Source organism: Streptomyces sp. TG1A-8 (assembly GCF_030499535.1).
GTDB lineage: Bacteria > Actinomycetota > Actinomycetes > Streptomycetales > Streptomycetaceae > Streptomyces.
On sequence record NZ_JASTLB010000001.1, the window covers coordinates 5,043,226 to 5,158,298 of the forward strand.

The 115,073-nt window shown below is 73.3% G+C and carries 96 protein-coding genes and 1 riboswitch (2 of these 97 only partly in view); of the genes, 43 read left to right on the plus strand and 53 right to left on the minus strand.

The window, feature by feature from the left end:
• A protein-coding gene (locus QQY24_RS22150) for a BTAD domain-containing putative transcriptional regulator (protein ID WP_301974444.1) crosses the window boundary here: on the plus strand, positions 1–3,181 show its 3' portion. 83 nt of this gene lie to the left of the window's left edge; only the last 3,181 of its 3,264 coding nucleotides appear in the window; the start codon falls outside the window, past its left edge; its stop codon occupies positions 3,179–3,181.
• Positions 3,182–3,191: 10 nt separating this feature from the next.
• Here QQY24_RS22150 and QQY24_RS22155 read toward each other — a convergent pair whose 3' ends face one another.
• The 3 genes from QQY24_RS22155 to panB all read right to left on the minus strand — a co-directional run bounded on the left by QQY24_RS22155 (position 3,192) and on the right by panB (position 6,099).
• Positions 3,192–4,001: an ABC transporter permease gene (locus QQY24_RS22155; RefSeq protein ID WP_301974445.1), complete on the minus strand. Its 810-nt coding sequence runs from the start codon at positions 3,999–4,001 to the stop codon at positions 3,192–3,194.
• Positions 3,998–5,020 carry an ATP-binding cassette domain-containing protein gene (locus QQY24_RS22160; RefSeq protein WP_301974446.1) on the minus strand — a complete coding sequence of 341 codons (1,023 nt, stop codon included), beginning with the start codon at positions 5,018–5,020 and terminating at the stop codon, positions 3,998–4,000. Before QQY24_RS22160 ends, QQY24_RS22155 begins: the two co-directional genes overlap by 4 nt.
• A 212-nt stretch (positions 5,021–5,232) precedes the next feature.
• Positions 5,233–6,099 carry a 3-methyl-2-oxobutanoate hydroxymethyltransferase gene (gene panB / locus QQY24_RS22165; protein WP_301974447.1) on the minus strand — a complete coding sequence of 289 codons (867 nt, stop codon included), beginning with the start codon at positions 6,097–6,099 and terminating at the stop codon, positions 5,233–5,235.
• Positions 6,100–6,309: 210 nt separating this feature from the next.
• Between panB and QQY24_RS22170 the strand changes: the two genes are divergently transcribed.
• The 4 genes from QQY24_RS22170 (at position 6,310) to QQY24_RS22185 (ending at position 11,174) form a co-directional block, all read left to right on the plus strand.
• Positions 6,310–7,896 (plus strand): MFS transporter, encoded by a 1,587-nt coding sequence (locus QQY24_RS22170; RefSeq protein WP_301974448.1) that lies wholly within the window; start codon positions 6,310–6,312, stop codon positions 7,894–7,896.
• A 75-nt stretch (positions 7,897–7,971) separates the two neighbouring features.
• On the plus strand, positions 7,972–8,601 hold the full coding sequence (locus tag QQY24_RS22175; protein ID WP_301974449.1) for a TetR/AcrR family transcriptional regulator: 630 nt from the start codon (positions 7,972–7,974) through the stop codon (positions 8,599–8,601).
• Between the two features lie 186 nt (positions 8,602–8,787).
• The gene (locus tag QQY24_RS22180; protein WP_301974450.1) at positions 8,788–9,858 is read left to right on the plus strand and encodes an endonuclease/exonuclease/phosphatase family protein; all 1,071 of its coding nucleotides are present in this window, start codon (positions 8,788–8,790) and stop codon (positions 9,856–9,858) included.
• Between the two features lie 101 nt (positions 9,859–9,959).
• Complete coding sequence (locus tag QQY24_RS22185; RefSeq protein WP_301974451.1) at positions 9,960–11,174, plus strand: MFS transporter; 1,215 nt, start codon at positions 9,960–9,962, stop codon at positions 11,172–11,174.
• Positions 11,175–11,229: 55 nt separating this feature from the next.
• Here QQY24_RS22185 and QQY24_RS22190 read toward each other — a convergent pair whose 3' ends face one another.
• The 3 genes from QQY24_RS22190 to QQY24_RS22200 form a co-directional block, all read right to left on the minus strand.
• Positions 11,230–13,290, minus strand: coding sequence for a glycosyltransferase (locus QQY24_RS22190; protein ID WP_367658011.1), 2,061 nt, complete (start codon positions 13,288–13,290; stop codon positions 11,230–11,232).
• 159 nt (positions 13,291–13,449) lie between these two features.
• Complete coding sequence (locus tag QQY24_RS22195) at positions 13,450–13,929, minus strand: ATP-binding protein (protein WP_367658012.1); 480 nt, start codon at positions 13,927–13,929, stop codon at positions 13,450–13,452.
• Positions 13,926–14,147: a hypothetical protein gene (locus tag QQY24_RS22200; RefSeq protein ID WP_301974453.1), complete on the minus strand. Its 222-nt coding sequence runs from the start codon at positions 14,145–14,147 to the stop codon at positions 13,926–13,928. The genes QQY24_RS22195 and QQY24_RS22200 overlap by 4 nt, the downstream gene beginning before the upstream one ends.
• Before the next feature lie 133 nt (positions 14,148–14,280).
• Here QQY24_RS22200 and QQY24_RS22205 point away from each other — a divergent pair, with 133 nt between their 5' ends.
• Positions 14,281–15,144 (plus strand): helix-turn-helix transcriptional regulator, encoded by an 864-nt coding sequence (locus tag QQY24_RS22205; protein WP_301974454.1) that lies wholly within the window; start codon positions 14,281–14,283, stop codon positions 15,142–15,144.
• On the plus strand, positions 15,116–15,331 hold the full coding sequence (locus QQY24_RS22210) for a DUF397 domain-containing protein (RefSeq protein ID WP_301974455.1): 216 nt from the start codon (positions 15,116–15,118) through the stop codon (positions 15,329–15,331). Before QQY24_RS22205 ends, QQY24_RS22210 begins: the two co-directional genes overlap by 29 nt.
• A gap of 78 nt (positions 15,332–15,409) precedes the next feature.
• Here QQY24_RS22210 and QQY24_RS22215 read toward each other — a convergent pair whose 3' ends face one another.
• The 4 genes from QQY24_RS22215 to QQY24_RS22230 form a co-directional block, all read right to left on the minus strand.
• On the minus strand, positions 15,410–17,164 hold the full coding sequence (locus tag QQY24_RS22215) for an NAD+ synthase (RefSeq protein ID WP_301974456.1): 1,755 nt from the start codon (positions 17,162–17,164) through the stop codon (positions 15,410–15,412).
• An 81-nt stretch (positions 17,165–17,245) separates the two neighbouring features.
• The gene (locus QQY24_RS22220) at positions 17,246–19,189 is read right to left on the minus strand and encodes a protease pro-enzyme activation domain-containing protein (protein ID WP_301974457.1); all 1,944 of its coding nucleotides are present in this window, start codon (positions 19,187–19,189) and stop codon (positions 17,246–17,248) included.
• Between the two features lie 210 nt (positions 19,190–19,399).
• Positions 19,400–20,029 (minus strand): DUF305 domain-containing protein, encoded by a 630-nt coding sequence (locus QQY24_RS22225; protein ID WP_301974458.1) that lies wholly within the window; start codon positions 20,027–20,029, stop codon positions 19,400–19,402.
• Entirely contained in the window at positions 20,026–20,706 is a 681-nt protein-coding gene (locus tag QQY24_RS22230; protein WP_301974459.1) for a DUF3105 domain-containing protein, read from the minus strand. Before QQY24_RS22230 ends, QQY24_RS22225 begins: the two co-directional genes overlap by 4 nt.
• A 472-nt stretch (positions 20,707–21,178) precedes the next feature.
• On the opposite strand from QQY24_RS22230, the gene glnA (QQY24_RS22235) reads away from it, so the two are divergent.
• A complete protein-coding gene (gene glnA, locus QQY24_RS22235) occupies positions 21,179–22,540 on the plus strand; it encodes a type I glutamate--ammonia ligase (protein ID WP_301974460.1) in 1,362 nt (453 codons plus the stop codon).
• Between the two features lie 150 nt (positions 22,541–22,690).
• On the opposite strand, the gene QQY24_RS22240 is transcribed toward glnA (QQY24_RS22235), so the two are convergent.
• From QQY24_RS22240 to QQY24_RS22250, 3 genes are read right to left on the minus strand one after another with little or no spacing between them, the layout of a single operon-like run.
• Positions 22,691–23,776 (minus strand): TolB-like translocation protein, encoded by a 1,086-nt coding sequence (locus tag QQY24_RS22240; RefSeq protein WP_301974461.1) that lies wholly within the window; start codon positions 23,774–23,776, stop codon positions 22,691–22,693.
• Entirely contained in the window at positions 23,773–25,035 is a 1,263-nt protein-coding gene (locus tag QQY24_RS22245) for an MFS transporter (protein ID WP_301974462.1), read from the minus strand. The genes QQY24_RS22240 and QQY24_RS22245 overlap by 4 nt, the downstream gene beginning before the upstream one ends.
• Before the next feature lies 1 nt (position 25,036).
• Positions 25,037–25,924: an alkaline phosphatase family protein gene (locus tag QQY24_RS22250; protein ID WP_301974463.1), complete on the minus strand. Its 888-nt coding sequence runs from the start codon at positions 25,922–25,924 to the stop codon at positions 25,037–25,039.
• A 149-nt stretch (positions 25,925–26,073) separates the two neighbouring features.
• Between QQY24_RS22250 and QQY24_RS22255 the strand changes: the two genes are divergently transcribed.
• Positions 26,074–26,967 (plus strand): DUF72 domain-containing protein, encoded by an 894-nt coding sequence (locus QQY24_RS22255; RefSeq protein WP_301974464.1) that lies wholly within the window; start codon positions 26,074–26,076, stop codon positions 26,965–26,967.
• Between the two features lie 135 nt (positions 26,968–27,102).
• Positions 27,103–30,117 carry a bifunctional [glutamine synthetase] adenylyltransferase/[glutamine synthetase]-adenylyl-L-tyrosine phosphorylase gene (locus QQY24_RS22260; protein WP_301974465.1) on the plus strand — a complete coding sequence of 1,005 codons (3,015 nt, stop codon included), beginning with the start codon at positions 27,103–27,105 and terminating at the stop codon, positions 30,115–30,117.
• Here QQY24_RS22260 and QQY24_RS22265 read toward each other — a convergent pair.
• A complete protein-coding gene (locus tag QQY24_RS22265) occupies positions 30,099–30,968 on the minus strand; it encodes a phosphatase PAP2 family protein (protein ID WP_301974466.1) in 870 nt (289 codons plus the stop codon). The two genes, QQY24_RS22260 and QQY24_RS22265, sit on opposite strands and share 19 nt — an antisense overlap.
• Positions 30,969–31,071: 103 nt before the next feature.
• Positions 31,072–32,106: a LacI family DNA-binding transcriptional regulator gene (locus QQY24_RS22270; RefSeq protein WP_301974467.1), complete on the minus strand. Its 1,035-nt coding sequence runs from the start codon at positions 32,104–32,106 to the stop codon at positions 31,072–31,074.
• A gap of 417 nt (positions 32,107–32,523) precedes the next feature.
• Here QQY24_RS22270 and QQY24_RS22275 point away from each other — a divergent pair, with 417 nt between their 5' ends.
• The 7 genes from QQY24_RS22275 (at position 32,524) to QQY24_RS22305 (ending at position 45,235) form a co-directional block, all read left to right on the plus strand.
• Positions 32,524–33,795, plus strand: a complete 1,272-nt coding sequence (locus QQY24_RS22275) for an extracellular solute-binding protein (RefSeq protein ID WP_301974468.1) — start codon at positions 32,524–32,526, stop codon at positions 33,793–33,795.
• A gap of 97 nt (positions 33,796–33,892) precedes the next feature.
• Positions 33,893–34,897 (plus strand): carbohydrate ABC transporter permease, encoded by a 1,005-nt coding sequence (locus tag QQY24_RS22280; RefSeq protein ID WP_301974469.1) that lies wholly within the window; start codon positions 33,893–33,895, stop codon positions 34,895–34,897.
• Positions 34,898–34,916: 19 nt separating this feature from the next.
• The gene (locus QQY24_RS22285) at positions 34,917–35,828 is read left to right on the plus strand and encodes a sugar ABC transporter permease (protein ID WP_301974470.1); all 912 of its coding nucleotides are present in this window, start codon (positions 34,917–34,919) and stop codon (positions 35,826–35,828) included.
• A 181-nt stretch (positions 35,829–36,009) separates the two neighbouring features.
• Positions 36,010–37,695: a glycoside hydrolase family 13 protein gene (locus QQY24_RS22290; protein ID WP_301974471.1), complete on the plus strand. Its 1,686-nt coding sequence runs from the start codon at positions 36,010–36,012 to the stop codon at positions 37,693–37,695.
• Positions 37,696–37,880: 185 nt separating this feature from the next.
• Entirely contained in the window at positions 37,881–39,257 is a 1,377-nt protein-coding gene (locus QQY24_RS22295) for an alpha-amylase family protein (protein WP_301974472.1), read from the plus strand.
• Between the two features lie 189 nt (positions 39,258–39,446).
• Positions 39,447–44,852, plus strand: coding sequence for a pullulanase-type alpha-1,6-glucosidase (gene pulA, locus QQY24_RS22300; protein WP_301974473.1), 5,406 nt, complete (start codon positions 39,447–39,449; stop codon positions 44,850–44,852).
• Positions 44,853–44,884: 32 nt separating this feature from the next.
• On the plus strand, positions 44,885–45,235 hold the full coding sequence (locus tag QQY24_RS22305) for an isomerase (protein WP_301974474.1): 351 nt from the start codon (positions 44,885–44,887) through the stop codon (positions 45,233–45,235).
• A 7-nt stretch (positions 45,236–45,242) separates the two neighbouring features.
• Here QQY24_RS22305 and QQY24_RS22310 read toward each other — a convergent pair whose 3' ends face one another.
• Both QQY24_RS22310 and QQY24_RS22315 read right to left on the minus strand, forming a co-directional pair.
• The gene (locus QQY24_RS22310; protein ID WP_301974475.1) at positions 45,243–45,932 is read right to left on the minus strand and encodes a TetR/AcrR family transcriptional regulator; all 690 of its coding nucleotides are present in this window, start codon (positions 45,930–45,932) and stop codon (positions 45,243–45,245) included.
• Positions 45,933–45,994: 62 nt separating this feature from the next.
• Entirely contained in the window at positions 45,995–47,917 is a 1,923-nt protein-coding gene (locus QQY24_RS22315) for a hypothetical protein (RefSeq protein WP_301974476.1), read from the minus strand.
• 305 nt (positions 47,918–48,222) lie between these two features.
• Here QQY24_RS22315 and QQY24_RS22320 point away from each other — a divergent pair, with 305 nt between their 5' ends.
• The gene (locus QQY24_RS22320) at positions 48,223–48,624 is read left to right on the plus strand and encodes a hypothetical protein (protein WP_301974477.1); all 402 of its coding nucleotides are present in this window, start codon (positions 48,223–48,225) and stop codon (positions 48,622–48,624) included.
• A 92-nt stretch (positions 48,625–48,716) separates the two neighbouring features.
• Here QQY24_RS22320 and QQY24_RS22325 read toward each other — a convergent pair whose 3' ends face one another.
• The 3 genes from QQY24_RS22325 to QQY24_RS22340 all read right to left on the minus strand — a co-directional run bounded on the left by QQY24_RS22325 (position 48,717) and on the right by QQY24_RS22340 (position 52,278).
• A complete protein-coding gene (locus QQY24_RS22325) occupies positions 48,717–50,231 on the minus strand; it encodes a DUF1996 domain-containing protein (RefSeq protein WP_301976325.1) in 1,515 nt (504 codons plus the stop codon).
• Between the two features lie 430 nt (positions 50,232–50,661).
• Positions 50,662–51,243 (minus strand): winged helix-turn-helix domain-containing protein, encoded by a 582-nt coding sequence (locus tag QQY24_RS22335; protein ID WP_301974478.1) that lies wholly within the window; start codon positions 51,241–51,243, stop codon positions 50,662–50,664.
• A 666-nt stretch (positions 51,244–51,909) separates the two neighbouring features.
• Positions 51,910–52,278, minus strand: a complete 369-nt coding sequence (locus QQY24_RS22340) for an ArsC/Spx/MgsR family protein (protein WP_301974479.1) — start codon at positions 52,276–52,278, stop codon at positions 51,910–51,912.
• 165 nt (positions 52,279–52,443) lie between these two features.
• Here QQY24_RS22340 and QQY24_RS22345 point away from each other — a divergent pair, with 165 nt between their 5' ends.
• Entirely contained in the window at positions 52,444–52,758 is a 315-nt protein-coding gene (locus QQY24_RS22345) for a hypothetical protein (protein WP_301976326.1), read from the plus strand.
• 132 nt (positions 52,759–52,890) lie between these two features.
• Here the strand turns inward: QQY24_RS22345 and QQY24_RS22350 are convergent, their stop codons facing one another.
• The 5 genes from QQY24_RS22350 to glnA (QQY24_RS22370) form a co-directional block, all read right to left on the minus strand.
• Positions 52,891–53,475, minus strand: coding sequence for a hypothetical protein (locus QQY24_RS22350; protein WP_301974480.1), 585 nt, complete (start codon positions 53,473–53,475; stop codon positions 52,891–52,893).
• A 47-nt stretch (positions 53,476–53,522) separates the two neighbouring features.
• The gene (htpX, locus tag QQY24_RS22355) at positions 53,523–54,443 is read right to left on the minus strand and encodes a zinc metalloprotease HtpX (protein ID WP_301974481.1); all 921 of its coding nucleotides are present in this window, start codon (positions 54,441–54,443) and stop codon (positions 53,523–53,525) included.
• 176 nt (positions 54,444–54,619) lie between these two features.
• Positions 54,620–54,877, minus strand: a complete 258-nt coding sequence (locus tag QQY24_RS22360; RefSeq protein WP_301974482.1) for a hypothetical protein — start codon at positions 54,875–54,877, stop codon at positions 54,620–54,622.
• 115 nt (positions 54,878–54,992) lie between these two features.
• Entirely contained in the window at positions 54,993–55,316 is a 324-nt protein-coding gene (gene cutA / locus QQY24_RS22365; RefSeq protein WP_301974483.1) for a divalent-cation tolerance protein CutA, read from the minus strand.
• Between the two features lie 147 nt (positions 55,317–55,463).
• Positions 55,464–56,873, minus strand: coding sequence for a type I glutamate--ammonia ligase (gene glnA, locus QQY24_RS22370; RefSeq protein ID WP_301974484.1), 1,410 nt, complete (start codon positions 56,871–56,873; stop codon positions 55,464–55,466).
• A gap of 197 nt (positions 56,874–57,070) precedes the next feature.
• On the opposite strand from glnA (QQY24_RS22370), the gene QQY24_RS22375 reads away from it, so the two are divergent.
• On the plus strand, positions 57,071–57,538 hold the full coding sequence (locus tag QQY24_RS22375; protein WP_301974485.1) for an RDD family protein: 468 nt from the start codon (positions 57,071–57,073) through the stop codon (positions 57,536–57,538).
• Between the two features lie 101 nt (positions 57,539–57,639).
• Here QQY24_RS22375 and QQY24_RS22380 read toward each other — a convergent pair whose 3' ends face one another.
• From QQY24_RS22380 to lipB, 4 genes are all read right to left on the minus strand, one after another.
• Entirely contained in the window at positions 57,640–58,341 is a 702-nt protein-coding gene (locus QQY24_RS22380; RefSeq protein WP_301974486.1) for a DUF4191 domain-containing protein, read from the minus strand.
• 60 nt (positions 58,342–58,401) lie between these two features.
• The gene (locus QQY24_RS22385; protein WP_301974487.1) at positions 58,402–58,599 is read right to left on the minus strand and encodes a hypothetical protein; all 198 of its coding nucleotides are present in this window, start codon (positions 58,597–58,599) and stop codon (positions 58,402–58,404) included.
• Between the two features lie 236 nt (positions 58,600–58,835).
• The gene (gene lipA, locus QQY24_RS22390; RefSeq protein WP_301974488.1) at positions 58,836–59,801 is read right to left on the minus strand and encodes a lipoyl synthase; all 966 of its coding nucleotides are present in this window, start codon (positions 59,799–59,801) and stop codon (positions 58,836–58,838) included.
• Positions 59,802–59,912: 111 nt separating this feature from the next.
• On the minus strand, positions 59,913–60,731 hold the full coding sequence (gene lipB / locus QQY24_RS22395) for a lipoyl(octanoyl) transferase LipB (protein WP_301974489.1): 819 nt from the start codon (positions 60,729–60,731) through the stop codon (positions 59,913–59,915).
• 238 nt (positions 60,732–60,969) lie between these two features.
• Here lipB and QQY24_RS22400 point away from each other — a divergent pair, with 238 nt between their 5' ends.
• The gene (locus tag QQY24_RS22400) at positions 60,970–62,439 is read left to right on the plus strand and encodes a regulator (RefSeq protein WP_301974490.1); all 1,470 of its coding nucleotides are present in this window, start codon (positions 60,970–60,972) and stop codon (positions 62,437–62,439) included.
• A gap of 23 nt (positions 62,440–62,462) precedes the next feature.
• Here the strand turns inward: QQY24_RS22400 and QQY24_RS22405 are convergent, their stop codons facing one another.
• Both QQY24_RS22405 and QQY24_RS22410 read right to left on the minus strand, forming a co-directional pair.
• Positions 62,463–63,827, minus strand: coding sequence for an NAD(P)/FAD-dependent oxidoreductase (locus QQY24_RS22405; RefSeq protein WP_301974491.1), 1,365 nt, complete (start codon positions 63,825–63,827; stop codon positions 62,463–62,465).
• A 194-nt stretch (positions 63,828–64,021) separates the two neighbouring features.
• Positions 64,022–64,915: a TIGR01777 family oxidoreductase gene (locus QQY24_RS22410; protein ID WP_301974492.1), complete on the minus strand. Its 894-nt coding sequence runs from the start codon at positions 64,913–64,915 to the stop codon at positions 64,022–64,024.
• Between the two features lie 38 nt (positions 64,916–64,953).
• Here QQY24_RS22410 and QQY24_RS22415 point away from each other — a divergent pair, with 38 nt between their 5' ends.
• A complete protein-coding gene (locus QQY24_RS22415; protein ID WP_301974493.1) occupies positions 64,954–65,442 on the plus strand; it encodes a GNAT family N-acetyltransferase in 489 nt (162 codons plus the stop codon).
• Positions 65,443–65,487: 45 nt separating this feature from the next.
• Here QQY24_RS22415 and QQY24_RS22420 read toward each other — a convergent pair whose 3' ends face one another.
• Positions 65,488–66,681 carry a MarP family serine protease gene (locus tag QQY24_RS22420; RefSeq protein WP_301974494.1) on the minus strand — a complete coding sequence of 398 codons (1,194 nt, stop codon included), beginning with the start codon at positions 66,679–66,681 and terminating at the stop codon, positions 65,488–65,490.
• Between the two features lie 211 nt (positions 66,682–66,892).
• Here QQY24_RS22420 and QQY24_RS22425 point away from each other — a divergent pair, with 211 nt between their 5' ends.
• Positions 66,893–67,765 carry a peptidoglycan recognition protein gene (locus QQY24_RS22425; protein ID WP_301974495.1) on the plus strand — a complete coding sequence of 291 codons (873 nt, stop codon included), beginning with the start codon at positions 66,893–66,895 and terminating at the stop codon, positions 67,763–67,765.
• Positions 67,766–67,939: 174 nt separating this feature from the next.
• Here the strand turns inward: QQY24_RS22425 and QQY24_RS22430 are convergent, their stop codons facing one another.
• The 8 genes from QQY24_RS22430 to QQY24_RS22465 all read right to left on the minus strand — a co-directional run bounded on the left by QQY24_RS22430 (position 67,940) and on the right by QQY24_RS22465 (position 80,176).
• A complete protein-coding gene (locus QQY24_RS22430) occupies positions 67,940–68,458 on the minus strand; it encodes a DUF4240 domain-containing protein (protein ID WP_301974496.1) in 519 nt (172 codons plus the stop codon).
• Between the two features lie 79 nt (positions 68,459–68,537).
• Entirely contained in the window at positions 68,538–69,605 is a 1,068-nt protein-coding gene (locus QQY24_RS22435) for a YafY family protein (protein ID WP_301974497.1), read from the minus strand.
• A gap of 114 nt (positions 69,606–69,719) precedes the next feature.
• Positions 69,720–72,422 carry a pyruvate dehydrogenase (acetyl-transferring), homodimeric type gene (gene aceE / locus QQY24_RS22440; protein ID WP_301974498.1) on the minus strand — a complete coding sequence of 901 codons (2,703 nt, stop codon included), beginning with the start codon at positions 72,420–72,422 and terminating at the stop codon, positions 69,720–69,722.
• A gap of 310 nt (positions 72,423–72,732) precedes the next feature.
• A complete protein-coding gene (locus QQY24_RS22445; protein WP_301974499.1) occupies positions 72,733–73,356 on the minus strand; it encodes a GntR family transcriptional regulator in 624 nt (207 codons plus the stop codon).
• Between the two features lie 309 nt (positions 73,357–73,665).
• Entirely contained in the window at positions 73,666–75,606 is a 1,941-nt protein-coding gene (gene sucB, locus QQY24_RS22450) for a 2-oxoglutarate dehydrogenase, E2 component, dihydrolipoamide succinyltransferase (protein ID WP_301974500.1), read from the minus strand.
• Positions 75,607–75,668: 62 nt separating this feature from the next.
• Positions 75,669–77,057 (minus strand): dihydrolipoyl dehydrogenase, encoded by a 1,389-nt coding sequence (lpdA, locus tag QQY24_RS22455; protein ID WP_301974501.1) that lies wholly within the window; start codon positions 77,055–77,057, stop codon positions 75,669–75,671.
• A 280-nt stretch (positions 77,058–77,337) separates the two neighbouring features.
• Entirely contained in the window at positions 77,338–78,864 is a 1,527-nt protein-coding gene (locus QQY24_RS22460) for a leucyl aminopeptidase (RefSeq protein WP_301974502.1), read from the minus strand.
• Between the two features lie 529 nt (positions 78,865–79,393).
• Complete coding sequence (locus QQY24_RS22465) at positions 79,394–80,176, minus strand: adenosylcobinamide-GDP ribazoletransferase (protein WP_301974503.1); 783 nt, start codon at positions 80,174–80,176, stop codon at positions 79,394–79,396.
• 60 nt (positions 80,177–80,236) lie between these two features.
• Here QQY24_RS22465 and QQY24_RS22470 point away from each other — a divergent pair, with 60 nt between their 5' ends.
• Complete coding sequence (locus QQY24_RS22470) at positions 80,237–81,001, plus strand: hypothetical protein (RefSeq protein ID WP_301974504.1); 765 nt, start codon at positions 80,237–80,239, stop codon at positions 80,999–81,001.
• Here the strand turns inward: QQY24_RS22470 and QQY24_RS22475 are convergent.
• From QQY24_RS22475 to cobT, 3 genes are all read right to left on the minus strand, one after another.
• On the minus strand, positions 80,899–81,672 hold the full coding sequence (locus QQY24_RS22475) for a hypothetical protein (protein WP_301974505.1): 774 nt from the start codon (positions 81,670–81,672) through the stop codon (positions 80,899–80,901). The two genes, QQY24_RS22470 and QQY24_RS22475, sit on opposite strands and share 103 nt — an antisense overlap.
• A gap of 58 nt (positions 81,673–81,730) precedes the next feature.
• Complete coding sequence (locus QQY24_RS22480; protein ID WP_301974506.1) at positions 81,731–83,518, minus strand: phosphatidylglycerol lysyltransferase domain-containing protein; 1,788 nt, start codon at positions 83,516–83,518, stop codon at positions 81,731–81,733.
• Positions 83,519–83,600: 82 nt separating this feature from the next.
• Positions 83,601–84,692 (minus strand): nicotinate-nucleotide--dimethylbenzimidazole phosphoribosyltransferase, encoded by a 1,092-nt coding sequence (cobT, locus tag QQY24_RS22485; RefSeq protein WP_301974507.1) that lies wholly within the window; start codon positions 84,690–84,692, stop codon positions 83,601–83,603.
• A gap of 133 nt (positions 84,693–84,825) precedes the next feature.
• Between cobT and QQY24_RS22490 the strand changes: the two genes are divergently transcribed.
• Positions 84,826–85,740 carry a class I SAM-dependent methyltransferase gene (locus QQY24_RS22490; protein ID WP_301974508.1) on the plus strand — a complete coding sequence of 305 codons (915 nt, stop codon included), beginning with the start codon at positions 84,826–84,828 and terminating at the stop codon, positions 85,738–85,740.
• A 29-nt stretch (positions 85,741–85,769) separates the two neighbouring features.
• Here the strand turns inward: QQY24_RS22490 and QQY24_RS22495 are convergent, their stop codons facing one another.
• Entirely contained in the window at positions 85,770–86,972 is a 1,203-nt protein-coding gene (locus tag QQY24_RS22495) for a bifunctional adenosylcobinamide kinase/adenosylcobinamide-phosphate guanylyltransferase (RefSeq protein WP_301974509.1), read from the minus strand.
• A gap of 80 nt (positions 86,973–87,052) precedes the next feature.
• On the opposite strand from QQY24_RS22495, the gene QQY24_RS22500 reads away from it, so the two are divergent.
• Positions 87,053–87,262: a hypothetical protein gene (locus QQY24_RS22500; protein ID WP_301974510.1), complete on the plus strand. Its 210-nt coding sequence runs from the start codon at positions 87,053–87,055 to the stop codon at positions 87,260–87,262.
• Between the two features lie 39 nt (positions 87,263–87,301).
• Here QQY24_RS22500 and QQY24_RS22505 read toward each other — a convergent pair whose 3' ends face one another.
• The 3 genes from QQY24_RS22505 to QQY24_RS22515 form a co-directional block, all read right to left on the minus strand.
• Entirely contained in the window at positions 87,302–88,369 is a 1,068-nt protein-coding gene (locus QQY24_RS22505) for a S1C family serine protease (RefSeq protein ID WP_301974511.1), read from the minus strand.
• A gap of 56 nt (positions 88,370–88,425) precedes the next feature.
• Positions 88,426–89,127: a bifunctional 2-polyprenyl-6-hydroxyphenol methylase/3-demethylubiquinol 3-O-methyltransferase UbiG gene (locus QQY24_RS22510; RefSeq protein ID WP_301976327.1), complete on the minus strand. Its 702-nt coding sequence runs from the start codon at positions 89,125–89,127 to the stop codon at positions 88,426–88,428.
• A gap of 83 nt (positions 89,128–89,210) precedes the next feature.
• Complete coding sequence (locus QQY24_RS22515) at positions 89,211–89,807, minus strand: DUF3043 domain-containing protein (RefSeq protein WP_367658013.1); 597 nt, start codon at positions 89,805–89,807, stop codon at positions 89,211–89,213.
• A 312-nt stretch (positions 89,808–90,119) separates the two neighbouring features.
• On the opposite strand from QQY24_RS22515, the gene QQY24_RS22520 reads away from it, so the two are divergent.
• Together QQY24_RS22520 and QQY24_RS22525 are read left to right on the plus strand one after the other, a co-directional pair.
• Positions 90,120–90,911 (plus strand): PspA/IM30 family protein, encoded by a 792-nt coding sequence (locus tag QQY24_RS22520; protein WP_301974512.1) that lies wholly within the window; start codon positions 90,120–90,122, stop codon positions 90,909–90,911.
• A 33-nt stretch (positions 90,912–90,944) separates the two neighbouring features.
• Complete coding sequence (locus tag QQY24_RS22525) at positions 90,945–91,223, plus strand: hypothetical protein (RefSeq protein WP_301974513.1); 279 nt, start codon at positions 90,945–90,947, stop codon at positions 91,221–91,223.
• A 13-nt stretch (positions 91,224–91,236) separates the two neighbouring features.
• Here the strand turns inward: QQY24_RS22525 and QQY24_RS22530 are convergent, their stop codons facing one another.
• On the minus strand, positions 91,237–92,622 hold the full coding sequence (locus QQY24_RS22530; protein ID WP_301974514.1) for a hypothetical protein: 1,386 nt from the start codon (positions 92,620–92,622) through the stop codon (positions 91,237–91,239).
• A gap of 244 nt (positions 92,623–92,866) precedes the next feature.
• On the opposite strand from QQY24_RS22530, the gene QQY24_RS22535 reads away from it, so the two are divergent.
• The 3 genes from QQY24_RS22535 to QQY24_RS22545 all read left to right on the plus strand — a co-directional run bounded on the left by QQY24_RS22535 (position 92,867) and on the right by QQY24_RS22545 (position 98,025).
• Positions 92,867–94,087, plus strand: coding sequence for a sensor histidine kinase (locus QQY24_RS22535; protein ID WP_301974515.1), 1,221 nt, complete (start codon positions 92,867–92,869; stop codon positions 94,085–94,087).
• Positions 94,084–94,764: a response regulator transcription factor gene (locus tag QQY24_RS22540; RefSeq protein ID WP_301974516.1), complete on the plus strand. Its 681-nt coding sequence runs from the start codon at positions 94,084–94,086 to the stop codon at positions 94,762–94,764. The genes QQY24_RS22535 and QQY24_RS22540 overlap by 4 nt, the downstream gene beginning before the upstream one ends.
• A gap of 159 nt (positions 94,765–94,923) precedes the next feature.
• On the plus strand, positions 94,924–98,025 hold the full coding sequence (locus tag QQY24_RS22545) for an efflux RND transporter permease subunit (protein ID WP_301974517.1): 3,102 nt from the start codon (positions 94,924–94,926) through the stop codon (positions 98,023–98,025).
• A 90-nt stretch (positions 98,026–98,115) separates the two neighbouring features.
• Here QQY24_RS22545 and nadA read toward each other — a convergent pair whose 3' ends face one another.
• A complete protein-coding gene (gene nadA, locus QQY24_RS22550; RefSeq protein WP_301974518.1) occupies positions 98,116–99,300 on the minus strand; it encodes a quinolinate synthase NadA in 1,185 nt (394 codons plus the stop codon).
• A gap of 279 nt (positions 99,301–99,579) precedes the next feature.
• Here nadA and QQY24_RS22555 point away from each other — a divergent pair, with 279 nt between their 5' ends.
• A complete protein-coding gene (locus QQY24_RS22555) occupies positions 99,580–99,936 on the plus strand; it encodes an iron-sulfur cluster assembly accessory protein (protein ID WP_301974519.1) in 357 nt (118 codons plus the stop codon).
• A gap of 249 nt (positions 99,937–100,185) precedes the next feature.
• Here the strand turns inward: QQY24_RS22555 and QQY24_RS22560 are convergent, their stop codons facing one another.
• Complete coding sequence (locus QQY24_RS22560; protein ID WP_301974520.1) at positions 100,186–100,587, minus strand: hypothetical protein; 402 nt, start codon at positions 100,585–100,587, stop codon at positions 100,186–100,188.
• A gap of 101 nt (positions 100,588–100,688) precedes the next feature.
• Positions 100,689–100,898 (minus strand): hypothetical protein, encoded by a 210-nt coding sequence (locus QQY24_RS22565; protein WP_301974521.1) that lies wholly within the window; start codon positions 100,896–100,898, stop codon positions 100,689–100,691.
• Between the two features lie 131 nt (positions 100,899–101,029).
• On the opposite strand from QQY24_RS22565, the gene QQY24_RS22570 reads away from it, so the two are divergent.
• Entirely contained in the window at positions 101,030–102,004 is a 975-nt protein-coding gene (locus QQY24_RS22570) for a carbohydrate kinase family protein (RefSeq protein WP_301974522.1), read from the plus strand.
• Between the two features lie 9 nt (positions 102,005–102,013).
• Here the strand turns inward: QQY24_RS22570 and QQY24_RS22575 are convergent, their stop codons facing one another.
• Entirely contained in the window at positions 102,014–103,408 is a 1,395-nt protein-coding gene (locus QQY24_RS22575) for a cysteine desulfurase/sulfurtransferase TusA family protein (protein ID WP_301974523.1), read from the minus strand.
• 287 nt (positions 103,409–103,695) lie between these two features.
• On the opposite strand from QQY24_RS22575, the gene coxB reads away from it, so the two are divergent.
• From coxB to QQY24_RS22595, 4 genes are all read left to right on the plus strand, one after another.
• Positions 103,696–104,655 (plus strand): cytochrome c oxidase subunit II, encoded by a 960-nt coding sequence (gene coxB, locus QQY24_RS22580; RefSeq protein ID WP_301974524.1) that lies wholly within the window; start codon positions 103,696–103,698, stop codon positions 104,653–104,655.
• Positions 104,652–106,385, plus strand: a complete 1,734-nt coding sequence (gene ctaD, locus QQY24_RS22585) for a cytochrome c oxidase subunit I (protein WP_301974525.1) — start codon at positions 104,652–104,654, stop codon at positions 106,383–106,385. The genes coxB and ctaD overlap by 4 nt, the downstream gene beginning before the upstream one ends.
• Complete coding sequence (locus QQY24_RS22590; protein ID WP_301974526.1) at positions 106,382–106,780, plus strand: cytochrome c oxidase subunit 4; 399 nt, start codon at positions 106,382–106,384, stop codon at positions 106,778–106,780. The genes ctaD and QQY24_RS22590 overlap by 4 nt, the downstream gene beginning before the upstream one ends.
• A gap of 130 nt (positions 106,781–106,910) precedes the next feature.
• Positions 106,911–108,173, plus strand: a complete 1,263-nt coding sequence (locus QQY24_RS22595; RefSeq protein WP_301974527.1) for an Ig-like domain-containing protein — start codon at positions 106,911–106,913, stop codon at positions 108,171–108,173.
• A gap of 81 nt (positions 108,174–108,254) precedes the next feature.
• On the opposite strand, the gene QQY24_RS22600 is transcribed toward QQY24_RS22595, so the two are convergent.
• On the minus strand, positions 108,255–108,656 hold the full coding sequence (locus QQY24_RS22600; RefSeq protein WP_301974528.1) for a hypothetical protein: 402 nt from the start codon (positions 108,654–108,656) through the stop codon (positions 108,255–108,257).
• A 145-nt stretch (positions 108,657–108,801) separates the two neighbouring features.
• Here QQY24_RS22600 and QQY24_RS22605 point away from each other — a divergent pair, with 145 nt between their 5' ends.
• The 6 genes from QQY24_RS22605 to QQY24_RS22630 all read left to right on the plus strand — a co-directional run.
• Positions 108,802–109,422: a heme-copper oxidase subunit III gene (locus QQY24_RS22605; RefSeq protein WP_301974529.1), complete on the plus strand. Its 621-nt coding sequence runs from the start codon at positions 108,802–108,804 to the stop codon at positions 109,420–109,422.
• 62 nt (positions 109,423–109,484) lie between these two features.
• Positions 109,485–110,297 carry a c-type cytochrome gene (locus tag QQY24_RS22610; protein ID WP_301974530.1) on the plus strand — a complete coding sequence of 271 codons (813 nt, stop codon included), beginning with the start codon at positions 109,485–109,487 and terminating at the stop codon, positions 110,295–110,297.
• Complete coding sequence (locus QQY24_RS22615; protein ID WP_301974531.1) at positions 110,294–111,352, plus strand: ubiquinol-cytochrome c reductase iron-sulfur subunit; 1,059 nt, start codon at positions 110,294–110,296, stop codon at positions 111,350–111,352. The genes QQY24_RS22610 and QQY24_RS22615 overlap by 4 nt, the downstream gene beginning before the upstream one ends.
• Positions 111,349–112,986 (plus strand): cytochrome bc complex cytochrome b subunit, encoded by a 1,638-nt coding sequence (locus QQY24_RS22620; RefSeq protein ID WP_301974532.1) that lies wholly within the window; start codon positions 111,349–111,351, stop codon positions 112,984–112,986. Before QQY24_RS22615 ends, QQY24_RS22620 begins: the two co-directional genes overlap by 4 nt.
• A 140-nt stretch (positions 112,987–113,126) precedes the next feature.
• Entirely contained in the window at positions 113,127–114,191 is a 1,065-nt protein-coding gene (trpD, locus tag QQY24_RS22625) for an anthranilate phosphoribosyltransferase (RefSeq protein WP_301974533.1), read from the plus strand.
• A gap of 160 nt (positions 114,192–114,351) precedes the next feature.
• A riboswitch (SAM riboswitch) is annotated at positions 114,352–114,468 on the plus strand.
• Positions 114,469–114,651: 183 nt separating this feature from the next.
• On the plus strand, positions 114,652–115,073 hold the 5' end (the start) of the coding sequence (locus QQY24_RS22630; protein WP_301974534.1) for an aminotransferase class V-fold PLP-dependent enzyme. Its footprint extends 943 nt past the window's final position; only the first 422 of its 1,365 coding nucleotides appear in the window; its start codon is at positions 114,652–114,654; its stop codon lies off the right edge, out of view.

Consider the following 115,073-nt stretch of genomic DNA (forward strand, 5'->3'; position numbering starts at 1 on the left):
GCTGCGTGCCCTGCTGACCGTGCTCGCGCTGCGGGCCGGCCGGACCGTGCCGGCCGGCGTGCTCGTCGACGAGGTGTGGGGCGCCGAGCCGCCCGCCGACGCGGCCGGCGCCCTGCAGGCGCTGGTCGGCCGGCTGCGCCGGGCGCTCGGCGCGGACGCCGTCGCCTCCGCGGACGGCGGCTACCGCCTCGCCGCCGCCCCCGACGACGTCGACCTCACCCGTTTCGACCGGCTCACCGGCGAGGGGCTGCGCGCCCTGGCCGACGGCGACCCGGCCAAGGCCGCCGCCGTCCTGGACGACGCCCTCGCCCTGTGGCGCGGACCCGCCCTGGCCGACCTGCCCGGCCACACCGCCGACGCGGCCCGCTGGGAGACCCGCCGCCTGGACGCCCTGCGCGCCCGGCACACCGCCGCCCTCGCCCTCGGCCAGGCCGAGCAGTCCCTGCCGGAGCTGGCCGCGCTGTGCGACGGCCACCCCCTGGACGAGCCCCTGCAGGCCCTGCGCCTGCGCGCCCTGCGCGACGCCGGCCGCCCCGCCCAGGCCCTGGCCGCCTACGAGGACGTGCGGCGGCTGCTCGCCGACCGGCTCGGCTCCGACCCCGGCCCCGAATTGCGCGCCCTGCACGCCGAGCTGCTGACCGGCGCGGACCGGCAGCCGCCGTCCGCGCCGTCCGCCGCCCCCGGCAACCTGCCCGCCCGGCTCACCTCCTTCGTCGGCCGGGAGCCCGACATCGCCGCCATCGGCGCCGACCTGGCCGCGGCCCGCCTGGTCACCCTGCTCGGACCCGGCGGGGCCGGCAAGACCCGGCTGTCCCAGGAGGCCGCCGAGGCGGTGCGGCCCACCGCCCGGGACGGGGTGTGGCTGGCCGAACTGGCACCGGTGGACGACCCGGACGCCGTACCGCAGGCCGTGCTGACCGCGATCGGCGCCCGCGAGACCGTGCTGCACGGCGCCGGCGTCGAGGGCATGCGCGCGGTCGCCGACCGGTACGGCGACCCCGTCGCCCGGCTCGTGGAGCACTGCGCCCGGCGCCGGATGCTGCTCGTCCTGGACAACTGCGAGCACGTGGTCGACGCGGCCGCCCGCCTGGTGGAACGCCTGCTGGCCGGCTGTCCGGAGCTGACCGTGCTCGCCACCAGCCGTGAACCCCTCGGCGTGCCGGGGGAACTGGTGCGGCCCGTGGAGCCGCTGCCCGAGCCGGTGGCACTGCGGCTGCTCGCCGACCGGGGCGCGGCGGCCCGGCCCGGATTCCGGGTGCAGGACGATCCGGAGGCGTGCGCCGAGATCTGCCGCCGCCTCGACGGCCTGCCCCTGGCCATCGAGCTGGCGGCGGCCCGCCTGCGCGTGCTGGCCCCGCGCCAGATAGCCGACCGGCTGGACGACCGGTTCCGGCTGCTCACCTCCGGCAGCCGCACCGTACTGCCCCGCCAGCAGACCCTGCGGGCCGTGGTCGACTGGTCGTGGGACCTGCTCGACGCGGACGAGCGCGACGTCCTCGGCCGCCTGTCGGTCTTCGCGGGCGGCTGCGACCTCGCCGCCGCCGAAGCGGTCTGCGGTCCCGCCGCGCTGGACGCGCTGGGCTCCCTGGTCGACAAGTCCCTGGTGGTGGCGGCCCCGTCGGCCGAGGGCGGCATGCGCTACCGGCTCCTGGAGACCGTCGCCGAGTACGCGGCCGAACGGCTGGACGAGAGCGGGCACCGGACCGGGGCCGAACGCGCCCACCTGACGTACTACCGCGAACTGGCCCGCACCACCGACCCGTTGCTGCGCGGCCCCGGGCAGCGTGCCGCCATCGACCGGCTCCAGCTGGAGTACGAGAACCTGCGCACCGCCCTGCGGCACGCCGTCGCCGCCGGCGACGAGCAGGAGGGGCTCTGCCTGGTGCTGTCGCTGGTCTGGTACTGGCAGATGCGCGACCTGCGCCTCGACTGCCGCACCTGGTGCGAGGAGGTCATGGCGCTCGGCCCCGACCCCTTCGCCGAGCCGGTCCGCCCCGCCCGCCCGGTGTGGCAGCGCTGCACCGACACCCCGCCCCCGCTCACCGGCGAGGTCCTGCAGGAGGCCCGGCGCGGCGTGCACCTCGCCCACCTCGCCTGCATGGACACCGAGCTGGACTGCTGGCAGACCCCCGACGCCCAGGCCAAGCTGCGCGCCGTCACCCGGGTCTACCGGCCCGGTCTGCCGCAGACCTGCCGGGTCCCGGGCAGCCTGTGGTTCTTCGCCGAGATGTTCACCGGCGGCGCGGACCGGCTGCGCGCCATCATGGACGCCACCGTCCGCACCTGCCGGGAGGTCCCCGGCTACGAGTGGGAGCTGGCCGGTGCCCTGCAACTGCGCGCCAACGTGCTCGCCAACCGCACCGAGTGGGCGGGCGACGCCGCCCGCGACGCCGACGAGGCCCTGGAGATCTTCCGCCGCCTCGGCGACGCCTGGGGCACCGCCGAGGCGCTGTCCGCCCGCGGCGAGGCCCACGAACGCAGGGGCGCCTACCGGGAGGCCGCCGCCGACTACGGGGCGGCCGTCGAGCACGCCGGACGGCTCGGCGCCCACGTCCAGATGGCGGTGCTCGGCGCCCGGCTGGGCAGCGTGCTCATGGAGGCGGGCGAGACGGAACGCGGCGAGCGCATGCTGCGCGACGTCATCGCCCGCTCGGACGGCGCCACCGACGAGGCCATGCCCATCGCCCGGATCTTCCTCGCCTGCTGGCTCGGCCTGACCGGCCGCACCGCCGAGGCGCGCGAACAGCTGCGCGCCCTGCGGGAGGAGTACCGCATCGCGCACTTCGTCGTCTTCGACGCCCTGATCCGCTGTCAGGAGGCCTGGGTGGACGCCCTCGACGGCCGGTGCGAGCAGGCGCTGACCCGGATCCGCGGGACGCTGCGGCTCGCCGGGGACCCGCTGTCGCAGACCCTCACCCCGCACCTGCACTCCGTCTGCCTGCACGTGGCGGGGATGGCCCTGGCCGGCCTGGACGGCGGCTCCCGCGCCGCGGACGGCGCCCGCTGCCTGGGCGCCGCCGACACCCTCATGCCGCCCGGCCACACCTTTTCGGGCGTGGAGCGCCGGGCGTACGAGCTCACCGAGGCGCGGCTGCGCGCGGCCCTCGACCCGGCCGCCTACGACGCCGCGTACGCCGAGGGCGGCGGCCTCTCCCTCGCGGAGGCCACCGCCCTGCTGTGAGCGCGGGCCCTCAGGCCTTGGTGCGGAACTTGTGGATCGCCACCGGTGCCATCACGGCGCTGATCGCGACGGACCAGCCCACGGTCACCCACAGGTCGTGCGCGACCGGTCCGCCCACCATCAGCCCGCGGGCCGCGTCCGCGAGCGCGGAGAGCGGGTTGTAGTCGGTGAAGTGCCGCAGCCAGTCGGGCATCGACTGGGTCGGCGCGAAGATCGACGAGCCGAACTGGAGCGGGAACAGCACCAGGAAGCCCATCGCCTGCACGGACTGCGCGTTCTTCAGGATCACGCCGAGCGTGAGGAAGACCCACATGACGGACGAGGCGAACAGCGCGGACAGGCCCATGGCGGCGAGCAGACCGGGCCAGCTCGTGATGTCGAAGCCGACCAGGACGGCGACGGCCATGAGGACCACGGTCGCGAACAGCATCCGCGCCAGCTCCACCGCGATCTTCGCGAACAGCACCGAGCCGCGCCCGATCGGCAGGGACCGGAAGCGGTCCATGACACCGCTGTTGAAGTCCTGGCTGAAGCCGGTGCCCACGCCCTGCGACATCGTCATGCTCATCATCGCCAGCATGCCGGGGATGACGTACTGCACGTACCTGTGCTGGCCGCCGCCCAGCGCGAGGCCGATCGAGCCGCCGAAGACGTACACGAACAGCAGCGTGAACACGATCGGCATCAGCAGGGCGTCGAACATCGACTCCGGGTCCTGCCGGATCCACAGCAGGTTGCGGCGGATGAGCGCGCCGGTGTGCCGCAGGTGCCCGCGCAGCGGGATGCGGACGTCGGTGTCGGTCAGGGTGCCGGCGCTCATGCGACGACCTCCTCGCGGGGTTCGGCGGGCGTGGTGTCCTGGGGGGCGGTGGCGCGGTGGCCGGTGAGGGACAGGAACACCTCGTCCAGGCTGGGCAGTTCGGTGGTGATGGCGGAGAGGGTGATGCCCCGCGCGGTGACCGCGCCGACCGCGGCGGTCAGCTGCTCGTCGCTGAGGATGGGCACCAGCAGGGTGCCGGACTCGGTGTCCACGGTGGTGGTGGCGAGCCCGGTGATGCCCAGCTCGTCCAGCATCGCGGCGAGCGGCCGCAGCTGCCGCGGGTCCACCGGCCGGACGCGCAGGGTGCGCCCGCCGACCCGGGCCTTCAGCTCCTCGACGCCGCCGTTCGCGATGACCTTGCCGCGGTCCACGACGGTCAGCTCGGAGGCGAGCTGCTCGGCCTCCTCCATGTACTGGGTGGTCAGCAGGACGGTGACCCCGTCGCCGACCATCGCCCCGACCTCGTCCCACACCTCGTTGCGGGTACGGGGGTCGAGGCCGGTCGTCGGCTCGTCGAGGTACAGGACCGCGGGACGCCCGATCATCGAGGCGGCCAGGTCCAGCCTGCGCCGCATGCCGCCGGAGTAGGTGCTCGCCGGGCGCCGGGCGGCCTCCGTCAGCGAGAACCGCTCCAGCAGCTCGTCGGCGCGGGCGCGGGCGTCCTTGCGGGACAGGTCGAGCAGCCGCCCGATCAGGTACAGGTTCTCCCAGCCCGGGAGCTTCTCGTCCACCGAGGCGTACTGGCCGGTGAGGCCGATCACCCGGCGCAGCTGGCGGGGCTGGCGCACGACGTCGTAGCCGGCCACGGTGGCCTGCCCGGCGTCCGGGGTGATCAGGGTGGACAGGATCCGCACGAGGGTGGTCTTGCCGGCGCCGTTGGGGCCGAGCACGCCCATCACGGTGCCCTCGCGCACGTCCAGGTCGACACCGTCCAGTGCCCTGGTCGTGCCGTAGTGCTTGACCAGCCCCCGTACGGTCACGGCGGGGCGTCCGCCGGCGGGGTCGTCGATTCGCGTCATGGGGGAGACGATGCCAGGGCCCGCCGACAAACGGCCGACACCTTGCCTACACCCGGCCTGCGGCCCCCGACGGCTTCCCGGCACGACGGCGGACGGCCGCGCCCGGGCCGGCCGCCGGCCCGGGCGCGGACGGGGGACAGCCCGCCGACGGGGGACGGTCGGCGGGCTGTCCGGGGGTGGTGCGGCAGTGGCCGGGCCGGCGCCCGGGGCGCTCAGTGGACGGAGTGCTCCTCCAGCGGGAACGTCCCGCCGACGACGTCCTCGGCGAACTCCTTCACCGCGCTGTCCATGGCCTCGCGCAGAGCGGCGTACTTCTTCACGAACTTCGGCACCCGGCCGGACGTCAGCCCGAGCATGTCGGTCCACACCAGCACCTGCGCGTCCGTCTGCGGCCCGGCCCCGATGCCCACGGTGGGGATGTGCAGCACCCGCGTCACCTCGGCCGCCAGCTCGGCCGGCACCAGCTCCAGGACCACCGCGAAGGCGCCCGCGTCCTGCACGGACTTCGCGTCCCGCAGCAGTTGCTGGGCCGCCTCCTCGCCCCGCCCCTGCACGCGGTACCCCATGGCGTTGACCGACTGCGGGGTGAGCCCGATGTGGGCCATCACGGGGATGCCGGACTCCACCAGCAGCCGGATCTGCTCGTGCGAGCGCTCGCCGCCCTCCAGTTTGACGGCGCCGACCCCGGCCTCCTTCACCAGCCGGGTCGCCGAACGCAGCGCCTGCACCGGGCCCTCCTGGTAGGAGCCGAAGGGCAGGTCGCCGACGACGAGGGCGCGGCTGGTGCCCCGGACGACGGCCGCGGACAGCATGGTCATCTCGTCGAGGGTGACGGGCACGGTCGTGTCGTACCCCAGGTGGCAGTTGCCCGCCGAGTCGCCGACGAGGAGCACCGGGATCCCGGCCTCGTCGAAGACGGACGCGGTCATCGCGTCGTAGGCGGTGAGCATGGGCCACTTCTCGCCCCGCTCCTTGGCGAGGGCGATGTCGCGGACGGTGATGCGGCGGGTGCCCTTCCCCCCGTACAGCGCCTTGCTGCCGTCGGAGGGCTTGTTCCGGGCAGCCGAAAGCTGCGTCATGGCAACGGCTCCTTCATCATCTCGAGGCGCCCTGACGGCGTCCCCGGACCGTCTCCATGGTGGCACCTCGCGCCGAAGGGGACCAGAGGACCCCGGTGTGATCCCCGCGGTGGTGGTCACCCGGCGGGGGAAGACCGCGGCGTGCAAGGCCTCGGTAAAGAATTCAAATACGATACGGTTCCGTATTGGAACGACCGTAGGGTTGACCACATGACTACGTCCGTCCCCGCCTCCCGGATACCGGAGGCCGTCCACCGGCGACGCTGGGCGATCCTCGGCGTGCTGATGCTGAGCCTGCTGATCGTCGTCCTGGACAACTCGATCCTGAACGTCGCCATCAAGACCATCGCCACCCCGGCGCCCACCGGCCTCGGTGCCACGCAGAGCCAGATCGAGTGGGCGATCAACTCCTACACCCTCGTCTTCGCCGGCCTGCTGTTCACCGCCGGCCTGGTCGGCGACCGCCTCGGCCGCAAGAAGGTGCTGCTCGGCGGCCTCGTCGTGTTCGGCATCGGCTCGGCCCTGGCCGCCGAGTCCGGCTCCCCGGGGCAGCTGATCACCTACCGCGCCGTGATGGCCCTCGGCGCCGCCTTCGTGATGCCCGCCACCCTCGCCGTGCTGATGAACGTCTTCGAGCGCGAGGAACAGCCCAAGGCCATCGGCATCTGGGCCGGCGGCGTCGGCCTCGCCATCGCCATCGGTCCGATCACCGGCGGCGCGCTCCTCGACCACTTCTGGTGGGGCTCCGTCTTCCTCGTCAACGTGCCCATCGTGATCGTCGCCCTGGCCCTGATGCTCTGGCTGGTGCCCGACTCGCGCGACCCGCACCCCGGCCGCCTCGACCCCATCGGCGTGGTCCTGTCCGTCGTCGGCCTGGTCCTGCTCGTCTACGGCATCATCAAGGGCGGTGAGCTGGCCGACTTCACCGACGTCAAGGTGCTGGTGCCCGTCGTCGCCGGACTGGCCGTCCTGGTCGCCTTCGTCGCCTTCGAGGCGCGCACCGACCACCCGTCCCTGGACGTCACCTACTTCAGGAACAAGGCCTTCTCGGCCGCCATGAGCGCCATCGCGCTGGTCTTCTTCGCGCTGATGGGCGTCACGTTCTTCGGTGTCTTCTACACCCAGAGCGTGCGCGGCTACTCGCCGCTGGAGTCCGGCGTGCTGATGCTGCCGCTGGCCGCCGCCCAGATGATCTTCGCCCCGCGGGCCCGGCTGGTGGTCCAGCGGTTCGGCAACAAGGCCACGACCACCACGGGCCTGGTGCTGATCGCGGCGATGCTGGCCGCCTTCGCCACCTTCGAGGCCGACACGCCGATCTGGTTGCTGGAGGTCGTCTTCTTCCTCATGGGCACCGGCATGGCGCACATCATGACGCCGACCTCCGTCGTCATCATGCAGGCCCTGCCGCGCGAGAAGGCCGGCTCCGCCTCCGCGCTCAGCAACACCTTCCGCCAGGTCGGCGGCGCCCTCGGCATCGCCGTCCTCGGCTCGGTGCTCGCGACGGCCTACCGCAACGGCATCGAGGGCAAGCTCGGCCCGGTGCCGCCGGCCCTGCGCGACACGGCCGGCGAGTCCATCGAGGCCACCCTCGGCATCGCCGGGAAGCTCGGCCCGCAGGGCAGGGCCCTGATCGGCCCGGCCAACGACGCCTTCCTGCACGCCATGCACGTCACCGCCCTGTGCGGTACGGGCGTCGCGCTCATCGGCGCCGTGGTGGTGGCCCTGTTCCTGCCGGGCAGGCCGCCGGCCGGCCCGCGGGACGAACGGAGGACGGAACTGGTCACCACGGCGGACTGACCGCTGCCTGCGCCACCACGGGGGAAGGAGGCGTGCTGCGGGACAATGCCCGCAGCACAGTGAGAGGACGGACACGTGAGCCTTGCCGACAGCCGGCCGCGACCCGGCGCCCCCGCACGGGGCCGCCCCCGCAGCGAGGCCGTGGAACGCGCCATCCTGGAAGGCGTGATGAAGCTCCTGGAGGAGGGCGTTCCCCTCGCGGAGCTCTCCATCGAGCGCGTCGCGCGCACGGCGGGCGTCGGCAAGGCCACCATCTACCGCCGCTGGAGAGGCAAGGAGGAGCTCTTCGTCGACGTGGTGCGCGCCGCCGAGCCCCCCGACCCCGAACTCCCCGGCACCTCCATGCGCGACGACCTCGTCGTCCTGCTGGAGTCCCTGCGCCGGCGCGGCCTGGTCACCCGCTCCTCGGCGATCCTGCACAACGTGTACGCGCAGATGAAGAGCAGCCCCAGGCTGTGGGCCGCCTACCACACCGGCGTGATAGCGCCCCGCCGCGCCCTCGCCCTCGACGTGCTGCGCCGGGGGCGGCGCAACGGCGAACTCAGGCCGGACATCGACCTGGAACTGGCCAACGACCTGTTCGTCGGCCCCATGCTCGCCCGCGCCGCCATGCGCCCCGACGCCGACCTGCCCGAGGGCCTGTCCGAGCGGATCGTCGACACGGTCCTGGCCGGCCTACGGCCCGTCAGCCCGCCCGCCCGGTGACCCGAGTGTGCGCGTTTGGTCACAGTGCACCCCTGTCCGCGGGGCGATCGGAACTCCTGGCGCCGCCCCGTTCGTCCTCGTCTTCCGTACGGCCGTCACGGGACGGCGGAACGGAACCGATCATCCCCTAGGGTCGGAGGGACGCGGGGGGCGACGGTGCGCACGGCAGGCAGTGAGGCAGACGGTATGACGCAGCAGGCGTACAGGACGGGGACGGACAACGGAGACTCGGGGCCCGGGCGACCGGGATCCCGGCTTCGGCGCCTGACACACCGGCTGACGCACCGTCTCCTGACCGGCTGGCGCGGCGACCCGCGCATCTGGCGGCGCGGCACCGTCGTCGCCGCCCTCGCGCTGCTGCTCGCCCTGGTGATGCTGGCCCATTCGCGCATCCCCAACCGGATCGGCAACCTCGGCAGCCTCACGGACACCTTCCTGCCCTGGCTGGGCCTGGCCGTCCCGGTCCTGCTGGTGCTCGGCCTGGTCCGCCGGTCGGCGACCGCGCTGATCGCGGTGCTGTTGCCGGCGATCGTGTGGCTGAACCTCTTCGGCGGGCTGCTCACCGACAAGTCGGCCGGCGGCGGCGACCTCATGGTGGCCACCCACAACGTCAACGCCGACAACCCCGATCCGGCGGCCACGGCCCGCGACGTCGCCTCCTCCGGCGCGGACCTGCTGGCCCTGGAGGAACTGCCCGCCTCCCAGGTGCCGGTGTACGAGAGGGCGCTGGCGCCGACGTACGGGTACCACGCGATCGTCGGCACGGTCGGCCTGTGGAGCAGGTACCCGATGAGCGGCGTTCGGGCCGTCGACATCAAGCTCGGCTGGAAGCGCGCGATGCGCGCCACCGTCGCCACCCCCGCGGGCCCGCTCGCGGTGTACGTCGCCCACCTGCCCTCGGTGCGGGTGAAGATGAGGGCCGGGTTCACCGCCCGCCAGCGCGACAAGAGCGCCGACGCGCTCGGCGAGGCGATCGCCGGCGAGTCCCTGGGGCGGGTCGTCCTGCTCGGCGACCTGAACGGCACGATGAACGACCGCGCGCTCAACGCCGTCACCTCCCAGATGCGCTCCACGCAGGGCGCGGCGGGCAGCGGCTTCGGGTTCAGCTGGCCGGCGTCCTTCCCGATGGCCCGGATCGATCAGATCATGGTCAAGGGCGTCGAGCCGGAGAGCTCCTGGACCCTGCCGCGCACCGGCAGCGACCACCTGCCGGTGGCGGCGCGGGTGAAGCTGGAGGAGACGGACACGTCCTCTTAACCCGCCGTGAACCCGGGGAATACCGCGCCGGGGGAGTTTTGTTCCGTAACTGAACATAGACTGGCCGGAACTCCACTCCCCCGAAAGGCACAGGTCCTCCCATGCCCCTGGCCCTGCTCGCCCTGGCCGTCGGCGCCTTCGGCATCGGCACGACCGAGTTCGTGATGATGGGGCTCCTGCCCGACGTCGCCGACGACCTGCACATCTCGATCCCCGCCGCCGGGCACCTCGTCTCGGCGTACGCGCTGGGCGTCGTCATCGGTGCCCCGCTGCTGGCCGCGCTCACCGCGCGGATGCCCCGCCGCACGGTCCTGATCGCCCTGATGGTCCTGTTCGTCGCGGGCAACGCCCTGTCCGCGTTCGCCCCCGGCGACACCTCCCTGCTGGCCGCCCGCTTCCTCAGCGGCCTGCCGCACGGCGCCTTCTTCGGCGTGGGAGCCGTGGTCGCCACGAACATGGTCGCGCCGGAGCGCCGGGCCCGCTCGGTGTCCCTGATGTTCCTCGGCCTGACCGTCGCCAACATCGCGGGCGTCCCGGTCGCCACCCTGACGGGCCAGCACCTCGGCTGGCGGGCGACCTTCCTGGGCGTCAGCGCGATCGGCCTGGCGGCGATAGCCGCACTGGCCCTGCTGATCCCGCACGACCACGCCCCCGCCCCCGCGAACGGCCTGCGCGGTGAACTGGCCGCACTGCGCTCCCTCCCGGTCTGGCTGGCCCTCGGCACGACGGTGGCGGGCTTCGGCGCGCTCTTCGCGGCCTACAGCTACATCAGCCCGATGCTGACGGACGCGGCCGGCTTCGCCGAGACCAACGTGACGCTGCTGCTGGCCCTGTTCGGCGTGGGCGCCACGGCCGGCAACCTCCTCGGCGGACGCCTCGCGGACCACTCCCTGCGCGGCACCCTCTTCGGCGGCCTGGCCTCGCTGGTGGCCGTGCTGCTGCTCTTCCCGCCGCTGATGCGGACGCAGGGCACCGCGGCCCTGGCCGTGGTCCTCCTCGGCACGGCGGCCTTCGTCACCGGCTCGCCCCTCCAGATGATGGTCATGGAGAAGGCCTCCGCGGCCCCCTCCCTGGCCTCCTCCGCCAACCAGGCGGCCTTCAACCTGGCCAACGCCGGCGGCGCCTGGATCGGCGGCCTGGCCCTGGCGGCGGGCTTCGGGGTGACGTCCCCGGCCCTCGCCGGAGCGGCCCTGGCCGTCCTCGGCCTGGGCGTGGCGGGCGTGGCGCACGCGGTGGACCGGCGCCGCGAGCCGGTCCCGCCGGGCCGGGTCGTCGTCTCCCACGTGCCGGACCGGTCGGAGGCCCTGCACCGCTGACACGACCGGCCCCGGCCCCCCGCACCGCTCCGCGGCGGGGGGCCGGGGCCGCCGGTCACCCGAGGCGCCGGACGAGTGCCCGGACGAGGCCGGTCCTGGCCACCCGCAGCCCGAACCGCCCGCCCCTGCCGGGGACCGGCTTGGCGTACCGGGGCAGCCCGCAGCGCAGCCACTTCGCCGGGGGTAGGGTCGCGGGCAGGGGCGGCAGGGGCCACTGCCAGGCCCCGAGCCGGAGGTGACCGCTCCACCGGCCCGCCGGGAGGCGGGTGACGGGGACGCGCACGACGAAGCGGCCGTCCGCGCCCGGCGCGCGGCGGACCGGGTGGGTGGTGACGTCGCCCCGGTCGCTCGTCAGGACGGCCCTCAACTCGCCCTCGGGGTACGAGGCGAGCGTGCAGCGCCCGGTGAACTCCAGCTCGGTGGGCGCGTCGGCGGCCCAGCGGCCGCCCCCGTCGAGGATGACGCGGGACGCCACCCGGTGCTTCGCCTCGCCGAGGTCGACGGTGAAGTTGCCGTGCGGCTCGGTGGTGTAGAGGGTGACGGCCCGCAGTCCCTCCCCGGTGGCGACGACCCGGGTGCTGGCCCTGCCGAAGACGCCGTCGGCCCGCCTGCCGCCGATCCGGACCTCCTTGGACACCCCCTGGGCGCCGACGGCGAGCGAGACGTCCCAGAGCCCGTCGCCCAGCGGCCCGCCGCCGGCGGCGGTCGTCACGTCGAAGACGGCCTCGAACCCGGCCAGTTCGTAGGCGAAGCGGCCCTCGTCCTGCGCCGCCCCGAGTCCCGGCGTCGGGGTGTGGGTGACGGGCAGGCGGTACTCGGCACCGCTGCCGCGTTCGCGCAGGACCAGTTCCGTGCTGACGTCACGGGTTTCCACGCGGTGGAGGTAGGCGTGCCCGGCCAGGTGCACCACGGTGCCCCGCAGCTCGGCCCGGCCGACGTGGTGGCGGCAGCCGAGCTGGGCGGTGACGTCGTAGCAGGAGTCGGGGACCGAACGGGCCGGATCGCGCAGGAAGGGGTAGCGCGCGAGGGCGCGGCCCCCGTCGAGGAGGACGGGGGTGGCCGCCTTCGTCCGGGCGAGCTCCTTCTCGAACCGGACGAGCTCCAGGACCTCGTCCAGCATGCGGTGGCGGACGAGGTGCAGTCGCAGCCGGGCCATCGCCGAGAGCCGGTCGTCCATCCCCTCGTGCCACAGGGGCTCGACGGCTTCGGCCAGCCGGGCGAGCGTCTTCTCCTGCATGTGGCGGGGCTCGAAGACGAGCTGGCCGGCGAGCAGGTGCTTGACCTCGACGGTCAGGTGCCGGTGGGCCAGGTGGTCGCGGCCGGGACCGGGCGGCACGTTGTCCAGGATGAGGGCGGCCATGCGCGGCAGGAGCCGCAGCCGGCGCTCGGACCCGGTCAGCCGCTGGGTGATGTTGCCCTCGTCCTCGCGCAGCACCCAGTAGAGGCAGTCGTAGTCGGCGACCACGGAGATGCCGGAGGCGTGCAGGTAGGCGGCGCCGACGAAGAGCTGGTCCTCGCCGATGGCCAGGTCCGTGGGGAACCGCAGGTGGTGGCGTTCCAGGAGTTCCCGGCGGAACAGCTTCATGGGGTTGAGCGTCCAGTACACGCGCGAGGAGAACACGTCCGTGCGCGGCTGGTTGCGCTTGAACATGGACGTGGGCGCGCTACGGCCGCCGACGCCCACCATCTTGCCCAGCACGATGTCGGTGCCGTTGTCCTCGGCCATCGCGACCATGCGCTCCAGGGCCTCGGGACCGAGGTGGTCGTCGGCGTCCAGGAAGAAGACGAACTCGCCCGTGGCGCGGTCGAGTCCGGCGTTGCGCGGTGCGGACGGGCCGCCGGAGTTCGCCTGGCGGAAGACGCGCAGCAGCCCGGGGTGGAGCCTGTCCAGACGGTCCAGCTCCGCCGCCGTGCCGTCGGTGGACCCGTCGTCGACGACGATGACCTCCAGTCGGTCACGGCCGATGGTCTGCTCGGCGACCGAGGCGATGCAGCGCGTCAGATAAGGCATCGCATTGTAGGCGGCGATAATCACCGAAACGGTGGGGCCGGACATGACTGAGTGCTCCAAATTACCGGACAACTCCATTTCGTGGAGTATTCCGACGTTTTCCATGGAAGCTTTTTTTGTATGGAGGAATGGTTCCCGAAGGTCTGCGAAGGTACCATGAACCGGGGGTCCCGTGCGAGCGGAGAAGTAGTGAAGTGCCTGCTCAGGGCGGGTTTTGGTCATGTGGCCGATTCGACACCCCGTTTCCCGTTCAAAGCCGGTCGCTCACTCCGTTTCGCCTTCTCCGGCGTACGGGGAACGGCCGTCCCGCCCGCTATGTGTGGCACGCCTGGAAAGCGCCGTGACGGGATTGGCGATCCCCGCCCGCTCCTCCTCCCGGGGGAGCGGGCGCACTTCGCACCACACCGTCTTGCGGCCGGCCCCCGGGTCCACGCCCCAGCGCCGCGACAGGGCGCCGACCAGGGTCAGGCCCCGGCCGGACTCGGCGGTCCCGGCGGCCGGCGCCAGGACGGGCAGGGCGCGCGGGTCGGTGTCGGTGACCTCGACGCGGGTGTGGCCGTCGTCCGTGCCGGTGACCCGGACCGTCACGGGCGTGCCCTCCCCGAGGTAGTCGATGACGTTCGTCAGCAACTCCGTCGCGCACAGGCGGACGTCGAAGCCGTGCCCGCGCAGGTGGTGGCGCAGTTCCGGCACCGCCTCGGGGAAGGCGAGCAGGCTCATCTCGAAGGGTTCCGGGGCCGTCATTCGCCCGCCGTCCTGCGGAGGGCGGCGGCGAGCGCCCGGGCCGTGGCGGTGTTGCAGTTGCCGAGCGCGACGAGGCCGGCGGGGGGCTCGTAACTCCCCGCGAAGCTCGGCAGGTCGACCCGGAGCGAGGGGAGCTTGATGCCGTGCAGGGCGAGGGCGGTGCGCAGTTCCTCCACGCACAGGGTCGTGTCGTGGGCGGTGGGGGAGTGGTCGGGCATGGGAGTGGTGTCCTCTTGTGCGGTGTGTGACGAACTCATCACAGATTGTCCCCAGGACCGCTAGCGTGGAAGCCGATTCGCGTCCGCGGCGCGAACGGCGGAAAACGGCGGTGCGAGTGACGGTGGTGAGCGCGTGGCACGGCGCAAGGACATCGACGGGTCGATCAGCGTCCCCGACTTCTACGGCAAGGAGTTGCGGTGGAAGCGGGAGGCCGCCGGGCTGTCCCTGGAGCGGCTGGTCGAGGGCAGCTTCTACGGCAAGTCCCACCTGAGCGACATCGAGCACGGCAAGCGGCGGATGCCGGTGGAGCTGGCCCGGCACGTGGACCGGGTGCTGGGGACGGACGGGTACTTCGAACGGCACTGCGAGGACGTGCGGCGGGCGCGGAGGGGGCCGCACGCCGCGTACTTCGAGAAGGCCCTGGAGGCCGAGAGGTACGCGGAATCCATCGAGCTGTGGTCCCCGAGCACTCTGCCGGGGTTGCTTCAAACGGCCCCGTACGCGCGAACGCTGGTCAGGTCCGCGCATCCGGCGGCCTCCGACGAGTGGGTCGAGGAGAAGGTGCGGGCCCGGATCGACCGCGCGTGCCTTTTCGACCACGACCCCTTCGTCCCGGATTACTGGGCGATCCTGCACGAGTCGTTGCTCACCGATTCGATCGTGTCGCCGGGGGAGATGGCCGGCCAGCTCGACCGGATCGTGGAGCTGACCGAGCGGCGGCGGATCGTTCCGCAGATCGTTCCGCGGAAGTGCGGGGCGTATCCGCTGATGGCGGCCTCCGTCATGATCATGACCTTCCCCGACGCCCCGCCGCTGGTCTACACGGAGGCGTCCTACAGTGGGGACACCATTGATGATCCGGCCCTCGTGAAGCAGTACCGCAAGGCATACGATCGGCTCAGGGCGGTCGCACTGTCACCGGACACGTCCCTGGCCATGATCGAGTCAGCGGCAGAGGGATACCGAAATGGCGAGCAACCGGGTCGACTTGAGTGACGCGCTCTGGTTCAGGAGCAGTTACAGCAACGGCGACGGCGGAGAGTGCGTCGAGGTTGCGGGCAACCTCCCCGGTATCGTCCCCGTACGGGACTCCAAGGCTCCGGACGGGCCGGTGCTGACCCTCCGCGCCGCCGCCTGGGCGCCCTTCGTCGCCGCGCTCAAGGAGCGGCACGGCGTGCGCTGAGCGGGCGACCCGCGGGGCACCGGGGGCGGTGCCCCGGTGCCCCGGTTTCCCGGGCCGGACGGACGGGCGGGACCGGCGTCACGCCGTCTCGCGCCAGCCGTTCGTGATCGGCAGCCGGCGGTCCTTGCCGAAGCCCTTGGCCGAGATCTTCGTGCCCGGCGGGTACTGGCGGCGCTTGTACTCCGCGGTGTCGACCATGCGGAGCGTCTTCGTGACCAGGGCGCGGTCGAAGCCCGCCGCCACGATCTCGTCGGCGCCCTGGTCCCGGTCGACGTACCGCTCCAGGATCGCGTCCAGGACGGGGTAGTCCGGCAGCGAGTCCGTGTCGACCTGGCCGGGGCGCAGCTCCGCGCTCGGCGGCTTGCTGATCGAGTTCTCCGGGATCGGCGGGGTCTCGCCCCGCTGCCGTGCCGCCCGGTTGCGCCACTTCGCCAGCCGGAAGACCGACGTCTTGTACACGTCCTTGATGGGGCCGTACGCGCCCACCGAGTCGCCGTAGAGGGTCGAGTAGCCCACCGCCAGCTCCGACTTGTTGCCGGGAGCCAGGACGATGTGGCCCTCCTGGTTGGAGATCGCCATCAGCAGCGTGCCGCGCAGCCGTGACTGGAGGTTCTCCTCGGCCAGGCCCGTCAGGCCCACCGCCCCCATGTACGCGTCGAACATGGGCTCGATCTCCACGGTGCGGTAGTTCAGCCCCGTGCGCCGGGCCAGTTCCGCCGCGTCGCCCCTGGAGTGGTCCGAGGAGTACTTCGACGGCATCGAGACGCCGTACACGTTCCGCGCTCCCACCGCGTCGCAGGCGATGGCGGCGACCAGCGCCGAGTCGATGCCGCCGGACAGGCCGATCAGGACGGACGTGAAGCCGTTCTTCGTGACGTAGGCGCGCAGGCCGGTCACCAGCGCCGAGTAGACCTCCTCGTCGTCCTCCAGGCGCTCGGCGTACCCACCCGTCAGGGTGGGCTCGTACGCCGGCAGCGGCTCCTCGGACAGGACCACCCGCTCGATGCGCAGACCGTCGTCCACCACGCCCGTGGGCGCCCCGGGCCGGGCCGCCGGCAGGTCCAGGTCCAGGACCGTGCAGCACTCGGCGAACTGCGGCGCCCGGGCGATCACCTCGCCGTCCGCGCCGACCACGATCGAGTCGCCGTCGAAGACCAGTTCGTCCTGCCCGCCCATCATGGCGAGGTAGGCGGTGGTGCAGCCGGCCTGCTGCGCCCGCTTGCGGACCAGCTCCAGGCGGGTGTCGTCCTTGTCGCGCTCGTAGGGGGAGGCGTTGACCGAGATCAGCAGGCCCGCCTGCGCCGAGCGGGCGGCCGGCACCCGGCCGCCGTCCTGCCACAGGTCCTCGCAGATCGCGAGCGCCACGTCGACGCCGTGCACGCGGACCACGGGCATGGTGTCACCGGGCACGAAGTAGCGGAACTCGTCGAAGACGCCGTAGTTCGGCAGGTGGTGCTTGGCGAAGGTCAGGACCACCTCGCCGCGGTGCAGGACCGCCGCCGCGTTCTGCGGGGCGCCGGCCGGCTGGCCGTACTTCGGCTGCGCGGTCTCGCAGCGGTCCAGGTAGCCGACGATCACCGGCAGCTCGCCGTGGCCCTCCTCGGCCAGCCGGGCGGCCAGGGAGCGCAGGGCGGCGCGGGAGGCTTCCACGAAGGACGAGCGGAGCGCCAGGTCCTCGACGGGGTACCCGGTCAGCGCCATCTCCGGGAACGCCACCAGGTGCGCTCCCTGCTCGGCGGAGTGCCGGGTCCAGCGGACGATCGACTCGGCGTTCGCGGCGATGTCACCGACGCGGGCGTCGATCTGATTCAGGGCGAGACGAAGTTGAGGCACGCGCCCAGTGTAATCGTCAAAGAGACGCGATGGGGGGCGCGGGGTGTCTGACACCCCACGCCCCCCGGCCGTGCCGCTGGATCAGTGGCGACGGTAGGACTGCACGTAGCCGTTCGCGGGCGTGCCCACACCGGTCACGTCGTCGTAGCCCTTCACCGCGGACAGCGAGCTGTCCTTGCCGAGGCTGCGGACCGAGGTCAGCAGGCCGTCGGTGGCGTCGTAGCCGTTGGCGAAGTCCACGCGGGCCACCGCCAGGCCGGAGCCGGTCGGGTCGTCCGTGACGTCGTGGAAGACGCCCTTCTTGCCGTACTTGGCGTAGATCGACGGGTTGGCGAAGCCGATGGCCTTGCCGCCGCGCGCCTCCTGGGACAGGGCCTGGACCGCCGCGATCACCGGCGCGGCCAGCGAGGTGCCGCCGATGCGGTACTCGCTGTACTTCTCCGTGCCGTCGGGGAAGGTCTGGGTCTGGCCGACGAGGAAGCCGGTGTTCGGGTCGGCGATGGCCGAGATGTCCGGGACGACGCGGTTGCCGGCGGCGTTGTTGGCCTGGGCGAGCGAGTCCGGGACGACACCCTTCTGGTAGTACGGCTCGGCGACGGTCGCGCTGGTGCCGCCGCCCGCGCCCGAGGTGAAGGCGCCGGGGAAGTTCGTCCAGCTCTTGCCGTCGGCCGACAGCGAGGCCTTCTCGGTGCCCCAGCCGGTCTCCCACAGGTACGTGTCGCCCTTGCCGACGGCCAGCGAGGTGCCGCCGACCGCGGTCACCCACGCCGAGTTGGCCGGGGTGTCGACCTGCTTGGTCCCGGTGTTGGCGACCTCGTCGCCGTTGTCGCCGGAGGAGAAGTAGAAGCCGATGCCCTGGACCGCGCCCAGCTGGAAGACCTGGTCGTAGGCGGCCGCGAGGTCCGGCGTCTGGTTGGCCTCGATGTCGCCCCAGGAGTTGGAGACGATGTCGGCCAGGTGGCTGTCGACGACCTTGCTGAGCGAGTCGAGCAGGTCGTCGTCGTAGCAGGACGCGGCGCCCACGTAGGTGACGTCGGCGTTCGGCGCGACCGCGTGCACGGCCTCGACGTCGAGGGTCTCCTCGCCGTACCAGCCGGCCGCCCCGCACTCCTCGGTCTTCGTGTAGTTCTTCGGCAGCACCTGGTGCAACTGGCCGGTCTTCCAGGCCGCGTCGCCGTTCTTGTGCGCGTAGGTGCCCGCGTCGTAGGCGATGGTCGGCGAGGCGTACGCGTCGGTGATGGCGATGCGCACCTTCTCGCCGGTGTAGCCGCCCGCCCCGTAGGCGGCGCGGAGCTGCTTGCCGGTGTAGCCCTTGACCGCGTACGGGATCTGCTTGCCGTACGCGCTCGGCAGCGTGCTCGCGACGTCGGAGCCGTAGTACGAGGAGAACGGCCCGGCGTTCTTGAACACGGCGTCCGGCGGCGGAAGCTGGTCGTCGTGGTCCGACTTGTGCGGCGCGTTGTCCAGGCCGGTGACGGTGAGGACGGCGCCCTTCAGGTCCGCCGGCGCCGTCGCGTTCTGCGCGGGGGCGCGGTAGGTCTTCGAACCCTTGGCGAAGTTGTGCAGCTGGGTGCCGAACGCCTTCTCGGCGGCGGCCACGTCACCGGAGACGGCGACGTAGTGCGAGGTGACCCCGGTGACCGTCAGACCGGCCGACGTCAGCCAGGACTTGACGGCGGCCACCTGGGCCTTGGTGGCCCCGAAGCGGGCCTGCGCCTTCTTGGCGCTCAGGTACTTGCCGTACAGCGGCGAGCTGGGGTCGGACACGGCCTTGGCGTAGGCGGCGAGGCCGGACGCGTCCCGGCCGGCCAGGTACACCCGGGCCTTGACCTGGGCGCTGTCCGCGGTGGCGCCCTTGTCCGCCTTGGCCGTGGCCCAGGCGGGCTTGGTGCCCTTGAGCGCGTTGCGGGCCGGGCCGTCCGCGGCGTGCGCCGCGGGTATGCCGAGCGCCAGCGCGCCGACGACCATGGGCAGTGTCGCTGCCATGCTCACGCCGGCACGCATCTTGGCGCGGTTGGATCTCATAGAACCCCCTGCGATGCGTTTCGCATGCATGTAGTGGTTGGTACGTCGCGGATGCGGGCGCCGGTCTGCGGCGGCGTGGGCCGGCGAGTGGATCACACGATGGGGGCCACTCTGACGATGAACCGTTCATGCCAGGGGAACGCGAAGGTCAAGAGAAACCCAAGGAATCACCGGCTTGGGTGATTTGGGTCTTTCGTCCTTACGGCGGTGTTACGAACGGGCTTGTGCTCCGCGCTCCTTGAGCATGCCGGCCATCAACTCGATCTCCGACCGCTGGGATTCGACCATGCCCTGCGCGAGCCTCTTCTCCACGGCCACCGTGCACTTGGCGGCACAGCCCTCGGCCATGTGGACGCCGCCCTGGTGATGGGCCGTCATCAACTGGAGGTAGAGCACCTCCGCCGGCCGGCCGCTGAGCGACCGGAGCTTGTCCAGCTCGGTGTTGGTCGCCATGCCCGGCATCAGCGCGCCGTCCTTGCCGGAGGCCATGTCGCCCATGCCCATCCAGGTCATCGGCGGCTCGGCCGACACCTTCGGCAGCCCCCACAGGTCCAGCCAGCCCAGCAGCATGCCGCGCTGGTTGGCCTGCGTCTGCGCGATGTCGTAGGCGAGCCTGCGCACTTCCTCGTCCTTCGTGCGGTCCCGCACGATGTACGACATCTCCACGGCCTGCTGGTGGTGGACCGCCATGTCCCGCGCGAACCCGGCGTCCGCCGACGCGGCGTCCGGCGTCCGCGGCCCCGGCCCGCCGTCCTCGGCGACCGCGTAGGTGATCGCGCCGGCCGCGATGAGGGCCGCCGCCGCGGCCCCCGCGGCCCAGCCGACGTGCCGCCGCCTCACTTCATCGCCCCACCGGTGCACGAGGCGCCCGGCTCGGGCGTCTGGTCGCCCTGGACGTAGGTGGCGAAGAACTTGTCCACCTCCGGGTTGCTCGCGCTCCCGACGGTCACCTGGTGGCCCCACGCCGACAGGATCAGCGGGGCGGCCTGGTTCTCGTACGGGCTCATCAGCGAGTACGGCGTCTTCCTCACCTTCGCCGCGAGCGCGTCCACGTCCGCCTTCGCCGCCTTGCCGGTGTACGTCACCCACACCGCGCCGTGCTCCAGCGCGTGCACGGCGTTCTCGTCCTGCACCGGCTTGGTGTAGACGTCCCCGTTGCAGTTCAGCCACACCGGGTTGTGGTTGCCGCCGACCGGCGGGTGCATCGGGTACGACACCTTGGTCGAGACGTGCGTCCGCGACAGCTTCCCGGACCACGTCCGCACCCCGTCCCTGCCGGTGACGAAGTGCCCGGAGTCCCCGGAGGAGCCGCCCTTGGAGTCGCTCGCCGCCGTGTCCTTCGAGTCCGACTGCTTGTTCACGAGCACCACGCCGCCGACGGCGAGACCGGCGACGACCACCACGCTCGCGACGACGACGAGCACCCGGTTGCGCCGCTCGCGGGCACGCTCGGCACGCCGCATCTCCTCGATGCGCGCCTTGCGCGCCTCGGTGCTGCTGTTCTTCGCGGAACCCATGGGGGGAGTCCTTCGGAGGAAAGGGGACAGGGACGGTGGGGCCCGCTGATCGTAGTGGGGAAGCGGCCTCCTTCCGTAGGGAGACCGCGGGAACCGGGCGATTCGCACCGTGTATCACCCGGCGGGCCCCACCACCGCGCATCCGGCGCGGCACGCTCGGTGAGCGCCGTGGCCGCGCCGGCGGCGGACGGGGCGGCGGACGGGGAGGTGACCGGGGCCGGGGGCGCACCGGGCGGGCGCGGAGCGGCCCACACGGGGAGAGGAGGGCCATGACGGATGCCGGTGCGAGCAGGCAAGATGGGTTCAGGAGCGGTACACCTGCCGTGGAGAGGCGTTCAGGCCGCGGACGCCCGGGCGATCGAGGTCCGCAACGCGCACGAAATGGTGTTGTGGTGGGATGCTCAGGTGCCCGGCCGCCTCCGCGTCGCACCGGGGACAGGCGGCCTGACCAGCAAGGATGGGGAAGCGGAAGATGGACAAGCAGCAGGAGTTCGTGCTCCGGACGTTGGAGGAGCGCGACATCCGGTTCGTACGCCTGTGGTTCACGGACGTGCTGGGCTTCCTCAAGTCCGTCGCCGTGGCCCCGGCCGAGCTGGAACAGGCCTTCGACGAGGGCATCGGCTTCGACGGCTCCGCCATCGAGGGCTTCGCCCGGGTCTACGAGTCCGACATGATCGCCAAGCCGGACCCGTCGACCTTCCAGGTCCTGCCCTGGCGCGCGGAGGCCCCCGGCACCGCCCGCATGTTCTGCGACATCCTCATGCCGGACGGCTCGCCGTCCTTCGCCGACCCGCGCTACGTCCTCAAGCGCGCCCTGGCCCGCACCTCCGACCTGGGCTTCACCTTCTACACCCACCCGGAGATCGAGTTCTTCCTGCTGAAGGACCGCCCGATGGACGGCTCGCGGCCCACCCCCGCCGACAACTCGGGCTACTTCGACCACACCCCGACCAACGTCGGCATGGACTTCCGCCGCCAGGCGATCACCATGCTGGAGTCCATGGGCATCTCGGTGGAGTTCTCCCACCACGAGGGTGCCCCCGGCCAGCAGGAGATCGACCTGCGCTACGCCGACGCGCTCTCCACGGCCGACAACATCATGACGTTCCGCCTGGTCATGAAGCAGGTCGCGCTGGAGCAGGGGGTCCAGGCCACCTTCATGCCGAAGCCGTTCTCCGAGCACCCCGGTAGCGGCATGCACACCCACCTCTCCCTCTTCGAGGGCGACCGCAACGCCTTCTACGAGTCCGGTGCCGAGTACCAGCTCTCCAAGGTCGGCCGCTCCTTCATCGCCGGCCTGCTCAAGCACGCGGCCGAGATCTCCGCGGTCACCAACCAGTGGGTGAACTCCTACAAGCGCATCTGGGGCGGCTCCGAGCGCACCGCAGGCGCCGGCGGCGAGGCCCCCTCCTACATCTGCTGGGGCCACAACAACCGCTCCGCCCTGGTCCGCGTCCCCATGTACAAGCCCGGCAAGACCGGCTCCGCGCGCGTCGAGGTCCGCTCCCTGGACTCCGGCGCCAACCCGTACCTGGCCTACGCCCTCCTCCTCGCCGCCGGCCTGAAGGGCATCGAGGAGGGCTACGAACTCCCGCCGGGCGCCGAGGACGACGTCTGGGCCCTGTCCAACGCCGAGCGCCGCGCGATGGGCATCGAACCCCTCCCGCAGAACCTCGGCGAGGCCCTGACCCTCATGGAGACGAGCGACCTGGTCGCCGAGACCCTGGGCGAGCACGTCTTCGACTTCTTCCTGCGCAACAAGAAGCAGGAGTGGGAGGAGTACCGCTCCGAGGTCACCGCCTTCGAGCTGCGCAAGAACCTGCCGGTGCTGTAGGGCGGTTCTCCGTCGGCGCGGCTCCGTCGGCACGGCGGGCGGCGCGGGCGCCGGGTGCGGGGGGTGAGGCGGTGCGGGGGCGGGGCGGTGCCGTGCGGCACCGGCGCCCCGCCGGGCCCTCCCGCACCCGCCGGCGGCGCGAACGGCGGATCAGCGTGGTGACGCGGTTCCCGGCGCCCCGGTGGACGCGGGGCGCGGCTGTCCGGGGTAGGCGGGCGACACGGCCGCCGTGCTGATGCGCCGCGGCCGGCCCGAGCCGTCCGCCGGTACCCGGTACAGGTCGGCGCCGTAGTCCCCGGGCAGGGCGTAGACGAGGGTGCGGGCGTCCTCCCACACCGCCTGGTCGTCCACGCTCCTCGGCTCGGCCAGCGGGGTCTCCCGCCAGGTGCGCAGGTCGAGGACGTACAGGCGCCAGGGGGCGTCCGCGGGCAGGCCCCCCACGCGCTTCTTGTAGGCGACGCGGGTACCGTCGGGGGACAGGGACGGGCACTCCACGTTGGCGTGCAGGGTGGTGACGGTGCGGGTGCGCAGGTCGCCGCGGACCAGGTAGGTGCGGCCCCCGGTGGCCAGGGTGGCGTAGAAGGTGCGGTCGTCGGCGGCGAAGGTCACCCCCCAGAAGTTGGCGTCCGCCGCCCGATGGGGGTGTCCGTCACGGATGATGCGGAAGGCCTCCAGGGACGGGATCAGCCCGCCCGTGCGGGTGTCCACGATCGCGGTGCGGGTGGAGAAGTCCGTGCCCGCGTACGAGTCGCCGCCCACGAACGCCGTCCAGGCGGCGAAGTGCCCGGTGGGGGAGACCCGGGCGCGCGAGGGGACGCCCGGGACGCCGTAGTGGTGCTCGGTGCGCAGGCCGGCGTCCAGGACCAGGGCGCGGTAGGTGTCCGAGACCGGTCCGTGCACCGCCTGCAGGCACACCCCGGTGCCCGCGGCGGCGTGGAAGCGCAGGCACCGGACACCGGAGGCGGTGCGCGGGCCGGAGGGGTCGGCGGCGGGGACCGCGGTCAGCTCGTCCCGGTGCGGGCCCCACGCCGTGTTCCGGAACACCATGGTGCCGTGCCCGGTCAGGGTCACCGTGCCCGGCGTGACGCGCGGGCCGCCCGCCCGGACGTGGTCGCGGCGCTCGGCGCGCGCCGAGGCGTGCAGCACGGCCGCCAGCCCGGTCGCCGCCAGCACGGCGAGGGCCGACAGCAGGATCAGGACGCGGGTGCGTGCGGTCGTGCGGGTGGGTGCGGTCATGCGGTGACGGTGCCTTCCGGGCGCAGGGTCAGGGAGAGGACCGCGCAGGCGGCCAGGGCCACCGTCGCCCCCGCCAGCGCCGCGCGGTCGCCCCACACCGTCCAGGCCGCGCCGAACAGCAGCGAGCAGGCGAACCGGGCCAGCGCCTGCCCGGTCTGCACGACGGCCAGCCCGGACGAGCGCAGGGCCTCCGGCACGCCCGTCGAGGCCGCGGCCATCAGCACCCCGTCGGTGGCCGCGTAGAAGCAGCCGTGCAGGGCCAGGACGAGGTACGGCAGCGGTGTGCCGTGCCAGGAGGTGAGCAGCAGGGCGTACACCAGCAGCAGGGCGCCGTGACCGGCCAGGAACACGCTCCACCGGCCCACCCGGTCCGCGAGCCGGCCCAGCACCACCGCCAGCAGCAGGAACGCGGCGGCCGTGCCCAGCGGCAGCAGCGCGAACCAGCGGTCGGGGACGCCCAGGCGGCGCTGCAGCAGCAGGTAGACGAACGAGTCGCCGACCGTGGCGAGGCCCAGCAGCAGCGCGCACGCGGCGACGCGGCGCAGGTCGCGGTGGCGCAGCAGGCCGAGCGCGGCGCGCAGGGTGGGGCGGGCGGCGGCCGGGGCCGCCGCCTTCGCGCCTCCCGGCACGAACAGCACCAGCACCAGCACGCCGAGCACGGCCACGCAGAAGCTGACGGTGAACACCGCGTCGTAGCCGTCCACCGTGGCGCGCAGGATCCAGAACGCCGCCAGCGGGCCCAGCAGGGCGCCCGCGGTGTCCATCGCGCGGTGCACGCCGAAGGCCCGGCCGCGGTCCCCGGGCGTGCTGGACAGGGAGATCAACGCGTCCCGCGGGGCCGTGCGCAGCCCCTTGCCGGTGCGGTCGGCGGCCAGGACCAGCCCGATCGGGGTGAGCGTGTGCGCCACCAGCAACAGGGGTTTGCACAGCGCCGAGACGGCGTACCCGAGCCCGGCCACCCACTTGTGCCGGCCCCCGCCCCGGTCGGCGAGGTGCCCGCCGGCCAGCCGGACCAGCGCCGAGAAGCCGTTGTGGACGCCGTCGAGCAGGCCGAAGCCCAGCGGGGACAGGCCGAGGCCGGTCACCAGGTACAGCGGGAGCACCGCCGTGACCATCTCCGAGGAGACGTCGGTGACCAGGCTGACGGTCCCGAGGGCGAGCACGGTCGGGGCGAGCGCGGCCCGGCGCCGTCCGGCCCCGGGCCGGACGGCGCCGTCCGCGGACGCCGGCGTGGACGCGCGACTGTCCGCTACGTACACGTCAGGACGCCCAGATCCCGGTGATGTCCCTGGCCGAGGCCGCGTTGCCCGCGTGCGCGGTCAGGCCCTGGCTGTCCTCCAGGGTGCGCAGCAGGTCGTAGTGGTTGTACGTGGTCGAGGACGACGCCCCCGCCGTGACCGGCTGGCCGTACAGGACCGTCGGGATGCGGTTGCCGCTGAGCCGGTCGTCCTCGTCGAAGGTGACGACCAGGAGGCTGTTGTGGGTCCTGGCCCAGGTGGCGTAGGCGCCGAGGTTGTTCTTCAGCCAGGTGTCACCGGTGGACACCGGGCAGTCGTGCATGTCGCTGCACAGGTTGGGGATCACGAAGGACACCCTGGGCAGCGTCGAGTGGTCCGCCGGGAACTGGGCGAACGTCTTCGCGGTCGACGTCGGCACGTTGCCGAAGCCGAACCAGGGGTTGTGCTTGCGGGCGTAGCTCCCGCTGCTGCACGTGGTCGAGCCCTGGCCGGGCAGGGTCTCGTTGTAGCTGGCCCAGCTGCGGCCGGCGGCGATCAGCTCGGAGGCCAGGTTGGGGGCGGAGGAGAAGGCCGGGGTGTAGCAGCTGTCGTCCGTGACGCCCTGGGTGGAGCCGGAGAACAGGGCGAAGTAGTTCGGCTGGCTCGGGTGGGTCTCGGCGTAGGACTGGGTCAGGCTGGCGCCGCCGGACCTCAGGGAGTTGAGGTACGGGGCGCTGGAGGAGCCGACGACCTGGCCGTAGGCGTGGTTCTCGAAGACCACGACGACCACGTGGTCCGGGCTCGGCACGGCGCCCGCCGCGTGCGCGGACTCACCGCCCAGCCCGGTCCACAGGCCGATCGCGGCCGCGGCCAGGGCGGTTGCCGAGGCCACGAGGGCACGGGCGCGGCGGTACGCGGAACTGCCGGACACTTCGACCTCCGGAGGGGGAGCGGGGGCTGACGGTGCGGTCAGAGCATGCACACGCCAACATTCGGGTGGTCCACGGGAGGCGGCCCTGCGGATGAAGAACGGGTGAACCGCCGGGTGCCGGGCCCGCCCGCCGCGGGTACAAGCGGCCCATGACGGAGATCCTCGTGGGCACGTGCGGCTGGACCGACCGGGAACTCGTCGCGAGCGGCTGGTACCCGCCGGGGCGGCGCGACGCCGAGGGACGGCTGCGGCACTACGCCGCGTGCTTCCCCGTGGTGGAGGCGGACTCCGCCTACTACGCACTGCCGAACCCGGACACCGCCCGCCGGTGGGCGGAGCGCACGCCCGAGGGCTTCCGCTTCGACATCAAGGCCTTCTCCCTGCTCACCGGCCACCCCACCCGGCCGGCCGCCCTGCCCGCCGACCTGCGGGGCCGCGCCCGCGACCGGGGCCTGCTGGACGAGGTCTGGGCCCGCTACGCCGAGGCGGTCGCCCCGCTGCGCGACGCCGGCCGGCTCGGCACCCTGCTCTTCCAGTACCCGCCGTCCCTCACCCCGGGGCCCGGGGCGGAGGAGTTCGTCCGCGCGGCCCGGGAGCGGGCCCGCGACTGGCCCTTCGCCGTGGAGTTCCGCGATCCCGCCTGGTGGCGCGACGACCGCGCGCGCTCCACCACGGCCCTGCTCCGCGACCTGGACGCCACCGCCGTGGCCGTCGACACGGTCCAGGGCCTGCCCACCTCCGTGCCGCCGCTCGCGCCGGTCACGACCCCCCGCCTCTCGGTCGTCCGCTTCCACGGCCGCAGCCCGCACTGGGGCACGGGCAGCAAGGAGGACCGGTTCCGCCACGCCTACACCGAGCCGGAACTGACGCAGTGGCTGCCCCGCATCCGGTCGCTGGCCGAACGCACGGACGAGGTGCACGTGCTGTTCAACAACTGCTGCGCGGACGCGGCGGTGAACTCCGCACACCTGATGCGCACCCTGCTGGCCCCGTCCCCGCCGCACCGCCGCGAAACGGCGCACGCCCCCGGCACCCCCCGCTGACCCGGCACGTCGCGGACCCGCGTCCCGGCGTCCGCCGCACCGGGCGCGGAGGCACCGCGGACCTGCGCGCCGCAGGCCAGGGGGCCCGCGGGTAGGCTCTGGCCGGGAGCACCTTGACGCGAGGGGAGGCCGCGGATGACGCCGGGGCGCAGGAGCAGTACCTTCACGCGGCTGCTTCGGCACGGCTTCACCGACCCCTCCGCCGCCGAGCGCCTGCTGGACAGCGCCGAGCTGGCACCGGTGCGCAACGACCCGGTGCTGCTGGAGGCCCTGGGCGCCACCGCCGACCCCGACCTCGCCCTGCACGGCCTGATGCGCCTGCTGGAGGCCCAGCCCGACCCCACCGCCCACCGCGAACTGCTGGACACCCTGATCGCGGCCAAGCCGCTGCGCGACCGCCTGCTGGGCGTGCTGGGCGCCTCCGCCGCCCTCGCCGACCACCTGTCCCGGCACCCGCGCGACTGGCAGGCCCTGGTCACCTACGAACCGAGGGACCTGCACCCGGGGGTGGAGGAGTTCGAGCGCGGCCTGGCCGGTGCGGCGGACCCCGTCTCGCTGCGCGTCGCCTACCGCCGCTGCCTGCTGTCCATCGCCGCCCGCGACGTGTGCGGCACCACCGACGTCGCCGAGACCGCCGCCGAACTGGCCGACCTCGCCACCGCCACCCTGCGCGCCGCCCTGGCGGTGGCGGGCGCCGCCGCGCCCGAGGACGCGGCGGCCTGCCGCCTCGCGGTGATCGCGATGGGCAAGTGCGGCGGCCACGAGCTGAACTACGTCTCCGACGTGGACGTGATCTTCGTCGGCGAGGCGGCCGAGGGCGCCGACGAGGCCAAGGCGCTCAGGGCCGCCACCAAGCTCGCCTCGCACATGATGCGGATCTGCTCGGAGACCACCGTCGAGGGCTCCATCTGGCCCGTCGACGCCAACCTCCGCCCCGAGGGCCGCAACGGCCCCCTCGTGCGCACCCTCAGCAGCCACCTCGCCTACTACCAGCGCTGGGCCAAGACCTGGGAGTTCCAGGCCCTGCTCAAGGCCCGCCCGGTGGCCGGCGACGCCGAACTGGGGCAGGCCTACCTCGACGCGCTCGCCCCCCTCGTCTGGCAGGCGGCCGAGCGGGAGAACTTCGTCCCCGACGTGCAGAAGATGCGCCGCCGGGTGGTGGAGAACATCCCCGTCGCCGAGGTCGAGCGCGAGCTGAAGCTCGGCCCGGGCGGCCTGCGGGACGTGGAGTTCGCCGTCCAACTGCTGCAACTGGTGCACGGCCGCACCGACGCCTCCCTGCGCAGCGGCACCACCCTCGACGCCCTCCGGGCCCTCGCCGCCGGCGGCTACGTCGGCCGCGAGGACGCCGCCCGCCTCGACGAGGCCTACCGCTTCCTGCGCTCCATGGAGCACCGCATCCAGCTCCACCGGCTGCGCCGCACCCACCTCGTCCCCGAGGCCGAGGCCGACCTGCGCCGCCTCGGCCGCTCGCTCGGCCTGCGCGCCGACCCGGTGGCCGGGCTGCGGCGCGAGTGGAAGCGGCACACCGGGGTCGTGCGCCGGCTGCACGAGAAGCTCTTCTACCGCCCGCTGCTCGACGCCGTCGCCCAGCTCGCCCCCGGAGAGGCGAGGCTGAGGCCCGAGGCGGCCCGCGAGCGGCTGGTCGCCCTCGGCTACGCCGACCCGGCGGCCGCCCTGCGCCACCTGGAGGCCCTGGCCTCCGGCGTGAGCCGCAAGGCCGCCATCCAGCGCACCCTGCTGCCCGTCCTGCTCGGCTGGTTCGCCGAATCCGCCGACCCGGACGCCGGCCTGCTCAACTTCCGCAAGGTCTCCGACGCCCTCGGCAAGACCCCCTGGTACCTGCGGCTGCTGCGCGACGAGGGCGCCGCGGCCGAGAACCTGGCCCGCGTCCTGTCGGCGGGCCGCCTCGCCCCCGACCTGCTCATGCGCGCCCCCGAGGCGGTGGCCCTGCTCGGCGAGGGCGACGGCGCCGGCACCGGCGGCAGCGGCCTGCGGCCGCGCGGCCGCGGCCCGCTGGAACAGGAGATCCTGGCCGCCGTGGGCCGCGCCGGCAGCGCCCAGCAGGGCGTCACCGCGGCCCGCGGCGTGCGCCGCCGCGAACTGTTCCGTACGGCCGCCGCCGACATCATAGGCTCCCACGGCACCGAGAACAGCCCCGCCGAGGCCGACCCGGGCGCCCTGGTGGACCGGGTCGGCGCCGCCGTCTCCGACATCACCGCCGCCACCCTCGCCGGCACCCTGCGCGCGGTGGTCCGCGAGGGCTGGGACGGCAACCTGCCCACCCGGTTCACGATCGTGGGGATGGGCCGCTTCGGCGGCCACGAGCTGGGCTACGGTTCCGACGCCGACGTACTGTTCGTGCACGAACCGCACGACGGCGTCGACGAGCAGGAGGCCGCCGCGGCGGCCAACAAGGTGGTCGCCGAGATGCGCCGCCTGCTGCAGCTGCCCAGCACCGACCCGCCGCTGCTCATCGACGCCGACCTGCGCCCGGAGGGCAAGTCCGGGCCGCTGGTGCGCACCCTGAAGTCGTACGAGGCGTACTACCGCCGCTGGTCCCTGGGCTGGGAGTCGCAGGCGCTGCTGCGGGCCGAGCCGGTCGCCGGGGACGCGGACCTGGCCCGTCGCTTCACCGAGCTGATCGACCCGCTGCGCTACCCGGAGCACGGGCTCACGGAGGACGCGGTCCGCGAGATCCGCCGGCTCAAGGCCCGCATGGAGGCCGAGCGCCTGCCCCGCGGTGCCGACCCGAAGCTGCACACCAAGCTCGGCCCCGGCGGCCTGTCCGACGTCGAGTGGACCGTGCAGCTGCTCCAGCTGCGCCACGGCCGGCGCGAGGCGGGCCTGCGCACCACCCGCACCCGCGAGGCCCTGACCGCCGCCCGGGACGCCGGGCTGCTGTCCGCGCAGGACGCGGCCGTCCTGGACGAGGCCTGGGTGCTGGCCACCCGGGTGCGCAACGCGGTCATGCTGGTGCGCGGCCGGGCCGGCGACACCTTCCCCACCGAGCCGCGCGAGCTGGCCGCCGTCGGCCGCCACCTGGGCTACGGCTCGGGGCACGCCGGCGACATGCTGGACACCTACCGCCGTACCGCCCGCCGGGCGCGCACGGTCGTGGAGGAGCTGTTCTACGGGGACGGCGCCTGAGCGGTCCGGCCCGCCCGGACCGGGGCCGGCCGCGGCAGGGCGTGCGGCAGGCTGCCGTACCAGAGCCGGGCCACCGCCAGGCCGAAGGCCAGGCACAGCACGCCGCCCACCGCGTCCAGCCAGAAGTGGTTGGCCGTGGCGACGATCACCAGCAGGGTCGCCGCCGGGTACAGCAGGCCCAGCACCCGCGCCCACGGCACCGAGGCCAGCGCGCACACCGTCAGCCCGCACCACAGCGACCAGCCGATGTGCATGGACGGCATGGCCGCGTACTGGTTCGACACGTGCTTCAGGTCGCCGGAGGCCATCGAGCCCCACGTCCGGTGCACCGCGACCGTGTCCACGAAGTGCCCGCCGCGCATCAGCCGGGGCGGGGCGAGCGGGAACAGGTGGTAACCGGCCAGGGCCACGCCCGTCGTCGCGAACAGCGCCAGCCGGGTCGCCGCGTAGCGGCCCGGATGCCAGTGGTACAACCACACCAGGACGCCGAGCGTGATCACGAAGTGCAGGGTGGCGTAGTAGTAGTTCATGCCGACGACCAGCCACCCCGCGGTGTTGACGGCGTGGTTGACGGACTGCTCGACGGCGATGCCCAGTCCGTGCTCGGCCCGCCAGATCCAGTCGGCGTTGCGCAGGGCCTCGCCCCGCTGCTCGGGCACGGCGTTGCGGATCAGTGAGTACGTCCAGTAACCCATCGCGACCAGCAGGACCTCGAACCACAGCCGGGGCGCCCGGGGCCGGCGCAGGCGGGCCGCGGCACCCCGCGCACCCCGTGCGCCCCCGCGCGTGACGGTCCGCGGAACGGCCACCTCCTCGTGACCTTCCGGCTCCGTCACGGTCGAGTCACCCATGAGCACGCAGTCTGTCGGAAGGGGCTTCTCCGACAGATCATCCCAAGTCCGGGTCCGTTCCGCACGTCCTGCGCCGCGCGCCGTTCCCGGCCGGACCCGGAGGTCACCCGCGGTGGCGGTCCCCCGGCGCGGAGGCGGTCGAACCGCGCACCACCAGCTCCGGCATGAACACGAACTCGCTGTGCGGCGCGGGCGTTCCGCCGATCTCCTCCAGCAGCGTGCGCACCGCCGCCTGCCCCATCGCCGGGACCGGCTTGCGCACCGTGGTCAGCGGCGGGTCGGTGAAGGCGATCAGCGGGGAGTCGTCGAAACCCACCACCGACACGTCCCGCGGCACCTCCAGGCCCCGCTGCCGGGCCGCCCGTATCGCGCCGAGGGCCATCATGTCGCTCGCGCACACGACCGCCGTGCACTTCCGGTCGATCAGCGCGCTCGCCGCCGCCTGGCCGCCCTCCAGCGTGTACAGCGAGTGCTGGACCAGTTCGGTCTCGACCGTCTCGGCGCTCAGGCCGAGCTGGTCCTGCATGCCGCGCACGAAGCCCTCGATCTTGCGCTGCACCGGCACGAACCGCTTGGGCCCGAGCGCCAGCCCGATCCGGGTGTGGCCGAGGGAGACCAGATGGGTGACCGCCAGCGTCATCGCGGCGCGGTCGTCGGGGGAGATGAACGGCGCCTGCACCTTCGGCGAGAACCCGTCCACCAGCACGTACGGGACGCCCCGCGCCCGCAGCCGCTCGTAGCGCTGCATGTCGGCGGTGGTGTCCGCGTGCAGCCCGGAGACGTAGATGATCCCGGCCACCCCCCGGTCCACGAGCATCTCGGTCAGCTCGTCCTCCGTGGACCCGCCCGGGGTCTGGGTGGCGAGCACCGGGGTGTAGCCCTGCCGGGTCAGCGCCTGGCCGATGACCTGCGCCAGGGCGGGGAATATCGGGTTCTCCAGCTCCGGGGTGATCAGGCCCACCAGGCCCTCGCTGCGCTGGCGCAGCCGCACCGGACGCTCGTAGCCGAGCACGTCCAGCGCGGCGAGCACGGACTGGCGGGTGGTGGCGGCGACGCCGGGCTTCCCGTTGAGGACGCGGCTGACGGTCGCTTCGCTCACCCCCGCCTGCGCGGCGATGTCCGCGAGCCGTGTGGTCACGGCACCGGACTGTACCGGCCGCCCCCCGCCCTGCACACCGACCGGACGCCGTGCACGGCCGGCCGGCCGGCCCGCCGTCGAATGCTGCGTCATCGCGCTCCTCGTCCTTCTCGGTGTCTGCAACCGGATGATCCCGGCGGTCGAAACGTCTGGCAAGAGCTTGCAGAGTCTTGCACACGTGTCCGTCAACGCGCCGACCGGCGCCACAACGGGGTTTCAACGGGATCTACCGCAGGTCACGGCACGGTAACCCCCGCATCGCCTTGCATTTTTTTTCTGCAAGGTCTTTCGCGCCGCTTGCATCGCTGTTACGTTCCTGGTCGCCCGGCCGCCGCAACGGCGCAGTCGGCACGACGGCAGGGGCGGCGGACGGGGCCGCCCCCTGCATTCCACGGGCTCAACACTCAAGGAGAACTCATGCGGCGTGGCATAGCGGCCTCCGCGCTGGTGGCGTCCCTCGCCCTCACGGCGACGGCGTGCGGCGGGAGCGACGGCGACGGCAAGTCGGACGGCCCGGTCACCATCACCTGGTGGGACACCTCCAACGCCACCAATGAGGCACCGACGTACAAGACCCTGGTGCGGCAGTTCGAGGCCGCCAACAAGGACGTCAGGGTCAAGTACGTCAACGTCCCCTTCGACCAGGCGCAGAACAAGTTCGACACCGCCGCCGGCTCCAAGGGCGCCCCGGACGTCCTGCGCTCCGAGGTCGGCTGGACCCCCGCCTTCGCCAAGAAGGGTTACTTCCTGCCGCTGGACGGCACCGAAGCGCTCGCCGAGCAAGGTGACTTCGAGCCCAACCTGATCAAGCAGGCCCAGTACGAGGGCAAGACCTACGGCGTGCCGCTGGTCACCGACACCCTCGCCCTGGTCTACAACAAGGCCCTGTTCAAGAAGGCCGGCATCACCGGGGCGCCCACGACCTGGGACGAGCTGAAGTCGGCCGCCGCCGAGGTCAAGGCCAGGACCGGCGCCGACGGCTACTGGGGCTCCACCCAGGCCTACTACGCGCAGCCCTTCCTGTACGGCGAGGGCACCGACACCGTCGACGCCGCCGGCAAGAAGATCACCGTGGACTCGGCCGCCGCCGAGAAGGCCTACGGCACCTGGCTGGGCCTGTTCTCCGGCAAGGGCCTGCACAAGGCGGACACCACCGCCGACGCCTACGCCCACATCCAGGACGCGTTCGTCAACGGCAAGGTCGCCGCGATCATCCAGGGCCCCTGGGAGATCACGAACTTCTACAAGGGCTCCGCCTTCAAGGACCGGGACAACCTCGGCATCGCCACCGTCCCGGCCGGCACCGCCGGCAAGGCGGGCGCCCCGACCGGCGGCCACAACCTCTCGGTCTACGCCGGCTCCGACGAGGCCCACCAGACCGCGGCGCTGAAGTTCGTCAAGTTCATGACCTCGGCGAAGGCCCAGGAGACCATCGCCCTGAAGAACTCCACCCTGCCCACCCGGACCGACGCCTACACCGCCCGGGTCAAGACCGACCCCGGCATCGCCGGCTACCAGGGCGTCCTGGCCGCCGCCCAGCCCCGTCCGGCCCTGCCCGAGTACAGCTCCCTGTGGGGCCCGCTCGACACCGAGCTGCCGAAGATCGCCGGCGGCAAGGAGTCCCTGGACAAGGGTCTGGGCAACGCCGAACTGGCCATCGCCAAGCTCGTGCCCGACTTCAGCAAGTGAGCCCGCGTGGCCGCCGGGTCCCGCTCTCCGCAGGAGCGGGCCCGACGGCCGCCGGCTGCGCCCGGCCCAACTCCTTGATCCTCGAAGGTGTCGAACCATGACAGTCGCCATCGACCGCGCGACCGGCAGGCGCCGCGGTGACCGCGCGCCCCGGCCCGGGCTGGGGCAGCGCATGAAGAACGGCTACCAGAAGCACTGGTACGCCTACGCGATGATCGCCCCGGTGGTCGTCGTCCTCGGCGTCATCGTCGGCTACCCGCTGGTGCGGGGCGTCTACCTGACCCTCACCGACGCCAACAGCCTGAACTCGGCGCGCACGATCGGCGTCAACCACATCGCCGCCACCTACCGGTTCGTCGGCATCGACAACTACGCCGACATCCTGTGGGGCCCGACCGCCTACGACCGGTTCTGGTCGCACTTCCTGTGGACCGTCCTGTGGACCGCCGCCTGCGTCGCCCTGCACTACGCCGTCGGCCTCGGCCTCGCGCTCATGCTGAACCAGAAGCTGCGCGGACGCACCTTCTACCGGCTGCTGCTGGTCCTGCCCTGGGCCGTGCCGACCTTCGTCACCGTCTTCTCCTGGCGGATCATGCTCGCCGACTCCGGCGTGCTCAACCAGGTCCTCGGCGCCCTCCACCTGCCCCGGCCGCAGTGGCTGGAGGACACCTTCTGGCAGCGGTTCGCCGCGATCATGGTGAACACCTGGTGCGGTGTGCCGTTCATGATGCTCTCGCTGCTCGGCGGACTGCAGTCCATCGACCCCTCGCTCCACGAGGCCGCCGAGATGGACGGCGCCAGCGCCTGGCAGCGGTTCCGCCACGTCACCCTGCCCGGCCTGCGCTCGGTCAGCTCCACCGTCGTCCTGCTCGGCGTCATCTGGACCTTCAACCAGTTCGCCATCATCTTCCTGCTGTTCGGGCCCACCGGCGCCCCCGACGCCCAGATCCTGGTGACCTGGGCCTACTTCCTCGGCTTCGGCCAGCAGCCGCGCGACTTCGCCCAGTCCGCCGCGTACGGCGTGCTGCTGCTGTCGATCCTCGCCGTCTTCACCTCCTTCTACTTCCGCTGGCTGAAGCGCAATGACCAGCTCGCCGTCTGACGCCGCAGGAGCCGCCGCCATGAGTACCACGACCCCGGAGAAGACGCAGGCCGGGCCGGCCCCCGCCCCGCGGCCCCCGCGCCGCCCCGCGGCACGGCGGCGCGGCGAGCGCGGCCCGTTCGGCACCGCCCTGCTGCACGGCGGCCTCGCCGTGGCGAGCCTGATCGCGCTGGCCCCGGTGGCCTGGCTGTTCTTCCTGTCCCTCGGGCCGGACAAGGACGACTACCTGCACCCCGGCAGGATCGCCGGCAAGCTCACCTTCTCCAACTACGGCTTCGTGTTCCGGCACACGGCCTTCTTCGACTGGTTCAGGTCGACGATGATCGTGGCCCTCGGCACCACCCTGATCGGCGTCTTCGTCGCCGCCACCACCGGCTACGCGGTCTCCCGGATGCGCTTTCCCGGCTACCGGTCGCTGATGTGGGTGCTGCTGCTCACCCAGGCCTTCCCGATCGCCATCCTGATCGTGCCGATGTACGAGATCTTCAGCGAGCTCGGCCTCATCGACACCTACTGGGCCCTGATCGTCATCAACTGCACCACGGCCGTGCCCTACAGCGCCTGGCTGCTCAAGGGGTACTTCGACACGATCCCCTTCGAGATCGACGAGGCCGGACGCGTGGACGGGCTGAGCCCCTTCGGCACCTTCTTCCGGCTGGTCCTGCCGCTGGCCCGCCCCGGACTGGCCGTCGCCGCCTTCTACAACTTCATCACCGCCGTCGGGGAGGTCGCCTTCGCGACCACCTTCCTGCTCGACGACTCCAAGTACACCTTCGCCGTCGGACTGCAGACGTTCGTCAGCGAGCACGACGCCCAGTGGAACTACATGGCCGCCACCGCGGTGCTGATCGCGATACCGGTGACCGTGTTCTTCTACCTCGTGCAGAGGAACCTCGTCACCGGCCTCACCGCCGGCGGCACCAAGGGCTGACGCCCACCGGGAAGAGGCTCCCGCGCGCCCGAGCGCGCGGGTGGACGGCCGCGGTGTCCTCCCCGCGCACTCCGCGCAGGGGAGACCCATCCAGCCCCGCCGGCACCGCGGCCGTCCCGTTCCCCGGTCCGCGCGTCCGCCGCCCGCCCATGACCCGAACTCCGTCACGCACAAGGACGCCATGAGCCAGCAGCACCCCGCCGCCCCGGCCCACCACTCCACCGCCGCCACCGTCGCGGGCCACCGCGACTGGTGGCGGGACGCGGTCATCTACCAGGTGTACCCGCGCAGTTTCGCCGACAGCGACGGCGACGGCATGGGCGACCTGCAGGGCGTCCGCTCCCGCCTGCCGTACCTGCGCGACCTCGGCGTCGACGCCGTGTGGCTCAGCCCCTTCTACGCCTCCCCGCAGGCCGACGCCGGCTACGACGTCGCCGACTACCGCGCCGTCGACCCCATGTTCGGCACCCTGCTGGACGCCGACGCGCTCATCCGCGACGCCCACGGACTGGGCCTGCGGATCATCGTCGACCTCGTGCCCAACCACTCCTCCGACCAGTACGAGTGGTTCAAGCGCGCCCTCGCCGAGGGCCCGGGCTCCCCGCTGCGCGAGCGCTACCACTTCCGCCCCGGCAAGGGCGAGGACGGCGAACTGCCGCCCAACGACTGGGAGTCCATCTTCGGCGGCCCGGCCTGGACCCGGGTGACCGAGCCGGACGGCAGCCCCGGCGAGTGGTACCTGCACCTCTTCGCCCCCGAGCAGCCCGACTTCAACTGGGACCACCCGGCCGTCGGGGACGAGTTCCGCTCCATCCTGCGCTTCTGGCTGGACATGGGCGTGGACGGCTTCCGCATCGACGTCGCCCACGGGCTGGTGAAGGCCCAGGGCCTGCCGGACCTCGGCTCCCACGACCAGCTCAAGCTGCTGGGCAACGATGTCATGCCGTTCTTCGACCAGGACGGCGTGCACGAGATCTACCGGCAGTGGCGCAAGGTCCTCGACGAGTACGCGGGCGAACGCATCTTCGTGGCCGAGGCCTGGACCCCGACCGTCGAGCGCACGGCCAACTACGTCCGCCCCGACGAACTGCACCAGGCCTTCAACTTCCAGTACCTGGCCACGGAGTGGGACGCGGACGAACTGCGCGGGGTCATCGACCGCACCCTGGAGGCCATGCGCCCGGTCGGCGCCCCGGCCACGTGGGTCCTGTCCAACCACGACGTCACCCGGCACGCCACCCGCTTCGCCAACCCACCCGGGCTCGGCACCCAGATCCGCACGGCCGGCGACCGCGGGCTGGGCCTGCGCCGCGCCCGCGCGGCCACCCTGCTCATGCTGGCGCTGCCCGGCTCGGCGTACGTCTACCAGGGCGAGGAACTGGGCCTGCCGGACGTGGTCGACCTCCCCGACGAGGTCCGCCAGGACCCGGCGTACTTCCGGGGCGCCGGTCAGGACGGCTTCCGCGACGGCTGCCGGGTGCCGATCCCGTGGACCCGCCGGGGCCCCTCCCACGGTTTCGGCGACGGCGGCAGCTGGCTGCCCCAGCCCGAGGGCTGGGCGGAGCTGAGCGTGGAGGCGCAGACCGGCGTGCCCGGCTCCACCCTGGAGCTGTACCGGGCCGCGCTCGCCGCCCGCCGCGCGCACCCCGCGCTGGGCGCGGGCGACGCGGTGGAGTGGCTGCCCGCGCCGCGGGGCGTCCTGGCCTTCCGCCGCGGTGACTTCGTGTGCGTCGCGAACACCACGGGGGAGCCGGTCACGGTTCCGGCGTACGGCCGCGTGCTGCTGAGCAGCGACGAGGTCGCCGGGAGCGCGGACGGGTCGAAGGTCCCGGCCGACACCACCGTGTGGTGGACGACGGCCGGCTGACCGCGCGCCGACAAGTTCTCGCACCAACTTCGTCCGGCCCGCTGCCTTTTCAGGCAGCGGGCCCTTACCATCTGGGTCACCGCAAGATTGCTGAAAGATTGCAGCAAGCGCCTTCAGCGGTCCCGCGGTGCCCCGCACCGGCCTCCACCGGCCCCCACCAGCCTTCGATGACGAAGGAACCCCACATGGCACGCAGAACCCTTCCCGCCGCGCTGGCCCTCACGGCCGCCGCCGCGATTGGCATGTACCCGACTACTGCTGAGGCCTCCCCGCCCGGCACCAAGGACGTCACCGCCGTCCTCTTCGAATGGAACTACGCCTCCGTGGCCCGCGAGTGCACCAGCACCCTCGGCCCGGCCGGCTACGGCTACGTGCAGGTCTCCCCGCCCGCCGAGCACATACAGGGATCGCAGTGGTGGACGTCGTACCAGCCGGTGTCCTACCGGATCGCCGGCCGCCTCGGTGACCGCACCGCCTTCAGGAACATGGTCGCCACCTGCCACACCGCCGGCGTCAAGGTCGTCGTCGACACGGTCGTCAACCACATGTCGGCCGGCAGCGGCACCGGCACGGGCGGCTCGTCGTACACCAAGTACGACTACCCGGGCCTGTACTCCTCCCACGACTTCGACGACTGCACGGCCCAGGTCTCCAACTACACCGACCGCTGGAACGTCCAGCACTGCGAACTGGTCGGCCTGGCCGACCTGGACACCGGCGAGGAGTACGTCCGCAAGGCGATCGCCGGCTACCTGAACGACCTGCTCTCCCTGGGCGTCGACGGCTTCCGCATCGACGCGGCCAAGCACATCGACACCGCCGACCTGGCCAACATCAAGAGCCGCCTGACGAACCCCGGCGCCTACTGGAAGCAGGAGGTCATCTACGGCGCGGGCGAGGCCGTCCAGCCCACCGAGTACACGAACAACGGCGACGTGCAGGAGTTCCGCTACGCCTACGACCTCAAGCGCGTCTTCGGCAACGAGAACCTCGCCTACCTGAAGAACTACGGCGAGGGCTGGGGCTACCTGAGCAGCTCGGCCGCGGGCGTCTTCGTCGACAACCACGACACCGAGCGCAACGGCAGCACCCTCAACTACAAGGACGGCGCCACCTACACCCTGGCCAACGTCTTCATGCTGGCCTGGCCCTACGGGGCCCCGGACATCAACTCCGGTTACGAATGGTCGGACGCGGACGCGGGACCGCCCGGCAACGGCGCCGTGACCGCCTGCTGGCAGAACGGCTGGAAGTGCCAGCACGCCTGGCCCGAGATCAAGTCCATGGTGGCCTTCCGCAACGCCACCAGGGGCCAGGCGGTCACCAACTGGTGGGACGACGGCAACGACGCCATCGCCTTCGGCCGGGGCGGCAAGGGCTATGTGGCCGTCAACCACGAGTCCGGCTCGCTGACGCGCACCTACCAGACGTCGCTGCCGGCCGGGACGTACTGCAACGTGCAGAACAACACCACGGTGACGGTGAACGGTTCCGGCCAGCTCACCGCGACCCTGGCGGGCAACACGGCCCTGGCGGTCTACGCCGGCAAGTCGGGCTGCTGACCGGGCGTCCGCACACGTGCCCCGGGCAACGGTCCCGGGGCCGTGGATGAAATTTCTTTCTGTTTGTTTCAAGCCTCTTGCTGCAAGTCTTTCGGCGGCGGTACGGTCTCGCGGGCGCCCGGCGGCGAAACCGCGCCGCAGCGCCGGGGCCGGACCCGAGAGAGCCGCATCCGCAAGGAGTTACCGCCTGTGACACCGAGATGGCCGGCGCCCGGCGGGCGCCGAACCCCGCAGCGCGGAAGGGTCGCGGCCGTCACGGTCGCCGCCCTCGCCGCCGCCCTTGTGCAACCCCTCGCGGCCCGTGCCGCCACCCCGCCCGCGCCCCCCTCGGACGCCGCCCTCGCGTCGCAGCCCGCCCGGCACGACGACACGCGCGAGCAGTTCTACTTCGTCATGCCGGACCGGTTCGCCAACGGGGACGCCTCCAACGACCGGGGCGGTCTGACCGGCTCGCGCACGAGCACCGGCTACGACCCCACCGACAAGGGCTTCTACCAGGGCGGCGACCTCAAGGGCCTGACCCGGCGGCTCGACTACATCAAGGGCCTGGGCACCACCGCCATCTGGCTGGCCCCCCTCTTCAAGAACCGCCCCGTGCAGGGCACCGGCGGCAACGCCTCCGCCGGCTACCACGGCTACTGGATCACCGACTTCACCCGGGTCGACCCGCACTTCGGCACCGACGGGGACCTGAAGACCCTCATCTCCAAGGCGCACGCCAAGGGCATGAAGGTCTTCTTCGACGTCATCACCAACCACACCGCCGACGTCGTCGACTACGAGGAGAAGTCCTACGACTACCTCTCCAAGGGTGCCTTCCCCTACCTGACCGAGGACGGTGAACCCTTCGACGACGCCGACCACGCGGACGGCACCGGGGCGTTCCCGGCCGTGGACGCCGCCTCCTTCCCGCGCACGCCGCAGGTCACGAGCGACGCCAAGGTGCCGTCCTGGCTCAACGACCCGACGATGTACCACAACCGCGGCGACTCGACCTACGCCGGCGAGTCCGCGACCCACGGCGACTTCTCCGGCCTGGACGACCTGTGGACCGAGCGTCCCGAGGTCGTCCACGGCATGGAGCAGATCTACGAGCGCTGGGTGCGGGACTTCCGCGTCGACGGGTTCCGGATCGACACCGTCAAACACGTGAACATGGAGTTCTGGACCCAGTGGGCGACCGCGCTGGACGCGTACGCGGCGGCGCACGGGCGCAAGGACTTCTTCATGTTCGGCGAGGTCTACTCGGCGGACACCTCGGTCACCGCCCCCTACGTCACCCAGGGCCGCCTCGACGCCACCCTCGACTTCCCCTTCCAGGACGCCGCCCGCGCCTACGCCTCCCAGGGCGGCAGCGCGCGGAAGCTCGCGGGCGTCTTCGGTGACGACTACAAGTACACCACCGGCAAGGCCAACGCCTACGAACAGGTCACCTTCCTCGGCAACCACGACATGGGGCGCATCGGGTACTTCCTGAAGCAGGACAACCCGCAGGCCGCCGACGCCGAGCTGCTGAAGAAGGACGAGCTGGCCAACGAGCTGATGTTCCTCAGCCGCGGCAACCCGGTCGTCTACTACGGCGACGAGCAGGGCTTCACCGGCGCCGGCGGCGACAAGGACGCCCGCCAGACGATGTTCGCCTCCCAGGTCGCCGACTACCTCGACGACGACGAGATCGGCACCGGCCGCACCCACGCAAGCGACGCCTACGACACCGGCGCGCCGCTGTACCGGCAGATCGCCGCCCTCGCCGAGCTCCGCAGGGACAACCCGGCCCTCACGGACGGCGTCCAGACCGAGCGGTACGCGGCCGACGGCGCCGGCGTCTACGCCTTCACCCGGACGGACGCCGGTACCGGCACCGAGTACGTGGTCGCGCTCAACAACGCCGGCGAGGCGAGGACGGCCACCTTCGCGACCGGCTCGGCGGACAGGGCCTACCGGGGCATCCACGGTGCCGACGGCACGCTGCGGACCGACGCGGACCGCAGGATCACGGTCACCGTCCCGGCCGGCTCCGCCGTCGTCTACAAGGCGTCCGGCACCCCCGCCGGACCCGCCGCCAAGCCGACGATCACCCTCGCGCCCCCGGCCGCCGGAGCCACCGGCACCGTGGACGTCACCGCCGGGGTCGGCGGCGGCCGGCTGAACCGGGTCGTGTTCGCCGCGCAGGTCGGCAACGGCCCGTGGCAGACGCTCGGCTCCGCCGACCACGCCCCCTACAAGGTCACCCACACCCCCGGCAAGGACGTGCCCGCCGGGACCGCCCTGCGCTACAAGGCCGTCGTCGTCGACTCGGCCGGGCACACCGCGAGCGCCACGGCGAGCAGCACCACCGGCACCCCGCCCGCCCCGCGGGTCCCCACGGCCGGCTCCCGGGACTACGCGATCGTCCACTACCACCGCACCGGCGGCGACTACGCCGACTGGGGCCTGTACGCCTGGGGCGACCTCGCCGACGGCGAGGCCACGGACTGGCCCGCGAGCCACCCCTTCATCGGCCGCGACGCCTACGGCGCCTTCGCCTACGTCAGGCTCAGGCCCGGCGCCTCGGACGTCGGCTTCCTCGTCGTCGACAAGGACGGCGACAAGGACGTCCCCGCCGACCGGTCCATCGACGTCACCCGGACGGGCGAGGTCTGGATCGAGCAGGGCGACGCCGGGGTGCGCACGCAACGGCCCGCCTACCCGGCCCAGGACACCGGCAGGGCCGTCCTCCACTACCACCGCGCCGACGGCGACTACGACGGCTGGGGCCTGCACGTGTGGACGGGCGCCGCCACCCCCACCGACTGGTCGGACCCCCTGGAGCCGGTGGACACCGATGCCTATGGCGCGGTCTTCGAGGTGCCCCTCGCCCCGGGTGCCACCCACCTCGGCTACATCCTCCACAAGGGCGACGACAAGGACCTCCCCACCAACCGGTCACTGGACCTCACGGCCGACGGCCACGAGGTGTGGTTGTTGAACGGCCGGGACGAACACCTGCTGCCGCAGCCCGCCGGCGGCGCGGCGGCCCTCGACCTCACCACCTCCAAGGCGGTCTGGATCGACCGGGACACCGTTGCCCTCGACGGCGTCGAGGGCGCCGCCTCCACCCAGCTGCTCTACTCCCACGACGGTTCGATCGCCGTCGAGGACGGGACGCTGACCAGCGACGACGAGCGCTGGCTGCGACTGGCGAAGACCACGCTCACCGACGCCCAGAAGGCGCGGTTCCCGCACCTGGAGGACTACACCGCCTGGTCCGTCGACCCGCGCGACCGGGACCGGGTGCGCGAGGCGCTGACCGGACAGGTCGTGGCCTCGCAGCGCGCCGCGAACGGCGCCGTGCTGGCGGCGACCGGCGTGCAGGTCGCCGGCGTCCTGGACGACCTGTACGCCGGCGCGACCAGGGCCGCGCTCGGACCGGTCTTCCACGACGGCAGGCCGACGCTGTCCGTGTGGGCGCCGACGGCCCGGTCCGTCCGCCTCGACCTCGACGGCCGCGCCGTCCCGATGCGCCGCGACGCGGCGACCGGCGTCTGGTCGGTCACCGGACCGGCGTCCTGGCGGAACAGGCCGTACCGGTACGTGGTGCGGGTGTGGGCGCCCAGCGTCCGCAAGGTGGTCACCAACGAGGTCACCGACCCCTACTCGGTCGCGCTGACCGCCGACTCCGAACGCAGCGTCCTGGCCGACCTGGACGACGGGTCGCTCGCCCCGGCCGGCTGGGCCGGCCTGCGCAAGCCCGCGGCGGTCCCGCTGAAGGACGCCCGGATCCAGGAGCTGCACATCCGGGACTTCTCGGTCGCCGACCCGACCGTCCCGGCCGGGGACCGGGGCACCTACCTGGCCTTCACCGACCGGGACGGCGACGGCTCCCGGCACCTGCGCGAGCTGGCGAGGTCGGGCACCTCCCACGTCCACCTGCTGCCCGCCTTCGACATCGCCACCATCCCCGAGAAGCGGGCCGGCCAGGCGGTCCCGGACTGCGACCCGGCCTCCTACCCGGCCGACTCCGAGCGGCAGCAGGAGTGCGTGGCCAGGACGGCCGCGCAGGACGCCTACAACTGGGGCTACGACCCGTACCACTACACGGTCCCCGAGGGGTCGTACGCCACCGACCCCGACGGCACGGCCCGCACCGTCCAGTTCCGCAGGATGGTGCAGGCGCTCAACGGGGACGGCCTCCGGGTCGTGATGGACGTCGTCTACAACCACACGGCGGCCGCCGGCCAGGCGGACACCTCCGTCCTCGACAGGATCGTGCCCGGCTACTACCAGCGCCTGCTCGCCGACGGCTCGGTGGCCGACAGCACCTGCTGCGCCAACACCGCGCCCGAGAACGCGATGATGGGCAAGCTGGTCGTGGACTCGATCGTCACCTGGGCCAGGCAGTACAAGGTCGACGGCTTCCGCTTCGACCTCATGGGCCACCACCCCAGGGCGAACATCCTCGCCGTCCGCAAGGCCCTGGACGCGCTGACCGTGGCCGAGGACGGCGTCGACGGCAAGAAGATCGTCCTCTACGGCGAGGGCTGGAACTTCGGGGAGGTCGCCGACGACGCCCGGTTCGTGCAGGCCACCCAGAAGAACATGGCCGGCACCGGCGTCGCCACCTTCTCCGACCGCGCCCGGGACGCGGTGCGCGGCGGCGGCCCCTTCGACGCCGACCCCGGCGTCCAGGGCTTCGCGTCCGGCCTCTACACCGACCCCAACTCCTCGGCGGCCAACGGCACCGAGGCGGAACAGAAGGCCCGGCTGCTGCACTACCAGGACCTGATCAAGGTCGGGCTGACCGGCAACCTCGCCCGGTACCGCTTCACCGGCACCGACGGCGAGGAGGTCACCGGCGCCGGGATCGACTACAACGGCGCTCCCGCCGGCTACGCGGACGCCCCCGGCGACGCCCTCGCCTACGTGGACGCGCACGACAACGAGACGCTGTTCGACGCCCTGGCCTACAAGCTGCCCGCCTCCACGAGCGCCGCCGACCGGGCCCGGATGCAGGTCCTCGCGATGGCCACGGCCGCCCTCTCGCAGGGGCCGGCCCTCTCCCAGGCGGGCACCGACCTGCTGCGCTCGAAGTCGCTGGACCGCAACTCCTTCGACAGCGGCGACTGGTTCAACGCCATCCACTGGAACTGCGCCGACGGCAACGGCTTCGGCCGCGGGCTGCCCATGGGGGCCGACAACAGGGCCAAGTGGCCGTACGCCAAGCCGCTGCTCACCACCGTCACGGTGGGCTGCCCCCAGATCACCGGCGCCTCGGCCGCCTACCGGGACCTGCTGAGGATCCGTACGACCGAGCCGGCGTTCTTTCTGGACACGGCCGCGCAGGTGCAGGACCGGCTCTCCTTCCCGCTGTCCGGCAGGGACGAGACACCTGGTGTGGTCACGATGCGGCTCGGTGACCTGGTCGTCGTCCTCAACGCGACCCCGCACCGGCAGGAGCAGCGGATCGGCGCCCTCGCCGGCACGCGCTACCTGCTGCACCCGGTGCAGGCGGCGGGCGCGGACGCGGTGGTGAGGACGTCCGCCTACGCGGCCGGCACGGGCACCTTCACCGTCCCGGCGCGGACCGTCGCGGTGTTCACCCGGGCGGCGAACTAGGGTGAGGGCGTTTCCGTAGAACAGGAGTGGCCGTGCCGCAGATCACCGTCGGCTGCTCCTCCGTGCTGGAGGACTCCTTCGCCCGGGCCGTGCACGAGGCGGCCGTCGGGATCGCGGCGGCCGCGCCGGAGGCCTGCAGGACGCTGTCGCGGCGCGGCGACCGCACCGCGTACGGGTACGAGGAGCCGGGGCAGGAGCGGCACGCCGTCGTGCACGTGACCCCCGGCCTCCTCGCCGGACGCAGCGAGGAGACGAAGGAACGGCTGACGCAGGCCGTGCTGGACCTGCTGCGCACGCACGTGGCGGCCCAGGACGGGCTCACCCTGCACGCCTCCGCCGAGACCCGCGAACTGGACCCCTCCTACCGGAGGTTTCAGCGGTAGCCGCCCGTCAGGGCGCCAGGGGCACGAGCCGGCCGGCCAGCTCCGCGAAGGGGCCGTCGGCCGGCTCCTGCCCGACCATCACGCGCAGCAGCGCGGCCATGTCCGGGTCATAGGCGGCGCTCACGGCGGCCAGGGCGGCGAAGTCCTGCACGAGCTGCCGCTCCAGCTCGGCGCGCGGGACGCGCCTGCCGTCCAGCCAGATCAGCGCCGTCGACTCGGCGAGCGAGATCCAGGAGCGGACGACCAGCTCCAGCCGCGGGGAGGGCTCGCCGACCCCCAGATGCGCGAGGATCTGGTCGTGGGCGGCCTGACGGACGGAGTCGATGAGCGCGTTGGTCGCCGACGAGCCGACCGCCGGACCGCCCCGCAGCAGCGCCGAGAAACCGGGGCCGTGCTCGTCCACGAAGTCGAAGAACCGGCCCATCATCCGCAGCAGCCGTGCCCCGAGCGGGCCCTCGCGCGGCTCCTCGAAGCGGCCCGCGAGGTCCTGCGCCGCCCGCTTCAACGCGGCTTCGTAGAGGCTGAGTTTGCCGGGGAAGTAGTGGTAGACCAGCGGACGCGAGATACCCGCCGCGGACGCTATCTCGTCGATGGAGACCTCGTCGGGCGAACGGCGGCTGAACAGGTCGAGGGCGACGCCGATCAGCTGCTGCCGTCGTTCCTCGACGCCCATCCTGCGGCGAACCCCGGTATTCATGCGAACACCTTACCGAGCGGAATCGGCCGCGAACGGTAGCGTCCCGCACGGCCGTTCATCCCTCACCGCAGTCCGCTGACCTTCCGTCCGTCCGCCAGTGTCCCCTCCAGGACGGCGCGGGCCCCCCGGCCGGCCCGGACCGCCAGCAGCGGCCCCCGGCCCACCGCGGTGACCCCGCCGCTCGCCCGGACCGCCGCGGTGTCCGGACCGCCCGCGGCCAGCAGGTACCAGCTCCCGGTCCGGGACTTCCACAGCACGCCGGCGAGCACGTGCGGATCGCGCGGACCGCACGCCGGCCCGTCGGTCCCCCGGGCCACGACCGCCCCGACCGACCCGCCCGGCATCCGGAACTGGGCCAGCACGGCCGTACCGGCCCCGCGCCAGGTCTCGGCCCGGGTGCACGCCCAGGTACCGGTGCCGCCCGCGTCCGGCAGCGGCTGGTCGGCGTACGCCCACGCGTTCACGCTGCGCACGCCCGCGGAGCGCTCCGCGGCCAGCGAGCAGGCGAACGGCGCCCAGGCGCGCAGTCCCCCGGCGCTCGTGGCCTCACCGGCGGCCCCCGGCCGCCCGGCGGTGAGGCGGGCCGGGACCAGCTCGCCCAGATCGGTGGCCAGGCGGGTGCCGGAGGCGTCGGTCAGCTGGAGCACGTTCCACGAGGTGCAGCCGCCGGGCCGCAGCGCCGGGCTGGCCAGCGGTGCCGTGACGCCGCCGGTGACGGCGAGGTCCGTCGCCGGTGCGTCCGGCTTCATCAGGTCCCGCTCGGCGGCCCGGGTCACCCACGGCGCGGTCAGGTAGCGGACGTTGCCGTCGGCGCGGCCCAGCACCAGCGCGACCGCCTCGGCACCGCTCGCCCCGTCGACGCGGGCGAAGTCGAGGGCGACGCCCGCGGTGCCGTCCCTCGGCTCGGCGTAGCGGGTGACGCGCAGGCCGTCGTAGAGGAGCACCACGCGCGAGGCGTCCACCTCGCCCGCGAACAGCAACTGGGGCGGTCCGGCCGGGCCGCCGGTCTGGGTGCCCGGCGTCGCCGAGACGCGGACCGCCGGTCCGGGGCGGGCCCAGACGGCGAGGGCCCGGCGCAGCAGGGCGGTGTCCCCGGTGAGCGGGCCGCGCGCCGGCCAGACGGAGAAGTCGGTGCGGGCGGCGGACCGCCAGGCGGCGGGGGCGACCCGGGTCAGCCTGCCGGGGTCGAGGGCCGCCTCGGCGGCCGGGTTGCGCGCGTAGGGGGGTGCGGCGGCGCCGTCCGGGCCCCAGCCGCCGCCCGGCAGGGCGACCAGCGCGCCGCACACCGCGAGCGCCCCGGCGGCGAGGACCGACCTGGTGCGCCGGCGGCGGCGCGCCAGGTCGGTGGGCCGGGCCTGCAGCCAGCAGGGGTCGAACTCGGGGGAGGACAGCAGCCGGTGCTGCGCGGGCACGCCGTTGGCCTCCGTCAGCGCGGACTCCGCGCGGGTCACCCCGGCGGCCTTGAGGATCCCGCGCAGGTCGGCGTCGGACAGGTGCTCCAGGCCGCGCAGCGCGTACACGGCGCGGGCCGGACCGGACAGGTCCGACAGCCGCTTCTCCAAGGCGAGTTCGTCGGCACCGCCGGAGCGCGGGAACAGCCGCAGCCCCCACACCCGGGGCAGCAGCGGCAGCAGGTGCGAACGCCTGGTCAGCCGCTTGCGCGGGCCGGTCGCCTCCAGCGCCGCCCGCAGCACCCGGAGGCGGACGAACGCGTACCCCGCGTCGCCGTCCCGGCCCGGGGACTGGGCGGGGATCACGGCGGTCCGCCCGCGGCCCCGGGGCAGGGCGCGCTGCACGAGGCCGTGGGCCGCCAGCACCCGGCGGCCCCGGCCGAGGTCCGACGGCAGCATCAGGTAGGCGAGCCGTACCAGGCGGGGATAGTGCTCGACGAGCGCGGCCTCGGCCCGGGCGACGTCGACGGCCGGGCCGACGGCGGCATCGGCGGGGGCGGGTGCGTGACGCTGGTCTACATCCTGTGGCTGCACGTCCGGGAGAACGAGCGAGCCGTTGGTTGGTCACCGTCAAGCGCGCGGCCCGGGCGGGGGACGGGGCGGCCCGGGCCCTCGGACCGAGCAGCACGCACGCGTGGTCGGCCATCGGCCGGCCCCCGGCGGCGCGGCGGCCGGGGGCCACCGGGCCGGGGTGCCGGCCGGGACCGCGAGCGGCACCCCCCCGCGGTCCCGGCCGGCACCGCGTTTGAGCGCACCGCCCCCGCCGCCCGTATCCGGGGGAGGGGTCCCGCGCCGGGGCTCCGCGCGGCATGCTTGGCCCACCGGGACCGGAGGAACAGATGAGGTTGACAAGGGCGCTGCTCACCGTGACGGCCGCGCTGGCGCTGGCGGGCTGCGGCTCGGGCGGCTCCGGCGGCGGCACGGACGACGTGCCGCCCACCGCCACCGGCAGTCTGGAGAGCCTGGCCGCCGAGGTGAAGTGCACGCCGGACCTGCAGACCGACGCCGACGAGATCCGCCAGGCCGTCTGCGAGAACACCGACGGCAGGTTCGTCCTCGCCACCTTCGCCACCGACCGCGGCCAGCGCGAGTGGATCAACGACGCGAAGGACTACGGGGGCCACTACCTCGTCGGCCGCAAGTGGGTCGCCGTCGGCGACGACGGCGTGGTGCGGGCGTTGCGCGGCACGCTCGGCGGCGACGTCGAGGTGGGCGCGGACCACCACGCCCACGGCGGCTGACCCGCCCCCGGGCGCGATGAAGGCCGGTGCCGGGGAGGGGCCCGCCACCGGCCTTCCGCCGTGATCCCCCGGTGGGGGGATTCCTCAGGGGATCACGAGCACTGCTGACCGCGGTTGATGCACTTGGCGATTCTGTTCGCCAGGCCGCCGGTCGTGATGCTGATGAAGTCGTCGTGGTCGGTGGCCGGTTTGTGCAGCTGCTCCGGGAAGCCGTCCACCGCGTAGGCGTTCTTCACCTGGCCGTTCCGGAGGGTCGGCGGGGTGGTGTCGTACACCAGCCGCATCGTCAGCTGCGGGATCGCCTTGAACCCGTTTTGGCAGTTGCCGCCCGCGTCGGCGAAGGCCACGTGCGTGCGGTGGTTGGCGCTGTCGGTGTTCCGGCCGTCCCAGCAGCTCTGGAAGGCGAACGTGCGCACCACCTTGCTGCCCCGCGGGCAGATGGGGTACTGCGCGGTCAGCTGGACCTTGTTCTCGAAACCGGTGCAGCTCCAGTGCGCGTTGGCGTTGGCCAGGCCGTTGGTGGTGGTCTTGGCGTCACCGGTGATGATCCGCAGGAACTGCGGCATCGCCACGACCTTGCCGGTGGGGCTGCCCACGTACTTGATCTGGGCCTGCACCGGGGTCAGGATCCTGCCGACGTTGCCCTCCTTGCCGCCGCCGTCGGCGTCCTGGTCGAAGTCCTGCGAGCCGTCCTGGACGCGGACCACCGGCCAGTAGTAGGACGACAGGTCGTTCCTGTTCTGGCAGCTGGTGCCGCCCTGCAGGAACGTGTCGTTGCCGGCGAAGGCGTTGATCTTCTGGTTGCCGACGTAGTCGTGCAGGTGGTGCGCGCCGTTGGCCACACCGGGCGCGACGATCACGTTGTCGGTGTTGTGGTTCTTGTTGGTGTTGACCCCGCAGCGCGTGGTGAAGGTGCCGGTGGAGGCGCTGCGCGTCCTGCGCGGCTTGGCCGGGACGTTCGGCTGGACCTTGGTGATGTCGACGAAGTCGGCCGCGGCCGGGCCGTTGCCGGCCTGTCCGCCGGTGCCGCCCTGCTGCCCGGTGCCGCCCTGCTGGCCGCCGGTGCTGGCCTGGCCGCCGCCCTGCTGCTGCCCGCCGCCGTCCTGCCCGCCGCCGGTCGTCCGGTCGGCCGCGCTTCCGGTGCAGGTGGCGAGGGCGCTCAGACCGGTGGGCACGGTACCGCCGACGCGCGTGACCTCCAGCCCGATCCGGTCCAGGACCGCCGCCCGCCGGTCCTGGAGCGGCTGAAGGATGGAGTTCTGCACGAAGCCCGCGTCCCTGGCCTGCGCGTCCCGCGTGGTCGCCAGACGCCGGTAGGCGTCGGTGATCTGGCGGTCGAGGCCGGCCAGTTCCCCGGCGACCTCGGTACGGGCCCGGGCCGGCACGTCGGTCAGCTTCTGGCCGACGTCCGGGCAGGAGATCGTCACGACCTGGGCCGTCGAGGCCTTGGTCCGGTTGCCTCCCCACGCGACGTCGTGGTGCGACTCGTGCGCCGAGGCGTGGAAGTTCGCCCAGAGCAGCCCGCCCCCACCGAGCGCTAGGGCCGCCGATGCGGCCAGGGCCTTGGCGGCCAGCGGCGTGCGGCGTTTTCGTGTGTTGCGTCCCATGGAACTCCTCTGACGTCCTTGCGGGGCAGCATCGAGGCGCCCGACAGGAGTGAAGCGGCCCCCTTCCATACGGACGCCGCCCCGCAGGTGTTCACCGCGCTGCGCAATCGTGCGGGGACCGCCGCGCACGTGCGCGTCCACGGCCCCCGCCGCCGGCGGCGGCGCGGTGGCGCACCCCGCCGTCCTGTCCACCGGCAGCCACCGCAGGTCCCGCCGCACCTGCGGGTCGCGGAGCACCTCCACGGGCCGGCGCCCGCCGGCACCGGCCGGCAGGCCGACGGGATCCGCACCCCGCACCACTCGGCCGCCAGCCGCCGCCGCACGTCCGCGAACTCCGTACCGCCCAGCACGAGAAGTCTCGTGCCGGTGATGAGCCTGCCCGGTACGGGAGCGGCGGGGAAGGGCGCTCTGCCGGGGGCAGAGCCCGCGGTCAGCGGCCGGCCGGCGGGGCGTACTTGTAGCCGACCCGGCGCACCGTCTGGATGGTCCGGCGGTGCCGGGTGCCCAGCTTGCGGCGCAGCCGGGCGATGTGGACGTCGACGGTGCGGCCGTCACCGACGTGGCCGTACCCCCACACCGTGGTGACCAGCTGGTCGCGGGTGTGCACCCGGTGCGGGTGTGCCACCAGGTGCGCGAGCAGCTCGAACTCCAGGTAGGTCAGGTCGAGTTCGATGCCGTCGACGCTGGCGGTGCGGCGCTCGGGGTCGATCCGCACCAGCGGTTCGGCGGCCTCCGGGACCGTCGGCGCGGGCTCGTGGGGGACCGCGACCGGCAGGAAGGGGGGCTGCTGGTCGGCCGGGACCAGCACCAGGTAGCCGACCATCGGCGGCCGGCCGGGGAGCACGGGCAGGGTGTGCTGCGGCGCGGGCAGCCAGGTGGCGCCCGGCGGCAGGAAGTCGGCGACGTCGACCACCTCGTCCCGGTCCACGGCACGCAGCCGGTGCCGGGTGCCGTGCGGGGTGGTGGCGGGGGCGGTCAGGGCGGAGGCGGGGTGAGGACGCGTGGACGCCATGGCGGATCAGCTCTTTCGCGCGAGGAGTTCGTCGGACGGGGCGACGGCCGCGATTCGTGGTCGGGCGCGCCGGAGGACGTACGTCGTTCGCGCCGGCCGAAGGCCGGGGTGTACGGCTTTAGAGGGCCGGCGCGTTCGTCGCGCGGCAACACACCCGGTCGAAGTCGTGGTGCTGACGGGAGGGCCAGAAGGGCTCGAGGTCGTGACGACCCGTCGCGGTGCACTTCTGGTAGCCGGCCATGTGCCCATTGAAGCAGACACGGGCGCGGAGCAGGAGCCTTCTTCCACTCTTCGGACAGGCCGCGTCCGCCCGCCGTATCGGCGGGTGCCCCCCGGGGTGCGAGCGGGCGGATCAGACCTGGCCGGCCTTCTCCAGCGCGGGGCAGCAGGTGTCCATCAGCAGGCGGGGGTGCGGGGCCGCTCCGGACGGGCGGGGCGGCCCCGCCCGCCCCGGCTGCGCACGACGGGGAGCCGGCGGAACGGCCCGCCGCCCGAGCGGCGCCCGGCCTGCCGGCTCCCCGGCCTGCCCGACGGGCGCGTCCCGGCGGACCTGCCGGACGGCACCGGTTTGCCGGCCGGCCGCCGTGCGGGGCCGCGCCCGGCGCGGGCCGGGTCCCGGGGGAGCGCAGGCCCGCTGGGCGCCCGCTGCGGACGCCCTCGCGTGCCTCACCCCCTGCTGCGGGCCAGCGCCTCCTGCACGGCGTCCTCGGAGCGGGCCACCAGCGCGGTGCCGTCGTCGGCCGTGATGATCGGGCGCTGGATCAGCCGGGGGTGCTCGGCGAGCGCCGTGATCCACCGGTCCCGCGCGCTTTCGTCCCGCGCCCACTCCGAGAGCCCCAGTTCCCCGGCGACCGCCTCCTGGGTCCGCGTGATGTCCCACGGCTCCAGCCCCAGCCGGTCGAGCACGGCCCTGAGCTCGTCCTCGCCCGGCACGTCCTCCAGATAGCGGCGGACGGTGTACTCGGCTCCCTCGGCGTCGAGCAGGCCGAGCGCGCTGCGGCACTTGGAGCAGGCCGGATTGATCCAGATTTCCATGGGGCCAACGGTAACGCGAAAACCCGTCCGCCACCGGCGTCACGGCAGTCCCCGAACCCCTGTGGCCAGGGGCTTTTGTCAGTGGTGGACCGTAGAATAGAAGCAGTGTTCGAGGGGCTCGCCGGGATCTCCGGCGGGTGCCCTGATCGCGACAGGAGGATGCCTGTGCCCGCCGCCGCCCTGAAGTCCGCTCCGTTGCCGACCCAGTCCACCGCCCAGCGCCCCGTCCTGCTCGACTCGCCCTACGCCCCCGTGACGAAGCGTCCGCTGCCGGCCGGGCGGCCGCGCGAGTGGTACGTCACGCACAACCGGCGCCTGAAGGCCATGCGCCTGGCCATCGCCCTGCTCGACTCGGGGATCTACCTGCCGGGTCAGGCCCGCGACGAGACGATCCGCGACACGGCGGAGAAGATCGGCGTGCACCCGCCGTCGGACACGACCTGCCGCATGGTGCGGGCGCTCCTGCACCACTCGCGCTGAACCCCGGTGCCGGGCGCCCCGTGTCCCGGGGCACCCGGCACCGCCGTGCGCGTCCCGGGGGTGCGCCGCCCGGCCGGGCCCGTGCGGCCGGTTCCCGCTCCGGCGGCCCGCCGGGGCCGGCACCGGGCCCGTTCAGAGGCCGGGCGCGCCCCACACCGGGAACCAGCGGCCCAGGTCCGGCTCGATCCGCAGGTCGTCCCCGAGCGCCGCCCTCACCCGCAGCTCCAGGGCGCCGTCCCGGCGCTGGGCGGGACCGGGCAGCGGGGCGAAGGGGTAGAAGGTGCCGCGCTTGTAGAGGTAGACGAGCGCCAGCCGCCGGCCGCCCGCGCCGGCGAACCCGGCCAGGGAGCACAGCAGCTGCGGGCCGAAGCCGCCGGCCTCCAGGGCGCTGTTCACCGCGTGCAGGTCGTTGACCAGCTCCGGGAGTCCGTCCGGCGCCCGCCGGGACAGCAGCCAGGAGTAGCCGTAGTCGTCCTGCCGCAGCTCCACCGGCGGACCGGTGCGGTCGGCGTCGGCGTCCAGCAGGGCCTGCGCCTCCTGGCGGGTCTGCTCGAACACCGCGCCCTCGACCGTGGCGAAGCACACCGCGCCGGTGCCGGTCGGCGTGAACCCGGTCGCCGCCTCGAGCGTGACGGCCGCCGAGGGCAGCGCGAACAACCGGTCGAGGTCGGGCGCCACGGGCCTGGTCCGCCCGAGCAGGATGTCCAGCAGCCCCACCGCTCAGTCCGCCTTCCGCAGTCCCGCGGCCCGCCGGGGCCCCGTGCTCAGCCCGTCTTCCCGGGCGCGGCCGCCTCGCCCAGCTCGGCGGAGATCCGCCCCAGTTGGTCCAGCCGCTGCTCCAGGCTCGGATGGGTGGAGAAGAAGCGCTCGATGCCCGGCTCCCTGCCGGCCGCCGGGGCGAAGTAGAACGCGTTGAAGGCCTGGGCGGTGCGCAGGTCCCTGGTCGGGATGCGGGTGATGTCCCCGGAGACCTTGGTGAGCGCCGACGCCAGCGCCGAGGGCCGGCCGGTCAGGTGCGCCGCCGCCCGGTCGGCCGCCAGCTCCCGGTACCGGGACAGGGCCCGGATCAGCAGGAAGCTGAGCGCGTACACGGCGGCCGAGACACCGAGGACGGCGGCGAGGACCGCGGCGGTGTTCTGGTCCCGGCGGCCCCCGCCGAAGAGCTGCGAGTACAGGGCGAACCGCACGACCAGCCCGGCGATCACCCCGAGGAACGACGCGACCGTGATCACCGCGACGTCCTTGTGCGCCACGTGCGACAGTTCGTGGGCGAGGACGCCCTCCAGCTCCGCCGGCTCCAGCCGCCGCAGCAGCCCCGTGGTCACGCACACCACGGCGTGGTCGGCGCTGCGTCCGGTCGCGAACGCGTTCGGCATGTTCATCTCGGACACGGCGACCACCGGCTTCGGCATGTCCGCGATCGCGCACAGCCGGTCGACCACCGCGTGCAGCTCGGGATGCTCCTCCCGCCGCACGACCCGCCCGCGCATGGCGAACACGGCGATCCGGTCGGAGAACCAGAACTGCGCCACGAACATCGCGCCCATCAGGACGGCGACCAGCACCCAGGACTTCAGCAGCACGATCAGCGCGGCGACGAAGGCCACGTACAGCAGCCCGAGCAGGAACAGCGTGACCGTCATCCGCACGGTCAGCCGCCGGTCGCTCCGGAAGCGGCTCCGCATCCGTCTCACCCCGCAGTCAGGCACTCGTCCTGCTGTCCAGTGTGCACCCGCCGTCCCCCATGAAACGGTCCCGGACGGCCCCGGGAGCGGCAAAGAGTCCGCGCGCCCCGGCCCCCGGGGCCGTTCGTCCGGGCCGGGCCACCCCGCGAGCCCGGCAGGATCCGGACGGCGGGCCCCTAGTAGGGGGCGCGCACCTGCGCGTACCCGAGCAGGACGATCACGGCGGCCACGCAGCCGAGCACCACGGCCGTCGACAGCCACGACGACCGGCGCGGCGCCACCGGGTCCGGGTCGGCACGGAACGGCGCCGGCTCCGGCGGGTTCTCCTTCCAGCGGGCGGCCAGCATCCGGGCCCGCGCGGAGGGCTCCTTGTGTTCGGCCGAGTTCGCCCATCTGTGGTCGAACTCCCGCTCCCAGTCGTCCTGTTCAGTCATCCCCGTGCTACCTCTCTCGTCCGGCGGGTCCAGGAAGGATGATCTCCCGACAATAGGAAGCCCGGGAAGCGGAAAAGGTTGCCCGCCCGCTCGGGCGCCGCGGCGGCGCAGCCGTTCAGCTCCCCGTCTCGTCCGTGATCCACGTCAGGTACTCGGGACTGCCGGAGAGGACGGGCACGGCGACGATTTCCGGCGTGTCGTAGTCGTGCCTCTCCCTGATCAGCGCCGTCAGCTCGGCCACGAGGTCCCCGCGGGTCTTGAAGTCCACCCGCCACTCCCGCCCGCCCGCCACCCGGCCCCGCCACCGGTAGACGGAGGTGACCGGGTAGATCTGGGCACAGGCGGCAAGGCGGCCCTCGATCACGGCGGCCGCCAGGGCGTGGGCCTTGTCCTCGGCGTCGTGGGTCGTGGTCACCACGGCGTACTCGCACGTCGTCATGGCCGCGAGCGTACCGACCGCGAACAGCGCACGACCGAGGCCCCGCCCCTCACCGTGGTGAGGGGCGGGGCCTCGGTCCGGACCGGGGGGAGGGGCGGTTCCGCGGTCACCGGCACGGGGCCGGGTCCCGCCGGACCGCCCCACCTGTCACACGTCGAAGTACAGCTCGAACTCGTGCGGGTGCGGACGCAGCTGGAGCGGGGCGATCTCGTTGGTGCGCTTGAAGTCGATCCACGTCTCGATCAGGTCGGACGTGAACACGTCGCCCTGGAGAAGGAACTCGTGGTCGGCCTCCAGCGCGTCGAGGACGGCGTTCAGCGAGGTCGGGACCTGGGCCACGTTGGCGTGCTCCTCGGGAGCCAGCTCGTAGAGGTCCTTGTCGATCGGCTCGGCCGGCTCGATCTTGTTCTTGATGCCGTCCAGACCCGCGAGCAGCAGGGCCGAGAAGGCCAGGTAGGGGTTGCCGGAGGAGTCGGGCGCGCGGAACTCGACGCGCTTGGCCTTCGGGTTGGAGCCCGTGATCGGGATGCGCATGGCCGCGGAGCGGTTGCGCTGCGAGTACACCAGGTTGATCGGCGCCTCGAAGCCCGGCACCAGGCGGTGGTAGGAGTTCACCGTCGGGTTGGTGAAGGCCAGCAGCGACGGGGCGTGCCTGAGGATGCCGCCGATGTAGTAGCGCGCGGTGTCCGACAGGCCCGCGTAGCCGGCCTCGTCGTAGAACAGCGGGTCGCCGTTGCTCCACAGCGACTGGTGGACGTGCATGCCCGAGCCGTTGTCACCGAAGATCGGCTTCGGCATGAAGGTCGCCGTCTTGCCGTTGCGCCACGCGACGTTCTTCACGATGTACTTGAACAGCTGCAGGTCGTCGGCGGCGGCGAGCAGCGTGTTGAACCTGTAGTTGATCTCGGCCTGGCCGGCGGTGCCCACCTCGTGGTGCTGGCGCTCGACCTTCAGGCCGGACTTCTCCAGCTCCAGGGAGATCTCGGCGCGCAGGTCGGCGAAGTGGTCGACCGGCGCCACCGGGAAGTAGCCGCCCTTGTAGCGGACCTTGTAACCGCGGTTGTTCTCCACGGCGCCGGTGTTCCAGGCGCCCGCCTCGGAGTCGATGTGGTAGAAGGACTCGTTCGCGCTGGTGGCGAAGCGGACGGAGTCGAAGACGTAGAACTCGGCCTCGGGACCGAAGTACGCGGTGTCCGCGATACCGGTCGACGCGAGGTACGCCTCGGCCTTCTTCGCCACGTTGCGCGGGTCGCGGGAGTACTGCTCGCCCGTGATCGGGTCGTGGATGAAGAAGTTGATGTTGAGGGTCTTGTCGCGGCGGAACGGGTCCACGCGGGCCGTCGACAGGTCGGCGCGCAGGGCCATGTCGGACTCGTGGATGGCCTGGAAGCCGCGGATCGACGATCCGTCGAAGGCCAGCTCCTCGTCCGGGTCGAACGCCTCGACGGGCACCGTGAAGTGCTGCATGACGCCCGGCAGGTCGCAGAACCGGACGTCGACGAACTTGACGTCCTCGTCCGCGATAAACTTCTTGGCCTCGTCGGCGTTCTGGAACATCCAGCTCCTCCTACTCCCGACCGTCCCGCCGGGGTGGTAGATCGTTCGTGCGGCCGGTGCGGTGGCACACGCTGTTCCCGACCCTAGGGACGGGTGGTTTCTCGGGCGTGACCCGTTTGTTTCACAGAAGTTAACCAGCCGTGCCGCCGTCCCGGCCCCGGCACCCCGCCCGAAACCGGGCGCAGTACCGTGGACGGGTGGACAACAGGCAAGCAATCGGGTCGTGGCTCTCCGGGCCGCGCGCGGCCATGGAAGAAGCCGGTGCCGACTTCGGATACCGGGGCGAGCAGCTCGGTCTGCCGGAGCGGGGACCGGGCTCGATCGCCCGGCCCGGCAGGCGGGTCGGCGCCCTCGCCGTGGACTGGGGCCTGTGCGTCCTGATCGCATACGGCCTGATCACGCACGGCAACACCCCGGCCACCAGCAACTGGGCCCTGCTCGTCTTCCTCGTGATGAGCGTCCTGACCGTGGGCACGATCGGTTTCACCCCGGGCAAGCGCCTCTTCGGCGTCCGGGTCGTCGCCCTCGCGACCGGCACGGTCAGCCCGCCGCGCGCCCTGCTGCGCACCGTCCTGCTCTGCCTGGCGATCCCCGCACTGGTCTGGGACCGCGACGGCCGCGGCCTGCACGACCGGGTCGCGAAGACGGTCGAGGTCCGCGCCTGACACCGGTCGGTTCCGGCGGGGCGCGGTGGCGCACGGCGCAGGGGGCGGCCCCGGAGTGATCCGGGGCCGCCCCCTGCGCCGTGCGAGGAGGTCGGCCGCCGTCAGCGGCCCCTCGGGCCGCCCTTCGGCAGCTTCATGCCCTTGGGCATCGGCCCCTTCGGCAGCGGCATGTTGCTCATCAGGTCGCCCAGGGCGCGCAGCCGGTCGTTGGTGGCGGTCACCTGGGGGCCGGTCAGCACGCGCGGGTACTTCAGCATGGTCGTGCGCAGCTTCTTCAGCTCGACCCGGCCCTCGCCGTCGCCCACGATCACGTCGTGCACCGGCACGTCGGCCACGATGCGGTTCATCTTCTTCTTCTCGGCCGCCAGCAGGCTCTTCACCCGGTTCGGGTTGCCCTCGGCGACCAGTACGATGCCGGCCTTGCCGACCGCCCGGTGCACCACGTCCTGGCTGCGGTTCATCGCCACCGCCGGGGTGGTCGTCCAGCCCCGGCCGATGTTGTCCAGGACGGCCGCGGCGGCGCCCGGCTGGCCCTCCATCTGCCCGAAGGCGGCCCGCTCGGCCCGCCGGCCGAACACGATCGCCGTCGCGAGCAGGGCGAGCAGCAGGCCCAGGATGCCCAGGTAGACCGGGTGGCCGATCAGGAAGCCGATCGCGAGAAGGACACCGAGGGTGCCGATACCGACGGCCGCGAGTACGAGACCGATCTTCTTGTCGGCCTTGCGGGTCATCTTGTACGTGAGGGCGATCTGCTTCAGTCGCCCTGCGTTCGCGGCGTCCGCCGCGGGTTCCTTCCTCGCCATGCCACGAAGTCTACGTGTCCCCGGGAGTGCCGGTGACGACGGTCCCGGGGGGCCCCGGGTTCAGGAGCGGGCGGCGGCCCGCTCCAGGAAACGCTGCGCCTCGACCCGGTCCTCGGCGCGGCGGCGGTCCTCCAGGACGGAGGCCCAGGCGTTGCGGCGGGCGGTGCGCTGGCCGCCGCTCATGAGCAGCGACTCCACGGCGCGCAGCGCGCCGGTGAAGGACGGGATGGCGGTGGCGCGGACGGGCGCGGCCTGCATGGTCGAGGTCCCCCCTCGGTCGGGGCGTACGGGGCGTACGGGGCGTGACGCCAGTGTCACTGTTCGGTGTTACCAGTGCGTGACCGGCCGGTCAAACGCCGGTGAAGCCCCGGTGCGGGGGGCCCGGACGGCGACGCGGCCCCGGCTACCGCCCCCATCAGCGAGGACGGCCGGGACCGCGTCGGCCCGGCCGTTACCGGCCGGTAGGTTCCTGTGTGTGACTTCACACGCGCGGCTCACACCGCCTGGGCGGCGACGTACGCGCCCCGCTTCTCGACGGCCATCTGGTACAGGCGCCCGGCGCGGTACGAGGAGCGCACCAGCGGGCCGGACATCACGCCGGAGAAGCCGATCTGCTCGGCCTCCTCCTTCAGCTCCACGAACTCGTGCGGCTTGACCCAGCGCTCCACCGGGTGGTGGCGCACCGAGGGGCGCAGGTACTGGGTGATGGTGACCAGCTCGCAGCCCGCGTCGTGCAGCTGCCGGAGCGCCTCGCCGACCTCCTCGCGGGTCTCGCCCATGCCGAGGATCAGGTTCGACTTGGTGACCAGGCCGAAGTCGCGGGCCTCGGTGATGACCCTGAGCGAGCGCTCGTAGCGGAAGCCGGGGCGGATCCGCTTGAAGATCCGGGGCACGGTCTCGACGTTGTGCGCGAAGACCTCGGGGCGGGAGGCGAAGACCTCGGCCAGCTGTTCGGGGACCGCGTTGAAGTCCGGGGCCAGCAGCTCGACCTTGGTGCGCCCGCCCTCGCGGTCCGCGGTCTGCCGGTGGATCTGGCGGACCGTTTCCGCGTACAGCCAGGCACCGCCGTCCGCCAGGTCGTCGCGGGCGACGCCGGTGATGGTGGCGTAGTTCAGGTCCATGGTGACCACGGACTCGCCCACGCGGCGCGGCTCGTCGCGGTCCAGCGCCTCGGGCCTGCCGGTGTCGATCTGGCAGAAGTCGCAGCGCCGGGTGCACTGGTCGCCGCCGATGAGGAAGGTCGCCTCGCGGTCCTCCCAGCACTCGTAGATGTTCGGGCAGCCGGCTTCCTGGCAGACCGTGTGCAGGCCCTCGCTCTTCACGAGGTTCTGCATCTTGGTGTACTCGGGGCCCATTTTCGCCCGGGTCTTGATCCACTCGGGCTTGCGCTCGATGGGGGTCTGGCTGTTGCGGACCTCCAGGCGCAGCATCTTGCGTCCGTCGGGTGCGACTGCGGACACGACCGGCTCCCTAGCGATTGGTTCTTCGGCGTCCCCCAGGGTACGCCCGTGGATTCCGCGGCGGTCCGGCGCCGGTGCGGATGCGACCGGGGGGCCGCCGCCCCGGCCCGCTCAGACCCCGGACGGGCCGGCCGCAGCCGGTGTCCGGTCGATCTCCCGCGGCTTGGGGTCCGCGTTCTGGAGGACCTCGCGCAGGTGCCGCTCGACCACCGGCAGCGCCTCCTCGACCGTGACCTCGCGGCCCAGCTCGCCGGCGAGGGAGGTGACGCCCGCGTCCCGGATGCCGCACGGGATGATCCGGTCGAACCAGGCGTTGTCCGGGTTCACGTTGAAGGAGAAGCCGTGCATGGTGACGCCCTTGGCGACCCGGATGCCGATCGCGGCGATCTTGCGGTCCTCGCGGCGCTGGCCGGCGTTGGAGGGCGCGTACTCCGGGCCGTTCAGCCGGGGGTCGAACTCCTCGTCGTCCAGCCGCGGGTTGAAGTCCAGGGACAGCCCGCCGAGCGCGGGCCGCCGCTCGACCGGGTCGCCCAGCACCCAGACGCCGCTGCGGCCCTCGACGCGGGTGGTCTCCAGGCCGAACTCGGCGCAGGTGCGGATCAGGGCCTCCTCCAGGCGGCGCACGTGCGCGACGACGTCCACCGGGCGGGGCAGCTTCTGGATCGGGTAGCCGACCAGCTGGCCGGGGCCGTGCCAGGTGATCTTGCCGCCGCGGTCCACGTCGATGACCGGGGTGCCGTCCAGTGGGCGCTCGCTGTCCTCGGTGCGCCGGCCCGCCGTGTAGACCGGGGGGTGCTCCAGCAGGAGCACGGTGTCGGGGACCTCGTCGGCGAACCGGGCCGCGTGCACCCGGCGCTGCTCGTCCCAGGCCTGCTGGTACTCGACGGCGTCCGCGCCGAACCCCATGCGGATGAACCGCAACTCACTCACGGCAAGCGCCTCCCTCGGCGATGGGCGGGTCGGGCGCGTTGCGCGCCCACGTCACTGTACGTCCGACCGGTGTGCGTCAGCTCCGCGGGCAATCCTCACACGATCGGATGAATGCCCGGGAAAGTGTGCTGGTGTCCGCTCACCCTCCGCTACATTCGCGCCGTTCATAAGGCCAAAAGGGCTGCTCGCAGGCAATCCCGGCACTTCAGCAGCCGGAAGGCAGGAGACCGCACCGCAGATGACGGACCGACCCGCGCAGCGCACCCCCAACCGCCAGCTCGCCGCGCTCATCGCAGAGGCGGGGTTCTCCAACGCGGGTCTGGCCCGTCGCGTCGACCAGCTCGGCCTGGAACACGGGCTGGACCTCAGATACGACAAGACGTCGGTCACCCGCTGGCTGCGCGGGCAGCAGCCCCGGGGCACCACGCCCGCCCTCATCGCCGAGGTCTTCACCCGCCGGCTCGGACGCCGGTTCACCGCCCAGGACCTCGGCCTGGACGCCTGTGCGCCGGTGTACGCGGGGCTGGAGTTCGCGGCCTCCCCCGAGGAGGCCGTCGACATCGTCAGCGGGCTGTGGCGCAAGGACTCCGGCAGCCACGCCGAACTGCGCAAGATCGCCTTCACCCCGGCCGGGCTCGTCGTGCCCAGCCGGGACTGGCTGATCGGCAAGGCCGACGACCGGGTGGCCCGCGCGCCGGAGCTCCGGGTGCCCGCGCAGGGCCGCCCCGGCGCCGCCGGGCCCCGCCCGCGGGCCCCGCGCCCGCCGGTGCCGCCCCGCCTGCGCGGCCAGGCCGAGCGGGCCCCGGGCCACCGGGTCACCGGCGGCGACATCGCCGCGCTGCGCTCGGTCGGCGAGCTGTTCCGCACCCTCGACGACGCCTACGGCGGCGGCCACGCCCGGCAGGCCCTCGTGCGCTACCTGGAGCACGAGTGCGAACCGATGCTGCGCGGCAGCTACGACGAGCAGACCGGCCGCCGGCTGTTCGCCGCCGCCGCCGACCTCACCCGGCTCGCCGGCTGGACGTCGTACGACATCGCCGCGCACGGGCTCGCCCAGCGCTACTTCGTGCAGGCGCTGCGGCTCGCCCAGGCGGCCGGCGACCGCGTCTACGGCGCCTTCGTCCTGGTCACCATGAGCCGCCAGGCCGTCTACCTCGGCCACGGCAGGGAGGCCGTGCAGCTCGCCCGGGTCGCGCAGCAGGGGGTCGGCGGCGTCCCGCCGGTCGTCCAGGCGCTGCTGCACTCCGCCGAGGCCCGCGCGCACGGGGTGCTCGGGGAGGTGCGGGCGTGCACCGGGGCACTGGTGCGGGCCGAGCGCGCCCTGGAGGCGGCCCGGCCCGGGGACGAGGTCCCGCACTGGGCCCGGTTCTTCGACGAGGCGCAGCTCGCCGACGAACTGGGGCACTGCCACCGCGACCTGCAGCAGTTCCGGGCCGCCGCGCAGCACGCCGAACGCTCGCTGCGGCTGCGCGCCCCCTCCTACGCCCGCAGCCGCCTGTTCTGCCGGGTCGTCCTGGCCACGGCCCGCCTCGGCCTCGGCGAGCTCGACCAGGCCTGCGCGCTGGGCGCGGAGGCGGCGGGCCAGGCGGCGCAGATGCGGTCCGCCCGCGCGGTCGAGTACGTGCGGGACTTCGAACGCCGGCTGGAGCCGTACCGGGACGCGCCGCCCGTGCGGGGTTACCGCGAGAAGGTGGCGGCGCTGGGCTGAGCCCGGCGCGGCCCCGCCGCCCCTCACGCCGCGCGCGGCAGCCCCGCGGCCGTGGGCGCCGTGGGGAGCGAGTCCCCCGCTCCCAGGTCCGTCAGGACGGCCGACGCGGCCCGGTGGGCCGAGTGCAGGGCGCCCTGGACGCTGCTGGTGTCGCGGTGGTCGCCGCAGACGTACAGGCCCGCCAGCAGCCGCACCGGGCGCCGCAGGTCGTGCGGCGGGCGCATCGCCGGCACCGCCTCCGGCGTGTGGTGCACGGCCAGCGTCTCCCAGCGGCGCGTCGAGGTGCCGTAGAGCCGCGAGAGGTGCCGGCGGACGGCGGTGTCGACCCCGTCGGGCGGCGTGCCCAGCACGGTCGAGGAGATCAGCGTCCGGCCCGCCGGCGCCCGGCTCGGATCGACGTTGCTGAGCACCGCCGTGTGCGCGACCGGCCCGCCGCGGTCGGCGTCCAGCAGCAGCGAGGTGCCGGTCGACAGGGCCACCGCCGGGTCGTCCGTGGTGTGGTGGACGACGGTCACCGCGTGGAAGTCCGGCACCCGCAGCCCCGGCAGCAGCTCGGCCGCGGCCCGCGCGTCGGTCGCCAGCACCACCCCGCGGCAGCGGATCTCCCCGTGCTCGGCGGTGGTCACCGAGTTCGCCGACACGGACGTGACCCGCACCCCGGTGCGCACCGTGCCCGGCGGCAGCGCACGGGCCAGCAGCTCCGGCAACGCCTCCGCGCCCCCCTCCGGCACGCACAGCCGCCCGCTCGCGAAGGAGCGCAGCGCCAGATCGGCGCACCGGCTGGACGTGCTCAGCTCCGGGTCGCACAGCAGCGCGGCGAGCAGCGGACGCAGGAAGCCGTCGATGGTCCGGGCGGGCACCCCGCGGGCCGCGAGGGCCTGCGCGGCGGGCAGCTCGGGCCGGGACAGCAGGCGTTCGACGGGCGTCGCGGCGATCCGGCCCAGCGCGGCGCCGAGCCGGGCCCGGTCCACGGCGCCGCCCACCGGCGTCCCGGCCCGGCCGGGCGGGACCGCCGCACTTCTAGGGGCGCTCGCCAAGGCGCGCACCGCATGCAGTGCGCCCCTCGCGCTTCGCACGCCGGCCGGGGCGCCGGCCCGGTGCACGCGTCCGTCACGGTGCAGCAGGACGCCCGGCGCGAAGCGGCGCAGGACGAGGGAGCCGAGCCCCGGGCTCAGGCGGAGCTCGGGGCAGGACGTGGACAGCACCTGTCCGACGCGGTCGAGCCGGAAGCCGTCGACCTTCTCGGTCGCCATGCGGCCGCCGGCGCACGGGGCGGCCTCCAGAACGGTGGTCGTCACTCCTGCGCTGGTCAGCCGGTGAGCCGCCGAGAGACCGGCGATCCCGGCCCCCACGACGACGACGTCCACCTGGTACGCGGGCTCAAGCACGAGGCCCCTCCTGTGGGTTGCGCGGCCGGAGGGAGACGTCTTGCTCCCAACAGGCTCCGGGGATACCCGAGTTCGGCTTGAGGGTAGGGCCGTGATCGGTCGGCGGCAGTCGCGCACCGGCGGGGGCACGGTCGCACGGCGGTCGCATGCGGTCACAGCAGGCCTCAGAAGGCCGCAGGAGGTGCCTGGCGTCCTCAGGCGGCCCGGATCGCGTCCTCGATCCCGGGGAACGCGAACCGGAAACCCGACTCCAGCAGCCGCCTCGGCACCACCCGCTGGCTGCCCAGCACGTCCCCGGCCATCTCGCCCAGCGCCGCCCGCAGCACCGGCGCGGGCACCGGCAACAGCGCCGGCCGGCGCAGCACCCGCCCCATCGCCGCCGTGATCTCACGGTTCGTCAGCGGTTGCGGCGCGGTCAGGTTGAACGGCCCGGACAGCGCCCCGTCGTCGATGAGGTGCCGGATCGCGGCGACCTCGTCGTGCAGCGCGATGTACGACCAGAACTGCCGGCCGTCACCGATGCGCCCCCCGAGCCCGGCCCGGAACAGCGGGAACAGCCGGCCCCAGGCCCCGCCCCCGCGGGCGACCACCAGTCCCGTGCGCAGGAGCACCGTGCGCACGCCGGCCTCCCGCACCGGTGCCACGGCCCCCTCCCACTCCACGCACACCGAGGGCAGGAAGCCGTCGCCCGGCGGGGCGTCCTCGTCCACGGTCCGGTCGCCGGTGTCGCCGTAGACGCCGATCGCGCTGCCGTTCACGAAGACCCGCGGCGGCTCGGGCAGCGAGGCCGCGGCCTCGGCCAGCGCCGCCGTGCCCAGCACCCTGCTGTCCCGGATCAGCCGTTTGTACTCGGGCGTCCAGCGCCGGTCGCCGACCCCGGCCCCGGCCAGGTTGACCACCACGTCGCAGCCGGCCAGTCCGGCCGCGTCCACGTGCCGGCGCTGCGGGTCCCAGCGGACCTCGCCGTCGTCCCGGGGCGCACGGCGGACCAGGCGCACCACCTCGTGCCCGTCCGCGGTCAGGGACCGCACCAGGGCGCTGCCGATGAGACCGGACGCGCCGGCCACCGCGATTCGCGAACGTTCCATGCGTCCCATCCTGCGCCCCCGCCTCTAAAGTGGCCGTCATGCCCGACCCGTACATACGTGTCGCCCAGCTCGGCGACGACCCGGACCTCCGCCTCCTGGACCGTCTCACCTGGTCCCCGCTGCACGCCGTGACGCCCGAGCCGCAGCCGCCGTACCCGCCCTTCTTCTCCGGCCGGCACGCGCCGGACGACACCCTGGTCGCCGAGCTGGAGGGCCGCGTCGTCGGCTACGTCCGCATCGCCTTCCCCACCCCGCTCGCCGCCAACGCGCACGTCCGCCAGATCCAGGGACTCGCCGTCCACGACGACGTGCGCGGCAGGGGCGTCGGACGCGCGCTGATCCGGGCCGCGGTCGCGGAGGCCCGCCACCGCGGGGCGCGCCGCCTCACCCTGCGCGTGCTCGGGCACAACACCCCGGCACGGCGGCTCTACGCGTCCGAGGGGTTCGTGGTCGAGGGCGTCCTGCCGGAGGAGTTCTTCCTCCAGGGACGGTACGTGGACGACGTGCTCATGGGCCGCCCGCTGTGACCCGCCGGACGCGGCCGGGCGCCCCGCCGGAGGCGGGCGGGTCCCTCAGGACGTGACCGGCTCGCCCGTGTCCACCGGCGCCGTCGCGCGCGCCGCGCGGCCGGCGTCGCCGGCCACCTCGGCGGCCGTCAGCACGTACCCCGTCTCGGCGTCCGAGGTGGAGCGGGCGAAGACCATGCCGAACACCCGGCCGCCGGTGGTCAGCAGCGGGCCGCCGGAGTTGCCCGGCCGGACCGTCGAGCGGATGGCGTAGATCTCCCGGGTGACCGTGCGGTCGTTGTAGATGTTCCGCCCGGTCGCCCGGATCCGGCTCGCCACCGTCGCCGCCCGCAGGTTCAGGCCGCCGTTTTGCGGATAGCCCGCCACGACCGCCGCCTCGCCCCGGTCGGCGCCGTCGTCGAAGCGCAGCGCCGGGGCGCTCAGCCCGGGCACGTACAGCACCGCCACGTCGCGGTCCGGGTCGAAGAACACCACCCGGGCCGCGTACGACGGCCCGACCCCGCCCACCCGCACGCTCGGGTGGTCGATGCCCGCCACCACGTGCGCGTTCGTCATCACGTGCCCCGCGGCGTACACGAACCCGCTGCCCTCATGGCCCTCGGCGCCGAAGGCACCCTCGACCTTCACCGTGCTCCGCTTCGCCGCGGCCGACGCGGCGGGCGTGACACTGTCGCCGGTGGGCCGGGCCACCCGGGCCGTCGACTCGTTCTCGAACGGGTTGAAGACCTGCGGGAAGCCCGCCTGCGCCAGCGCGGAGGTGGCCCGCGAGAACCAGGCGGGCGTCGTCTCCGGCATCGTCCGCTGCACCGCGCCCAGCAGCGCCGAGTTCCGGACCGCCGTCGCCAGGGTCTGCGACGGGGCCGCGCCCAGCACGCTCGCCGCCACCCAGGCCACGATGAGCACCGCGAGGGAGTTCGCCGCCGCGCCCCCCAGCCCGTCCGCGACCCGCAGCGGCCCCCGGCCCTCCCGGTCCAGTTCCCGGCGCAGCCGCAGCGCCAGCCGGCCCGCCAGCTCGTGCCCCGCCACCGCCGGGGCCAGCACCGTCAGCACGGCCAGCGCGGTCGCCGCCGCCGAACCGCGCGCCACCGCGGCGGTCACCCACGGCAGCACCCACACACCCGCGGCCGCACCGCCCACGAAACCGGCCAGCGACACGCATCCGGCCACCAGCCCGCGCCGGTACCCGCTCGCCGCGTGGACGAGCACCACCAGCACGAGCACCAGGTCGAGCAGGTCCACGAAGCCGCCTCTCTCTCGGACCCCCGGCACGGGCGGGACGGGGCCGGTGCCCGGACCCGTGCGGGCGGGCGTCCCCGGACCCGGTGGCCGGCCGCGGCGTCCACGTGCCCCGTGTGCCCACATCCCCGGAAACGCTCTGACCGGGACGATGGTTCCTCCAGGTGGCACAGCACGCGTCGCGGGCGGCGCGGATCGGCCCGAGGGTGGGACCATGCGGGTCTTGCGAAGGGTGTCGGACACGTGGGCCGGGCGTGCCGCCCGCCTCCCGGGCGCCGTGCTGGTGCTGCTCGGGTGCCTGCCCGGGCTGGCCGCCGCCCTCGCGCTGGCCCTGCTCGCGCACAGCACCGAGGGCACCACCGCGGTCCGCCTCGACCCGCCCGCCCGGCACCCGGCGGGCCACCGCGCCGCCCGGCCGCGCATCGTGCCCCGCTCCGCCTGGTTCGGCCCGGCCGTCTCGCCGACCCAGCCGCCCCCGCACTACGACGACAAGGTGGTCGCCGTCTTCGTCCACCACACCGACACGCCCAACGCCTACCGGTGCGCCGACTCCCCCCGCATCATCCGGGACCTCTACACCGGCCAGACCCACGACCGGCGCTGGGACGACATCGGCTACAACTTCCTCGTCGACCGCTGCGGCACCCTCTACGAGGGCCGCGCCGGAGGCGTCGGCCGGCCCGTCACCGGCGCCCACACCCAGGGCTTCAACCACCGCACCACCGGCATCGCCGCCCTCGGCACCTTCACCGCCGGCGTCCCCGTCCCGCGCGCCATGACCGACGCGATCGCCGCGCTGGCCGCCTGGAAACTCGGCCTCTCCGGCGTCGACCCGCGCGACCGGGTCCGGCTGGTCTCCAGCAGCGGCCTCAGCCGCTACCGGGCGGGCAGCGCCGCCACCCTGCCCGTCGTGGCCGGCCACGGCGACGGCTACATGACCAGTTGCCCCGGCGCCGCCCTCCAGGCCCGGCTGCCCGGGATCAGGGAGCGGGCCGCCCGGCTGCAGGGCCGCACGGGCGCCGCGTGGCCGCAGCCGGTGCACAGTCCGCTCCGGGCCCGGCGCCCCGCGGTCGGCGCGCCACCGTGATCCGCGGCCCGGTCGCCGGCCCCGCGTCCGCGCCCGGCGGGGCGAACGCCGCCCCGCCGCACCACGCGGTGCGCTCCGGCCCGGCGGGACCCGCCCGCCCGGCCCCGCGCGCGGACGCCCGGCGGCGGGCGGGGCCGGCCGACCGCGCCGGACGCGGGGCCACCGCCGGCCGCGTCACCGCCCGAAACGCTCCCACAGCCGGGGGTAGCGCTCGGCGAGCGCCCGTGCGTCCTCCAGGTCGAACGGCGTGCCCGCCGGCTCGGCGGGCGCGGACGCGATGCCCAGGTCCGGGGCGACCGTGCCGGTCAGCTGTTCGTACGCCTCGTCCGCCGCGTAGCCCAGCTCCTCGCCGTCGCCGTCGACCTCCTCGTCGAAGTCGTCCAGCAGGTCGGCGAGGGAGTCCGGGTCGTGCAGGGCGCCCTCGTAGACCTCCCGGCCCTGCCCGATCAGCCAGCACCGGAAGTAGTCGAACGCGTCGTCGCTCGCACCGCCCAGCAGCAGCCAGGCGGCGCCCCACAGGTCCCAGCGGTAGGCGCGGTTGTAGCGGGCCTCGAAGTGCCGGGCGAAGTCCAGGACCAGCTCCGGCTCCAGCTGGACCAGCCGGTCCAGGAGCAGGTCGGCCTGTTCCCCGGTATCGCCCTCCGCGGCCTCGCGGGTGCCGTCCACCAGCTCCCAGAACTCCGTCTCGTCCATCACGGCTCCAGCATCGGGCCTGAGCGGGCGGGGCGCACGCGGAGTACGGGAGCGTGCGGGGATGCGCGGGGGATCGCCGTCAGGCGTCCGCACCCCGGGGCCGGCCGTCCGCGGGCCGGGAGGGGGCGCCCGCGCGCCGGGGCCGGGCGTCCGCGGGCCGCCGCCCGTCGTCGGCGGGCCCGTACAGCGCGGCGAGCCGGGCCGCGTCCCGCGCGAACCGCTGCCGCAGGCCCGCCGGCGCCAGCACCTCGGCCTGGGGCCCGAGCGCCGTCAGCTGGCCGTGCGCGACCTCCTCCGACTCCACCGGCACGGTGACCGTCACCCACCCCTCGCCGTCCGGCGCCCCGGCGCCGGCCAGCGCCTCCCGGGCGGCGAGCGGATCGACGGCGTGCGGCAGCCGGCGCACACCGTCCGGGGACAGCCGCACGACGACCTCGGCGCGCAGGAGCGACCGGGCGAACCGCTCGGCCTGCCCGGCCCAGTGCCCGGGCAGGTCGAAGTCCGGGTCGCGGCCGAAGCGCTCGCCGAGGGCGGTGACGCCGGTGAACCGGTCGATCCGGTAGGTCCGGTACGCCCCGCCGCCGGCCACCCTCGCGCACAGGTACCAGACGCCCGCCTTGAGCACGAGCCCGTACGGCTCCAGCCGCCGTTCCACGGGCCCGTCGCCGCGCCGGTAGACCGCCTCGACGAGCCGGTCGTCCCACACCGCCCCGGCGATCACGGGCAGCAGCGCGGGGGTCTCCGGCTCCCGGAACCAGGCGGGCGCGTCCAGGTGGAAGCGCCGGGCGGCGCTGTCCGGGGCGTCCCGCAGGGAGGGCAGCAGCGCGGCGGCCACCTTCAGCCGGGCGGCGGAGGCGGCGTCCGCCAGCCCCATCTCCCCGAGCGCGCCGGGCACCCCGCTCAGGAACAGGGCCTCGGCCTCACTGCGCGCCAGCCCCGTCAGCCGCGTCCGGTACCCCCCGATCAGCCGGTACCCGCCGGCCCGCCCCCGGTCCGCGTACACCGGCACCCCCGCCTCCGACAGCGCCTGGGCGTCCCGCGTCACGGTCCGCTCCGACACCTGCAGCTCCCGCGCGAGTTCGGCGGCGGTCATGGAGGGGCGGGACTGGAGGAGCAGGACCATCTTGATGAGTCGCGCGGCACGCATGCCCCCATGATGCCGGGACCGCCGGCACGGGGGCGGAAAACGAGCGCGGCACCGCCACTCCCGGCGGTGCCGCGCGCACCGGGTGCCCCCCGGTGCCCCCTGGTGCCCGCAGGCCTAGAGGCCGTACTTCTCCCGGGCCTCCTTCACGGCCGTCGCCCTGACCTCGCCGCGCCGGGCCAGCCGGGCCAGGGCCGCCACGACGATCGACGGGGCGTCGACGCCGAAGTGGCGGCGGGCCGCCTCGCGGGTGTCGGAGAGGCCGAAGCCGTCGGCGCCCAGGGAGGAGTAGTCCTGCTCCACCCACTGCGCGATCTGGTCGGGCACCTGGCGCATGTAGTCGGACACCGCCAGCACCGGGCCCTCGGCGCCCTGCAGCGCCCGGCGGACGAACGGCACCCGCTCCTCGCCGCGCAGCAGGGCCGCGTCGGCCTCCAGCGCGTCGCGGCGCAGCTCGGACCAGGAGGTCGCGGACCACACGTCGGCGGCCACGCCCCACTCCACGGCCAGCAGCCGCTGCGCCTCCAGGGCCCAGTGGATCGCCGTGCCCGAGCCCAGCAGCTGGATGCGCGGGGCGTCGGCCGGGACGCCCAGGCCCGCGGACTCCGCCGTGTTGAAGCGGTACAGGCCCTTGACGATGCCCTCGTCGATGCCGGGGACCTGCGGCTTCGCGGGCTGCGGCAGCGGCTCGTTGTAGACCGTCAGGTAGTAGAAGACGTTCTGGTCCTCGTCCGGCCCGGCCTCGCCGTACATCCGGCGCAGACCCTCACGGACGATGACCGCGATCTCGTAGGCGAACGCCGGGTCGTACGTCAGCGCGGCCGGGTTCGTCGCCGCGATCACCGGGGAGTGGCCGTCGGCGTGCTGCAGTCCCTCGCCGGTGAGCGTCGTGCGGCCGGCCGTCGCGCCGACCAGGAAGCCGCGGCCGAGCTGGTCGCCGAGCTGCCACATCTGGTCGGCCGTGCGCTGCCAGCCGAACATCGAGTAGAAGATGTAGAACGGGATCATCGCCTCGCCGTGCGTCGCGTACGACGTCGAAGCGGCGATGAAGTCGGCCATCGAACCGGCCTCGGTGATCCCCTCGTTGAGGATCTGGCCGTTCTCGGCCTCCTTGTAGTACATCAGCTGGTCGCGGTCGACCGGGTCGTACGTCTGCCCCTTGGGCGAGTAGATGCCGAGCGAGGGGAAGAGCGACTCCATGCCGAAGGTGCGCGCCTCGTCCGGGACGATCGGCACCCAGCGCCGGCCCGTCTCCTTGTCGCGGACCAGGTCCTTGACGAGGCGGACGAACGCCATGGTGGTGGCGACGTTCTGGGCGCCGGAGCCCTTGTCGAAGGAGGTGAACGCCCTGTCGGCCGGGGCCGGCAGCGGTGCGACCGGGTGGACGCGGCGGGCCGGGGCGGGACCGCCGAGGGCCGCGCGGCGCTCCTGGAGGTAGCGGACCTCGGGGGAGTCGGCGCCGGGGTGGCCGTAGGGGACCACGCCGTCGACGAAGTCGCCGTCCCTGATCGGCAGGTCGAGCAGGTCGCGCATCGCCTTGAACTCGTCCACCGAGAGCTTCTTCATCTGGTGGTTGGCGTTCTTCGACGCGAAGCCCTCACCGAGGGTGTGGCCCTTGACCGTCTGGGCCAGGATCACGGTCGGCGCGCCCCTGTGCTCGACGGCCGCCCGGTACGCGGCGTGGACCTTGCGGGCCTCGTGGCCGCCGCGCGAGACGTGGAAGCACTCCAGGATCTTGTCGTCGCCCAGCAGCTTCGCCATCTCGGCGAGCGCCGGGTCCTTGCCGAAGAAGTCCTCGCGGATGTAGGCGGCGCCGCGGGTCTGGTACGTCTGGATCTGCGCGTCCGGCACCTCGCGCAGCCGGCGTACCAGCGCGCCGGTGGTGTCGAGCTGGAACAGCTCGTCCCAGGCGGAGCCCCACAGCGTCTTGACGACGTTCCAGCCGGCGCCGCGGAACTGGGCCTCCAGCTCCTGCACGATCTTGAAGTTGGCGCGGACCGGGCCGTCCAGGCGCTGCAGGTTGCAGTTGATGACGAAGGTGAGGTTGTCCAGCTCCTCGCGGGCGGCCAGTGCGAGGGCCGCCGTCGACTCCGGCTCGTCCATCTCGCCGTCGCCGAGGAACGCCCACACGTGGGACGCGGAGACGTCCTTGATGCCGCGGTTGGTCAGGTAGCGGTTGAACCGCGCCTGGTAGATCGCGGAGAGCGGGCCGAGGCCCATGGACACCGTCGGGAACTCCCACAGCCACGGCAGGCGGCGCGGGTGCGGGTACGACGGCAGGCCGTCGCCCCCGGCCTCCCGGCGGAAGTTGTCCAGGTGCTGCTCGTTCAGGCGGCCGTCGAGGAAGGCGCGGGCGTAGATGCCGGGGGAGGCGTGGCCCTGGACGTACAGCTGGTCGCCGGAGCCGTCGCCCTCCTTGCCCTTGAAGAAGTGGTTGAAGCCGGTCTCGTACAGCCAGGCGGCGGAGGCGAAGGTGGCGATGTGCCCGCCGACGCCGTACTTGCTGCCGCGGGTCACCATCGCGGCCGCGTTCCAGCGGTTCCACGCGGTGATGCGGGCCTCCAGCTCCGGGTCACCGGGCAGGTCCGGCTCGGCGGAGGTGGGAATGGTGTTGACGTAGTCGGTCTCGAGGAGCTTCGGCAGCGCGATGCCGCCCGCCTCGGCGCGCTCCAGCGTGCGGCGCATCAGGTACGCGGCGCGGTGCGGCCCGGCCTCCCTGGCGACGGCGTCCAGGGAGGCCTGCCACTCGGCGGTCTCCTCCGGGTCGCGGTCCGGGAGCTGGTCGAGCGCGCTCGGCTGGATGGCGTGGGGGTCGGTCATGTCGCCGCCTTCCTCAGTCGAAGGGGGTTCCCTCGTCGGTGAGGGTCTGGGGGTGCCCTTGGTCTTTGGCAGGACAGGGCTGGACTCGGGTGGAAGTCCGTCGGCGACTGTAACCCTCTGATCGATGATCGATCAAAGGGTTGAGGGGCAAAACTTCTCGAAACCGAGAAAGTCGGCACGGGGTGTCTCCGGCAGTGGCACCGGGTGACGTGATAGTGGGGCTTTCTCGCAGGTGGGACGGCGTCTGAGCGCGGATGCGCTCTCGTGATCCGCTCGGACGGGCGGGGAGGGCGGGACGGGTGAGGCGGGCTCAGGGCCTCGGCGCACATCCCAGGACGTGTGCCTTCACCAGCTCCGCGATGCGCGGGTCCCGGCGCTTGAACGCCTGGACCAGCTCCTCGTGCTCCTCGGCGTACGACTGCTGGACCGTGCCCAGCCAGCGGATGGACAGGGCGGTGAACACCTCGATGCCCAGCCCCTCCCAGGTGTGCAGCAGCACCGAGTTGCCGGCCGCCCGGACCAGCTCGCGGTGGAAGCCCACGGTGTGGCGGACCTGCGCCGTGCCGTCGGCCTCGCGGTCGGCCTCGTAGAGGGCCAGGACGTGCGGTTCCAGGGCCGAGCAGTCCTGCGCCAGCCGCTGTGCCGCCAGCTCGGCCGCGATGGCCTCCAGCCCGGCCCGGACCGGGTAGCTCTCCTCCAGGTCGGCCGCGGTCAGGTTCCGCACGCGGACGCCCTTGTTCGGGGCCGACTCGATCAGCCGCAGCGACTCCAGCTCGCGCAGCGCCTCCCGCACCGGCGTCTGGCTGACTTCCAGCTCCGTCGCGATCCGGCGCTCGACGATCCGCTCGCCCGGCTGCCAGCGCCCGCTGACGATCCCCTCCACGATGTGCTCGCGGATCTGCTCGCGCAGCGAGTGGACGACGGGCGCGGTCATGAGGGCTCCTTCGGAAGGGCTTTGACCTTTAGACAATAAGGCCGGACGCCTGGCTGGGAAGGGGGCGCGAGGCGCTTTCGCGCAGGTGAGACGAGACTTACACGACGTGCGGCGGGCAGCGCGCGGTGAGCGGCGGGCAGTGCGTGGTGAGCGGCGGGTAGTGCGTGGTGAGCGGCGCGCGGCGCGTGGTGTGCGGCGCGCGGCGCGTGGTGTGCGGCCGGCCGCACGGTTCGCGCGCACCGCGCAAAGACGGGTGCCCCCGCCCGGGAATCCGGGCGGGGGCACCGACGTCAGGGCCCTGAGCGGCGTCTACAGGCCGAGCTCGACCTCGAACTCGCCCGCCTCCAGGATGGCCTTGACCGCCGTCAGGTAACGGGCCGCGTCGGCGCCGTCGACCAGGCGGTGGTCGTAGGAGAGGGTCAGGTAGGTCATGTCGCGGACGCCGATGACCGTGCCCTCCTCGGTCTCGATGACGGCCGGACGCTTGACCGTGGCACCGATGCCGAGGATCGCGACCTGGCCCGGCGGCACGATGATCGTGTCGAACAGCGCGCCGCGCGAACCGGTGTTGGAGATGGTGAAGGTCGCGCCGGACAGCTCGTCCGGGGTGATCTTGCCGGCGCGGACCTTGCCCGCCAGCTCGGCCGTGGCCTTGGCGATGCCGGCGATGTTCAGGTCGCCCGCGTGCTTGATGACCGGGGTCATCAGGCCCTTCTCGGAGTCCACCGCGATACCGACGCTCTCGGTGTCGAAGTAGGTGATGGTCCCCTCGGCCTCGTTGATCCTGGCGTTGATGACCGGGTGGGCCTTCAGCGCCTGCGCGGCGGCCTTGACGAAGAACGGCATCGGGGAGAGCTTGACGCCCTCGCGGGCGGCGAAGGAGTCCTTCGCCCGGGCGCGCAGCTTCATCAGACGGGTGACGTCGACCTCGACGACCGAGGAGAGCTGGGCCTGCTCGTGCAGCGCCTTGACCATGTTGTCGCCGATGACCTTGCGGATGCGGGGCATCTTGACGGTCTGGCCGCGCAGCGGGGAGGCCTCCAGCGCCGGGGCCTTCTTCGCGGCGGCCGGCGCGGTGGCGGCCGGGGCCGCGGCCGGAGCCGGGGCGGCGGCCTTCACGGCCTCGGCCGCGGTGACGACGTCCTGCTTGCGGATGCGGCCCCCGACGCCGGTGCCCTTGACGCTGGACAGGTCGACGCCGTTCTCGGCGGCGAGCTTGCGCACCAGCGGGGTGACGTACGCGCCCTCGTCGGTCGCCCGGGCGGCCGGGGCGGAGGCGGCCGGAGCCGGGGCGGGCGCCGGGGCGGCCGGGGCCGGGGCGGGCGCCGGGGCGGCCGGGGCCGGGGCGGGCGCCGGGGCGGTCTGCTGCTGCGGGGCCGGAGCCGCCGGGGCCTGCGGGGCCGGGGCGGCGGGCGCCGGAGCCGCGGGGGCGGCCGGGGCAGCGGCGGCGGGCGCGGGGGTGGCCGGTTCCTGGGCCGGGGCCGGGGTGGCCGGAGCCGGGGCGGCGGGCGCCGGGGCGGCCGGTTCCTGGGCCGGGGCCGGGGTGGCCGGTTCCTGGGCCGGGGCCGGGGCCGGGGCGGCCGGAGCCGGAGCGGCGCCCGGGGCGCCGATGACGGCGAGCTTGGCGCCGACCTCGGCGGTCTCGTCCTCGTTCACCACGATCTCCAGCAGCACGCCGGAGGTGGGCGCCGGGATCTCGGTGTCGACCTTGTCCGTGGAGACCTCGAGCAGCGGCTCGTCGGCCTCGACGGAGTCGCCGACCGACTTCAGCCAGCGGGTGACGGTGCCCTCGGTGACCGACTCGCCGAGCGCGGGCAGGACCACGTCCGTGCCCTCGGCGGAGGAGCCGCCGGCGGTGGCCTCGGCGGTCGGGGCCGGCGCCGGGGCCTCCTGCTCCGTGGAGGGGGCGGCCGGGGCCTGCGGGGCCGGGGCGGCGGGCGCCGGGGCCGCGGGGGCCTCGGCGGTCTCGGCGGTCTCGGCGGCGGGCGCCGGGGCGGTCTCGGGGGTGCCGGAGCCGTCGTCGATCAGGGCCAGCTCGGCGCCGACCTCGACGGTCTCGTCCTCGGCGACCTTGATGGAGGCCAGCACGCCGGAAGCGGGCGAGGGGATCTCGGTGTCGACCTTGTCGGTCGAGACCTCGAGCAGCGGCTCGTCGGCCTCGACGCGTTCGCCCTCGGCCTTCAGCCAGCGGGTGACAGTGCCCTCGGTGACGCTCTCACCGAGCGCCGGAAGGGTTACGGAAACCGCCATGGTTTCGGTTGCTCCTTACGAGTTGCGGAAGTCTGTGTCGTCGCGTTCCGTTGACCGAAGGCTCAGTCGTGGGAGTGCAGGGGCTTGCCGGCCAGCGCCAGGTGCGCCTCGCCGAGCGCCTCGTTCTGCGTCGGGTGGGCGTGGACGAGCTGGGCGACCTCGGCCGGCAGCGCCTCCCAGTTGTAGATCAGCTGGGCCTCGCCGACCTGCTCGCCCATGCGGTCGCCGACCATGTGGACGCCGACCACGGCACCGTCCTTGACCTGGACGAGCTTGATCTCGCCCGCGGTCTTGAGGATCTTGCTCCTGCCGTTGCCCGCCAGGTTGTACTTCAGGGCGACGACCTTGTCCGCGCCGTAGATCTCCTTGGCCTTGGCCTCGGTGATGCCGACGGAGGCGACCTCGGGGTGGCAGTACGTCACCCGCGGGACACCGTCGTAGTCGATCGGAACGACCTTCAGACCGGCCAGACGCTCCGCCACCAGGATGCCCTCGGCGAAGCCGACGTGCGCGAGCTGGAGCGTCGGGACGAGGTCGCCGACGGCGGAGACGGTCGGGACGTTGGTGCGCATGTACTCGTCCACGAGGACGTGGCCGCGGTCCATGGCGATCCCGGCCTCCTCGTAGCCCAGGCCCTGGGAGACCGGGCCGCGGCCGACGGCGACGAGGAGGACCTCGGCCTCGAACTCCTTGCCGTCGGCGAGGGTGACCTTGACACCGTCCTGGGTGTACTCGGCCTTCTGGAAGAAGGTGCCCAGGTTGAACTTGATGCCGCGCTTGCGGAAGGCGCGCTCGAGCAGCTTGGAGCTGTTCTCGTCCTCGACCGGGACGAGGTGCTTGAGGCCCTCGATGATCGTGACGTCCGCGCCGAAGGACTTCCACGCCGAGGCGAACTCGACGCCGATGACACCGCCGCCCAGGATGATCGCGGACTTCGGCACGCGGTCCAGGACGAGGGCGTGGTCGGAGGAGATGATCCGGTCGCCGTCGATCTCCAGGCCCGGCAGCGACTTCGGCACGGAGCCGGTGGCGAGGAGCACGTGACGCCCCTGGATCCGCTGGCCGTTCACGTCGACCGAGGTGGGGGAGGACAGGCGCCCCTCACCCTCGACGTACGTCACCTTCCGGGAGGCGACGAGGCCCTGCAGGCCCTTGTACAGGCCCGAGACGACGTCGTCCTTGTACTTGTGGACGGCCGGGACGTCGATGCCCTCGAAAGTGGCCCTCACACCGAACTGCTCGCTCTCGCGGGCCTGGTCGGCGATCTCGCCCGCGTGCAGCAGGGCCTTGGTGGGGATGCAGCCCCGGTGCAGGCAGGTGCCGCCGACCTTGTCCTTCTCGATCAGGGCGACGTCCAGACCCAGCTGCGCCCCGCGCAGGGCCGCGGCGTAACCACCGCTACCACCGCCGAGGATCACTAGGTCGAAAACGGTGCTGGCGTCGTTCGCCACGTCACGTCCTCCATGCATGTGCGCCGTACGCCGGTCGTCGGTGACCGGCAGGCGGCTGGTGTCCGGCCGCTTGATGCTTCGGCCCTTCGGTGGGGCCCTGTCCTGCCGGGCTCCATCTTTGCACTTGTCCGAGGCGGACGAGACGCCGGGCTGGGGTGTGAGACACCCCACGTGCACCGCGGTACGGGGGCGTGCCGCGGCGGGGGCGGGGGGAACCGCGCGCGGTTCCCCCCGCCCCCGCACCCGCCGTACCACCGGGCGGACCGGGCCGCCGGGCGGCTCAGCCCAGGTCGCCCGCGGCCGTCAGCTCGGCGAGCCGCACCAGCGTGCGCACCGCCGTGCCGGTGCCGCCCTTCGGGGTGTAGCCGAAGGGGCCGCCCTCGTTGAACGCGGGCCCCGCGATGTCCAGGTGCGCCCACGTGATGCCCTCGCCGACGAACTCGCGCAGGAACAGGCCGGCGACCAGCCCGCCGCCCATCCGCTCGCCCATGTTCGCGATGTCCGCGACGGTGGAGTCCATGCCCTTGCGCAGGTGCTCCGGCAGCGGCATCGGCCACGCCGGCTCGCCGACCTCCTCCGCGGCCTCGTACACGGCCGTGCGGAACGAGTCGTCGTTGGCCATGATCCCGAAGGTCCGGCTGCCCAGCGCGAGCACCATCGCGCCGGTCAGCGTGGCGACGTCCACGATCGCGTCCGGCTCCTCCTGCGAGGCCGCCCACAGCGCGTCGGCCAGGACCAGCCGGCCCTCGGCGTCGGTGTTGAGCACCTCGACGGTCTTGCCGCTGTACATGCGCAGCACGTCGCCCGGGCGCACGGCGGACCCGGACGGCATGTTCTCGGCCAGCGCCAGCCAGCCGGTGACGTTGACCTCCAGGCCGAGGCGGGCGGCGGCGACGACGGCCGCGAACACGGCGGCGGCACCGCTCATGTCGCACTTCATCGTCTCGTTGTGACCGGCCGGCTTCAGGGAGATGCCGCCCGAGTCGTAGGTGATGCCCTTGCCCACGAAGGCGAGGTGCTTGCCGGCCTTGGAGTGCGTGTACGACAGCTTGACCAGGCGCGGGGGCGCGGCCGAGCCGCCGCCGACGCCCAGGATGCCGCCGTAGCCACCCTTGAGCAGCGCCTTCTCGTCGAGCACCTGCACCTTGACGCCGTGCTCCTTGGCCGCGGCCTGTGCGATGGCGGCGAACGCGGCCGGGGTGAGGTCGTTCGGCGGGGTGTTGATCAGGTCGCGGGCGCGGTTCAGCTCCTCGGCCACCGCCACGGCCCGTGCCACGGCACCCTTGTGGGCCGCGTCCCGCGGCTTGCCGCCGAGCAGCGCGACCTCGGCCAGCGGCGCCCGGCCGCCCGCGGCCCGGTCGTCCTTGGCGCCGTCCTTGTAGACGTCGAAGCAGTAGGCGCCGAGCAGGACGCCCTCGGCGATCGCGCCGACGGCACCGGGACTGTCGACCGGCAGCGCGAACGCGGCCTTGCGGGACCCGGTCAGGGCCCGCGCCGCCGCGCCGGCCGCCCGGCGCAGTGCCTCGGCGCCGAAGCCGGCGCCCTCCCCGGGCTCCGCGCCCAGGCCCACCGCCACCACGAGCGGGGCCTTGAAACCGGCCGGGGAGGGCAGCTTCGTCAGCTCGCCCTCGGCACCCGAGGCGCCGAGGGTCTCCAGGAGGCCGACCAGCTTTCCGTCGTACGCCTTGTCCACGGCCTCGGCGCCCGGCGCGACGACGGGCCCCTGGGCACCCTTGGCGACACCGATCACGAGCGCGTCGGCCCGCAGGCCGGGCGCCGCGGCGGTGCTGAGAGTCAGAGCAGTCACGGTGGTGAGATCTCGCTTCCGATGTGAAGTTGCTGTGGCCGAATAGGGGTGGGTCGACCGGGCCCGACAGCCGACCCTAGGCCCAGGCCCGAAGGTGTGCGGCAACCGGGGCCTTCACCCTGTCGGCGAACACCCGGGACGAGACTACGCGCGTGCACCCCCCCGCTCGTTCCCCCGGGTGCACACCCGTCCGTGGCGTCGTGGCCGTCCCGCCCCCGGTGCGCGGTGCGCCGGGCCGCACCCGCCGGCCCGCGCCGGGCCGCGGACCGGCCGCTTCGCACGTGCCCGCGGCTCCCCGGCGGATCAGCGCGGGGGCCCGGCCGGGGGCCCGGCGCGGCGCGGCGCGCACGCCACCGCACAGGTGGCCGCAGAGGGCGTCCCGCACGCCGGCGTCGACCCGGCCGGCTCCGCCCGCCGGTGATCACCGGCACCTTCCCGGCCCGGGCGGCACCGCGGGCGGCCGGCCCCGCAGGCGCACGCGGGGACGCACGGTGTCCCGCGGGCCGGCGCCCGCACCCGGGCCCGGGGCTCAGCCGAGGGACAGCACGACGAGCGCCGTCGTCGCGGCGCTCTCCGCGAGCCCGCCGAACACGTCCCCGGTGACCCCGCCGAAGCGGCGCGTGCAGTGCCGCAGCAGCAGCTCGGCCACCGCGAGCGCGGCGAGGACCGCGGCGGCGGCGCGCACCCCGCCGGCCACCCCGGAGCAGGCGCCCGCCGCCCCGGCCGCCACCACCACGACGGCCGCCAGGAGCAGCGCCCGGCCCCTCGGCACCACCCCGGCGACCGCGGCCCCCAGTCCCTCCGGCCGGGCCGCGGGCACGCCCGGGCGGGCGGCGAGCGTCAGGGCCAGCCGGGCGGCGGTCGCCGAGACGACGGCCGCCAGGGCACCCCGCGCCCACGAACCGCCGTACGCCTGCGCCAGCGCGGCCACCTGGGCCAGCAGCACGAGGACGAGGGCGAGCACGCCGAACGGTCCGATGTCCGACTGCTTCATGATCCGCAGCGCGTCCTCGGCGGGCCTGCCGCTGCCCAGCCCGTCGGCGGTGTCCGCGAGCCCGTCGAGGTGCAGGCCCCGGGTCAGCGCGGCCGGCACGGCGGTGGAGGCGACGGCCGCGAGCGGCGCACCGGCGCCCAGGAGGAGCAGCAGCAGGCCGAGCCCCGCCGCGCAGCCGCCCACGGCCAGCCCCACCAGCGGGGCGCTCAGCATGCCCCCGCGCGCGGCCTCCCGGTCCCAGCGGTGCACCCGCACCGGCAGCACGGTGAGCGTGCCGAAGGCGAAGCGGAGGCCGTGGAGAGGAGAGGTCGTGAGCACCGGCGCAGGCTATCCGGCGGTCGCCGGGCCGCCCACCGGGGCCGGGGATAAAGTGCGCACATGGGGCATTGGTGGACGCGGAACATCATCGAGCCGGGCAAGCTCCCGCTGCTGCTCGCCCTCGCCGCGTTCGTCCTGACCTTCCTGGTGACCCGGGCCGTGACACGGCTGATCCGGGCCGGCCGGGGCCCGTTCGGGAACGTGCGGGCGGGCGGCCTGCACATCCACCACGTCGTCCCCGGGGTCGTCCTGACCGTCGTCGGCGGCTTCGGCGCCGTGGCCAGCGAGCGGCACGGCGCCGGCGGGGCCGTCGCCGCGGTCGTCTTCGGCATCGGCGCCGGCCTGCTCCTGGACGAGTTCGCGCTGGTCCTGCACCTCGACGACGTCTACTGGAGCGAGGAGGGCCGCAAGAGCGTGGAGGTCGTCGTCCTCACCGCCGCCCTGGTCGGCCTGCTGCTGGCCGGCTTCGCGCCCTTCGGCGTCAACGACCTCACCCAGCAGGAGCTCAAGGACCGCGGCGGCGCCATCAGCACCATCGCGGTCAACTTCCTCTTCTCCCTGATCGCCCTGAGCAAGGGCAAGGCCCGCCTCGCGCTGTTCGGGGCGGTCGTGCCGCCGGTCGCGCTCGTCGGCGCCCTCCGGCTGGCCCGCCCCGGCTCCCGGTGGGCCCGCCGTTTCTACGGCCACCGTCCCCGCGCCCGCGCCAAGGCCACCCTGCGCTCCTATCGCCACGACCGCCGCTGGGCGGGGCCCCGCCGCGCCCTCCAGGACTGGATCGGCGGCAAGCCCGACCCCCGCCCGGTCCGCGTGCCCGGCCACCGCTGACCGCGCCGCGGCCGGCGCCCGTGCCCGCGCCGGACCGCCGACGCCAGGCACGCCGCCCCCGCCGCCGCCAGCGCGGCCAGGTGCTCCTTGCCCGCCAGGTTCTCCTCCACCAGCACCTCGGCCACCATCGCCGCGCTCACCGCCCCCACCGTCACGTACGCGCCGTACCGCCAGCCCACGAACACGGCCAGCCCCACCACGGCGGCCGACGGACCGGTGTCCACCACCTGCGCGTCCGAGGCGGGCAGGCCGAACGGGGCGTGCGGACCGAGCGCGGTGCCCACGCGCGCGTAGAGCGTCCCGGCGAGCGTGGCGACGTAGGCGAGGGTCAGCGTCCGCCACCGGCCCAGGCAGATCTCGGCGATCCCGAACACGACCAGGACCTGCGCGAGCGCGCCCCACACCGGCAGGTCCGGCGCGGGCACGAACAGCGACAGGGGGGTGCGCAGCAGGGCCGTCCCCAGCGGCTCCGCCGCCCGCACGGCGCCCAGCTCCTGCACCGGCCGGTACCCCCACGGCCGGTTCTGCGCGTACTGCAGGAACGACGTCAGGCACACCGCCGCGACCGTCACCGGGGCCGCCCGCAGGCGCCGCGTCCACCGGGTGGTCCCGCGCACGGCGGTGTACAGCGGCCCCCACTCGGCACGGGCCCAGCGGGCGAGCGTCCTCATCGGGCGTTCCCCGTCGACGGCGCCGGCGGGGCCGGCGCGGTGGACGGGGCCGGCGGGGTCAGCGGGTCCGCCGGGGGGTCCCCAGGTGCCTGCGGTGCAGCCACTTCGGCAGGCCCGGCGCCTCCAGGAAACCCTCCGCGCGGGCCGACGCGAGGCCGATGCGCGGCAGGTCCGCGCTCTTCTCGAAGAGCAGGAACCGCGGCTCCCAGATGGGCCGGTACTTGGCGTTGGCCCGGTAGAGCGACTCGATCTGCCACCAGCGGGAGAAGAAGCCGAGCAGCGACCGCCACAGCCGCAGCACCGGGCCGGCGCCGAGGCGCGCGCCGCGTTCGAAGACCGACCGGAACATCGCGAAGTTCAGCGACACCTGGGTGATCCCGATCTCCCCGGCCCGCCGCAGCAGCTCGATGACCATGAACTCCACCAGCCCGTTGTCGCAGTCGCGCTCCCGCCGCATCAGGTCCAGGGACAGCCCGTGCGGCCCCCACGGCACGAAGGACAGCAGCGCCCGCAGCCGCCCCTCGGCGTCGCGGCACTCCAGCATCACGCACCGCCCGTCCTCCGGGTCCCCGAGCCGGCCGAGCGCCATGCTGAAACCGCGCTCGGTCGCCCCGTCCCGCCAGTCGTCCGCACGCTCGACGAGGTGCGCCGTCTCGTCCGCCGGGATGTCCTCGTGCCGCCGGATCCGCACCCGGTACCCGGCCCGCCGCACCCGGTTGTACGCCTGCCGGACCGTGCGCATCGCCCGGCCCTCCAGGGTGAACTCGGCGACCTCCACGATCGCCTCGTCGCCGAGTTCCAGGGCGTCCAGGCCGTACCGGGCGTAGACGGTCCCGGCCTCCTCGCCGGCCCCCATCACCGCCGGGATCCAGCCGTGCTCCCGCGCCTCGGCCAGCCACGGCGCGATCGCCCCGGGCCACGCCTCCGGATCGCCGAGCGGATCCCCGGAGGCGAGGCTCACCCCGCCCACGACCCGGTAGGCGACGGCCGCCTTCCCGGTCGGCGACCACACCACGCTCTTCTCCCGGCGCAGCGCGAAGTAGCCGAGCGAGTCCCGCGCGCCGTGCCGTTCCAGCAGGGCCCGCAGCCGTTTCTCGTCGTCCTCGGTGAGCGGGTCCACGGCCCGCCGGGAGCGGAAGGCGGCGTACAGGACGGCGAGGACGAGGACCGTGCTGAGCACGTTGACGGCGACGTTGGCCCAGTTCGGCGGGTCGATCCCGGGGAAGCGGGACTCCTCGGCGGCCACCGACACCAGCCGCAGGGTGCCGTAGTGCCAGCGCTCGGCGAACGACGAACGGGCCGCGTCCGGGGCCTGGTTGGTGGCCGTCACCAGCAGGCCGGCCAGCAGTGAGGCGGCCAGTCCGCCGCCGACGGCGACCGTCGCGGCGAGCCGCGGGTTGGACCGGTCGCCCTTGGCGTAGAACTCCCGGCGCCCGATCAGCAGCGCGCCCACGAAGGCGGCCGTCAGCACCAGCGAGATCCAGTTCTGCGCGTACCGCCGGATCTCCGGGAACGCCATCGCGAAGGCGAACAGGACCAGGAACGACCCGCTCAGCACCAGGTTCAGGATCCACGCGGCCCGCTTGCGCCGGCGCATCGTGATCGCCAGGAACGCGGTGAACACGCCGGAGGCGAAGCCGGCCGTCAGCAGGTAGGGCGTGAAGAGGTCCTCCTGGTTGTGCCGGCGCACGTCCTGTCCCAGCGACACCCACACCGCGCTGAGGAAGTTGACGAAGGCGACGGCCCGCAGGTACCAGACGGCGAAGGCGGCGGCCCGCCGCGGGGCCGCGCCGGGCCGCCGCCCCGCCTCGGCCCGTTGTTCCGCGGCAAACCGGGCATCTCCCATGAGGGAGGATCATATGGGTGCGCCCGCCCCGAACCGCGCTATTCGGAACACCGGTCCCGGCGGGTCCCGCCGGGCGCGACCGCTACTCCCGCCCCGGCTCCGGCTCCGGCCCCGGCTCCGCCCCGGCCCCCGGCTTCTCCGGCAGCTCCGCGGCCAGCGCGGCGGCGGCGCGCACCAGCGGCAGCGCCAGCAGCGCCCCGACCCCCTCGCCGACCTTCACGCCCTGCTCCAGCAGGGGTTCCAGCGCCATTCGGTCCAGCGCCTTGGCCTGCCCCGGCTCCCCGCTGTCGTGCCCGGCCAGCCACCAGTCCGGCGCGCGGAAGGCGACCCGCTGGGCGACCAGCGCGCACGCGGCGGCCACGACCCCGTCCAGGATCACCGGCAGCTTCCGCACCGCGCACTGCAGCAGGAACCCGGTCATCGCCGCCAGGTCGGCGCCGCCCACGGTCGCGAGCAGCTGCAGCTGGTCCCCGAGCACCGGCCGCGCCCGCCGCAGCGCGTCCCGGATCGCCGCGCACTTGCGCATCCACGCCAGGTCGTCGATCGCGAGCCCGCCCCGCCCGGTCACCACGGAGGCGTCGGTCCCGCACAGCGCGGCCACCAGCACCGCCGCGGCCGTCGTCCCGCCCACGCTCACATCGCCGAGGACCACCAGGTCCGTGCCCGAGTCGGCCTCCTCGTCGGCGACGGCGACCCCCGCGCGGAAGGCCGCCTCGGCCTCGTCCGCGGTCAGCGCGTCCTCGACGTCGATGCGGCCGCTGCCGCGCCGCACCCGGTGCCGCACGACGTCCTCCGGCAGGGTGCCCGGCGCGCAGTCCAGGGCCATGTCCACGACCCGCACCGGCACCTCCAGCCGGCGCGCCAGCACCGACACCGGGCCGACGCCCTCCAGGACCGCCCGCACCAGATGTCCGGCGCCGCCCGCCGGCCGCGCCGACACGCCCAGTGCGGCGATCCCGTGGTCACCGGCGAAGAGGACCACCCGCGGCCGCTCGACGGGCCGCACCGGCACGGCGCCCTGCGCGGCGGCCAGCCACTCGCCCAGCTCGTCGAGGCGCCCGAGCGACCCGGGCGGCACGATCCGGCTCTCGCGCCGGGCCTCGGCGTCACGCCGCACACCCCCGTCCGGGCGCTCGATGAGATCGCTGAAGTCGTCGAGATTAAGCCTGCTCATTCGCCGAACAGTACCGGCAGCGCACGCACGTCCCGGCGCCACACCGACACCTCACGGCCACGTCGTCGTTGCACCCGGGATCGGTATCCCATACGTTCCGCTTTGCAGTGGAATGTCTCCCAGGGAGCCGCCCGTGCCGCCCTCGCCCCCCGCCCCGCAGAACACGCCGCGGACCGCCGTGCCGCCCCGCGTTCCGTTCCCCGAGCAGCGCCGGCCGGGCTGCCCGTGGTGCGGTTCCGCGCGCCTGCGCACGCGCGCCGTCGCCACGTGCCGGGACTGCGGCCACGTCTTCCACCACCGCGTCCACCGCCCGGACCACCTGGAGGACTACGCCGACCAGGCCCTCTCCGCCCGAGCGGTCCGCCGCCGCCACCGGGCCGCGGCCCGCGCCGTGCTGCCCCTGGCCGAGCCCGAGAGCTGGCTGGACGTGGGCACGGGCGACGCCCGCTTCCCGCAGACCGCGCGGGAGGTCTTCCCCTACACCTCCTTCGACGGACTGGACCCCACGCCCCGCGTCATCGAGGCCCAGCGGGCGGGCCGCATCGAAGAGGCCCACCAGGGGCACCTGACCGCCCCCGAGATCCAGTACCGCCTGCGCTGCCGCTACGACGTGGTCAGCATGTTCCACCACCTGGAGCACACGGCCGACCCGCGTGCCGAACTGCGCGCGGCGCTGGGCGTCCTGCGCCCCGGCGGCCACCTCCTCGTCCAGGCCGCCGATCCGCGCAGCGCGTTCGCCGCGCTCCTCGGCGGACGGTGGGCGCCCCACGACCCGGCGCGCCACCTGAACCTGCTGCCCCGCGACAACCTCCGCGCGGACCTGCGGGCGCGGGGCTGCACCGTCCTGGCCGCGGACCGCGGCCACCTCCCCCACGACCTGTCGGGAGCGGTCCTGCTGACCCTGGGCCCGGCACTGGGACGGGCCGCCGCCCCCCTGACCGCGGCGGCCTCGGTCCTGGACCGCGCCCTGTCCCCGTTCCTCCGGCACACCCCCTTCGCCAACACGTACCGCGTCATCGCCCGCAAGGGGACGAGCGGCGGGAGGTAGCCGCCGGGCGCGGCCCCGGCCGCACCCGCTCAGCCCCGCAGCACCACGGCCTGCCCCGCCACCACCAGCACGACCTGCTCGCACTCCGCCGCGAACGCGGCGTTCAGGCGGCCCAGTTCGTCCCGATACCGGCGTCCGGAAGCGGTCGCGGGCACGATCCCGGAGCCCACCTCGTTGGACACGGCCACCACGGTCCGCCGGGCGCGGCGCACCGCCGACGTCAGCTCCCGCACCCGTTCGCGCAGCGCCTTCTCCCCGCCGCCCGCCCACTCCGCGTCGTCCCACGCCCCCACCGCGTCCATGGCGTCCGTGAGCCACAGCGACAGGCAGTCGATCAACAGCGGCGGCCCGTCCCCGGCCAGCAGCGGCACCAGGTCGGTCGTCTCCGCCGTGCGCCACGACCCCGGCCGCCGCTCCCGGTGGGCGGCCACCCGCGCCACCCACTCGGCGTCCCCGCCGCGCGCCCCGCCCGTGGCCACGTACAGCACCTCGGGGCAGGACTCCAGCCGCCGTTCGGCCTCCACCGACTTGCCCGAGCGGGCCCCGCCCAGCACCAGCGTCCGGCGCGGCACGTCCGGCACCTCCCCGTACGCCCCGACCACCAGCGTCGTACCGTCCGGCACCGTGCGCGCCCCCGCCGCCGCGAGCCGCCGGCGCAGCTCCGCGCCCTGCGGCACGTCGTGGTCGAGGTGGACGGCGAGCACGTCCGTGGCCGGCCCGGCGGATCCCACCGCCCGCAGCCGGGCCAACGCCTCCGGCCGGCCCACGACGTCGGCGAGGACCGTCTGGTACGTCTGCGCCGTGGCCGCCTCCAGGCCCGCCGGCGCCCCGCCCGGCGGCAGGTACAGCAGCCGCTGCCCGTCCGGCCCGGTCACCGCGTACCCGGTGCCGCCCGCGTCCATCGCCACGGCCCGCACCCGGTGCCCGGTCAGCAGCGCCAGCTCCCGCCCGTCCGGCACCCGGCCCGGCTGCGGCAGCCCGGCCGGCACCTCCACCGGCGGCCCGTCGTGCGGGTGCGACAGCAGCACCTGCCGCACCCCGCCCAGCGAGTGCCCGGCCCGCGCGGCGGCGAAGGCCGCCCCGGGCGTCAGGTCGAGCAGCAGCGTGCCGTCCACCAGGACGGCGGTGGCCGCCCGCGCGTCCGGCCCCAGCGCGCCCGCGCAGACGGCGCAGGGACAGTCGGGGCGGGGCAGTCCCCCGGGGGCACCGGTACCGAGCAGAGTGATTTCCACGGACCGATTTTCACCTCTCCCTGCTGGTCTCGCGCTTCCGGATAGGCTTCCCGGCAGGTGTCGGATCACGAGGAGGCCGTATGACGGAATGGACGTGGCGGTTCGAGAAGGCCGACGGGACGGAGGTCCAGCCGGCGGTGCAGCCCGAGGAGTTCACCACGCAGGGGGACGCCGAGTCCTGGATCGGCGAGCACTGGAAGGCGCTGGCGGAGGGCGGCACGGAACAGGTGCGGCTGTTCGAGGAGAGCACCGAGATCTACGGCCCGATGAGCCTGCACGCCGACGCGTAGCCACTCGGCGGGGTGAGCGGTGCGGAGGGGCGCCCCTCCTCACTGCTCGCCCAGCGTCACCTCCACCGTCCGCTTCCTGCCGTCGCGCAGGAAGGTCACCGTCGTCCGCCGCCCCGGCCGCTGCGCGGCCAGGGCCTCGGCCAGCGCCGTGCTGGTGGTGACCGGGGTGTCGCCCAGCCCGGTGATCACGTCGCCGGGCCGCAGCCCCGCCCTGTCGGCGGCGCCCCCGCCGCCGACGCTGACCACCGCCACCCCGGCCGGCCGGTAGCCGGCGTCCACGACCGTCCGGGCGGTGATGCCGAGCGCGGCCCGTCCCGAGTCGACGACCTTGCCGTTCGCGACGATCTGGCCGGCGACGGTCTTCACCATCGACGCCGGGATGGCGAACCCGATGCCGGGTGCCGCGCCGCCGCCCAGGCCGGGGTCGGCGGCGGCGAGCGTCGGGATGCCGACGACCTGCCCGTCGAGGTTCACCAGGGCGCCGCCGCTGTTGCCGGGGTTGATGGCGGCCGACGTCTGCACCATGTTGGCGATGGTGGCGCCCGTGCCGCCGCCGGGGCCGCTCTCGCTGACGGTCCGTCCGGTCGCCGAGACGATGCCCTGGGTCACGCTGGAGGACAGCCCGAGCGGTGAGCCCATGGCCAGCACGATCTGGCCGGCCTCCACCTCGTCGGAGTCGCCGAGCGCCGCCGCCCTCAGTCCGGCCGGCACCCTGTCCAGCTTGACCACCGCGAGGTCCTGCGCCGGGTAGGAGTACACGAGGCGCGCGGTGAGCGGGGTCTCGCTGTTGGCCGTGGTCACCGTGAAGGTCCTCTCGGAGCCCACCACGTGCGCGTTGGTGACGATGTGGCCCCGGCCGTCGTACACCACCCCTGAGCCCAGGTCGCGGCTCGCCCGGATCTGCACGACCGACGGCAGGACGGCCCTGATCACCTTCTGGTACCGGGTCTGCAGGTCGTCCGCGGCCAGGGGCACGGCCGCCGGGCGGGCCGTGGCGTCCTTCGCGGGCGGCGCCGGGCCCGAGCAGCCGGCGGCGCACACGGCGGCGCACACGAGCACGGTGACCCGGGCGCCCCGGCGCGGGGCGCGCGTGCAGGAAGCGTCCATGGCCCGAGTCTCACCCCGCGGCGGCGGTCGGGGCCCGCCGTGGGCGCCCGAACGGCCTAGCCCCGCACCCCGCACAGGTGCAGCAGGGCCGCGACGCCGCGGTACGGATCGGTCCGGCCGGCCCGCTCCTCGACCGCCAGCAGCGTCTCCAGGTCGTCCGGCGTCCGCGCGCCGTCCGCCGCCGTGTCGGTGAAGACCCGTACGCCGTACCAGGCGTGCAGCGGGGCGGCGATGCCGGCGAGGGTGGCGGTCAGCGCCGACAGCCGGTCGGCCCGCACGTCCAGGCCGAGGCGGTTGCTGTAGGCCGTGGTGTCGAACGCGGCCAGCGCGCCGGCCCAGTCCCCGGACAGCCCCGGCCGCATGGCGAGGGCGTCGCCGTTGCGGACCAGCAGCGACAGCAGCCCGCCCGGCGCCAGCATCCGGGCGAGCCCGGCCACCAGCGGATCGGGCTCCTCGACGTACATCAGCACACCGTGGCAGAGGACCACGTCGAAACTGCCCGGCAGGAAGTGCACACCGGTGTCCCGCCCGTCGCCCTGCACCAGCCGCACCCGCTCGCGGATGCCCTCCGGCTCGCCGGCCAGCGCCTCCCGCGCGGCCGCGATCATCGTCGCGTTCCGCTCGACGCCCGTCACCTGGTGCCCGAGCCGGGCCAGCCGCAGCGCCTGCGTGCCCTGGCCCATCCCCACGTCGAGCACCCGCAGCCGCTGCCCGACCCGGAACCGCCCGGCTATCTGCTCGTCGAGCTGCCGGGCCACCAGCTCCTGGCGCACGACGTCACGCAGCCCGCCCAGCCGGTTGAGCCAGGACCGGGCCGCACCCTCGGGGAAAGCGTCTGCGCTCAGGGCCGCTCTCCGCGCTTGACCTGCGGCTTCGGCAGCCGGAGCCGGCGCATCTGGAGGGAGCGCATCAGGGCGTAGGCGACCGCGCCCCTGCGGTTCTGCTCGGGGAAGCGCTCGGCCAGCCGCTTCTTGAGCCGGAAGCCGCTGACGGCCGCGTCCAGCACGATCAGCACGATCACGATCAGCCACAGCAGCAGCGCGATGCTCTGGATCGAGGGCACCCGCACCACGCTGAGCACCAGGATCACCACGGCCAGCGGCAGGAAGAACTCCGCGACGTTGAACCGCGAGTCCACCCAGTCCCGGGCGAACCGGCGGACCGGGCCCCTGTCCCTGACCGGCAGGTACCGCTCGTCACCGCCGGCCAGCGCCTGGCGCTGGCGCTCCAGGGCCTGGCGGCGCTCCTCGCGCTGGCGCTTGGCGGCGTCCTTCCGCGTCACGGGCGTGTGGGCGACGCTGCGGCGCTGGGACTGGGCCTGACTGCGCTTGGGCGTGGGCCTGCCCTTCGGGGCCTGCGGGTCACGGGGCTGCTTGGAGAAGTTCACCGGCGCCTTGTCGGCGGGGGCCTTCTCTTCCTTGGCACGGCTACGGAACACAAAACCCAAGGGTAAGGGCTCCCCGGGCCCGGACCGCAGCCCGTCCGGGAACGATCCGGCAACACCGGACGTCTGTAGGGGACAGAGAGGACGTTGCAGACGCTCCGCCCGGCGGTCACCGGGAAGGACCGCGAAGGGGCCCGGCCCCGGGGTCCGCCTCCTCCTCACGCCGGAGCGGCGGGGTCCGCAGTCGTCCTTGGGGATGAGCGCATCACTCCCCGGACAGTGCGGTAATGGAAGCAGGGCCCGTACTGTGGGACCTGTCGCAGGATCGGTGAGCTGGAGTCCGTCAGAAGGGGGCGCGCGAAGCCCATGAGCGGTGTCATGAAGCGTATGGGGATGATCTTCCGCGCGAAGGCGAACAAGGCCCTTGACCGGGCCGAGGACCCGCGCGAGACCCTCGACTACTCGTACCAGAAGCAGTTGGAGCTCCTGCAGAAGGTGCGCCGCGGCGTCGCCGACGTGGCGACCAGCCGCAAGCGCCTGGAACTCCAGCTGAACCAGCTGCAGCAGCAGTCCTCCAAGCTGGAGGACCAGGGCCGCAAGGCGCTCGCGCTGGGCCGCGAGGACCTGGCCCGCGAGGCGCTGTCCCGCCGCGCCGCCCTCCAGCAGCAGGTGACCGACCTGGAGACGCAGCACGCGACCCTCCAGGGCGAGGAGGAGAAGCTCACCCTCGCGGCCCAGCGCCTGCAGGCCAAGGTGGACGCCTTCCGGACGAAGAAGGAGACCATCAAGGCCACCTACACCGCCGCCCAGGCCCAGACCCGGATCGGCGAGGCCTTCTCCGGCATCTCCGAGGAGATGGGCGACGTCGGCCTGGCCATCCAGCGCGCCGAGGACAAGACGCAGCAGATGCAGGCCCGCGCCGGCGCCATCGACGAACTGCTCGCCTCCGGCGCCCTGGACGACCCCTCCGGCATGGCCAAGGACGACGTCCAGGCCGAGCTGGACCGGCTCTCGGGTGGTACGGATGTGGAGCTGGAACTGCAGCGCATGAAGGCGGAGCTGGCCGGGGGCACCCCCCAGCAGGCGATCGAGGGCGGCACCGGCCGGGCGCAGACCCAGCAGCAGCCGCAGGACACCCCGCGCTTCGACAAGCAGTAGGCGGGTACCGCAGTCCGAGCCGAGGAGACCGACGTGATCGTGCGGATCATGGGAGAGGGCCAGGTGCGGCTGGACGACGCCCACCTCGCCGAGCTGGACGCGCTGGACGACGAACTGCTGGCGGAGGTGGAGAGCGGCGACGGGGAGGGCTTCCGCCGCACGCTGCACGCCCTCCTGGACGCCGTCCGCAGGCTCGGCAGCCCACTGGCGGACGACGCCCTGGAACCCTCGGAGCTGATCCTGCCCGCGCCGGACGCCTCCCTGGAGGAGGTCCGGGAGCTGCTCGGCGACGGCGGGCTGATCCCGGGCTGAGGAGCGGTCCGGGTCAGCCCAGCGTGAACCAGGCGGTGCGGGACTTGCGCCACTCCGGGTGGGCGAGGTCCTTCGCCGCGGTGCCGTCGCCGTACAGGTCGGCCGCCCCGTTGTCGGTGATCAGCTGCACCCGCCCGCCGGGGACGGACAGGTCGGGCACGGACACGACGGACTCCCAGCCGCCCGCGTCCGCGGTGGGCAGGTCCAGCGCCTTCACGGGCCGGTGGCCGGCCACGCCGTCCCACGCGTACAGGGCGTACGGGGCGCTGTTGTCCTCGGCGGCCCAGGAGCCGGCCAGGATCAGGTACTGACCCCTGTCGTTGCGGCGCAGGTCCCGCACGGACAGGCCGCCGAGGTCCAGCTCGACGGGCGTGCCGAAGACGGCCCTGCCGCCCCGGGCCACCTGGTCCATGTCGGTCACGGGCACCAGCAGCGCCTTCCCGCCCTCCCGCGGCGGCACCAGCGGGGCGCGGAAGCCCAGGTAGGCGGTGGTGGCGGAGCCCGGCGCGAACTCCAGTCCCTCCACGTTGAACCCGTCGGCCTGCTTCGGGGCCTGCCCGTCGGCCGTCGCCGCGGCGAAGCCGTACCGGTCGCCGTTGGCCTCGTCCCAGGCCACCAGGTCGTCGCGCAGGCGGTGGCCCGCGGCGCCGAAGGCGAGCGAGGTGGCCGCGCCCGAGCCGGAGAGGGTCGTGGTGAAGACCGTGTTGCGGTCGGCCCGGTACTCGCCGTCCTTGTTGTTGCCCAGCGAACCGGTCCAGTAGACCGTGTCGCCGACGCGTGCCGCGCCCTCGACGTCGACCTCCTTGTCGGCGCCCAGCGCGTCGCCGAGGTCCCAGCTCCTCACCGGGGCACCGGAGGCGGAGCCGTCGTACAGGCGCAGGGTGTTGTCCTCGTCGTTGGCGACGAGGACGTACCCGTCCCCGGCGTCGACGGCGGCGGAGGCGTCCGAGGCACCGGTGGTGTAGCGGGTGCCGGCCGGGTCCCGCACGGCGGGGGAGGCCGCGTAGTGCAGCGTGGTGGTGGCCGTCGTGCCGCCGGGCCCGGTCACCCTCAGCGTGAGGTCGGTGTAGCCCTGGGCGCGCGCGGTCACGGCGACGGCACGGGTGCTCCCGGTGCCGGTGACCCGGACGTCGGTGGTGTCCGCCACCGAGGTCCGGCTGCTCCTGCCGGCCGTCACGGTCAGCGCCGAGGCGTCCGCCCCGCTCTGCGCGACCGTCACGGCGACCGTCGGGTCACCGGTGGCGCCGACCGCGCCCGACAGGTAGGCGGCCGACAGCTTGATCGTGGGCGTTCCGTAGCCGGCCGCCTGCGCGGGGGAGGCCAGGCCGGCGGCCGAGACCAGCACGAGGGCGGCGGCGGACCAGAGCGCGGGCGGCGACGGCACGGATCGAGGGCGCACGGGGAGCTGCCTTTCGTCGGCGGGCACATCCGGCCGGGCGGCGCGGATGCCGAGGGCAAGGATGAGCGGGGCGGGCCAACGGCGCGCGGCGCCCGGCGGTCACCCGGCCGACCGGACGCCCAACATCCGGGGTCCGGCGGACGCCCGGCATCCGGCGTCCGCGGGCCCGCCACCGCACCCCCCTCCCGTGGCCGGTCGCCGGCTCGCTGCTGACCGGTGCCGCACGGCCCCGTACTGTTCCCCCGTGAGCACACTCGAACGCGCCCGGTGCCGCCTGAAGGCCCACCCCTTCGCGCTCGACGCCGCCCTGGCCGCGGGAGTGCTGGTGTGCATGGTCGCGAGCTCCTTCGCGGTGCCCCGAGGGGAGAACGGCATCACCTGGGGGGTGCGCAGCCCTGATCCGCTCAGCCTGCTGCTGATGACGCTCGCCTCGCTCGCGCTCGTCCTGCGCCGCCGCGCGCCCGGCAGGGTCCTCGCCGCGACCGGCGCCCTCTCCGTGGTCGAGTGCGTCACCGGGGATCCGCGCGCCCCGGTCGCCATGTGCGCCGTGATCGCGCTCTACACCGTCGCCTCGACCACCGACCGCACCACCACCTGGCGCGTCGGCCTGCTCACCATGACCGTGCTGACCGCCGCCGCCATGCTCGCCGGGCCGCTGCCCTGGTACGCCCAGGAGAACCTGGCGATCGTCGCCTGGACCGGCATCGGCGCCACCGCCGGGGACGCCGTGCGCAGCCGCCGGGCCGTCGTGCAGGCCATCCGGGAACGCGCCGAACGCGCCGAGCGCACCCGTGAGGAGGAGGCCCGCCGCCGGGTCGCCGAGGAGAGGCTGCGCATCGCCCGCGACCTGCACGACGTCGTCGCCCACCACATAGCCCTGGTCAACGTGCAGGCCGGGGTCGCCGCCCATGTGATGGACCGGCGCCCCGACCAGGCCAAGGAGGCCCTCGCCCACGTCCGCGAGGCCAGCCGGTCCGCGCTCAACGAACTGCGCGCCACCGTCGGCCTGCTCCGCCAGTCCGACGACCCCGAGGCCCCCACCGAACCGGCCCCCGGACTCAGCCGCCTGGACGACCTCGCCGGCACCTTCCGCAGCGCGGGCCTGCCCGTCGAGGTGGCCCGCGCCGACCAGGGCACCGAACTCCCGGCCGCCGTCGACCTGGCCGCCTACCGGATCGTCCAGGAGGCGCTGACCAACGTGCGCAAGCACGCGGGGGCCGGGGCCAGGGCCGAGGTCAGCGTCGTACGGGTGGGACCCGACATCGAGGTCACCGTCCTGGACGACGGACCGGGCGGGGCCGCGGCACCCGGGGACGGCGGCGGGCACGGGCTGCTCGGCATGCGGGAGCGGGTCACCGCCCTCGGCGGCACCCTGACCACCGGCCCCCGCTACGGCGGCGGCTTCCGCGTCCATGCGATCCTGCCCGTCGAGAACCGCACCACGGCCCCGGGGGAGCCCGCATGACGATCCGTGTCCTGCTCGCCGACGACCAGGCACTGCTGCGCAGCGCGTTCCGGGTGCTGGTCGACTCCGAGCCCGACATGGAGGTGGTCGGGGAGGCCTCCGACGGCGCCGAGGCGGTCCGCCTCGCCCGGGAGCACCGCCCCGACGTGGTCCTCATGGACATCCGCATGCCCGGCACCGACGGGCTCGCCGCCACCCGGATGATCAGCGCCGATCCGTCCCTGGCGCACGTCCGCGTGGTGATCCTGACCACCTTCGAGGTCGACGACTACGTCATCCGCTCCCTGCGCGCCGGCGCCTCCGGCTTCCTCGGCAAGGGCAGCGAACCGGAGGAGCTGCTGACCGCCATCCGGGTCGCCGCCGGCGGCGAGGCGCTGCTCTCCCCGGCCGCCACCAAGGGCCTGATCGCCCGGTTCCTCGCCCGGGACGACGACGGCGACGGTCCCGACCCCGCCCGCTGCAACCGGCTCGGGGCGCTCACCGGCCGCGAGCGGGAGGTGCTGGTCCAGGTCGCCGGCGGCCACTCCAACGACGAGATCGCCGCACGCCTGGAGGTCAGCCCGCTGACGGTGAAGACCCACGTCAACCGGGCCATGGCCAAGCTCGGTGCCCGGGACCGGGCCCAACTCGTCGTCATCGCCTACGAGTCGGGCCTGGTCCGTCCGAGGATGGACTGATCTCCACCCGCGTGTACTGCGCGCGGAGTAGTCGGCACACGAGAAATGGACCTGGGGCCTACGGAATCGGCCCCCGGCATGGCCCAGGGTGTGGAGTGGGCGCCCACCTGTGCGTCCCGCCGCAGCTTCTGCCGTTCACAGAAGAGAGATCCCTGACCCATGTCCTGGCTGTCGAGATTCAGCCTCGCGCAACGGGCCCTGATCGGCCTGATGTCGCTCATCGCGCTCGTCTTCGGGCTGATCGCGATACCCCAGATCAAACAGCAGCTCCTGCCCACCATCGCCCTGCCCATGGTGTCGGTCATCGCGCCGTACCAGGGCGCCGCCCCCGACGTCGTCGAGAAGCAGGTCATCGAGCCCATCGAGAACAACCTCCAGGGCGTCGACGGCCTCACCGGCATCACCTCCACCGCCAGCGAGGGCAACGCCGTGATCATGGCGTCCTTCGACTACGGCAACGACACCAAGCGGCTCGTCTCCGACGTCCAGCAGGCCGTCAACCGGGTCCGCGGCCAGCTCCCGGACGACGTCGACCCGCAGGTCATCTCGGGCTCCACCGACGACATGCCGACCGTGGTCCTCGCCGTCACCTCCGGCAAGGACCAGCAGGCCCTCGCCGACCAGCTCGACACGACGGTCGTCCCGGCCCTGAAGGACATCGACGGCGTCGGCCGCGTACAGGTCACCGGCGTCCGTGACATCCAGGTCGCCGTCACCCCGAACGACGCGAAGCTGGCCGGGGCGGGCCTCTCCGCCGCCGCCCTCGGCCAGGCCCTCCAGGCGGGCGGCGCCACCGTCCCGGCCGGCTCCTTCGACGAGGGCGGCGCCAACCGCACCGTGCAGGTCGGCGGCGGCTTCACCTCGCTGAAGCAGATCCAGGACCTGCGGGTCGCCGGCGGGGACGGTGGCAAGCCCGTACGCCTCGGTGACGTGGCCACCGTCAAGGAGCAGCCGGCCCCGGCCGACTCCCTCACCCGCACCGACGGCCGTCCCAGCCTCGCCGTCAACGTGACGATGGACCACGACGGCAGCGCGGTGGCGATCTCCGACGCGGTCAAGGACAAGCTGCCCGGCCTGCGCAGGGACCTCGGCTCCGACGCACGGATCACGGTCGTCAGCGACCAGGGCCCGGCGGTGTCCAAGTCCATCGCGGGCCTGACCACGGAGGGCGCGCTCGGCCTGCTCTTCGCCGTCCTCGTCATCCTGGTGTTCCTGGCGTCGATCCGCTCCACGCTCGTGACGGCGGTGAGCATCCCGCTGTCCGTCGTCCTCGCCCTGATCGTGCTGTGGACGCGCGGCCTGTCCCTGAACATGCTCACGCTGGGCGCGCTGACCATCGCCATCGGCCGGGTCGTGGACGACTCGATCGTGGTCCTGGAGAACATCAAGCGGCACCTCGGCTACGGCGAGGAGCGCCAGGAGGCGATCCTGGGCGCCGTGCGCGAGGTGGCCGGCGCGGTCACCTCCTCCACCCTCACCACGGTCGCCGTGTTCCTGCCGATCGGCCTGGTCGGCGGCATGGTGGGCGCCCTGTTCGGCTCGTTCAGCATCACCGTGACGGCGGCCCTGCTGGCCTCCCTGCTGGTGTCGCTGACGGTCGTGCCCGTCCTGTCGTACTGGTTCCTGCGCGCTCCCAAGGGCACCCCCGAGGACGCCGAGGAGGCCCGCCGCCGGGCCGAGGAGAAGGAGGAGAAGAGCCGCCTCCAGCGCGTCTACGTCCCCGTCCTGCGGTTCGCCACCCGCCGCCGCCTCACCAGCGTGCTCATCGCGGTGGCCGTCCTGGTCGTCACGTTCGGCATGTCCGGACTGCTGAAGACCAACTTCTTCGACCAGGGCGACCAGGAGGTCCTCGCCGTCAAGCAGGAACTGAAGCCCGGCACCAGCCTCGCGGCCACGGACGCGCAGGCCAGGCGGGTGGAGAAGCTGCTGGCCTCGACCGAGGGCGTCAAGGACTACCAGGTCACCGTCGGTTCCTCCGGCTTCATGGCCGCCTTCGGCGGCGGCACGGACACCAACCAGGCCTCCTACCAGGTCATGCTGAAGGACTCGGCGTCCTACGACGACGTGCAGCGGCACCTGGAGGACGGCCTGAAGAAGCTCAAGGGCGCCGGCACGACCACCGTGTCCGCCGGCGACGGCTTCGGCAGCCAGGACCTCAGCGTGGTGGTCAAGGCGTCCGACCCGAAGGTGCTGCGGGAGGCCGCCGAGCAGGTGCGCTCCGCCGTCGCCGGCCTCGACCACGTCACCGACGTCACCAGCGACCTCGCGCAGAGCGTGCCGCGGATCACGGTCAGGGCCAACGCCAGGGCGGCGGCGGCCGGGTTCGACGACCAGAAGCTGGGCGCCGCGGTCGCGCAGGCCGTGCGCGGCACGACGGCGGCGAAGGCGATCCTCGACGACACCGAGCGCGACGTCGTCGTGAAGTCCGCCAAGCCGGCCACCACCCTCGCCCAGCTCAGGAACCTGCGCCTCGGCCCGGCCCGGCTGGGCGACATCGCCACCGTGAAGCTGGCCGACGGACCGGTGTCGATGACCCGTATCGACGGCCGGCGCGCCGCCACCATCACGGCCAAGCCGACCGGGGACAACACCGGCGCGGTCAGCAGCCAGCTGCAGTCGAAGATCAAGGCCCTGAAGCTCCCGGCGGGCGCCAGGGCGGAGATCGGCGGTGTGACGTCCGACCAGGACGACGCGTTCAAGAACCTGGGCCTGGCCATGCTGGCCGCGATCGCGATCGTCTTCATGCTCCTGGTGGCGACGTTCCGCTCGCTGGTCCAGCCGCTGATCCTGCTGGTGTCGATCCCGTTCGCGGCGACCGGCGCGATCGGCCTGCTGCTCCTGACGGGCACCCCCATGGGCGTCCCGGCCATGATCGGCATGCTGATGCTGATCGGCATCGTGGTGACCAACGCGATCGTGCTGATCGACCTGATCAACCAGTACCGCGGGCAGGGCTACGGCGTCGTCGAGGCCGTGGTGGAGGGAGGCCGGCACCGGCTGCGCCCGATCCTCATGACGGCCCTGGCGACGATCTTCGCCCTGCTCCCGATGGCCCTGGGCGTCACCGGCGAGGGCGGCTTCATCGCCCAGCCGCTGGCCGTGGTCGTCATCGGCGGCCTGATCACCTCGACGCTGCTGACCCTGCTCCTGGTCCCGACGCTGTACGCGATGGTCGAACTGCGCAAGGAGCGCCGGGCGAAGAAGCGGGCGGCCAAGCGGGAGGCGAAGGAGTCGTCGGCGCCGGAACCCGTGGGGGTGTAGGGGACCCCGGACGACAACGGCGGGGCCCGCCGGACGCCGAAGGCGCTCCGGCGGGCCCCGCCGCGTGCGGTGGCCGGACGGCCGGGAAGGCTACGGCAGCGCCAGCATCCGCTCCAGCGCCAGCTTGGCGAACGCCTCCGTCTCCCGGTCCACCCGGATGCGGTTGACCAGGTTCCCGTCGGCCAGGGACTCCAGGGCCCACACCAGGTGGGGCAGGTCGATGCGGTTCATGGTCGAGCAGAAGCAGACCGTGCGGTCGAGGAACACGACCTCCTTGCCCTCGGGCGCGAACCGGTTCGCCAGCCGCCTGACCAGGTTCAGCTCGGTGCCGATGGCCCACTTGGAACCGGCCGGGGCCGCCTCCAGGGCCTTGATGATGTACTCGGTGGAGCCGACCTGGTCCGCCGCGGCCACGACCTCGTGCCGGCACTCGGGGTGGACCAGCACGTTCACGCCGGGGATCCGGGCGCGCACGTCGTTGACCGAGTCGAGGTTGAAGCGGCCGTGGACCGAGCAGTGGCCGCGCCACAGGATCATCTTCGCGGCGCGCAGCTCGTCCGCCGTCAGGCCGCCGTTGGGCTTGTGCGGGTTGTAGACCACGCAGTCGTCCAGGGACATGCCCATGTCGCGGACCGCGGTGTTGCGCCCGAGGTGCTGGTCCGGCAGGAACAGCACCTTCTCGCCCTGCCCGAAGGCCCACTCCAGGGCCCGCTTCGCGTTGGAGGAGGTGCAGATGGTGCCGCCGTGCTTGCCGGTGAACGCCTTGATGTCCGCCGAGGAGTTCATGTACGAGACGGGGACCACCTGCTCGGCCACGCCCGCCTCCGTCAGCACGTCCCAGCACTCGGCGACCTGCTCGGCCGTCGCCATGTCCGCCATGGAGCAGCCGGCGGCCAGGTCGGGCAGGACGACCTTCTGGTCGTCGGAGGTCAGGATGTCCGCCGACTCGGCCATGAAGTGCACACCGCAGAAGACGATGTACTCGGCCTCCGGGCGCGCGGCGGCGTCCCGGGCCAGCTTGAAGGAGTCACCGGTGACGTCGGCGAACTGGATGACCTCGTCGCGCTGGTAGTGGTGGCCCAGCACGAAGACCTTGTCGCCGAGCCTCTCCTTGGCCGCGCGGGCGCGCTCGACCAGATCGGGGTCGGACGGGGAGGGAAGGTCGCCGGGACACTCGACACCCCGCTCGCTCTTCGGATCGGCCTCGCGGCCGAGCAGCAGCAGGGCGAGTGGAGTCGGCCGTACGTCGAGCTCAGGGGTCTGGGCGGTGGTCACGACACGCACCCTTTCTAGTTTTCGTCTAACTGACGCTATTCATCATAACGGGTTCACGTCACTTTGACGATGCCCATAACGTCGATGTGACGTGAATCCTGTCCGGCGGCCCCCGCCGCCGCCCGGACGGGCCGCTGTCCGCGTTCCCGGGCATGTGCGAGCATGAGGAGGAGAGAAGAGAACGGCGACCACTGCGAACGCCCGGCCCGGAATGAATCCGCAAGAGCGCCGGTTGCACTCGTCGGCAAGCAGTCTCCGTACAACCCGGGAGAGATGTAGATGTCCGTATCGGACGAGACCACCACCGTCACCGACGGCATCGTTCTGACCGACGCCGCCGCGGCCAAGGTCAAGGCCCTGCTCGACCAGGAAGGCCGTGACGACCTCGCCCTGCGCGTCGCCGTCCAGCCCGGCGGCTGCTCCGGCCTGCGCTACCAGCTCTTCTTCGACGAGCGCTCGCTCGACGGCGACGTGGAGAAGGACTTCGGCGGCGTCAAGGTCGTCACGGACCGGATGAGCGCCCCGTACCTGGGCGGCGCCACCATCGACTTCGTGGACACCATCGAGAAGCAGGGCTTCACGATCGACAACCCGAACGCGACCGGTTCCTGCGCCTGCGGCGACTCCTTCAGCTGAGCCGGCACCGGCCGGCTGTGGAAGGCGGCGGTCCCCCGCGGGGGACCGCCGCCTTCGCGCGCGCCGACCCGCCAGCCGCCGCCGTCGGCGACCGGCGCGCCGTCCAGCCCGAGCGTCCGGGCCGGCCGGACCACCCCGGCCCTGCCGACCGCGTCCCCCGGCACGTACACCGGCGCCGCGTCCGGACCGTCCGGCAGGTCGCCCGCGGCCACGTACCGCGTCCCGTGCGGGTCCGGCCCGCCGGGCGCGTCACCGCCGGTGCCCGGCGCCGCCGCCCAGCCGTCCAGCGCGAGCGGCGCGGGAGTGCCGCCGCCCAGCCGTCCAGCGCGAGCGGCGCGGGAGTGCCGCCGCCCAGCCGTCCAGCGCGAGCGGCGCGGGAGTGCCGCCGGACGCGACGGGGTCCGTCCGGCCGTCCGGCTCCGTCCGGCCGTCCGGCACGCCGCCCGCGGCGAGGAGGGCGCCCCCGCCGGCCAGCGGCACGGCCGCCGCGACGCAGACGACGGCCGCCCGGGAACGGCGACGGCCGGCCCGCCCACCGGCACTCCCGTCACCGGCGGCGCCCGCCGCTCCGGTCCGCCGGGAGCCGTCCCCGTCACCGGCCGCGCCGGTGTCCTCCAGGTGCCCGGGGCCCCCGCCCCGCTCGGTGTTCACCGCATCGCTCCTCGCCCCGGTCGTGTCCCGCGTCCCCGTACGGGGGACGGCGGTGGGACGCGCACGGGGAGCGCGCGGTTCCCGCCGGCGCGTCCCGGGCGTCAGTCGCCGTACTCCGACATGGCGTCCAGCAGCCGGGCGGAGCGCGCGGGCACGTCCACCCCGTTGATCCGGGACGGCGGCACCGCCGGCGAGCCCGGATGCCCGGGCGCCGTCCAGCGCGGCGCCATCCGGGCGCAGTCCCCGCGCAGCGACGCCAGGCCGCCCTCGAGGTCGGCCGGGGCGGTGGAGCGGGCCTTGAGGTTCGTCATGACCGCACCGTAGACAGGTCGGAGCCCGCGAAGAAAGACCTACTATCGGGTAGTTTCGTCGGCTTCAACGGCCCGCCCCCAGCGGGTAGCGTGAACTGTCAGCCCCGCCTCCCCGCAGGAGAACGCCCGTCGTGCGCATCGCAGTCACCGGCTCCATCGCCACCGACCACCTCATGACCTTCCCCGGCCGCTTCGCCGACCAGTTCGTCGCGGACCAGCTGCACACGGTCTCGCTCTCCTTCCTGGTCGACAACCTGGACGTGCGCCGGGGCGGCGTCGGGGCGAACATCGCCTTCGGCATGGGCCAGCTCGGCACCCGGCCGATCCTGGTCGGGGCCGCGGGCTTCGACTTCGTGGAGTACCGGGCCTGGCTCGACCGGCACGGCGTGGACACCGACTCCGTCCGCCTGTCCGAGACCCTGCACACCGCCCGCTTCGTGTGCACGACCGACGCCGACCACAACCAGATCGGCTCCTTCTACACCGGCGCGATGAGCGAGGCCCGGCTGATCGAGCTGAAGACCGTCGCCGACCGGGTCGGCGGCCTCGACCTGGTCCTCATCGGCGCCGACGACCCCGAGGCGATGCTCCGCCACACCGAGGAGTGCCGCTCGCGCGCGATCCCCTTCGCCGCCGACTTCTCCCAGCAGATCGCCCGCATGGAGGGCGAGGAGATCCGGATACTGCTGGACGGGGCGACGTACCTGTTCTCCAACGAGTACGAGAAGGGCCTGATCGAGGCCAAGACCGGTTGGAGCGACGCCGAGATCCTGGGCCGGGTCGGCCACCGGGTCACCACCCTCGGCTCGCGCGGTGTGCGCATCGAGCGGGTCGGCGAGGACCCGATCGAGGTCGGCTGCCCGGAGGAGGAGCGCAAGGCCGACCCCACGGGCGTCGGCGACGCCTTCCGCGCGGGCTTCCTGTCGGGCCTGGCGTGGGGCGTCTCCCTGCGGCGCGCCGCGCAGGTCGGCTGCATGCTGGCCACGCTCGTCATCGAGACGGTGGGGACGCAGGAGTACCAGCTGAGCCGGGGTCACTTCATGGAGCGGTTCACCAAGGCCTACGGGGACGAGGCGGCGGAAGAGGTGCGGGCCCACCTGCGCTGAGGCCCCGCGTCAGGTCAGCCGGCGGACCAGGTGGGCCGAGCCCCGTTCCGCCGGCTCCTCGCCCAGGTACTCCTGCCCGCGCATCTCGCACCACGCCGGGATGTCCAGCCGGGCCGCCCCGTCGTCCGACAGGACCCGCACCGTGCCGCCCACCGGCACGTCCCCGATGACCCCGGCCAGCTCGATGACGGGGATCGGGCACCGCTTGCCGAGGGAGTCGACCACCAGCTCCGCCGCCTCGGCGGCCGGCGCCGGGGCCGGGGCCCGCGCCGGCCCCGGCGCCCCCAGTTTCGCCCGCACGTCCGCGACGGCCCCCGGCAGCACGTCCAGGAAGCGCTCCACGTCCTCCCGCGCCGTTCCCGGCGGCAGGGACACCCGCACGTTCCCCTCGCTCAGCACCCCCATGGCCCTGAGCACATGGCTGGGCGTCAGGGTGCTGCTGGTGCAGGAGGAGCCGGACGAGACCGAGAAACCCGCCCGGTCCAGCTCGTGCAGCAGCGCCTCCCCGTCGGCGTACAGGCAGGAGAAGGTCACGATCCCGGGCAGCCGCCGCTCGGCGTCGCCGGCCACCTCCACGTCCGGCACCAGCTCCGGAACCCGCGCCCGGATCCGCTCCGTCAGCTCCCGCAGCCGTGCCGCCTCCTGGGCCGCCCCGGCCCGCACCGCGCGCAGCGAGGCCACGGCCGCCACGATCGCCGGGACGTCCTCGAAGCCGGGAGACCGCCCCGACTCCCGCTCGTCCACGGGCCCCTGCACGGCGAACCGCACGCCCTTGCGCACCACGAGCAGCCCGACTCCGGAGGGCCCGCCCCACTTGTGGGCACTGCCCGTCAGCAGCGACCAGTCGCCCTCCACCGGCCCCCACCCCAGCGACTGCGCGGCGTCCACCAGCAGCGGCACCCCGGCCGCCCGGCACGCCTCGGCCACCTCGGCCACCGGCTGCACCGTGCCCACCTCGTGGTTGGCCGACTGCAGGCACGCCAGCGCGGTGTCCCGCCGCAGCGCGCCGGCGAAGTCCGCCGGGTCGACCGCTCCCGTCCGGCCGACACCCACGTGGGTGACCGTCCCGCCGTCCGCCTCGAACACCTCGGCCGAATGGAGCACGCAGGAGTGTTCGACGGCGGACACGATCAGGTGGCGTCCCACGCGCCGCCGCCCGGCCAGCGCTCCCGCCACCGCCGTGTGCACGGCCCGGGTCCCGGAGGAGGTGAACACCACCTCGTCGGCCCGGCACCCGAGGGCCTCGGCGGCCGCCTCCCGGGCCGCGTCGAGCAGCACGCGGGCCCTGCGTCCCTCCCGGTGGAGCCGGGCGGGATCCGCCCACCCCTCGTCCAGGGCGGCCATGAGCGCCTGACGGGCCACGGGATGCAGGGGAGCGGCGGAAGCGGCGTCGAAGTAGGGCACGGGGCTACGGTAGAACGTGCGCCGGCCGCACCGCCCGGGGGGCGCGGAGAACTCCGCGACCAGCCACGACGCGGTCCGCGCGCGCAAAGGCGCCGAAACCGCCCGCCCTTCCGGGCGCTTTCGGGCGACCCGCAGCGCGTATGCCCCCCTCCCCGCGAGCCGCCCGGCAGCGTCGGCTAGGGTTTGGTCCGCATAAACATCCAAACCCCTGCCCGACGCAGGGCGGCGACCGACCAGCGAGAAGGCCGCAGCCGACCGCGCGGGCGAGACTCTCGGGAAGGCGCTACGTGAGTCCCAACGGCTCCGACCGCTCGCCGCGGCGCCCGATGCGGCGGAAGCTGCTGCAGGCACTGACCGCGGGCCTGGTCCTGGCGACCGCAACCGGTTGCACATACAAGGACTTCCCCCGCCTTGGCATGCCCACCCCGACCACGGAAGAGGCTCCGCGGATCCTCTCCCTGTGGCAGGGCTCTTGGGCTGCCGCGCTCGCCGTCGGCGTGCTGGTGTGGGGCCTGATCCTGTGGAGTGCCCTCTTCCACCGGCGCAGCCGCACCAAGGTCGAGGTCCCTCCGCAGACCCGCTACAACATGCCGATCGAGGCCCTCTACACGGTGGTCCCGATCATCATCATCTCGGTGCTCTTCTACTTCACGGCCCGGGACGAGTCGAAGCTCCTCGACCTCTCCAAGAAGCCCGACGTCACGGTCAACGTGGTCGGCTTCCAGTGGAGCTGGGGCTTCAACTACATCGAGAACGTCCCCGGTTCCACCGGTGACGCAAGGACCGACAAGAACCTGGCCAGCGTTCCGGACCGGTACAAGAAGGCGTTCCCGGCGAACGCCGGCGGCGTCTACGACATCGGCACCCCCGGCACGCGGAACCCGCAGAACGGCAACCCCGGCCCCACGCTCTGGCTCCCCAAGGGCAAGACCGTCCGCTTCGTCCTCACTTCGCGCGACGTCATCCACTCCTTCTGGGTGCTGCCGTTCCTGATGAAGCAGGACGTCATCCCGGGCCACCCCAACGCCTTCCAGGTGACTCCCACCCAGGAGGGCACCTTCCGGGGCAAGTGCGCCGAGCTGTGCGGCGTCGACCACTCCCGCATGCTGTTCAACGTGAAGGTCGTCTCTCCGGAGCGCTACGAGCAGCACCTCAAGGACCTCGTCAAGAAGGGGCAGACCGGTTACGTTCCCGCGGGCATCGAGCAGACGGCCCACGAGAAGAACCGGGAGTTCAACATCCTGTGAGCATCCTCAACGAACCCCAGGGTGCCGCGGCAGCAGGGTCCCACTATGAGGACGAGCTGCCGGTCCGGCGCCAGCGCCGCGGTGAAGTGGTCGTCAAGTGGCTCACGACCACCGACCACAAGACGATCGGCACGCTGTATCTGACGACGTCGTTCGCGTTCTTCCTCATCGGTGGCGTGATGGCGCTGCTCATGCGTGCCGAGCTGGCCCGTCCGGGCCTGCAGATCATGTCCAACGAGCAGTTCAACCAGGCGTTCACGATGCACGGCACCGTGATGCTGCTGATGTTCGCGACGCCGCTGTTCGCCGGCTTCACGAACTGGATCATGCCGCTGCAGATCGGTGCACCCGACGTGGCGTTCCCGCGGCTGAACATGTTCGCCTACTGGCTGTACCTGTTCGGCTCGCTCATCGCGGTCGGCGGCTTCCTCACCCCGCAGGGCGCGGCCGACTTCGGCTGGTTCGCCTACGCCCCGCTGTCGGACGCGATCCGCACCCCCGGCCTCGGCGCCGACATGTGGATCATGGGTCTGGCCTTCTCCGGCTTCGGCACGATCCTCGGCGCGGTCAACTTCATCACCACGATCATCTGCATGCGCGCGCCGGGCATGACGATGTTCCGCCTGCCGATCTTCACCTGGAACGTGCTGCTGACCGGTGTCCTGGTCCTGCTGGCCTTCCCGGTCCTGGCCGCCGCGCTGTTCGCCCTGGAGGCGGACCGCAAGTTCGGCGCCCACGTCTTCGACGCGGCGAACGGCGGGCCACTGCTGTGGCAACACCTCTTCTGGTTCTTCGGCCATCCCGAGGTGTACATCATCGCGCTGCCGTTCTTCGGGATCATCTCCGAGGTGATCCCGGTGTTCAGCCGCAAGCCGATGTTCGGCTACATGGGCCTGGTCGCGGCGACCATCGCGATCGCCGGCCTGTCGGTCACCGTGTGGGCCCACCACATGTACGTCACCGGCGGTGTGCTGCTGCCCTTCTTCTCCTTCATGACCTTCCTGATCGCGGTCCCGACCGGTGTGAAGTTCTTCAACTGGATCGGCACGATGTGGAAGGGCTCGCTGTCCTTCGAGACCCCGATGCTCTGGGCCACCGGCTTCCTGATCACCTTCACGTTCGGTGGTCTGACCGGTGTCATCCTGGCCTCGCCCCCGATGGACTTCCACGTCTCCGACTCCTACTTCGTGGTGGCCCACTTCCACTACGTGGTGTTCGGCACGGTCGTGTTCGCCATGTTCTCCGGCTTCCACTTCTGGTGGCCGAAGTTCACCGGCAAGATGCTGGACGAGCGCCTGGGCAAGATCACCTTCTGGACGCTGTTCATCGGCTTCCACGGCACCTTCCTGGTCCAGCACTGGCTGGGCGCCGAGGGCATGCCCCGCCGGTACGCCGACTACCTGGCGGCCGACGGCTTCACCGCCCTGAACACGGTCTCCACGATCAGCTCCTTCCTGCTCGGCCTGTCGATCCTGCCGTTCCTCTACAACGTGTGGAAGACGGCCAAGTACGGCAAGCCGGTCGGCGTGGACGACCCGTGGGGCTACGGCCGCTCCCTGGAGTGGGCGACCTCCTGCCCGCCGCCGCGGCACAACTTCCTCACCCTGCCGCGGATCCGCAGCGAATCCCCGGCGTTCGACCTGCACCACCCCGAGATCACGGCCCTGGAGCAGCTTGAGCACGCCGGTCACGGCAGTGAGCTCGCGGGCAGCAAGGAGGCCGGCAAGTGAAGATCCAGGGCCGGTTGTTCATCTGGCTGAGCGTCTTCGTCCTGATCATGGCCGTCGTGTACGGCGTGTGGTCGAAGGAGCCGGCCGGTACCACGGCGCTCTTCCTGGCCTTCGGCCTGTGCATCATGATCGGTTTCTACCTGGGCTTCACCGCCCGGCGGATCGACGCGGGCGCGCAGGACGACAAGGAGGCCGATGTCGCGGACGACGCGGGCGAGCTGGGCTTCTTCAGCCCGCACAGCTGGCAGCCGCTCGCCCTCGGCATCGGCGGCGCCCTGGCCTTCCTCGGCGTGGCCGTCGGCTGGTGGATGCTGTACTTCTCGGCACCGGTCATCCTGATCGGCCTGTTCGGCTGGGTGTTCGAGTACTACCGCGGTGAGAACCGCACCCAGTAGCACACACCGAGCGCACCGGGAGCCCGGACACTCCGCAAGGGGGTCCGGGCTCCTGCGTTCGCCGCGGTGTCTGTCCCTCGTACGAGTTACCTACCGTGCCGGTAGGGTCCGCACCTCATAGCGTGATCGTATGAATCACACTCCGCGGACCCGCACCGTCGTCAGCTGCATCCTGCTGGTGACCGCTCTCGGCGCGGGCGCCACCGCCTGCGGTTCGGACGGCAACCCCCTGTCGGCCAGGCCGTACGACGCGGCGGACGAGATCTCCTTCAGCGGCCCCACCGGTGCGGGGGAGCAGGCCGACCCGGACAAGCCCCTGGAGGTCGCCGTCAAGAGCGGTGACGGCCGGATCACGGACGTGACCGCCCAGGACTCCACGGGGCGCTTCGTGGCGGGTGAGCTCGCCGCCGACGGCAGCCGGTGGCACACCACCTCCCCGCTGGCCGCCAACGCCCACTACACGGTCCGGGTCAGCACTGAGGACCAGGACGGCGCCCCCGGCCGCAGGGTCCTCACCTTCGACACCACCCGGGCGAAGGGCAAGACGCGGCTGAACGTCACGTTCGGGCCGGACGCCGGCGAGTACGGCGTGGGGCAGCCCATCGTGGCCGAGCTGGACCACGAGATCAAGGACAAGGCCCAGCGGGCCGTCGTGGAGCGCGGCCTGCGGGTGGACTCCTCGCCGGCCGTGCAGGGCTCCTGGTACTGGGTGAGCGACAAGGAGCTCCACTACCGGCCCAGGGAGTACTGGCCCGTCCACGCCACCGTCCGGGCGCACAGCAGCCTGGACGGCATCAAGATCGGCGACCACCTCTGGGGCAGCAACGCCAGGCCGCTGACGATCACCACGGGGGACAAGCTCGTCGCCGTCGCGGACGCCGCGACGCACCGGATGACGGTCTACCGCAACGACGCGCAGATCAACCAGATCCCCATCACCACCGGCAAGCCGGGCTTCGCCACCCGCAACGGCGTCAAGGTCGTGCTCGCCAAGCAGTACTTCGTACGCATGCGCAGCACCACGGTCGGCATCGCCGAGGGCAGCTCCGACTCCTACGACCTGCCCGTCTTCTACGCCACCCGGGTGACGTGGTCCGGCGAATACGTGCACGCCGCCCCCTGGTCGGTGGGCTCCCAGGGCTACGCGAACGTCAGCCACGGCTGCACGGGCATGAGCACGTCCAACGCCAAGTGGTTCTTCGACACCGTCCACGAGGGCGACGTCGTCCAGGTCGTCAACTCCCAGGGCGCCGCCATGGAACCCTTCGGCAACGGTTTCGGCGACTGGAACGTCGACTGGGCCAAGTGGCGCACGGGCAGTGCCCTGACGGACACCGGCGAGGACGCCCCGGCGTCCCAGGACGCGGTCCGCCTCCGGCCGACGACGGTGTGACCGCCCGGAAGGGGCGCGGGGGCCGTGCGCGGCCGGCCGCCGCCCGGCCCGTGCCGCGCACGGCCCCCGCGCCCCGCCGGGTCAGACGCCCAGCAGCCGCTCGCGGCGCAGCAGCGAAGCCAGCGCCGCGGCGAACTCCACCGGGTCCACCGGCGAGGTCACCGCCGAGTCGGCGCGGCTCCACGTCGCCAGCCAGGCGTCCTGCGGCCGACCCATCAGCAGCAGCACGGGCGGGCAGCCGAACACCTCGTCCTTGATCTGCCGGCAGAGCCCCATGCCCCCCATGGGCACGGCCTCGCCGTCCAGCACGCAGACGTCGATGCCGCCCTCGTCCAGCTCCCGGACCACCGCCTCGGGAGTCGCGCACTCCACGAACTCGACCAGCGGGACGTCCGGAGCGGGCCGCCGGCCGGAGGCCAGCCGCACCTGTTCCCGGGTGGTGGAGTCGTCGCTGTAGACCAGCACCGTGGCGGTCGGCTGCATTGTTCCTCCGTGACGTCGGTGTCGTACGGGCAGGGCCGTCTGGGCGGATGCTACTCCCACGAACACCACGTCAGCATCGGTTCGGCGGGCAGCAACACTCCGAACGGCACCCCCCGGAGTGAGGGCTGGATAAGCGAGCGACATAATGTCCGTCGTGGCGACAGCAACGACAGTAGAAACCGGGCACGCGCACCCGTCGGTCAACCGGCCGAACCTCACCAGCGTCGGAACCATCATCTGGCTGAGTTCCGAGCTGATGTTCTTCGCGGCCCTCTTCGCGATGTACTTCACCCTCCGGTCGGTGACCGGACCGGCCCACTGGAAGGAGATGGCGCACGCGCTCAACGTGCCCTTCTCCGCGACGAACACCACGATCCTGGTGCTCTCCTCGCTCACCTGCCAGCTCGGCGTGTTCGCGGCCGAGCGGGGCGACGTGAAGAAGCTCCGCGGCTGGTTCATCCTCACCTTCATCATGGGTGCGATCTTCATCGGCGGGCAGATCTACGAGTACACGGAACTGGTGAAGAAGGACGGCATCTCACTGTCCTCCGACCCGTACGGCTCGGTGTTCTACCTGACCACCGGCTTCCACGGCCTGCACGTGACGGGCGGCCTCATCGCCTTCCTGCTGGTCCTCGGCCGCACCTACGCGGCGAAGAGGTTCACGCACGAGCAGGCGACCGCCGCCATCGTCGTGTCCTACTACTGGCACTTCGTCGATGTCGTCTGGATCGGCCTCTTCGCCACGATCTACCTGATCAAGTAGCCGGGACCGCTCCCGCACATCCAGAAGCACCGACGCAGAAGATCCTGACACCGGGGTAATCCGTGAAAAAGCTCTCCGTACGACGACGCCATCCGCTGGCGGCGGTCGTCGTCCTACTCCTCGCGCTGGCGGCCACCGGGGGGCTGTACGCCGCGTTCGCGCCCGCGAGCAAGGCACAGGCCGATGAAACCTCCCAGTCCCTGACCATCAAGGAGGGCCGGAAGCTCTACGTGGTCGGCTGCGCCAGCTGCCACGGCACCGGTGGCCAGGGCTCCTCCGACGGCCCGAGCCTGGTCGGCGTCGGCGCCGCCTCGGTCGACTTCCAGGTGGGCACCGGCCGCATGCCGGCCCCCACCTCCCAGATGGCCCAGGTGCCGGCCAAGAAGGTCTTGTACACGCAGGCCCAGATCGACCAGCTGGCCGCGTACATCGCCTCCCTGGGCGCCGGCCCGAGCGTGCCCACCAAGCAGCAGTACGGGCCGGAAGGCGCCGACATCGCCAGGGGCGGCGAGCTGTTCCGCACCAACTGCGCGCAGTGCCACAACTTCACCGGCAAGGGCGGTGCCCTCACCAAGGGCAAGTACGCCCCGAGCATCGAGGGCACTTCCCCCAAGCACATCTACGAGGCCATGCAGACCGGCCCGCAGAACATGCCGTCCTTCCCCGACACCACGCTGTCGGAGAAGAACAAGAAGGACATCATCGCGTACCTGAACGCGGTCAACGGCGATGAGACGGAGAGCCCGGGCGGCACCGAGCTGGGCGGCCTCGGGCCGGTCAGCGAGGGTCTGTTCGGCTGGATCTTCGGTCTCGGCGGGCTGATCGCCGTCGCCGTGTGGGTCGCCGCCCGGACCGCAAAGGCCAAGAAGTCATGAAAAGCCAAGACATTCCAGACGAGAACCTGCCCGCCGAGCGGGACCACGCGCAGGGCGCGGTGGGCGTCGCGGACGAGGAGAACCCGTTCGCCGACCCCGGGCTGCCGCCGCACGAGCACCGGATCCAGGACATCGACGAGCGGGCCGCCAAGCGGTCCGAGCGCGTGGTCGCCCTGCTGTTCACGGTGTCGATGCTGGCCACCATCGGCTTCATCGCCTCCTACGTGGCCATCCCGCACAACAAGTCGATCTTCGTGTTCCCGCTCGGGCACATCAGCGCGCTGAACTTCGCGCTCGGCCTGACGCTGGGCGCGGCCCTGTTCTGCATCGGCGCGGGCGCGGTCCACTGGGCCCGCACCCTGATGTCCGACGCGGAGATCGCCGACGACCGCCACCCGATCGAGGCCCCCCCCGAGACGCGTGCCAAGGTCCACGAGGACTTCCGCCAGGGAGCCAAGGAGTCGGCGCTCGGCCGCCGCAAGCTGATCCGCAACACGATGCTCGGCGCGCTCACCCTGGTGCCGCTCTCGGGTGTCATGCTGCTGCGCGACCTCGGCCCGCTGCCCCACAACAAGCTCCGCCACACGGCGTGGGCGAAGGGCAAGCTCCTCGTCAACATGAACACCAACCAGCCGCTGCGCGCCGAGGACGTGCAGGTCGGTTCGCTCACCTTCGCCAAGCCCGAGGGCCTGGAGGAGCGCAGCGAGGAGTTCCAGGACGAGATCGCCAAGGCGGCCCTGATGATCATCCGGCTGCAGCCGGAGGACATCAAGGACAAGCGCGAGTACGACTGGTCGCACGAGGGCATCGTCGCGTTCTCGAAGATCTGCACCCACGTCGGCTGCCCGATCTCGCTGTACGAGCAGCAGACGCACCACGTGCTGTGCCCGTGCCACCAGTCCACCTTCGACCTCTCCGACGGTGCCCGAGTGATCTTCGGCCCCGCCGGTCACCCCCTGCCGCAGCTCCGCATCGGCGTGAACGACGAGGGTTACCTCCAGGCGCTCGGCGACTTCGACGAGCCTGTCGGTCCTGCATTCTGGGAGCGCGGATGAGTACTGCACCGAACCAACAGTCCCGCTCCCGCGGGAAGGCACCGGCCGGCGAGCGCGTCGCCGACTGGGCGGACGGCCGGCTCGGGATCTATTCCCTGGCCAAGGCCAACATGCGCAAGATCTTCCCGGACCACTGGTCCTTCATGCTCGGTGAGGTCTGCCTCTACAGCTTCCTGATCATCATCCTCACGGGTGTGTACCTGACGCTGTTCTTCCACCCGTCGATGAACGAGGTGGAGTACCACGGCAGCTACGTCCCGCTGCAGGGACAGCTGATGTCCGAGGCGTTCAGCTCCACGATGCACATCTCCTTCGACGTGCGCGGCGGTCTGCTCATCCGGCAGATCCACCACTGGGCGGCGGTCGTCTTCCTCGCCGGCATGTTCGTGCACATGATGCGCGTCTTCTTCACCGGCGCCTTCCGCAAGCCGCGTGAGATCAACTGGCTGTTCGGCTTCCTGCTGTTCGTCCTGGGCATGTTCACCGGCTTCACCGGCTACTCGCTCCCGGACGACCTGCTCTCGGGCACCGGTGTCCGCTTCACCCAGGGCGCGATCCTGTCCGTGCCGATCGTCGGCACGTACATCTCGATGTTCCTGTTCGGCGGCGAGTTCCCCGGCCACGACTTCGTGGCCCGGTTCTACTCGATCCACATCCTGCTGCTGCCGGGCATCATGCTCGGTCTGGTGGTCGCCCACCTGATCCTGGTCTTCTACCACAAGCACACGCAGTTCGCGGGTCCCGGACGGACCAACGAGAACGTCGTCGGCATGCCGCTGCTGCCGGTCTACATGGCCAAGGCGGGAGGCTTCTTCTTCCTGGTCTTCGGCTTCATCGCGTTCATCGCCGGCATCGCCTCCATCAACCCGATCTGGGCGATGGGCCCCTACCGTCCCGACCAGGTCTCCACGGGCGCCCAGCCCGACTGGTACATGGGCTTCGCCGAGGGCCTGGTCCGCGCCATGCCGGGCTGGGAGATCAAGTTCTGGGGCCACACGCTGGTCCTGGGCGTGTTCGTCCCGCTGGTCCTGTTCGGGCTGTTCCTCGCGGCGATCGCGCTGTACCCGTTCATCGAGTCCTGGGTCACCGGCGACAAGCGCGAGCACCACATCCTGGACCGGCCGCGCAACGCCCCGACCCGCACCGCCTTCGGCGCCGCGTGGGTCGCCGGGTACATGATCATGCTGATCGGCGGCGGCAACGACATCATCGCCACGCACTTCCACCTGTCGATCAACGCGGTCACCTGGTTCGTCCGCATCGCGTTCTTCGTCGGACCGGTCATCACGTTCATCGCCACCAAGCGGATCTGCCTCGGCCTGCAGCGCCGGGACCGCGACAAGGTGCTGCACGGCCGTGAGACGGGCGTCATCAAGCGCCTGCCGCACGGTGAGTTCATCGAGGTGCACGAGCCGCTCAGCCAGGAGCACCTGTACACCCTCACCGCGCACGAGCAGTACCGGCCGGCCGAGATCGGCCCGTCGGCCGACGGGAACGGCGTCGAGCGCAAGGTGAAGGCCTCGGAGAAGCTGCGCGTCAAGCTCAGCAACGCGTACTACGGCGAGGAGAGCCAGATCCAGAAGCCGACCGTCGAGGAGTACAAGGAGATCACGAGCGGCCACGGCCACCACTGATCCGCGCGTCGCCACGCCACGGCCGAAGGGCCCCCGTCCGGGGTACGGACGGGGGCCTTTCGCCGCGTCCCGGGCTGGATAGGGTGGATCTGTTCGAGACGCACGTCCCGCACTGCGGGACACCGACCCAGGAGCGGCTGATGAGCGCTGTGACCCCCGCTGGAGGCGACACCGCGGCGGGCCGTTCCTGGCCCGCCCTGCTGAACGGCCTGCTGGCCGGCGACGACCTCACCGCCGACGACACGGCGTGGGCCATGGACAGGATCATGGGCGGCGAGGCGACCGACGCCCAGATCGCCGCCTTCGCGGTGGCGCTGCGGGCCAAGGGCGCCACCGTCGAGGAGATCAACGGGCTCGTGCGCACGATGTACGAGCACGCGAACGTGATCGAGGTGCCGGGCGCCACCGTCGACATCGTCGGCACGGGCGGCGACGGCGCGAGGACGGTCAACATCTCCACCATGTCGTCGATCGTCGTCGCCGGCACGGGCGCGAAGGTCGTCAAGCACGGCAACCGGGCCGCCTCCTCCGCCTCCGGCGCGTCCGACGTGCTGAGCAGGCTGGGCGTCAACCTCGACCTGACCCCGCAGCAGGTGGTGCGGGTCGCCGAGGAGGCCGGCATCACCTTCTGCTTCGCCGTGAGGTTCCACCCCGCGCTGCGCCACGTGGGCGCCGCCCGCGGCCAGCTGGGCATCCGGACGGTGTTCAACCTGCTCGGCCCGCTGACCAATCCGGCCAGGGTGAAGGCGCAGGCGGTCGGGGTCGCCGTCGCGCACGAGGCGCCGATCGTGGCGGGCGTCTTCGCCGAGCGCGGCCACTCCTCCCTGGTCTTCCGGGGCGACGACGGCCTGGACGAGCTGACCACCACCGCCACCTCCCGGGTGTGGGTGGTGCGGGACGGCAGGGTCACCGAGGAGGGCTTCGACCCGCGCGACGTCGGCCTGGACCTGGTCCCGGTGGAGGCCCTGCGGGGCGCCGACGCCGCCTACAACGCCGAGGTGGCGCGGCGCCTGCTGGACGGCGAGGAGGGCCCGGTGCGCGACGCCGTGCTGTTGAACTCGGCCGCCGCGCTCGTGGCGCTGCGGCCCACGGACGCCCCGCTGGCCGAGCAGATCCGGGCGGGCATGGCGAAGGCGGCGGAGTCGATCGACTCGGGCGCGGCGAAGCGGACGCTGGAGCGCTGGGTGGTGGCCAGCAACCGCTGACCGGCGCGGGCGACGGCGCGGTCCGGCACCGCCGGGCCCGCCGCCGGACGCCGCCCGCCCGGCGGTGCCGGACCCCGCGTGCCCCGCGTGCCCCTGCGCGTGTCCCGGTATCCGGACAGGAGTTGCACCCCGTGGACCGTCCCGGTTAGCTTTTCGATCAGGTCATGAGTGACAGTCATGCGGCCCCGGCCGACTGTCCGGCAACCCTCCGTCCGTGGCGGGGTGCCCCGGGTGAAGACCAGGTCGCGGACAACACCGTCCGTGACAAGCGCGGACCCCTCACACGCGGTGCACGGGCGTGGGGCCAGGGGTCCTGGTCGTTCGAGGGAGCCTTCCGTGAGCAAGCGAATGCGCTAGGGCCGCAGAGCCCCGCCTCCGCGTACGCCTTTCCCTCTTCCGTCCCGCGCCGGAGCCCCGTCCGCCCGCGCGGCGACGCACCCAGCCTCACGGGAGTCCACCCATGCCTGTCGCCACCGCCACCGCCGCCGGCCAGTCCCTCCGCGCCCCGCTGCCCGTCCTGGGCCGGGACGTCACCGTCCCGCTCGTCACCGGCGGCGAGGTCACCTACGCCGCGCTCGACTACGCCGCCAGCGCCCCCGCCCTCCAGCGCGTCTGGGACGACGTGGCCGCCTACGCCCCCTACTACGGCAGCGTGCACCGCGGCGCCGGTCACCTCTCCCAGCTGTCCACCGAGCTGTTCGAGGACGCCCGCCGCACGGTCGCCGCGTTCCTCGACTGCCGGGAGGACGACCAGGTGGTCTTCACCCGGTCCACCACGGACTCCCTGAACCTGCTGGCCCACGCCCTGCCGGCCGGCTGCGAGGTCTTCGTCTTCGAGACCGAGCACCACGCCGCCCTGCTGCCCTGGCGGGACGCGAAGGT

Excerpts from the sequence above, each read along its gene's own strand:
- QQY24_RS22155 (WP_301974445.1), bottom strand. The coding sequence starts at position 4,001 with ATGAGCGCCGGCACCCTGACCGACACCGACGTCCGCATCCCGCTGCGC.
- QQY24_RS22160 (WP_301974446.1), bottom strand. The coding sequence starts at position 5,020 with ATGACGCGAATCGACGACCCCGCCGGCGGACGCCCCGCCGTGACCGTA.
- panB (WP_301974447.1), bottom strand. The coding sequence starts at position 6,099 with ATGACGCAGCTTTCGGCTGCCCGGAACAAGCCCTCCGACGGCAGCAAG.
- QQY24_RS22170 (WP_301974448.1), top strand. The coding sequence starts at position 6,310 with ATGACTACGTCCGTCCCCGCCTCCCGGATACCGGAGGCCGTCCACCGG.
- QQY24_RS22180 (WP_301974450.1), top strand. The coding sequence starts at position 8,788 with ATGACGCAGCAGGCGTACAGGACGGGGACGGACAACGGAGACTCGGGG.
- QQY24_RS22185 (WP_301974451.1), top strand. The coding sequence starts at position 9,960 with ATGCCCCTGGCCCTGCTCGCCCTGGCCGTCGGCGCCTTCGGCATCGGC.
- QQY24_RS22190 (WP_367658011.1), bottom strand. The coding sequence starts at position 13,290 with ATGGAAAACGTCGGAATACTCCACGAAATGGAGTTGTCCGGTAATTTG.
- QQY24_RS22195 (WP_367658012.1), bottom strand. The coding sequence starts at position 13,929 with ATGACGGCCCCGGAACCCTTCGAGATGAGCCTGCTCGCCTTCCCCGAG.
- QQY24_RS22200 (WP_301974453.1), bottom strand. The coding sequence starts at position 14,147 with ATGCCCGACCACTCCCCCACCGCCCACGACACGACCCTGTGCGTGGAG.
- QQY24_RS22210 (WP_301974455.1), top strand. The coding sequence starts at position 15,116 with ATGGCGAGCAACCGGGTCGACTTGAGTGACGCGCTCTGGTTCAGGAGC.
- QQY24_RS22220 (WP_301974457.1), bottom strand. The coding sequence starts at position 19,189 with ATGAGATCCAACCGCGCCAAGATGCGTGCCGGCGTGAGCATGGCAGCG.
- QQY24_RS22230 (WP_301974459.1), bottom strand. The coding sequence starts at position 20,706 with ATGGGTTCCGCGAAGAACAGCAGCACCGAGGCGCGCAAGGCGCGCATC.
- glnA (WP_301974460.1), top strand. The coding sequence starts at position 21,179 with ATGGACAAGCAGCAGGAGTTCGTGCTCCGGACGTTGGAGGAGCGCGAC.
- QQY24_RS22240 (WP_301974461.1), bottom strand. The coding sequence starts at position 23,776 with ATGACCGCACCCACCCGCACGACCGCACGCACCCGCGTCCTGATCCTG.
- QQY24_RS22255 (WP_301974464.1), top strand. The coding sequence starts at position 26,074 with ATGACGGAGATCCTCGTGGGCACGTGCGGCTGGACCGACCGGGAACTC.
- QQY24_RS22260 (WP_301974465.1), top strand. The coding sequence starts at position 27,103 with ATGACGCCGGGGCGCAGGAGCAGTACCTTCACGCGGCTGCTTCGGCAC.
- QQY24_RS22265 (WP_301974466.1), bottom strand. The coding sequence starts at position 30,968 with ATGGGTGACTCGACCGTGACGGAGCCGGAAGGTCACGAGGAGGTGGCC.
- QQY24_RS22275 (WP_301974468.1), top strand. The coding sequence starts at position 32,524 with ATGCGGCGTGGCATAGCGGCCTCCGCGCTGGTGGCGTCCCTCGCCCTC.
- QQY24_RS22280 (WP_301974469.1), top strand. The coding sequence starts at position 33,893 with ATGACAGTCGCCATCGACCGCGCGACCGGCAGGCGCCGCGGTGACCGC.
- QQY24_RS22285 (WP_301974470.1), top strand. The coding sequence starts at position 34,917 with ATGAGTACCACGACCCCGGAGAAGACGCAGGCCGGGCCGGCCCCCGCC.
- QQY24_RS22290 (WP_301974471.1), top strand. The coding sequence starts at position 36,010 with ATGAGCCAGCAGCACCCCGCCGCCCCGGCCCACCACTCCACCGCCGCC.
- QQY24_RS22295 (WP_301974472.1), top strand. The coding sequence starts at position 37,881 with ATGGCACGCAGAACCCTTCCCGCCGCGCTGGCCCTCACGGCCGCCGCC.
- QQY24_RS22310 (WP_301974475.1), bottom strand. The coding sequence starts at position 45,932 with ATGAATACCGGGGTTCGCCGCAGGATGGGCGTCGAGGAACGACGGCAG.
- QQY24_RS22320 (WP_301974477.1), top strand. The coding sequence starts at position 48,223 with ATGAGGTTGACAAGGGCGCTGCTCACCGTGACGGCCGCGCTGGCGCTG.
- QQY24_RS22325 (WP_301976325.1), bottom strand. The coding sequence starts at position 50,231 with ATGGGACGCAACACACGAAAACGCCGCACGCCGCTGGCCGCCAAGGCC.
- QQY24_RS22335 (WP_301974478.1), bottom strand. The coding sequence starts at position 51,243 with ATGGCGTCCACGCGTCCTCACCCCGCCTCCGCCCTGACCGCCCCCGCC.
- QQY24_RS22340 (WP_301974479.1), bottom strand. The coding sequence starts at position 52,278 with ATGGAAATCTGGATCAATCCGGCCTGCTCCAAGTGCCGCAGCGCGCTC.
- htpX (WP_301974481.1), bottom strand. The coding sequence starts at position 54,443 with ATGCGGAGCCGCTTCCGGAGCGACCGGCGGCTGACCGTGCGGATGACG.
- QQY24_RS22360 (WP_301974482.1), bottom strand. The coding sequence starts at position 54,877 with ATGACTGAACAGGACGACTGGGAGCGGGAGTTCGACCACAGATGGGCG.
- cutA (WP_301974483.1), bottom strand. The coding sequence starts at position 55,316 with ATGACGACGTGCGAGTACGCCGTGGTGACCACGACCCACGACGCCGAG.
- glnA (WP_301974484.1), bottom strand. The coding sequence starts at position 56,873 with ATGTTCCAGAACGCCGACGAGGCCAAGAAGTTTATCGCGGACGAGGAC.
- QQY24_RS22380 (WP_301974486.1), bottom strand. The coding sequence starts at position 58,341 with ATGGCGAGGAAGGAACCCGCGGCGGACGCCGCGAACGCAGGGCGACTG.
- QQY24_RS22385 (WP_301974487.1), bottom strand. The coding sequence starts at position 58,599 with ATGCAGGCCGCGCCCGTCCGCGCCACCGCCATCCCGTCCTTCACCGGC.
- QQY24_RS22400 (WP_301974490.1), top strand. The coding sequence starts at position 60,970 with ATGACGGACCGACCCGCGCAGCGCACCCCCAACCGCCAGCTCGCCGCG.
- QQY24_RS22410 (WP_301974492.1), bottom strand. The coding sequence starts at position 64,915 with ATGGAACGTTCGCGAATCGCGGTGGCCGGCGCGTCCGGTCTCATCGGC.
- QQY24_RS22415 (WP_301974493.1), top strand. The coding sequence starts at position 64,954 with ATGCCCGACCCGTACATACGTGTCGCCCAGCTCGGCGACGACCCGGAC.
- QQY24_RS22425 (WP_301974495.1), top strand. The coding sequence starts at position 66,893 with ATGCGGGTCTTGCGAAGGGTGTCGGACACGTGGGCCGGGCGTGCCGCC.
- QQY24_RS22430 (WP_301974496.1), bottom strand. The coding sequence starts at position 68,458 with ATGGACGAGACGGAGTTCTGGGAGCTGGTGGACGGCACCCGCGAGGCC.
- QQY24_RS22435 (WP_301974497.1), bottom strand. The coding sequence starts at position 69,605 with ATGCGTGCCGCGCGACTCATCAAGATGGTCCTGCTCCTCCAGTCCCGC.
- aceE (WP_301974498.1), bottom strand. The coding sequence starts at position 72,422 with ATGACCGACCCCCACGCCATCCAGCCGAGCGCGCTCGACCAGCTCCCG.
- QQY24_RS22445 (WP_301974499.1), bottom strand. The coding sequence starts at position 73,356 with ATGACCGCGCCCGTCGTCCACTCGCTGCGCGAGCAGATCCGCGAGCAC.
- sucB (WP_301974500.1), bottom strand. The coding sequence starts at position 75,606 with ATGGCGGTTTCCGTAACCCTTCCGGCGCTCGGTGAGAGCGTCACCGAG.
- QQY24_RS22470 (WP_301974504.1), top strand. The coding sequence starts at position 80,237 with ATGGGGCATTGGTGGACGCGGAACATCATCGAGCCGGGCAAGCTCCCG.
- QQY24_RS22475 (WP_301974505.1), bottom strand. The coding sequence starts at position 81,672 with ATGAGGACGCTCGCCCGCTGGGCCCGTGCCGAGTGGGGGCCGCTGTAC.
- QQY24_RS22480 (WP_301974506.1), bottom strand. The coding sequence starts at position 83,518 with ATGGGAGATGCCCGGTTTGCCGCGGAACAACGGGCCGAGGCGGGGCGG.
- cobT (WP_301974507.1), bottom strand. The coding sequence starts at position 84,692 with ATGAGCAGGCTTAATCTCGACGACTTCAGCGATCTCATCGAGCGCCCG.
- QQY24_RS22500 (WP_301974510.1), top strand. The coding sequence starts at position 87,053 with ATGACGGAATGGACGTGGCGGTTCGAGAAGGCCGACGGGACGGAGGTC.
- QQY24_RS22505 (WP_301974511.1), bottom strand. The coding sequence starts at position 88,369 with ATGGACGCTTCCTGCACGCGCGCCCCGCGCCGGGGCGCCCGGGTCACC.
- QQY24_RS22520 (WP_301974512.1), top strand. The coding sequence starts at position 90,120 with ATGAGCGGTGTCATGAAGCGTATGGGGATGATCTTCCGCGCGAAGGCG.
- QQY24_RS22540 (WP_301974516.1), top strand. The coding sequence starts at position 94,084 with ATGACGATCCGTGTCCTGCTCGCCGACGACCAGGCACTGCTGCGCAGC.
- QQY24_RS22545 (WP_301974517.1), top strand. The coding sequence starts at position 94,924 with ATGTCCTGGCTGTCGAGATTCAGCCTCGCGCAACGGGCCCTGATCGGC.
- QQY24_RS22555 (WP_301974519.1), top strand. The coding sequence starts at position 99,580 with ATGTCCGTATCGGACGAGACCACCACCGTCACCGACGGCATCGTTCTG.
- QQY24_RS22565 (WP_301974521.1), bottom strand. The coding sequence starts at position 100,898 with ATGACGAACCTCAAGGCCCGCTCCACCGCCCCGGCCGACCTCGAGGGC.
- QQY24_RS22595 (WP_301974527.1), top strand. The coding sequence starts at position 106,911 with ATGAATCACACTCCGCGGACCCGCACCGTCGTCAGCTGCATCCTGCTG.
- QQY24_RS22600 (WP_301974528.1), bottom strand. The coding sequence starts at position 108,656 with ATGCAGCCGACCGCCACGGTGCTGGTCTACAGCGACGACTCCACCACC.
- QQY24_RS22605 (WP_301974529.1), top strand. The coding sequence starts at position 108,802 with ATGTCCGTCGTGGCGACAGCAACGACAGTAGAAACCGGGCACGCGCAC.
- QQY24_RS22615 (WP_301974531.1), top strand. The coding sequence starts at position 110,294 with ATGAAAAGCCAAGACATTCCAGACGAGAACCTGCCCGCCGAGCGGGAC.
- QQY24_RS22620 (WP_301974532.1), top strand. The coding sequence starts at position 111,349 with ATGAGTACTGCACCGAACCAACAGTCCCGCTCCCGCGGGAAGGCACCG.
- trpD (WP_301974533.1), top strand. The coding sequence starts at position 113,127 with ATGAGCGCTGTGACCCCCGCTGGAGGCGACACCGCGGCGGGCCGTTCC.